The organism is Arsenicicoccus piscis (assembly GCF_022568835.1).
In the GTDB taxonomy this organism is placed as follows: Bacteria; Actinomycetota; Actinomycetes; order Actinomycetales; family Dermatophilaceae; genus Arsenicicoccus; species Arsenicicoccus piscis.
On the sequence record NZ_JAKZHV010000009.1, the window covers coordinates 1 to 113860 of the forward strand.

Below are 113860 nucleotides of genomic sequence, written 5' to 3' on the forward strand. Positions count from 1 at the left end.
CTTCGTACTTGTGGACCTTCTCCAGCGTCCACCCGGACAGCTCGGCGACCTCCTCGGCGGAGGCGCCGGCGCGGATCAGCGCCTGCACCTCCCGTGGGCTGAGCGAGGTCGGGGTGTCGTCACCGGCGGGGCGCGGGCGCTCGTGCCGCACGGCCGAGCGCAGCGCGTGATCGAGCGGCAGGCGGTAGCGACCGCCCTGGTCGTCCGCCAGCAGCACGTGCTCGCTGTCCTCCGACAGGCCGACGAGGCGAAGGTCCTGCATGCTCACTGATCACTTCTCTTTCGTCACCGGGCAGCGCTTCGTCTCAGCGTACTGTCGAAAGGCTCGCACGGCGGCGCCGTCGCGCGGGTCCCGGCACGCCGCCGGATAGGCTGGGGGACGCCATGGCCAACGCGTTCGGATCGTTGCAGCTGGCTCTCGACCTCCTCGGCGTGTTCGTGTTCGCGGTGTCCGGAGCCCTCGTCGGCGTCCGCAAGGACCTCGACGTGTTCGGGGTGCTCTGCCTGGCCCTCGCCACGTCGCTCGCCGGCGGTATCGTCCGCGACGTCCTGCTCGACGCGACTCCCGTCGGCGTCTCGGACTGGCGGCTGGTCGCGTGCGCGCTGGTCGCCGGCCTGATCGGCTTCCGCTGGTCGCACCACGTCGAGCGGCTGTCGCGCCCGATCAAGACGCTCGACGCAGCCGGCCTCGCGCTGTTCAGCGTGTCCGGCGCCATCAAGGCGCTCACCTTCGGGGCCAACGGCATGGAGGCCGTGATCCTCGGGCTGATCACCGCCGTCGGCGGTGGCGTGATCCGCGACCTGCTCAGCGGGATCGTGCCGGAGGTGCTGCGCCGCGAGCTCTACGCGGTGCCGGCGGTCGTCGGCGGCATCTTGGTCGTCCTGGCCGCCGAGACCGGCACGCTCGGGACCCTCACCGCGAGCGGTGCCGTCGCCGTCGTCTTCTGCTATCGCCTGCTCGCCATCGTCCGGCACTGGCACGCGCCGCACGCCCCACCCCCGCCGGTCGGCTCCGCAGCAGCTCGCCGTCGGGCTCGCTGGGACCGCGCCACCCGGCGCGCCCGCATCGTCCGTAGAGCGTCCGCCGTGCGCCGCTCCCGGCAGTCGTCCGGGAGAGGCAGCGCAGCGGGGCCGGTGCAGCAGGACCCGTCCACCCCCGGAGCACCTCCGCAACCGCGCCCGCAGGAAGGACGCCCCTCGTGACCCAGCCAGACCCCACGCAGCCCGACCCCACGCAGCCCGACCTCGGCCAGCAGCAGGACCGGGTGGACCCCTACGACGGCCTGGTGCTGCTCTCCTTCGGTGGGCCGGAGCAGGCGTCCGACGTGATGCCCTTCCTGCGCAACGTGACCGCCGGTCGCGGGATCCCGGACGAGCGGCTCGAGGCGGTCGCCCAGCACTACTACCTGCTCGGCGGTCGTAGCCCGGTCAACGAACACGGCCGCGAGCTGGTCAGCGCGCTCGTGGACGAGCTGGGCCGGCGCGAGCTGAACCTGCCGGTCTACTTCGGCAACCGCAACTGGGACCCGTTCCTGGTCGACGCGCTGCGCGAGGCGCACGACGCGGGCGCCCGCCGGCTGGTCGTGGTGACCACCAGCGCCTACTCCTCCTACTCCTCGTGCCGGCAGTACAGAGAGGACATCGCCGGGGCGATCGCGGCGCTCGGCGACGAGGGCCGCACGCTGCAGGTCGACCGGGTCAGGGGCTACTACAACCACCCTGGCTTCGCCCGCACGGTGACCCGGCTGGTCACCGAGGCGCTGCGCGAGCTGCCCGTCGAGGGCACCCGCATCGTCTTCGTCACGCACTCCATCCCCGACGCGATGGACGAGACCAGCGGACCCGGTGACGGCGAGGGTCGGCTCTACCAACGTGAGCACCTCGACCTGGCCGTGGCGGTGACCGAGGAGGTCAACGCGACCCTCTCGACGAGCTACGCGTTCGACCTCACCTACTGCTCGCGCTCCGGACCGCCGCACCAGCCGTGGCTGGAGCCCGACATCAACGACCATCTCGAGGTCCTCGCCGGCCAAGGTGTCGAGCGGGTGGTGTGCGTGCCGTTCGGCTTCGTGTCCGACCACATGGAGGTCATCTACGACCTCGACCACGAGGCGCAGGAGACCGCCACCCGGCTGGGTGTCGAGCTGGTCCGGGTGCCCACGGTCGGGGTGGATCCCGAGTTCGTCAGCGGGCTGGTCGACCTGGTGGAGGAGCGCGCGGCGCAGGCCCGCGACACCCTGCCGACCCGCCCGGCCTGGCCCGGCTCGCCGCTGTGGTCGGTGTGCCCGGCGGGCTGCTGCCCCAACCTGCGCGCCGCCCGTCCCGCCGCCTGCGGCTCGGACTGACCGGGCAGCACGCCACCGCGGTGAAAGACTGGGGGAGTGACCCGCGACCTCGCCGAGCCCGCCTCGACCCCTGACAGCATCCGCGTCCCCGCCCGCGACCAGGGCCTCGCGCTCCCGCCCGACCTGATCGACGAGCTCGAGGCGCTCGCCGTGCAGGTGGCGCAGCGGTGCGGTCGGCTCATCGTCGACGAGCGTCCCCGCGACCTCGACGTGGCCTCGACGAAGTCCAGCGCCACCGACGTGGTGACGATCATGGACCGGCGCTCGGAGGACCTCGCCCACCGGCTGCTCCTCGAGGCCCGGCCGCAGGACGGGCTGCTCGGCGAGGAGGGCACCGGGATCGTCGGCAGCAGCGGGATCAGCTGGGTGGTCGACCCGATCGACGGCACCGTCAACTATCTCTACGACATCCCGGCGTACGCCGTGTCCATCGCGGCCGTGGTGGGCAATCCGCGCGTGCCCGGCGGGTGGTACCCGGTCGCGGGTGCCGTGACCCATGCGGTGCTCGGCCAGACGTATCGGGCCGGGCTCGGGCGGGGCGCCCGGCTCGAGGCCGCGGACGGCTCGGTCCGTGCCCTGCGGCACAACCCGTCGCCGCTGCTCGAGGCCAGCCTGCTGTCCACCGGCTTCGGCTACCTCGCGGACGTGCGCGCCGCTCAGGGCCGGGTGATCGCGACGGTGCTGCCGCAGGTGCGCGACATCCGTCGGATCGGTAGCGCGGCCCTGGACCTGTGTGCCATCGCCTCCGGCCAGACGGACGTCTACTACGAGCGGGGGCTGAACGCCTGGGACCTCGCGGCCGGCTGGCTCGTGGCGGTGGAGTCAGGCGCGACCGTCCGCGGTCTGGACCAGGACACGCCCGGCGCCGCGGTCACCCTCGCGGGGGCGCCAGGACCGGTCGAGGAGCTCGCCGTGATCCTGCGCTCGTGCGGCGTCGCTGACTGACCGACGAGCAGAGATGACGCGGGCCGCAAAGTAAGGCACAATGCGCCGCGAGCCTCGGGCACAAAACGGCACTCTCCGCCGTTGAAGGCCACGCACCGACCGTCCACCGAGTTTCCGGTCCGAAGGGCCGACCGCCCCGCCAGGACCGAGAGAGAGGGCCACCATGGCTACCGACTACGACGCCCCGCGCAAGACCGACGACGAGATGTCCGAGGACTCCATCGAGGAGCTCAAGGCGCGCCGCGTCGACACCTCGTCCTCCAGCGTGGACGTCGACGAGACCGAGCAGGCCGAGGGCTTCGAGCTCCCGGGGGCCGACCTCTCCGGCGAGGAGCTGTCCTACCGCGTCCTGCCCCGTCAGGCCGACGAGTTCACCTGTGGCAGCTGCTTCCTCGTGCACCACCGCAGCCAGCTGGCCAAGGAGGTCAACGGCCAGATGATCTGCTCGGAGTGCGCGGCCTGAGCGCCGAGGTCGCCCCGGAGGGGCGCGTAGATGTCGCCCCGGAGGGGCGCGTAGATGTCGCCCCGGAGGGGCGCGTAGATGTTGCCCCGGAGGGGCGCATAGATGTCGCCCCGGTGGACGTGCTGCTGCTGCGGCTGGACCCCGAGCTGGAGCCGCCGAGCTACGCCCGCCCGGGCGACGCGGGAGCCGACCTGCGCGCACGCACCGAGGTGCGCCTCGAGCCGGGTGAGCGGGCCCTGATCCCGACCGGCGTGGCGCTCGCGCTGCCGGAGGGCTACGCCGGCTTCGTCCACCCCCGATCGGGTCTCGCGGCCAAGCACGGCCTGACGATCGTCAACGCGCCGGGCACCGTCGACGCGGGCTACCGCGGCGAGATATTGGTCAACCTGCTCAACACCGACCGGTCCGAGGCGTTCACCATCCACCGGGGCGACCGGATCGCCCAGCTGGTCGTGCAGGCGGTGTCGGCCGTCCAGTTCCGAGAGGTAACCTGCCTACCGGAGAGCGTGCGTGGCACGAGCGGCCACGGCGACAGCGGGGGCTTCGGCGCCCGCTGACCCACCGCTCTTCGTCCGCACCACCCACCACTGCCGCCAAAGGACTGTTCGTGGCCCTCTTCCGCCGCAAGAAGCACGACGCATCGACCGACCCCGACGTGCCGGACACGACGGATCCGACGACCGGCTCCGAGGCAGAGGCCGAGCACGACGACGTGGCTGCGGACGACGCCCGCCCGAGCGGCACCGAGCTCGGTGGCACCGGCCGCAAGGTGCGCGCCAACGGTCCGCACGACGAGTCCGAGGTCGACGGCCTCGGCGGTCGGCTCGACCTCGGCGCGCTGTGGCTGCCCGGCCTGGACGGCCTGGAGCTGCGCCTCGAGATCGACGAGGCCTCCGGCACGGTCACGGGCGTCACCGCGGTGATGGCCGACTCCTCGCTCGCGCTGCACGCCTACGCCGCGCCGCGCACCCTCGGCATCTGGGACGACATCCGCGACGAGATCGCCGCCAGTGTCGAGACCAACGGCGGCACCGCCCGGGTCGAGGACGGCCTGTTCGGCACCGAGCTGGCCGTAGAGCTCCCGGCCCAGGACGCCGCCGGTCGCCGGGTGCTGCAGCCGGGTCGCTTCCTCGGCGTCGACGGCCCGCGCTGGTTCGTGCGGGGCTTCCTGGCCGGGCCTGCCGCGACCGACGCCGAGGTCGCCGCACCGCTGCTCAGCCTTCTCGCCGACGCGGTCGTCGTCCGCGGCGCCGACGCGATGGCGCCCCGCGAGCTGCTGCCCCTGCGCATCCCCGAGCAGGCGGTCGCCCAGGACGGCGTAGACCCCACCGACCCGGTGGACGACCTGCAGCCCTTCGAGCGCGGCCCGGAGATCACGGAGATCCGATGAGCATCACCCGCGAGCGGCGCCCCGGGCGGCTGCGCCGCCTGCTCGGTCGGCTCGCCACCGACCAGGACGAGCTCGACAACAGCGAGCTGCGCGAGAGCAGCCAGGGCCTCGGCCACCGCACCATCGCCGAGCTGGCCGACCGCGAGGTCGCCACGGTGTCCGGCACGATCCGCAACACCACGCTGAGCCCGCTCGGTCAGGTGCCGGCGCTGCGCGCCGAGCTCTACGACGGGACGCAGCGCCTGCAGCTCATCTGGCTGGGGCGCCGCTCGATCGCCGGGATCCACCCCGGCACCTACCTGCGCGCCCGCGGCCGGGTGTGCACCAAGGACGGGATCAAGACGATCTACAACCCCTTCTACGACATCCTCCCCAACCGTGGCCGCTGACGACGAGGGCCTGGCGTCGGTCCGGGCGCACGACACCGTGGAGCGGCTCATCCGGGAGCGGCTCGCCACGGTCCTCGGCGGCTGGCGCGGCTCGCTCGAGGCTGCCCTGCCGACCGTGGTGTTCGTGCTGGTCTGGGTCGTGCGCGCGGACCTGCGCGGTGCCGTCATCGCCTCGCTGGTGACCGCCGCCCTGCTCGGCGTCGCCCGGCTGGTGACCCGCGGGACGATGCAGTTCGTGCTGTCCAGCCTGCTCGGCACGGCCCTCGCTGCGTACTTCGCCATGCGCAGCGGTCGCGCCGAGGCGGCGTTCCTGCCCGGCATCTTGATCAGCGCCGGCTACTTCGTCGCGACCTTGCTGTCCGTGGTCACCCGCTGGCCGGTCGTCGGCTTCCTCGTCGGGATGGCCGAGCCGGACTACAAGGAGAACCCCCTCGGCTGGCGCCAGGACCGGGCCATGGTCCGGGTGTGCAACCGGCTGACCCTCGTGCTGGTCGGGCTGTTCGCCGTGCGGCTGCTGGTCGCGGTCCCGCTCTACCTCGCCGGCCAGGTCGCCGCGCTCGGCATCGCGAAGATCGTCCTCGGCTGGCCGCTCTACCTCGCCGCCGTCGGCCTCATGGGGGCCATCCTGGTCCGCGGCCGCACGCCGCGCTGACCGCACGCCGAGCTGACCGCACCCCGCGCCGACCCGCACGCCGCGGGGACGCCTCACCCGTGGTCGAGGTCCAGCTCGTCCAGGTCGGAGCGGGGGACGCGGTGGGCGGGCGAGAGCAGCGACTCCAGCTCGTCCTCGACGTCCGGGACGGTGAGCAGAAGCAGCTCGTCGCCGGCCTCGACCGGGTCGTCGCGGGTGGGCGCGATGGGCTTGCCGTCGCGGATGATGCCGACCAGCGTGGTGTCGCGGGGGAGCGGCACGTCGTTGACCAGACGCCCGGCGTAGGGGCTCGTGGCGGGCAGGGTGAGCTCGACCATCGTCGAGCGGCCCTTCTGGAACTCGAAGAGCCGCACCAGGTCACCGACGCTCACGGCCTCCTCGACCAGGGCGGTCATCAGGCGCGGTGTCGAGACGGCGACGTCCACGCCCCACGACTCGTCGAACATCCACTCGTTGCGGGGGTTGTTGACGCGGGCGACCGTGCGGGGCACGCCGAACTCGGTCTTGGCGAGCAGCGAGGTGACCAGGTTGGCCTTGTCGTCACCGGTCGCAGCGACGACCACGTCGCACTCGGCCAGGCCGGCCTCGTGCAGCGAGGAGATCTCGCAGGCGTCGGCGAGCAGCCAGGCGGCCTCCGGGACGCGGGTGGACTGGACCGCCTCGGCCTCCTTGTCGACGAGCAGCACGTCGTGCCCGTTGTGGATGAGCTCACGGGCGATGGAGCGGCCGACCGATCCGGCCCCGGCGATGACGACACGCATCAGTTGAGTCCTCTCACTCGTGCGGGGGAGGGCCGGCGAGGACCGTCTCGACGCGGGGCAGGTCGTCGGTCGGGGCGACGACGCGCACGATGTCGCCCTCCTGCAGGACCGTGTCGGGCAGCGGCACCATGCCGGCGCCGAGCCGCGACAGGTAGGCGATCCGGGTGCCGGCGACGTCCTCGATGCGGGTGAGCCGCTGACCGACCCAGGACGGGTCGACGGCGACCTCGGCGATGGCGATCGCGCCGCTCGGGTCGATCATCTCGGGCACCGACCCCTGCGGGAGCAGCCGGCGGACCACCCGGTCCACGGTCCACTGCACCGTGCCGACGGTGGGGATCCCCAGGCGCTGGTAGATCTCGGCGCGGCGCGGGTCGTAGATGCGGGCCACGACGTGCTCGACCCCGAACGTCTCGCGGGCCACCCGGGCGGCGAGGATGTTGGAGTTGTCACCGTTGCTGACCGCGGCGAACGCGTAGGCGTCCTCGATGCCGGCCTCGAGCAGGGTGTCGCGGTCGAAGCCGATGCCCTTGACGCGGCGACCCTCGAAGTCGGCCCCGAGCCGGCGGAAGGCGGTCGCCGACTGGTCGACCACGGCGACGTCGTGGCCCTCGCTCTCCAGCCGGAGCGCGAGGGTCGACCCCACGCGGCCGCAGCCCATGATGACAAAGTGCACGGCACGAAACTACACCGTGACCTCGGGCGGCGAGGGTGCGCACCACGCGATGCCGGGCACGCTCGTATGGTTGGACTCGTGCCAGATTCCAGTCGCGCCCTCAAGCGCCTCCTGCTGGGCCGCCAGATGCGTTCGGACCGGCTGCACGAGACCCTGCTGCCCAAGCGGCTGGCCCTCCCGATCTTCGCCAGCGACGCCCTCTCCTCGGTGGCGTACGCGCCGGACGAGATCTTCTTGACCCTCGCCCTCGCGGGCGGCGCCGTCGCCACGACCCACTCGTGGCAGATCGGCCTCGCGGTCGTCTTCGTCATGCTCGTCGTGGTCGCGTCCTACCGGCAGAACGTGCACGCCTATCCCTCCGGCGGCGGTGACTACGAGGTCGCCACCGTCAACCTCGGCCGGTGGGCCGGCCTCGCGGTCGCGTCCGCGCTGCTGGTGGACTACGTGCTGACCGTGGCCGTGTCGATCTCGTCGGGCGTGCAGAACGCCACGGCGGCGATCCCCGCCCTCGACGGCCACGCCATGCCGGTAGCCGTCGCCCTGATCATCGGCCTGACGATGATGAACCTGCGCGGGGTGCGCGAGTCGGGGCGGATGTTCGCCATCCCGGTCTACGCGTTCATGATCGCGATCATGGGGATGGCGGCCTACGGGTTGTACCGCTCGCTCATGGGTGACCTCCCCCGTGCCGAGAGCGCGAGCCTCGAGCTGGTCCCGGAGCACGGCTACGAGTCGCTCGGCACCCTCGCCATGGTGTTCCTGCTGCTGCGCGCGTTCAGCTCGGGCTGCGCCGCGCTCACCGGCGTCGAGGCGATCTCCAACGGCGTCCCGGCGTTCCAGAAGCCCAAGAGCAAGAACGCCGCGACCACCCTGCTGCTCATGGGGTGCCTGTCGGTGACGATGCTGATGTCGATCATCTACCTGTCGATCAAGACCAACATCCACTACGCCGAGCGACCCGCCGAGCAGCTGCTGGTCAACGGCGAGCCCGTGGGGTCGGGCTACATCCAGCACACGATCATCGGTCAGCTGGCGCTCGCGGTGTTCGACCACTTCCACCTCGGCGTGATCCTGGTGTCGACCGTCACCGGCCTGATCCTCATCCTCGCGGCCAACACGGCGTTCAACGGCTTCCCGGTGCTGGCCTCGATCCTGGCCAAGGACGGCTACCTCCCGCGCCAGCTGCAGAGCCGCGGCGACCGGCTGGCCTACTCCAACGGCATCATGATCCTCGCGGGTGCGGCGGCCGTGCTCGTGGTCATCTTCGACGCCGAGGTCACCAAGCTGATCCAGCTCTACATCGTCGGGGTGTTCGTGTCGTTCACCCTCAGCCAGGTTGGCATGATCCGGCACTGGAACCGCATCCTCGCCACCGAGACCGACCCGCGCGAGCGCCGGACCCACCAGACCAGCCGGGCCATCAACGCCGTCGGTGCGCTGATGTCCTTCACCGTGCTGCTCGTCGTGCTCGCGACCAAGTTCGTGCGCGGGGCGGGCTGGGCGATCCTCGCCATGGCGATCCTCTACCTGCTGATGCAGGGCATCCACAAGCACTACGCGGCCGTCTCGCGCGAGCTCGAGGTTCCCGCCGCGGACCACGAGGCGGGCCGGCTCCCCTCGCGGGTGCACGCGATCGTGCTGGTCTCGCGGATCCACAAGCCGACCCTGCGGGCCCTCGCCTACGCGCGGGGCGCTCGGCCGTCCACGCTCGAGGCGATCACGGTAGCCATCGACCCCGCCGACGGCGAGCGCCTCCAGCAGGACTGGCTGCAGCGCGAGATCCCGGTGGAGCTGAAGGTCCTCGACTCGCCCTACCGCGAGATCACCCGACCGATCGTCAACTACATCGCCGCGATCCGCCGCCAGTCGCCGCACGACCTCGTCATGGTCTACCTGCCGGAGTACGTCCTCGGCCGCTGGTGGGAGAACATCCTGCACAACCAGTCGGCGCTGCGGCTCAAGGCCCGGCTGCTGTTCATGCCGGGCGTCATCGTCGCGAGCGTCCCGTACCAGCTGAACTCGAGCAAGGAGGTGGCGGAGATGATCCGCCAGGACATCCAGGACGACACGATCGCTGCGGGGAAGGGCCGATGACGAAGCCGGTGAAGAGGGGCAACGCCAACCGCAGGGGTAGAGCGACCCGCGAGCGGGCGGTCCGCGGCACCCCCGCGGTGGGCCGGGAGATCGAGCTCGAGATCGGCGCGGTCGCCCATGGCGGCTTCTGCGTGGGGCGCCACGAGGGGCGTGCCGTGTTCGTGCGGCACACCCTGCCGGGTGAGAAGGTCCGTGCGGTGGTCACCGAGGGTGGCAGCGAGGACCGCTTCTGGCGGGCCGACGCGATCGAGATCCTGCGCGCCAACGAGCACCGGGTCACCCCGCCGTGCCCGTACGCCGGGCCGGGTCGGTGCGGCGGCTGCGACTGGCAGCACGCGTCGCTGGACTACCAGCGCGAGCTCAAGTCGACGGTCGTGCGCGAGCAGCTGGACCGGCTGGCCGGCCTCGAGCTGGTCGACGACCAGCCCGTCGTCGAGCCGGTGCCGGGTGACGAGGACGGGCTGCGCTGGCGCACCCGCGTCGAGTTCGCCGTCGACGAGGCCGGACGCGCCGGGATGCGCGCCCACCGCTCGCACGCCGTGATCCCGATCGACGACTGCCTCATCGCGACGCGCCCGATCATCGAGTCCGGCGTGCTGTCGACGACGTGGACCGACTGCGCGGCGGTCGAGGTCGTGGACGCGAGCCTGGTCGACGACGCGGTCGTCGTGCCGATCGCCGAGTCCGGCAAGGCCCTGGACCACGCCGGCCACGGCGTCGAGTCGACCGTCGGCGAGCGCGTGCAGGTGGGGGAGTGGGTCCGCGAGCTGGCCGTGGACGCCCGCGGGTTCTGGCAGGTCCATCCGGGCGCCGCGCCGACCCTCGTGGACGAGGCGATGGCGCTGCTCGACCCGCAGGAGGGCGAGCGGGCGCTCGACGTCTTCGCCGGCGTGGGCCTGTTCGCCGCGGCGCTCGCCGACCTGGTGGGCGAGCAGGGCCAGGTGCTGGCGGTCGAGTCCGACGGGCTGGCCGTCGAGAACGCCGTGGAGAACCTCGAGGAGAACCCGTGGGCGTCCGCGCGTCAGGGACGCGCTGACCGGGTGCTCGCCGAGCTGGTGCGCGACGGCGAGACGTTCGACCTCGTCGTGCTCGACCCGCCCCGAACCGGGGCCGGACGCCAGGTGATCGAGTCGCTCGTGGACCTCGAGCCGCGCGCCGTGGTCTACGTCGCCTGCGACCCGGCCGCCCTCGCGCGCGACGTCGCGATCGCCGAGGAGCTCGGCTACCAGCTGGTGGCGCTGCGGGCGTTCGACGCCTTCCCGATGACCCAGCACGTCGAGTGCGTCGCCCTGCTCGAGCCGGTCGACGAGTCAGACCTCGAGTCGGATCCTGAGTCCGATCACGAGTAGGGCCGTGGGCGCCACGGACCGCGGCGAAACGCGGCGCTGCTGTTTCGTTCGGGGCGCGGGTGGGCAACAATCAGGGGAACCGGGGCATGCTCCCCGATATCTCTTGACGTCAAGACATGGGCGTGACAGTATTGTCTCGACGTCAAGATACCCACAAGGATCGTGGAAGGAACAGGCGTGAGCCAAGACAGCGTGAACAGCTTCGGAGCCAAGGACACCCTGAAGGTCGGGGACCAGTCCTACGAGGTCTACCGCGTGGATGCGGTCGAGGGCAGCGCGACCCTCCCGTACTCCCTCAAGGTGCTCCTCGAGAACCTCCTGCGCACCGAGGACGGTGCCAACATCACGGCCGAGCAGATCAAGGCGCTCGGCGGCTGGGACGAGAACGCCGACCCCGACATCGAGATCCAGTTCACGCCGGCGCGCGTGATCATGCAGGACTTCACCGGGGTGCCGTGCATCGTCGACCTCGCCACCATGCGCGAGGCGGTCAAGGACCTCGGCGGCCAGCCCGACAAGGTCAACCCGCTCAGCCCCGCCGAGCTGGTCATCGACCACTCGGTCCAGATCGACGTGTTCGGTCGCCGCGACGCCTTCGAGCGCAACGTCGACTTCGAGTACCAGCGCAACGGTGAGCGCTACCAGTTCCTGCGCTGGGGCCAGGGCGCCTTCGCCGACTTCAAGGTCGTGCCCCCGGGCACCGGCATCGTCCACCAGGTCAACATCGAGCACCTGGCGCGCGTGGTCATGAGCCGCGAGGTCGGTGGGGTCCAGCAGGCCTACCCCGACACCTGCGTCGGCACCGACTCGCACACCACGATGGAGAACGGCCTCGGCGTGCTCGGCTGGGGCGTCGGCGGCATCGAGGCCGAGGCGGCCATGCTCGGCCAGCCCGTGTCGATGCTCATCCCGCGCGTCGTCGGCTTCAAGCTGAGCGGCGAGATCCCCGCCGGCGTGACCGCGACCGACGTCGTGCTGACCGTCACCGAGATGCTGCGCAAGCACGGCGTGGTCGGCAAGTTCGTCGAGTTCCACGGCGAGGGTGTCGCCTCGATCCCGCTCGCCAACCGCGCGACGATCGGCAACATGAGCCCCGAGTTCGGCTCGACCTGCGCGATCTTCCCGATCGACGACGTCACGCTCGACTACCTGCGCCTCACCGGCCGCAGCGACAAGCAGGTCGAGCTCGTCGAGGCGTACGCCAAGGAGCAGGGCATGTGGCACGACCCGAGCCGCGAGCTGCGCTTCAGCGAGCAGCTCGAGCTGGACCTGTCGACGGTGGTCCCCTCCATCGCCGGCCCGAAGCGCCCGCAGGACCGCATCCTGCTCTCGGACGCCAAGGAGTCCTTCCGCAAGGTGCTGCCGGACTACGCCGCCGACCCCGAGGTCGACGTCATCGGCCGCGACAACGGCTCGTTCCCGGCCAGCGACCCGAGCGCGCCCGACTCCGACCCCGCGGCGGGCATCAAGGCGCCCGCCAAGACCGGCGACGGCTCGGACCGCCCGCACAAGGTGGTCACGGTCAAGCGCGACGACACGACCTTCGACATCGACCACGGCATCGTGTCGATCGCCTCGATCACCTCGTGCACCAACACCTCCAACCCGTCGGTCATGCTCGCCGCCGGCCTGCTCGCCAAGAAGGCCTCCGAGAAGGGCCTCAAGGTCAAGCCGTGGGTCAAGACCTCCATGGCCCCCGGCAGCAAGGTCGTCACCGAGTACTACGAGAAGGCGGGCCTGTGGCCGGCGCTCGAGGACCTCGGCTACCACCTGGTCGGCTACGGCTGCACCACCTGCATCGGCAACTCGGGCCCGCTGCCGGACGACATCTCCGCCGCGGTCAACGACAACGACCTCGCCGTCACCTCGGTGCTGTCGGGCAACCGCAACTTCGAGGGCCGGATCAACCCCGACGTCAAGATGAACTACCTGGCGTCCCCGCCTCTGGTGGTCGCCTACGCCCTGGCCGGCACGATGGACTTCGACTTCGAGAGCGAGGCCCTCGGCCAGGACAAGGACGGCAACGATGTCTACCTCAAGGACATCTGGCCGAGCGCCGACGAGGTGCAGTCCACGATCGACTCCTCGATCGACCGCGAGATGTTCACCGCGCAGTACGCCGACGTCTTTGCCGGTGACGAGCGCTGGACCAGCCTCGACACCCCCGAGGGCAACACGTTCGCGTGGGACGACCAGTCGACCTACGTGCGCAAGCCCCCGTACTTCGAGGGCATGACGATGGAGCTCACCCCCGTCGAGGACATCTCCGGCGCCCGGGTGCTCGCCAAGCTGGGCGACTCGGTCACCACCGACCACATCAGCCCGGCCGGTGCCATCAAGGTCGACAGCCCGGCGGGCAAGTACCTCGCCGAGCACGGCGTGGACCGCAAGGACTTCAACTCCTACGGCTCGCGTCGTGGCAACCACGAGGTCATGATCCGCGGCACGTTCGCCAACATCCGGCTGCGCAACCAGCTGCTGGACGGCGTCGAGGGCGGCTTCACCCGCAACTTCCTCGACGGTGGCGAGCAGACGACGATCTTCGAGGCGTCCGAGGCCTACCAGCAGGCCGGCATCCCGCTGGTCGTCCTCGCCGGCAAGGAGTACGGCTCGGGCAGCTCGCGCGACTGGGCGGCCAAGGGCACCCGGCTGCTCGGCGTCAAGGCGGTCATCGCCGAGTCCTACGAACGCATCCACCGCTCGAACCTGATCGGCATGGGCGTGCTGCCGCTGCAGTACCCCGAGGGCCAGAACGCCGAGTCCCTCGGCCTGGACGGCACCGAGACGTTCGAGATCACCGGCGTCACCGAGCTCAACGAGGGCAAGACCCCGAAGACGCTCCACGTGGCCGCCACCAAGGCCGACGGCTCCACCGTCGAGTTCGACGCGGTCCTGCGCATCGACACGCCCGGTGAGCGCGACTACTACCTGAACGACGGGATCCTGCAGTACGTGCTTCGTTCGCTCGTGCGGGCGTAGCAGCACATCTGGCTCGTGCGGGCGTAGCAGCAGAAATAGGCAGCGAGCCTGCGTACCGATCGCGGTAGGCAGGCTCGCTGCTGTGTGGGTGGGTGGGTGCTGGGAGCGGGGAGCGGGCTCCGGTCAGGCGCCGGCGGCGCCACCGACCACGACCTCGTCGTAGAGCCGGTCCCACCGCGCGCGGGCGTCCTCGTAGTAGGGGCGCAGCACCTCGCCCGGCTCGTAGGCCTCGTCGAAGACCACGCCGGCGCGCTCGACGTCGGGGGCGACGACCTGCAGCGCGACCAGGGCGGTGCCGCGCAGGGTCGACCGCTTGATGCCGACGGGGGTGACCGGGCGGCCGAGGACGTCGGCCATCATCTGCAGCAGCCCCGGGTTGTCGAGGGTCTGCGAGCCGTTGACCCGCACCTCCTGGACGGCCCCGGCGACCGTCGACAGCTGCTCGAACACCCGCGCGTAGCTGATGACGACGCCTTCGAGGCCGCCGCGGTAGAGCTGCATCGCGGTCGTCTGCGCGGCCACCCCGCCGAACGTGGCGCGAGCGTCGCTACGCCAGCCGATGGCCCGCTCGCCGGTGAGGAAGGGCAGCACGGTGGGCGCCGGCTCGGTCGGCACGGCGAGCAGCTGGCGGGTGACGGCCGAAGCGGAGGGCAGCGCGAGGGTGGAGCGCAGCCAGCTGATCATCCGGCCGACGTCGTTGACCGCACCGCCGAGCAACGACTGGTCGGCACTGACGCGGTAGGCCCACAGCCCGTCCGGCACGGGGGAGGGGGCGCCCTCGACGAGGACGCGCAGCGCGCCGGAGGTGGCCATCGTCGCCACCATCAGCCGGTCGTCGGTGGCGCCGGAGCCGAGGTTGGCGGCGTAGCCGTCGGACACCGGCGGGAACCACGGCACGCCCTCGAGCGCCGGCCAGCGGGACGCGATCGTCGCGGTCTGCGGGTAGAGCGGTGCGGTCGCCTCGACGACGGGGGACAGCTGGCCGCGGTCGATGCCCGAGGCGGCCAGCATGGGCTCGTCCCAGTCCCCGGTGTGCCGGTCCAGCAGCCCGGTCCAGGCGGCCGTGGAGACGCCGGCCGCGGTGGTGCCGAGCAGCCGCTGCAGCACGAACTCGCCGAGCGAGAGGAACGTCGCCGCTCGCTCGAAGACCGCCGGCTGCTCGGACTTGAGCCAGACCAGTCGCGCGGGCAGGTAGGACGCGTGCAGCCGGGTGCCGGTGCGTTGGTGGGTCTCGTGCTCGTCGACCCGCTCGCGCAGCACGTCGACGTAGCTGCCGCACCGCGAGTCGGCGTACGTGATGGCCGGGGTGAGGGCTCTACCGTCGGCGTCGACCGCGACGAGCGACGACGCGAAGGTGTCCAGCGCCACCGCCTTGATCCGCCCCGCGAGACCCGACACCGCGAGCGAGGTGAGGACCTCCGCGATCTCGTCGACGACCTGGTTGCCGTCGATGACGACCGTGCCGTCGGCCCGGTTGGTGAAGTAGTGCGGCACCTTGTGCCGGGTGCCGACCGGCGTCCCGGTCGCGTCGTAGAGGCAGCCTCGGGTCGCGGTGCTGCCGACGTCGATCGCGAGCACGAGCGGGTCGACGGCGTTGGACAGGTCGACCTTGAACTGCTGACCCACCGAGGGCCCCCTTCCCGTAGCTTCGTGCCTCACCGTAGACCACCCGCTCGCCTCACCGCGCCGACCTCCTCGCGGTCGGGTGGCCGACTCAGCCCTTGACGGCGCCCTCGTTGGCGCCGCGCACGAGATGCCGCTGGAACACGAAGAACAAGATGGCGACGGGGATGGTCGTGAGCAGAGCCGTCGCCATCTTCAGCGGATACTGCGTGCCCGAGCCGAGCGTGCCGCGTGACAGCGAGGCGAGACCGGTGATGAGGGTCTGGTACTGCGGCGACTGGGTGGTCACGAGGAAGTGGCTGAACTCGTTCCAGCTGCCCTGGAAGCTGAGGATCGTCAACGTGATCAGCGCGGGCCGCGCCATCGGCAGCACCACGTGCCAGAAGGTCTGAAAGATCGACGCGCCGTCGAGGCGGGCGGCCTCCTCGATGGTGACCGGCACGGTGTCGAAGAACTGCTTCATGATGAAGACGCCCGCGGCGTCGACGATGAGCGGCAGCACCATCGCGTAGTACGTGTTGTAGATCCCGAAGTACTTGGTGACGAGGAACTTCGGGATGAGCAGCGCCACGCCGGGCACCGACATCACGGCCAGCACGGCGGTGAACAGGAATCCTCGTCCCCGGAACCGCAGCCGCGAGAGCGCGTAGCCCGCCAGCGAGTCGAAGAACACGCGGCCGGCGGTGACGAGCACCGTCACGAGCGCGGAGTTGAACGCCCAGTGCAGGATCGGCACCGAGGAGTCGGGCGTGAGCCCGAAGATCCGCTTCCACGCGTTGAGCTCGACCGGGTTCGGGATGATCGACAGCGGGTTGGCGTTGGCCTGCGGGTCGGACTTGAAGCTCGTCGCCACCTGGATGACGAATGGATACAGGTAGATGATCGCGAAGATCACGAGCACCACGTGGAACACGGTGCGGGTGAGCGGTCGGCTGCGGTCCATCGCTACCCCTCCCTCTCGGCGAGGAATCGTCGCTGAAGCCAGGTCAGCGCAACGATGATCAAGAAGATGATGAAGGCGATCGCCGTGCCCTGGCCGTACTCGAACTCCTCGAACGACTGCCCGTAGGACAGGTACGCCGGGGTCAGGGTCGTGCCGCCGGGCTGGCCACCACCGGTGACGTAGACCTGGTCGAAGACCTGCCAGGTCCCGATCAGTCCGAGCGTGGTCACGAGGAAGATGCTCGGCCGCAGCTGGGGGATGGTGACGAACCGCAGCTTCTGCCAGGAGGTCGCGCCGTCGAGCGCGGCCGCCTCCTCGACGTCCTCGGGCAGGTCCTGCAGCGCCGCGAGGAACATCAGGATGAAGGTGCCGGTCGTCGTCCAGATGGCGAGGAAGATCAGCACCATCATTGCGACCGACGGGCCGGACAGCCACTCCCACAGGGACCGGCCGAGGACGTCGGCCTGGGCCCAGCCGGGGTTGTCGATGCCGAACGCGCCGAACGCCAGGTGGAACAGACCGCGCGGGTCGGAGAACCACGCCGGCCCGTGGATCCCGAACAGCCCGAGGAAGGCGTTGACGGCCCCGGAGTTCCCGAAGAGGAACAAGAAGACCGTCGTGATGGCGATCGAGCTGGTCACCGACGGGAAGTAGAAGGCGGTCCGGAAGAACCCCTTGCCCTTGAGGAACTTGTTGTTGACGATCAGCGCCAGCCCGAGCGCGGTGATCGTCTGCAGCGGCACGACGAACAGCACGTAGTAGAACGTGTTGCCGATCGACTGCATGAAGGTCTGGCGCATCAGGCCGTCGCGCGTGAACAGGTCGGTGTAGTTGCGCAGCCCGACGAGCGGGGCGTTGGCACCCCCTTGGAAGGGGGAGCCGTTGCCGTTCCAGCTGGTGAAGCTCACGTAGAGCGCCATCAGGATGGGGAACACCAGGAACAGTCCGAGGATGACGATCATCGGCGCCGTGAAGAGCCAGCCGGCCAGGGTGTGGCCGGCGTTGACCCCACCCCCGGACGCGGCCCGAACCCTGCGGCGAGGTGCCGTCGTGGTCGAGGCCATGAGCGGTCAGCCCTTGAGGGCCGCTTCGCCGTTCTTCTGCAGCTGGTCGAGGATAGCCTTCGGGTCACCGTTGGCCAGGCCCTCGAGCTTGGTGTTGAAGTCGGACAGCACCGCGTCCATGCCGGGGGCGATGATCGGGCCGGTGCCGTAGTCGGCGCCCTTGACGAAGGCCTCGTCCGCCGGGTAGGTCGTGGCGTACTGCTTGATGCCCTCGGTCGTCGACGGCATCACGCCGAACGCCTTCGCGAAGCCCATCTCGGTGTCGGTCTGGGTGAGGTACTTGACCAGGTCGACCGCCTTGGCCTGGTTGGCCGACTTGCCGGCGATGCCCCAGCAGTTGGTGAACATCAAGGTGCCCTTGCCGGCGGGGCCGGCCGGGAGCTCTACGACCTTGGTCTTGAGGTCCGGCGCGTCCTTGGCGAGCGCGCCCTTGATCCAGTTGCCCTCGATGGTCATCGCGGCCTTGCCCTTGATGAGCGCCTCGCCGCCCCAGCCGGCGTCGACCTGCTTGGCGTACTTCAGCGTGCCGGCCTTGAGCATCTTCTGCGCCTCGGTGAGGCCCTCGACGTTCTTCGCGTCGCTCGCGGTCATCGACTTCTGGTCGTCCGACACGAGCCAGCCACCGGCCTGGCGCAGCCACACGCCGAGGCGGGCCCACTCGCCGTTGATGACCAGGCCGGTCTGGCTGCCGGTCGTGAGCTTCTTGGCGACGGACTCGAGGCCGGCCCAGTCCTTCGGGATGTCGGCGTCGGTCAGCCCGGCCTTGGTCCACGCGTCGGTGTTGATCACGAGCGCGAGGGTGGAGAAGTCCTTCGGCGCGCACTGCAGCTTGCCGTCGTAGGTGAACGTCTTGACCAGCGAGGGGACGTAGGAGGCGGAGTCGACCTGGTCGCCGTCGCTGTAGAGGTAGTTCTTCTGGGCGTAGGTGCCGACCTTGGCGGCGTCCAGGTAGAACACGTCGGCCGGCGTGCCGCCGCTGAACCCCTTGCCGAGCTCGACCGCGAGGTCGGCGGCGGCGGTGACCGTGACGGCGTTGCCGGTCTTCTTGGCCCACGCGTTGGCGGCGTCGGTGACGGCCTTGGTCTCGGCGTCGCCGGACGAGCCGATCAGCACCGACAGCTTGGCCGGTCCGCTTGCGGCCGCCTGGGTGCCGGTGGAGCCGGAGCCCGCGCCGTTGTCGAAGCCCCCACCGCCACAGGCGGCGAGGGGGAGGGTGGCCATGGTGCCCAAGGCGATGATGCCGATGGTCCGACGGGTGCGCTGCATTGCTGCTCCTGGTGGTTCGACGTGATTCGAGGTGGTGCGAGGTGGATCGGTGGGGTGATGGGTGCTGTCGCAACGCGCGTGGTGGGCGCGACCTGCCCTGCGGCTCAGGCGTGCTCGACGCCGCGTCGCGACGAGGCCCTCGGCACGAAGGTCGGTGTGAGGAGTGTGCCCTGCTCGGGCAGCGGTTGGCCGGCTAGCCGGTCGGAGATCTGGCTCAGCAGCTCGTCGGCGATCTGGTCGAGCGGCTGCTCGACCGAGCTGATGTCGTTCATCTCGGCGAGCGGGGACCCGTCGAAACCGGTGATGCCGAGGTCGATGCCGGGTCGTCGGCCGCTCTGCAGCAGGACCTGCTGCACGGCGAGGGCGATGACATCGGAGACGCACACGATCGCCCCGCCGGTGCCGACCGCCTCGATGAGCGGAGCGGCTGCCTCCTCGGCGGGGTGGAGCTCCTGGATCGTGCTGGCCTGCAACGACTCTCGGTAGATCCCGTGGCGCTCGCACGCCTCGCGCCAACCCCGTCGGCGGTCGTCGCCCGTGGCCGACCCCTCGGGCCACCCGAGGAAGCCGACGCGCGAGTATCCCTCGGCGACAAGGTGATCCACCGCGGCGCTGGTGCCCGCAGCGCCGTCGACGTCGGCCCAGCCGGTGAAGTCCGGTGCGTCCCAGACCCGCCCGAACGTCGCATAAGGGATGCCGGCCTTGTCGAGCCAGGCGGGTCGCGGGTCGTCGTGGTGGGTGTCGGCCAGCACGAAGGCGTCGACCAGGCGCGCTCGCACCATCGCCTCGTAGCCCGTGATCGAGGGACGGTCGCTGTCCGAGCCGAAGGTCACGATGTGGCAGTCGTGGCCGCGTGCGCCGATCGACAGCTCGACCGTGAAGGAGTAGATGATGTCGCCGCGCCGTCCGTGGCCGAGGGTGTTGAGCTCGAGTCCCACTGCGCCGGCACGCTGTTCGCGCAACGACTTGGCCGCGCTCGACGGGCGGTAGGCGAGGCGCTCGATCTCGGCCTCCACCCGCGCACGGGTGTCGGGGGCCACCCGATCGGGTCGGTTGACGACGTTGCTGACCGTCTGCCGGGACACCTGCGCGGCCCGGGCGACGTCGTTGATCGTCGCCCGGCGGTTGGCGCCCTTGGTCACCTTTGTCATCGTCGACACCTCGGGGGGAGGGGGGGTTGTTGCGATAATATGCACGCGAGCGTTTGAACGTTCACAGCCACGGCCTAGCCTGGCCCCCTGGAAGCACGATGTCAACAGGTGACCCCCCGCACCTGTGAAGGGAGTGTCGTGGTCGACACCATCCGCGCCGAGCGCGCAGCGTGGCCCGCCCCGGAGCCCGCAGCCAGGCCCCAGCAGCCGTGGTTGCACGAGCTGGTCGTCTGCGTCGACGGCAACGCCACGGCGCTCGGCACCAGGGACGGCTCCCTCGGTGCCATCGGGACAGGGCTGTTCGTCGACGACCGGCGCGTGCTGTCCCTCCTCGAGGTCCAGCTGGGCTCCGACCCCACCGCACCGGTCATCGACTCGGCGCGGGGCGACGTCGCCGAGTTCTGGGGCTCCGCAAGGCGGCACGGTGACGTCGGGGCCGACCCCACCGTCGAGATCCAGCAGCACCGCCAGGTCCGGCGGTCCGGCCTCACCGAGACCATCACGGTCGTCAACCGGTCCGGCGTGCAGGTGACGGACACGCTCTACGTGCGACTGGGGGGTGACGGCGCCCCGATCCACGACGTCAAGACCGGCCTCCCTGCTGGCCCGCTCCTCGCCGCGGAGGCCCGTGGTGACGACGAGATTGCGTGGCGCGACGACCGGCACGAGACGGTCGTCACGGTCTCGCCGAGTCCGCGCGGGATCGTCGCCGGTGTCGGAGGATCTGCCGACGAGCAGGCCTCTGCCGCAACGGTCTTCGCGTTCGACGTAGACCTCGCCCCTGGTGCTCGGGTGAGCGTCACCTTCGACGTCGACCCGGTGCGCACGCGCGCCTCGGCCTTCGACGCCGACCCGGGAGCCCACCTGGTCGACTGGGGCGCCGCCTCGGTCGTGGCCGACGACACCCGCCTGACCGAGACCCTGTCGTCGGCGCTGGCGGACCTGCAGCACCTGCTGATGACCGACCCCGAGGCGCCGGACGACGTCTTCGCTGGTGCCGGAACTCCTTGGTATCTCACGCTTTTCGGGCGTGACTCGCTGTGGGCCGCACGGCTCATGCTCCCGTTCAGCACCGAGCTCGCGGCGGGCACCCTGCGCACGCTGGCGCGGCGCCAAGGGGTCAAGGACGACCCGGTCACGGCCGAGGCGCCGGGCAAGATCCTGCACGAGGTGCGTCGCGACCTCTTCGATCAGTCCGAGTCGGGGCTGCACCTGCCCACCGTCTACTACGGCACCGTCGACGCAACCCCGCTGTGGATCTGCCTGCTGCACGACTCCTGGCGAAGTGGACTCTCCGACAACGAGGTTCGCGACCTCCTGCCGACCCTCCAACGCGCCGTCGTGTGGATGACGGCCGCCGCCGAGGACTCGGACGACGGTCTGCTGCGCTACGTCGACACGTCCGGCAGCGGGCTGGCCAACCAGGGGTGGAAGGACTCCGGCGACTCGATGCGGCGCATCGACGGTGAGGTCGCCCCGGCTCCGATCGCGCTCCTCGAGGCCCAGGCCTACACGGTGGAGGCCGCGCGAGGTGCGGCCGCGCTCTACCGCGAGTTCGGGCTGGAGGGCGCCGAGCAGCTGGAGTCCTTCGCCGACCGGCTGACCGAGCGGGTCCGCGACACGTACTGGGTCGACCGCGACGGCGTGGAGCGCCTCTACCCGGCGATGGCGGTCGACGGCGAGGGGCGCCTGGTCGACGGCATCGGCTCCAACATGGGGCACGCCCTCGGCACCGGTGTGCTCACCGCCGACGAGGCCACCCGGGTCACCGCGATGCTGACGTCGGAGACCATGTTCGGCCGCTTCGGCATCAGCACGCTCGCGCGACGCAACCCCGCCTTCAACCCGATCGGCTACCACAGCGGCTCCGTGTGGACGCACGACACCGCCATCTGCGCCCTCGGCATGAGCCGCGAGGGACACACCGAGGCGGCCGCTGCCGTCGCCCGCTCCCTGGTCGAGTCGGCGGCCGCCTTCGACTACCGCTGGCCCGAGCTCTACTCCGGCGAGCCCGTGCTGGGCCGGCCCGCGCCCTACCCGGCGTCCTGCCGCCCCCAGGCGTGGTCGGCGGCGTCGGCGTCGGCCATCGTGCAGGCCGTCCTCGGCCTGTCGGTCGACGTGCCGGCCCAGGTCGTGCGCGTCAACCCCGTCCACCCCACCCCCTTCGGCGCCATGCAGGTGCGCGGCCTGCGGTATGGCCCGACCACCTTCACCGTCACCGTCGACACCGCAGGCCAGGTGGCCGTCGACGGCCTCCCCGACGGCGTGACCGTCGAGATCGGGTAGGCCGTCTGCCTCACCCGTCGACCGGCCTGCCCGGCCGGCGTCGCCGTGGCCCCCGGCGGTCGTCGAGACGGCAGCTGGCGACCGAGACGGCGGTTGGCGACGCCTCGACCGCCGAGACGGCAGTTTGCGACCGAGATGGTTGGTATACGCGCCGTCTCGGTGCGCAAGTGCCGTGTCGGCGCGGTGGGCGTGGCTAACCGCCGTCTCGACCCCGCCACCTCCACCCAGTAGACCGTCCCGAGGCGTCTAAGCACCCCGGCCGGTCCACGCCCCCACGCCACGCCAGCCACGCCACGCCACCTCAGCCACGCCACCCCACCCAAGAGGGTCTGTCGGAGGGGCCCGGCACAATGACCCGTGTGACCGATCGACCCGCCGTCCCGCCTGGCTGGCCGGCCGCCGTGCGCCCGCCCGACACCCAGGGGTGGCAGTCCAGCGCGGCGAGCTGGCTGCTCGACCAGTGCCCGCCCGACTACCGCGCCTACCCAGGGTGGCGGCGGCACCCGGTGGCCCTGGCGTGGGTGGCGACGGTGCACGTGGACGCCCAGCTGGACGCCATGCGCACGGCCTACCGCCGCATCCGCGTCGAGCTGGGCGAGCACCTCACGCCCGAGGCGTTGCGGCAGACGATGGCCGACCTCGAGTCCGAGGGGGTGCGCCTCCTCGCGGTCTCGCGTGGCGCCCACCTGGTCTACGACGCCCTGCAGGGAAAGCGCTATGTGCCTCGGCTCTGACCTGGACGTAATAGTCTGGACCGTCGTCCTGCCCCCGACCCTAGGAGACGGTCCACACCGTGGGTGTCCTTGACTCGATCACGTCCCCCGAGGACGTGCGCGCCCTTCCCGCAGAGCAGGTGGGTGAGCTGGCGGACGACATCCGTGCCTTCCTCGTGGAGGAGGTCGCCAAGACCGGCGGCCACCTGGGCCCCAACCTCGGTGTCGTCGAGCTGACCATCGCGCTGCACCGGGTGTTCGAGTCTCCGCACGACACGATCGTCTTCGACACGGGGCACATCGGCTACGTGCACAAGCTCCTGACCGGGCGCACCGACTTCTCGGGGTTGCGCACCAAGGGCGGGCTCTCGGGCTACCCCAGCCGTGCCGAGTCCGAGCACGACGTCGTCGAGAACTCCCACGCCTCGACCTCGCTCTCCTGGGCCGAGGGCATCGCGGCGGGACGGGTCCTCGCGGGCCAGCCCGACCGGCACACCGTGGCCGTGATCGGGGACGGCGCGCTGACCGGTGGCATGGCCTGGGAGGCGCTCAACAACATCGCCGCGCGCCAGGACCTGCCCCTCGTGATGGTCGTCAACGACAACGAGCGGTCCTACGCGCCGACGACCGGTGGCCTCGCGCAGCACCTCTCGCAGCTGCGCACCACCCGCAGCTACGAGAAGGTCCTGTCCTGGGGCAAGCGCGCCCTCAGTGACGTCCCGGTCGTCGGCGCGCCGGTCTTCGAGACGCTGCACGGCGTCAAGAAGGGCATCAAGGACATCGTCGCCCCGCAGGGCCTGTTCGAGGACCTCGGGCTGAAGTATCTCGGCCCCGTCGACGGCCACGACGAGCACGCCGTGGAGGTGGCGCTGCGCCAGGCCAAGGGCTTCGGCGCGCCGTGCATCGTGCACGTGCTCACCAAGAAGGGCAAGGGCTACGGCCCGGCGCGCGAGCACGAGGACGACCGGTTCCACGCCGTCGGCGTCATCAATCCCGAGACGGGCCTGCCGCTCGAGACCAGTGGCCGGTCCTGGACCGACGACTTCTCCGACGAGCTCGTCGCCCTCGGTGGGGAGCGCGAAGACCTGGTAGCCATCACGGCGGCCATGCTGATCCCGGTGGGGCTCAAGGACTTTGCGGCCAAGTACCCCGAGCGCGTCTTCGACGTCGGCATCGCCGAGCAGCACGCTGTGACGATGGCCGCGGGGCTGGCGTTCGCCGGGCTGCACCCCGTGGTCGCGATCTACTCGACGTTCCTCAACCGCGCGTTCGACCAGCTGCTGATGGACTGCGCGCTGCACCGGGCGGGGGTCACCCTCGTGCTGGACCGCGCCGGCGTCACCGGCTCCGACGGCGCCAGCCACAACGGCATGTGGGACATGACCCTCGCCAACGTGGTGCCCGGCCTGCGCCTCGCGGCCCCGCGCGACGGGGAGCAGGTCGCGCTCGCGCTCCGCGACGCCGTAGACATCACCGACGCACCGACCGTGGTCCGGTTCGCCAAGGGCAACCCGCCGCAGCCCATCGCGGCCCTGGAGCAGCACGGCACGGTCGACGTGCTGCACGGGCCGGGGGAGACCGACGTCGACACGCTGATCGTCGCCATCGGCTCGCTCGTGCCGACAGCCCTCACCGTCGCGACTGCCCTGACCGAGCAGGGCCAGTCGGTGCGGGTCGTCGACCCGGTGTGGGCGCTGCCGGTCTCCGACGACCTGGTCGCCGAGGCCCGTCGGGCGCACCGGGTCGTGGTCCTCGAGGACAACCTCGTGTCCGGCGGCATCGGCTCGGCCGTCAGCCTGGCCCTGCAGCAGGCCGGGGTCGACGTGCCCGTGCGGCCGTTCGGCATCCCCAAGGACTTCCTCGACCACGCCAGCCGGGGCCAGGTGCTGGCCGAGATCGGCCTGTCGCCCGACGCCATCCTCGCTGCGCTGGCCGACTGACCGGCCCGATCGGCCGCCGGCAGCCCGGCACCGAACCCTTCAGATGAGCCCACGACCCCTCGTTGGCATCACTTGACCCTCTAAGTGATGCTAACGTGCCGCCATGACACTCGGTCGACGTGACAGCGACTGGCCCGGCCTGACCTACGAGGCCGTGGCGTGGGACGTGCACCCGGTCTCGGGCATGACTCGTCGTGATCGCGCCCGGGTCGGCACGCCCTACCAGGCGGCGGTGCCGCCGTCGATCGGGCAGCTGGAGGTCCGACCCTCCGGCCCGGTGGCGGCCGAGGCCGAGGAGGCGGCCGCCGCGGTGCGAGTGTTCGACGCCGAGGTGGGCCGTGACGTCGCTCCCTACGCCGCGGTCCTGCTGCGCACCGAGTCGGCGGCCAGCTCCCAGATCGAGCAGCTGTCGGCCTCGGCGCGCAAGATCGCCGAGGCCGAGGTCTACGGCCGCGGTAGCGCCCACGCCGAGCAGATCGTGGCCAACGTCCACGCCATGTCGGCGGCGCTGGGGCTCGCCGATCGCCTCGACGCCGAGGCGATCCTGGCGATGCACGATGTCCTGATGCGTGGCTCCGATCCTGACATCGCGGGCCGCTGGAGGGCTGACCAGGTGTGGGTCGGTGGCAGGGTGGCGCTCGGCGCGGGGTCGCCGCACGACGCAGACTTCGTGCCACCGGTGGCCGGTCGCGTGCCGGGGGCGATCGACGACCTGGTGCGCTTCGCCCGACGCGACGACATCGCCGTGCTGCCGCAGGTGGCCGTGGCGCACGCCCAGTTCGAGACGATCCACCCGTTCGCAGACGGCAACGGGCGCACCGGACGCGCCCTGCTGCAGGCCATGCTGCGCTCCAAGGAGCTGACGCGGCAGGTGTCGGTCCCGGTCAGCTCGGGGCTGCTCACGAGCACGCGCGGCTACTTCGACGCCCTCACGGCCTACCGCGCGGGCGACCTCGATCCGATCGTGTCGTGCGTCAGCCGGGCGGCGCTGATCGGGGTCGACAACGGTCGCCGACTGGTCCGCGACCTGCACGACGTCCGCGCCGGGTGGGACGACCGGCTCGCCGGCGTGCGCTCGGACTCGGCAGCCCGGCGGCTCGCCGACGAGCTGGTGCGCCAGCCGGTGATCTCGGCCCCCATGGCGCGCCGGCTGCTCGGGATCGACAACAACGAGCACCGCCACATCGACGTCCTCGTCTCACGAGGGATCCTGACGTCCCACCAGGACTACGTGTCCCGCAACCGCACCTGGCGCGCGCAGGACGTGCTCGACGTGCTCGATGCTTACGCCGCGCGCGCCGGGCGGCGCGGACGCTGACCGCTCAGATGTCGCGGAACGTCGTGATCGACGCGCCCAGCGCGTTGAGCCGGTCGGCGAGGTCCTCGTAGCCGCGGTTGATGACGTAGACGTTGCGCAGCACCGAGGTGCCCGGCGCAGCGAGCATCGCGAGCAGCACGACGACGCCGGGGCGCAGCGCCGGCGGGCACATCACCTCGGCGGCGCGCCACCGGGTCGGACCCTCGATCATCACGCGGTGCGGGTCGAGCAGCTGCACGCGGCCGCCGACCTTGGTCAGCTCGGTGAGGTAGATCGCGCGGTTCTCGTAGACCCAGTCGTGGATCATCGTCGTGCCCTCGGCCGTCGCGGCGATGAGCGCGAAGAAGGGCAGGTTGTCGATGTTGAGACCGGGGAAGGGCAGCGGGTGGATCTTGTCGGTCGGCGCCTTGAGCGGGCCTGGCCGGTAGGTCAGGTCGACCAGGCGGGTCTGGCCGTTGGCCGAGACGTACTCGTCGCTGAGGTCGTAGATCATTCCCATCTGCTCGAGCGTCGCCAGCTCGATCTCCATGAACTCGATCGGCACCCGGCGGATGGTGATCTCGGACTGGGTGACGACGGCGGCCGCGAGCAGCGACATGGCCTCGATCGGGTCCTCGGAGGGGGAGTACTCCACGTCGACATCGATCTCGGCCTTGCCGCGCACGGTCAGCGTGGTGGTGCCGATGCCGTCGACCTCGACGCCGAGCCGCTGCAGGAAGAAGCAGAGGTCCTGCACCATGTAGTTGGAGGAGGCGTTGCGGATGACCGTCTCGCCCTCCCAGCGCGCCGCGGCCATCAGGACGTTCTCGGTCACGGTGTCGCCGCGCTCGGTCAGGACGATGGCGCGGGTGGGCGTGTCCTCACCCACGGTCGCGTGGTAGAACCCCTGGGTCGCCTCGACGTGCAGGCCGAAGTGGCGCAGCGCCGACAGGTGCGGCTCGATGGTGCGCGAGCCGAGGTCGCAGCCCCCGGCATACGGCAGCTGGAAGTCGTCGAACTCGTGCAGCAGCGGCCCGAGGAACATGATGACCGTGCGGGTGCGGCGGGCGGCGGCCTCGTCCATGGCGGTCAGCTCGACCTTGTCGGGCATCACGATCTCGAGGTCGGACGAGTCGGGCAGCCAGCGGGTCTTGACGCCGATCGAGGCGAGGACCTCGAGGATGCGGTTGACCTCCTCGATGCGCGCGAGGTTGCGCAGGGTGGTCTTCCCGCGGTTCAGCAGGGCCGCGCACAGCAGCGCGACGGCGGCGTTCTTGGAGGTCTTGACGTCGATGGCACCGGAGAGCTTGCGGCCGCCCTCGACCCGCAGGTGCTGGGGGCCGGAGTGGCCGAGCGAGACGAACTCGCTGTCCAGCGCCTCGCCGATCCGGGCGAGCATGTCGAGGCTGAGGTTCTGCTTGCCCTGCTCGATCCGCGCCACCGCGCTCTGACTGGTGCCGAGCGCCTCGGCCAGCTCGGACTGGGTCTGCCCCTGGTGCCGGCGGGCGTCGCGGATGAGGGTTCCGATGCGCAGCAGGTATCCATCACTCATAGGACCAGGATAACTCACATATGAGATATATCGATGTGCCTGCGCCCGTGGCGGCGTGTCACTCAGTGGCCTGCCCGGCGCTGATCCGGGCGTGCTTCTCGCGGTCCTCGGTGGCCGCCCAGGTAGTCGGGCAGCCCCACGTCGGCCAGGCTGAGCCGGGCGCGACGGCCGGTCAGGAACTCCCGGACCTGCTCCCTGGTGCTCATCGCTGCGGTGCTCATCCCTCCACCGTAGACCGGCACCCCGCGCGGTGGGAGGGTCCGTCAGTACCCGCTGGCTCGGCCAGCACCTGCTGGCTCAGCGCGATGGACTGCGCTGAGCCAGCGGTGGGCTCGCTGCTGATCGGTCGGGTCAGCGCGGGACGCTGGCGACCCCCTCGGGCAGGAACCGCGAGCCGGTGACCTTCTCGGAGACGCCGGAGCGGTCGAGCAGCGGCGTCAGCCCGCCGTTCCAGAACTGGAAGCCGGCGCCGGTGATCATGGCCAGGTCGAGGTCCATCGGCGCCGCGACCACACCCTCGCGCAGCATCAGGGCGGCCTCCTCGGCGAGCCCGGAGAGGACCTTCTCGCGGACCTGCTCGGGGGTGAGCACCTCGGGGTTCTCCGGGGTCTCGAAGAGCGCCTCGACCTCCGGGTCGACCAGCTGACGGCCCCGCTCGTCGAAGGTGTAGAACCCGGGCTTGCCGGCCTCGACGACCTTGCGCAGGTTCTCGGAGACGTAGAACCGGTCGGGGAACGCCCGCGCCAGGGTCTCGTTGTTGTGCAGCGCGATCGCCGGGCCGACGAGCGCCATCAGCACGAACGGCGGCATGGGCGCCACGCCCGCGAAGCCCTGGTCGGCGACCGGCACGGGGGTGCCCGCGTCGACGATCCGCGCCATGTCGGACATGAAGCGACCGAGCAGTCGGTTGACGATGAAGCTGGGGGAGTCCTTGACCAGGACCCGCGTCTTGCCGAGCTTCTTGCCGACCGCGAATGCCGTTGCGAGAGTAGCGTCGTCGGTCTTGTCGCCCTTGATGATCTCGAGCAGCGGCATGACCGCGACCGGGTTGAAGAAGTGGAAACCGACGACCCGCTCGGGGTGCTCCAGGTCGGCCGCCATGTCGGTGATGGACAGCGACGACGTGTTGGTGGCGAGCACGCACTCGGGGCCGACGACGGCCTCGACCTCGGCGAACACCTTCTTCTTGACGTCGAGCTCCTCGAAGACGGCCTCGATGACGAACTCGGCGTCGGCCATCTGCTCCTTGCTCGTCGAGCCGGTCATCATCGCCTTGTAGCGGTTGGCCTTGTCCTGGCGCAGCCGGCCCTTGGCGACGAGCTTGTCGATCTCGGCGTGGACGTAGCCCACCCCCTTGTCGACCCGGCCCTGGTCGAGGTCGGTCATGACGACCGGGCACTCGAGGCGGCGCAGGAAGAGCAGCGCCAGCTGGCTCGCCATCAGGCCGGCGCCGACGATGCCGACCTTGGTGACCGGGCGGGCGAGGGCCTTGTCGGGCTCGCCGGCCGGCCGCTTGGCGCGGCGCTGCACGAGGTCGAACGCGTAGAGCCCCGCGCGCAGCTCGTCGCCCATCATCAGGTCGGCGAGCGCGTCGTCCTCGGCGGCGAAGCCCTCGTCGCGGGACACCGTGCGGGCCGCGCGCAGCAGCTCGATGGCGCGGTAGGGCGCGGGCGCGTAGCCGCCCGTGCGCATGTCGACGCCCTTCTTGGCCATGGCGAGGACGCCGTCCCAGGACTGCTCGTCACGGTCTACGGGAGTGCGCTCGACGGTGGTCTCACCGGCGAGGACGGACGCGGCCCAGCGGATCGACTCGACGAGGAAGTCGGCCCCGTCGAACATCGCGTCGTACATGCCGAGCTCGAACGCCTGCGGGCCCTTGAGCATGGTGTTCTGGGCGAGCGGGTTCTCGATGATGACCTTGACGGCCTTCTGCACGCCGACGAGGTTCGGCAGCAGCCAGCACCCGCCCCAGCCGGGCACCAGCCCGAGGAAGCACTCGGGCAGCGCGATGGCCGGCACCGACGACGAGATGGTGCGGTAGGTGCAGGCGAGCCCGATCTCCACGCCACCGCCCATCGCCGCGCCGTTGACGAACGCGAAGCTCGGCACCGGCAGGTCCGAGATCGACGAGAACACCTGGTGCCCAAGGTGACTGATGGCCTTGGCCTGCTCGTGCGAGCGCACGGCGCCGACGCCCTTGAGGTCGGCACCGACGGCGAAGATGAACGGCTTGCCGGTGATGCCGACCGCGGTGATCTCGCCCGCCTCGGCCCGCTGGCGCAGCCCGTCGACGACCTCGCCGAGCGCGGTGAGCGTCTGCGGCCCGAAGGTGTTGGGCTTGGTGTGGTCGAAGCCGTTGTCGAGGGTGATCAGGGCCATGGTGCCCTGTCCCTGCGGCAGCGCGACGTCCTGGACGAGCGTCTGGGTGACGACCTCGTCGGGGAACAGCGCCGTGAAGTCCTGCGCGGTGTCCGGGGTGGCGGTCACTTCGACTCCTCGTAGTCCTTGTGGTGGGGGTTCTCCCAGATCACGGCCGCGCCCATGCCGATGCCGATGCACATCGCGGTCATGCCGTAGCGCACGTCGGGCTGCTGCTCGAACTCGCGGGCCAGCTGGGTCATCAGTCGCACGCCGGAGGAGGCGAGCGGGTGGCCGATGGCGATGGCGCCGCCATAGGGGTTGACGCGGGGGTCGTCGTCGGGGATGCCGAAGTGCTCGAGGAAGGAGAGCACCTGCACGGCGAACGCCTCGTTGAGCTCGAAGATCCCGATGTCGTCGATCGTCAGGCCTGCCTGGGCGAGCGCCTTCTCGGCGGCAGGCACCGGGCCGTAGCCCATGACCTCGGGCTCGACGCCCACGAACGCGAAGTTGACCAGGCGCATCTTGACCGGCAGGCCGAGCTCGGTGGCCGCCTCCTGCGAGGCCAGCAGGCACGCGGTGGCGCCGTCGTTGAGACCGGCGCTGTTGCCGGCGGTGACCCGGCCGTGCGGGCGGAACGGCGTGCGCAAGGTGGCGAGGTCGTCCATCGTCACCCCGGGGCGCGGCGGCTCGTCGACGGTCGCGAGACCCCACCCCTTCTCGGCGTTGCGGGTCGCGACGGGCACCAGGTCGGGCTGGACGTCACCGCGCTCGTAGGCCTGCGCCAGCTTGCGCTGGGACGCGACGGCGAACCGGTCGCTGCGCTCCTTGGTGAGGGTCGGGTAGCGGTCGTGCAGGTTCTCTGCGGTGGACCCCATGACCAGGGCGGACGGGTCGACCAGCTTCTCGGCGATGATGCGCGGGTTGGGGTCGGTGCCCTCGCCCATGGGGTGGCGACCCATGTGCTCGACGCCACCGGCGATGGCGACGTCGATGGCGCCGAAGGCGATCGAGCCGGCCGCGGTCGTCACCGCCGTCAGCGCGCCGGCGCACATCCGGTCGATGGAGTAGCCGGGGGTGGTGTTGGGGATGCCGGACAGTAGCGACGCGAGCCGCCCGAGGGTCAGCCCCTGGTCACCGATCTGGGTCGTGGCGGCGACGGCCACCTCACCGATCCGCTCGGGCGGAAGGTCGGGGTTGCGGCGCAGCAGCTCTCGGATGCAGGCGATGACCAGGTCGTCGGCGCGGGTCTGGGCATACATGCCCTTGTCTCCGGCCTTGCCGAACGGTGTGCGGACACCGTCGACGAAGACGACCTCATGCAGGGTGCGAGGCACAGGATCTCCCTCGTTGGAGTGTTGTCGGTCCCCGTCATATTACTGGTCGGTAACAACCCTGTCAGCCATCGCTCGCGCGTCCCTGATCACATCGGCCGTCCGCGTCGACGTCATCGTCGTCGTCGAGGCGGTGCAGGGTGCTCGGGTGGGTGGTGGCGAGCAGCGGGGCGACCTGCTCGACCTGCCAGGGCCGGGCGCCGCCCGCGCGCAAGGCGTCGGCGAGGGTGTCGACGGTGAGCGGGGAAGGTGGCGACCACAGGGTGCGGCGCACCAGGTCGGGGGACAGGAGGTTCTCGACCGGCACCGCGAGGTCGGCGCCGCGGACGGCGAGCGCATCGCGGGCCGCGGTCAGCCAAGCGGCGGCGACCGGGTCCTTGTCGGCCCAGGCGCGCGGCGGGGGCGGCCCATCGGTGGGCAGCGTCTGAGGCGGCAGGTGGTCCTCGGGCAGCAGCATGGCGCGCTCGACGGCGGCCTCCCAGCGGCGCTCGTTGCGACGGTAGGCCCGGTTGCCGAACGCCGAGGGTGCTCCGGAGCGGCGTGAGCCAGCGCCTCCGGTAGACCCCGCGGCGCCACCCGACCCGGCCCCAGCCCCAGCCCCGGCAGCCCCAGCCTCACCAGCACCACCACGTCCCGCACCGGGCCGCCCACGCGTCGGGGCGGGGGCGACCTGCTGGGCCACCTCGACGATGACCGAGTCGGGCAGCACCCGCCCGGGGGAGGTGTCGCGCTGCTGGGCGAGGGCGTCGCGCTCGAGCCACAGCTCGCGGACCACGGCCAGGCCGCGGCGGCTGCGGATGCGGTGCAGGCCCGAGGTGCGCCGCCAGGGGTCGACCCGCGGCGGCGGCCCGGTGAAGGAGGTGAGCGCGGCGAACTCCTCCCGCGCCCACTCGAGCTTGCCCTGGCGGTCGAGGTCGGCCTCCAGCTCGTCGCGCAGCTCGACCAGGATCTCCACGTCGAGGGCGGCGTAGACCAGCCACGGCTCCGGCAGCGGTCGGGTGGACCAGTCGACCGCCGAGTGCTCCTTGGCCAAGGTCACCCCGAGGTAGTGCTCGACGGCGGCGGCGAGCCCGACGCGGGGGAGTCCGACGAGCCGGGCGGCCAGCTCGGTGTCGAACAGCTGGGAGGGGTGCAGCCCCAGCTCGCGCAGGCACGGCAGGTCCTGGGTGGCCGCGTGCAGGACCCACTCGACGTCGGCGGTCGCCGCCTGCAGCTCGCTGAGGTCGGGGCACGCGCTGGGGTCGATCAGCCAGGTGCCCGCGCCGGCGCGACGGAGCTGGACGAGGTAGGCCGTCTGGCCGTAGCGGTAGCCCGACGCGCGCTCGGCGTCGATGGCGAGCGGCCCGGTGCCGGCGGCGATCGACGCGACGGCCTCGCGCAGGCGGCGCTCGTCCTCGACGACGTCGCGCAGGGGCTCGCTCGGCCGCTCCAGCAGCGGGAGCTCGGGCGCGTCGGCGGTCTGGGGGTGCTCCGGATCAGCAGTGGTCACGGGTCCAAACTAGTCGGCTCAGCTGATCAGGCCGCGTCGCAGCGCCGTGTAGGTCATCGCTGCGCGGTCGCCCGTGCCCAGCTTGCGGGCGATCCGGGCGAGGTGGGACTTCACGGTGAGGGCCGACAACCCGAGGGAGGCGCCGACCTCCTTGTTGGTCTTGCCTTGCGACACCAGCTGCAGGACCTCGATCTCGCGCTGGGAGAACTGGTCGTTGCCCCCGCCGCGGTGGGTGCCCGGGGCACTCTGGCCGCCGAGGCGGATGTAGGCGCGCACGCCGGCCTTCAAGGCACCGCGCACGTAGATCGGGTCCTCGGAGTCCGCGAGGACGATGGTGCGGCGCCAGCCCATGGTGCGCAGCTGGTGGACGAGGGGGATGCCCGAGCCGTCGGGGAGGGTGAGGTCGGAGATCGCGAACTCGCCGGGCGGCACCTCGCGGGCGACGATGCGAGCCTTCTCGATCGTCGGGGCCTCGATGATGTTGCCCTCCGTGATCCGTCCGAGGGCGCGCCGGACCATGGCTCCGGTGTGCGGGCCGGGCGAGATCACCAAAGCACTCACCAGTTGCGGTCGGGACATGCGTGATTTGTTCGTCAACACGCGCCGTCACCCTTCAGATCGTCACCCGCAGACCCCCTGACCTGCGGCGAGGACTTGGTCCCCCCCACAGCACTCTAGGCCACGGCAACTGCCAGACGGGTGAGAAATCCGCGAATTGGTTACGGTGCGTGGTGATGGCGGGTTCAGGCGCGTCGTTTTGGCAGGATTGCGACGCCTTCCGGCACCGGTGACAGGCCCGACAGGGTGGCGAGCACCTCGAGCCAGGCCTCCAGATGGGTCTCGATCGCGTCGTTCGTCGGGGTCCACGAGGCGCGGATCTCCATCTCCACGGTGTCGGGCTCGCCCCGCAGCCCCCCGAACCGCTCGCTCACCACGCGCGTCACCGTGCCTGCGGCGGCCACGTAGTCCGCCCCCGCGACGTCCAGCGCGTCCTGCAGCCAGCTCCAGCCGACCCCGCCGAGCGCCGGGTCGGTCGACAGCTCCGGCTCCAGCTGCGCACGGGCGAAGCTCACCACCCGCCACGCGCCGCCCCAGGGCTCCGGGCACGCCGGGTCGTAGAGCAGCACGAACCGTCCCGCGCCCACCTCGTCGTCGCCGTCGTCCGCGCCACCGGCACCGCCTCCCGAGCCGCCCAGCTGGCGGTCGGCGTGCACCTCGGCGGCGAGGGCCACCGAGTGCGGCGCGAGCCGAGCGGGAGCCGGCACCTCCTCGAGCCGGATCTCCGGGCGCGGACGCACCTCCCGCAGGCGGGCAAGCACTGCGTCGAAGGTCGTTGCGCTCTCGGCGAGCAGTCGTCGGTCAGCCACCAGGCGAGACTAAGGTTTCCCGCAGGCCGGACCGCTGCGACCCGCCGGGCTGCCGCGGGCGTGTGCGAGGATCTACGACCGTGACCGTTCACCGCGAGACCCAGCCCAGCCTGCTCGTGCAGGCCGCCCGCCGCGAACCGACGTCGCGCCCGCCGGTGTGGTTCATGCGCCAAGCCGGCCGCTCGCTCCCGGAGTACCGCGAGATCCGCGCCGGCACCGGCATGCTCGAGGCCTGCCGCACGCCGGACCTGGTCACCGAGATCACCTTGCAGCCGGTGCGTCGCCACCACGTCGACGCCGCCATCTTCTTCAGCGACATCGTCGTCCCGCTCGCCGCCGTCGGGATCGACGTAGAGCTCGTGGCCGGGGTCGGTCCCGTCGTCGCCGAGCCGTTCCGCACCCGCGCGGACCTGAACCGGCTGCCGGAGCTGACCCCGGACGCCGTCCCCTACATCACCGAGGCCGTGCGCCAGCTGGTGGCCGCGCTCGGCGACACCCCGCTGATCGGCTTCGCCGGTGCGCCGTTCACGCTCGCGTCCTACCTCGTCGAGGGCGGCCCGTCGCGCCACCACGAGCACACGAAGGCGCTGATGTACGGCGACCCGCAGCTGTGGCACGACCTGTGTGCCCGGCTCGCGCAGATCTCCGGTGCGTTCCTGCAGGTCCAGGTGGAGGCAGGCGCGTCGGCCGTCCAGCTGTTCGACTCCTGGGTGGGGGCGCTGCCGCTGTCGACCTACCAGGCGCAGGTGCAGGAGCACTCGGCGGTCGCCCTCGCGATGGTGCGCGAGCAGGTGCCGACGATCCACTTCGGGGTCGGCACCGCGGAGCTGCTGCGCGCGATGGGCGATGCGGGGGCGGACGTCGTGGGGGTGGACTACCGGCTCAGCCTGACCGAGGCCACCCGGCGGCTCGGCCCGCGCTACGCCGTGCAGGGCAACCTCGACCCCGCCCTGCTGTTCGCGCCGTGGGAGGTCGTCGAGCGGGAGGTCCGCCGGATCGTCACGGAGGGGCGGACCGCGCCAGGGCACATCTTCAACCTCGGCCACGGCGTGCTCCCGAGCACCGACCCGGACGTCCTCACCCGCGTCGTGGAGCTGGTCCGGTCCCTGGACACGTAGACTGGCTGTGATCGTGTCGGTCTCCGGGCCGACGAGACCCCAGCACGAAGGCCACCATGTCGATCCTGATCATCGCCCTGAAGGTGCTGCTCGTCCTGAGCAGCCTCTTCCTGACCCTGCTGATCCTGCTGCACAAGGGCAAAGGCGGCGGCGTCTCCGACATGTTCGGTGGTGGCATGTCCGGCTCGGTCGGCAGCTCCTCGGTCGCCGAGCGCAACCTCGATCGCTTCACCATCGCCGTCGCGTCGGTCTGGTTCGCCGTCGTGGTGGCGCTGGGTCTGATCACCCGATTCACCAGCTGAGCCCAGCACCCGCTCAGCGCACACCAGGCACCTCGCGGGCCGAGCCCGCGAGCCACTAGCGGATCCAGCACGGGTCCGAAGGTAGGAGCACACATGGTCGGCGGGAACGCCATTCGCGGCAGCCGGGTCGGCGCCGGACCGATGGGGGAGACCGAGCGCGGGGACGCTGCACCGCGGCTCGTCGTGCAGTACTTCTGCAGCAACGGTCACTCGACCAGCCCGAGCTTCGCGCAGGAGCCGGGGCTCACCATCCCTAAGGTGTGGGACTGCCCGCGCTGCGGCCTGCCCGCCGGGCCGGACCCGGACAACCCGCCGCAGGCGCCGCGGGTCGAGCCCTACAAGACGCACCTGGCCTACGTGAAGGAGCGCCGCTCCGACGCCGACGGCGAGGCGCTTTTGCAGGAGGCGCTGGACGCCCTGCGCGAGCGCGGCATCATCAGCTGAGCAGCCGACCGATCAGCCGGCTGCTGCGCTGGTGATCAGTCGTCGTCGCCGCGCGGCAGCCCGACGGCCGCCGACTCGTCGATCAGCCACAACGTCGCCTCGGTGCCGTGTGCGCCGGCGGCTGGGGCCTCGCTGACCGAGGCGCCGCCGGTCGCGGCGGCCACGGCCGCGGCCTTGTCCTCGCCGGAGACGAGGAACCACACCTGCCGGGCCGCGTTGATCGCGGGGTAGGTCAACGTGATCCGCTGCGGCGGCGGCTTCGGCGAGTCGAGCTCGGCCGCGGTCATCACGTCGGTGAGCGCGAGGGTGTCCTTGCCGGGGAAGAGCGACGCGACGTGCGCGTCCGGCCCGACCCCCAGCATGAGCACGTCGAACGCCGGCACCGTAGACCCCTCGGCGGCCTCGTCGGCGAGGGCCCTCGCGTAGCGCTGGGCGGCCGCCTCGATGTCGTCGCCGTCGGGTCCGTCGCTCGCCGCCATCTGGTGGATGGTGGAGTCGTCCAGGCCGAGGCGCTTCAGCTGCGCGAGCCCCGCCTGGAACGCCTGGGTGGCGTTGCGGTCGGCGTCGTTCTCGGGCAGGAAGCGCTCGTCGCCCCACCACAGGTGCACCAGCTCCCAGGCGATCGCCTCGGCCGCCGGCGTCGCCACCAGCGCCTCGAGGATCGCCGACCCCATCGAGCCGCCGGTGAGCACGACGTGCGCCTCGCCGCGCTCCGCCTGGGCGTCGATGACCGTGGTGATCAGCCGGGCGGCCGAGGCCGCGGCGAGCGACTCCTTGCTCGGGTGGACGATGATCTGTCCGGTCATGGCGATCAGCCCTTCTTCGCGGTGGTCTTCTTCGCGGTGGTCTTCTTCGCGGTGGTGGCCTTGGACGTCGTGGCGGCGGCCTTCTTCGCGGTGGCCTTCGTGGCCGGAGCCTTCGTCGCCGTCGCCTGCTTCGTCGTCGCCTTCCTCGCGGTCGTCTTCTTCGCGGTCGACCTCGTGGCCGGCGCCGACGTGGACGCCACCGCCCCGGTGGCGGTGTGCTGCTCGGCGCCCGCACCAGCGGCCTCGCCCGCGGCCTGCGCCGTGTCGACGGCACGCCGGGCCTGGTCGCTGCCGCCGTCGCCGGTGACCTTGCGGGCGACGGCCTTCTGCGCGACGGCGCGGGTGGCGATCGAGTCCTCGGCGGGAGCCGACGCGGAGGGCACGACGTCGACGTCCTCGACGGTGACCATGTCGGCGCCGGTCAGGCGCGACTCACGGGCCACCTTGCGGGACAGGGCGCGGGCCTCCTCGACCGACGGGGCCTTGCCCTCGCGCACCAGGGTGCTGGCCGTGGCCGAGCGCCGGCTGCTGACCTTGGCCAGGCCCTTGGTGAGGGTGGACTCGTAGACGTCGTCGTTGTCGAGCCGGGACAGCTCGTCGGCGAGGCACTCGGCATCGCTGCGGCGGGCGAGCGGGACCCGGCGCACCGGCATCAGCGGGTGCGTCAAGGTGGCGAGCAGGCCGTCCGGCCGGACCAGGTCCAAGGTGCCGGAGGCGCGCTCGAGCCGGACGCTGATCAGGCCCGTGCCCGCAGGCGTGCGAGCCCGGGTGAACGGCACCTTGAGCGCCTGGGTGAGCCAGGCCGCCATCAGGTCGGTGGCCGAGGAGTCGACCCCGCCGACGACGACGCCGCCGGTGACCTTGTCGTACGGTGGCTGGTCGAGCGCGGACGCGAGCACCGCGCGCCACCGGGTGATCCGCGACCAGGCGAGGTCGGTGTCGCCGGGGCGGTAGTTCTTGGCCCGGCGCTGCAGCTCGCGGAACGGGTTCGCGGCGGCGGCCGAGTCGTTGATCCGGCGCTGGCACAGCGCGCCGATGGGGTCGGCCCCGAGGTCGGCCGGCGCCTCGCCCGGCCACCAGCCGACGATGGGGGAGTCGGCGAGCAGCAGCGGCAGCACCAGCGCAACACCGTGGTGGGTGAGCTCGCCGTACACGCGCAGCACGACCACCTCGGAGGCGCCCGCGTCACCGCCGACCCGGATCTGGGCGTCCAGTCGGGACGCGCCGCGGCCGTTGACCGGCACCACCACGATGATGCGGCAGGGGTGCATCCGGGAGGCGTCGTTGGCCGACGCGATGGCCTCCTCGGCGTCCTTGTCATTGACCACGATGACCAGGGTCAGCACCCGGCTGAGGGCCATCGCCCCGCTGTCGTTGCGCAGCTGGATCAGCCGCCTGCCGACGGTGGAGACGGAGGTCTTGGGCAGGTCTACGATCACGGCATCCTCCACTCGCGGCCGTCGCGGGCCATCATCTCGTCAGAGCACGTCGGACCCCACCCGCCGCTCGGGTACTGCTCGAGCTTTGCGTGCTGGCGCGACCAGAACTTCTCGACCGGGTCGAGGATCCGCCAGCTCAGCTCGACCTCCTCGTGCCGCGGGAACAGCGGTGAGTCGCCGAGCAGGACGTCGAGGATGAGCCGCTCGTAGGCCTCCGGCGACTTCTCGGTGAACGACGAGCCGTAGCCGAAGTCCATCGTCACGTCGCGCACCTCCATCTGGGTGCCGGGGACCTTGGAGCCGAACCGCAAGGTGATGCCCTCGTCGGGCTGGACCCGGATGACGATGGCGTTCTGGCCGAGCTCCTCGGTGGCCGTGTCCGTGAACGGCAGGTGCGGGGCCCGCTTGAACACCACGGCGATCTCGGTGACCCGCTTGGCGAGCCGCTTGCCGGTGCGCAGGTAGAACGGGACGCCGGCCCAGCGCCTGGTGTCGACCTCGATCTTGAGGGCGGCGAAGGTCTCGGTGGTCGACCCCTTCTTTATGCCCTCCTCGTCGAGGAAGCCGATGACCTTCTCGCTGCCCTGCCACCCGGGGGCGTACTGGCCGCGGGCCGTCGCCTTGGCGAGGTCCTTCGGCAGGCGCACCGAGGCGAGCACCTTCTCCTTCTCGGCCCGCAGGTGCTCGGCCTGGAACGAGATGGGCTCCTCCATCGCGGTGAGCGCGAGCAGCTGGAGCAGGTGGTTCTGGATGACGTCGCGCGCCGCGCCGATGCCGTCGTAGTAGCCTGCGCGACCGGCGACGCCGATGTCCTCGGCCATCGTGATCTGCACGTGGTCGATGTAGTTGGAGTTCCAGATCGGCTCGAACATCTGGTTGGCGAAGCGCAGCGCCAGCAGGTTCTGGACCGTCTCCTTGCCGAGGTAGTGGTCGATCCGGAAGACCGAGTCGGGCGGGAAGACGCCCTCGACGATGGCGTTCAGCTCGCGCGCGGACTTCAGGTCGTGGCCGAACGGCTTCTCGATGACCACGCGGCGCCAGCTGCCGTCGCGCGGGGTCGCGAGCCCGCTGCGCGCGAGCTGCTCGCACACCTGCCCGAAGAATCCCGGCGGGATGGAGAGGTAGAACGCGGTGTTGCCGCCGGTGCCCCGCTCGCGCTGGAGCTGGTCGACCGTCGCAGACAGCAGGTCGAAGGCCTCGTCGTCGTCGAACGTGCCTGGCACGAAACGGAATCCCTCGGCCAGGTTGTCCCACACCGACTCATGGAACGGCGTCCGGGCGTACTGGCTGACCGCGTCGTGCACGATCTTGCCGAAGTCCTGGTCGGCCCAGTCGCGGCGGGCGAACCCGACCAGCGAGAAGCCCGGCGGCAGCAGCCCGCGGTTCGCGAGGTCGTAGATCGCGGGCATGATCTTCTTGCGGGCGAGGTCTCCGGTGACCCCGAAGAGCACCATGCAGCACGGCCCGGCGATGACCGGGAGGCGCTTGTCCTCGGGGTCGCGCAGCGGGTTCGGGCGCGTGGCGCGCCCGGTGGAGCTGGCGGACGTGTTGGAGGTGGTGCTGGGCGTGGTAGGGCTCAACGACCTGGCTCCCCTTCTGTTCGAGGTCTACGTGATCTCACGGAGCGGCATCGGTGCCCACCGTAGTGGCTGGACCGGGCCGGTGGGGTGACCGACGTGGGCCACCCCACCAGCGCGCGTCGTCAGCTGTCCGAGGACTTCTTGCTGAGCTCACCCTGGACGGTGGCCAGCAGCTCCTCCCAGGACTTCTCGAACTTCTCGACGCCCTCGCGCTCGAGCAGCTCGACGACCTCGACGTAGGAGATCCCGAGGCGCTCGAGGGAGTCGAGCACCTGCTCGGCGTCGGCGTAGTGGCCGGTGACCTGGTCACCCGCGATCTGGCCGTGGTCGAGCACCGCGTCGAGGGTCTTCTCGGGCATGGTGTTGACCGTCTGGGCCGCCACCAGCTCTTCGACATACATCGTGTCGCTGTAGGCCGGGTCCTTGACACCGGTCGACGCCCACAGCGGTCGCTGCACGTGCGCACCGTCGTCGGCGAGGTTGGCCCAGCGCGGGGTGCCGAAGACCTCCTGCCACGCCCGGTAGGCGAGGCGGGCGTTGGCGATGCCGGCCTTGCCCTTGAGCGCGGTGGCCTCCTCGGTGTCGAGCGCGTCCAGCCGCTTGTCGATCTCGGTGTCCACGCGGGACACGAAGAAGGACGCGACCGAGTGGATCGTCGACAGGTCCTTGCCGGCCTCGCGGGCCTGCTCCAGGCCGGTGAGGAAGGCGTTCATCACCGCGCGGTAGCGGTCCAGGGCGAAGATCAGCGTGACGTTGACCGAGATGCCCTCGGCGAGCACCCGGGTGATGGCCGGCAGGCCCTCCTCGGTCGCCGGGATCTTGATCATCACGTTGGGCCGGTCGACCGCGGCGTAGAGCGCCTTGGCCACCTCGACGGTCCGGTCGGTGTCGTGCGCGAGCCGCGGGTCGACCTCGATCGACACCCGCCCGTCCACGCCACCGGTCCGGTCGTAGATCGGCCGCATGATGTCGCAGGCCTCCCGCACGTCGGTCGTGGTGAGGGCGAACACCGCGTCCTCCACGTCGGCGTTCTCGGCGATGAGCTCCTTCACCTGGTCGGTGTAGGTCTCACCCTTGGACATCGCCGAGGCGAAGATCGTGGGGTTGGTGGTGACACCGACGATGCCCTTGGTGTCGATCACCTCCTGCAGGTTGCCGGTGACGATGCGCTCGCGCGACAGGTCGTCCAGCCAGACGGAGACGCCGTTGTCGGCGAGGGCCTTGACGTTCTCGATACCCATGCTCACTTGCCCTTCTCTTCGAATCCCACGGTGCCGGCCTCGGGGCCGTCACCACCGGGGACTGCGTGCCCGACCCGGTCCAGGGACTCCTTGGCGGCGGCCACGACGGCCTCAGGGGTGAAACCGAACTCGGTGAACAGCTTCTTGCCGTCGGCCGACGCGCCGAAGTGGTCGATGGCGATGATCTTGCCGGCGTCGCCGACGATGTCGCGCCAGCCCATCTGGGAGCCGGCCTCGATGCTGACGCGCGCCTTGACCGAGGCGGGCAGGACCGACTCCTTGTAGGCGTCGTCCTGCTCGGCGAACCACTCGACGCACGGCATCGACACGACGCGCGTGGGGATGCCCTGGGCCTCGAGCACCTTGGCGCCCTGGACCGCGACCGAGACCTCCGAACCGGTGCCCACGATGATCACGCTCGGGGTGTCGGCGGAGCTCTCGACGAGGGTGTAGGCGCCCTTGGCGACGCCGTCGACCGAGCCGGTCTCGCTGCGGTCGAAGACCGGCAGCGCCTGGCGGGACAGGCACAGCCCGACCGGGCGGCCGTGCCGGGCGAGGATGGACTTCCACGCCGCGGCGGTCTCGTTGGCGTCGGCCGGGCGGACGATGTCGAGGTCGGGGATGGCGCGCAGCGAGGCGAGGTGCTCGATTGGCTGGTGGGTGGGGCCGTCCTCGCCGAGGCCGATGGAGTCGTGCGTCCACAGGTAGATCGCGTCGGCCTCCTGGATCGCCCCGAGTCGCACGGCGGGCCGCATGTAGTCGGAGAAGACCAGGAAGGTGCCGCCGTAGGGGCGGGTCAGCCCCTCGAGCGCGATGCCGTTGAGGGCCATGCCCATGGCGTTCTCACGGACGCCGAAGTGCAGCGTGCGGCCGTAGGGCCCGCCCTGCCACTCCGAGGTCTGCCGGTCCGTCGGGATGAAGGACGGCTGGCCGCCCATCGTCGTGTTGTTGGACTCGGCGAGGTCGGCGGAGCCACCCCACAGCTCGGGCATCACGTCGGCGAGCGCGGTGAGGATCTTGCCGCTGGCCGCGCGGGTGGCGACACCCTTGGGGTCGGCCTCCCACTCGGGGAACGCCGCGTCGAAGCCCTCCGGCAGCTGGTGGGCGCGGACCCGGAACAGCAGGCCCGCCTGCTCGGGGTTGGCCTCCTCCCAGGCGGCGAACTTCTCGTCCCAGGCGGCGCGCAGCTCCTCGCTGCGGGCCGCGCGGGTGCTGCGGACGTGCTCGATGACGTCGTCGTCGACCTGGAAGGTCTGCTCCGGGTCGAAGCCGATGGCCTCCTTGAGGCCCTTGATCTCGTCGTCACCAAGGGCCGCGCCGTGCGCCTTGCCGGTGCCCTGCTTCGTCGGGGACGGCCAGGCGATGACGGTGCGCACCATGATGAAGGTGGGCTTGTCGGTGACCTTCTTGCCCGCCTCGATCGCCTCGAGCAGCGCGTCGACGTCCTCGACGTAGTCGGGGGAGGTGGTGCCGTGCTCGCGGCGCCACTCGACGACGCGCACGTCCCAGCCGTAGGCCTCGTAGCGCTTGGCCACGTCCTCGGAGAAGGACACGTCGGTGTCGTCCTCGATCGAGATCTGGTTCTGGTCGTAGAGGAGGGTGACGTTGCCGAGGCGCTGGGTCCCGGCGAGCGAGCTGGCCTCGCTGGCGACGCCCTCCATCATGCAGCCGTCGCCGGCGACGATGTAGATGTGGTGGTCGAAGACGCTCTCGCCGTCACCGGCGTTCGGGTCGTAGAGCCCCCGCTGGCGGCGCTGGGCCAGCGCCATGCCGATGCCCGTCGCGACGCCCGATCCCAGCGGACCGGTGGTGAGGTCTACGCCGGGGGTGTGGTGGACCTCGGGGTGGCCGGGGGTGCGCGAGCCCCACGTGCGCAGGGCCTCGATGTCGTCCTTCTCCAGCAGCCCGTCGTAGTAGAGCTGGATGTACTGGGTGAGGCTCGAGTGGCCCGCCGACAGCACGAACCGGTCGCGACCCAGCCAGTGCGGGTCGGTGACGTCGTGCCGGATGACGTTCTGGTAGAGCAGGTAGGCCAGCGGCGCCAGGCTGATCGCGGTGCCCGGGTGGCCGTTGCCGGTCTTCTGCACGGCGTCGGCCGCGAGGACCCGGACGGTGTCGACCGCGCGGACGTCGAGGTCGCTCCAGCCGGCCTTCGTGGCGACCGGTGCGGAAACGGAACGACCAGAGCTGGTCGTCGGTGTGGTGGTCAAGGCTGCTCCTCGTCTGGCTGCGAGCTGGGGTCGGGAAGCGGTCGCAGACCGCGTCCGTCAGTGAGCCTAGTCACGATGTTGCCGAATTGACATCTTGCGCCCAGCAGCCGGTCCGACCCCGCCGCGTCTGCCTTCGCCGCCGGTCAGCCTTAGCGGTAGCATCACGACAGACGTGATGGCGGCCGCGACCGCTTGGACGCTAGCCCCGAAGGACATCGTGACCGCTCTCCAGCCGCACACCGACCGGACCACCGGGTCTGGGTCGTCGCGCTTCCCCTCCGTCGTGCGCAACTACATGGCGCTGACGAAGCCGCGGATCATCGAGCTGTTGCTGGTCACGACGTTCCCCGTCATGTTCCTCGCCCAGCGTGGGCTGCCCGACTTCTGGCTCGTCGTCAACACCCTGATCGGCGGCTCGCTCTCGGCCGGCGCGGCCAACACACTCAACTGCTACCTCGACCGCGACATCGACGCGCTGATGGCGCGCACCGAGAACCGTCCGCTCGTCACCGGTGAGATCAGCCCCCGCAACGCGATGCGCTTCGGCGTGGTGCTCACGGTCTTGTCGACGCTCTGGCTCGGGTTGTTCGTCAACTGGCTGTCCGCGTGGCTGTCGGTGGCGGCGATCGTGCTCTACGTCGTGTTCTACACGCTGGTGCTCAAGCGCCGGACCAGCCAGAACATCGTCTGGGGCGGCATCGCCGGCTGCATGCCCGTGCTGATCGGCTGGTCCGCCGTGACCGAGTCGCTGGCCTGGGCACCGGTCGTGCTCTTCCTCGTCATCTTCTTCTGGACCCCGCCCCACTACTGGCCGCTGTCCATGCGGTTCAAGGACCAGTACGCCGCAGCCGGTGTCCCGATGCTGCCCGTGGTCGCGCACGACGTCTCCGTCGCCCGCCAGGTCGTGATCTACACCTGGGCCACCGTCGCCTGCTCGCTCGTGCTGATCCCCGTCGCGGGGATGGGGTGGATCTACCTCGCCTCGGCCGTGCTCGCCGGCGCGCTCTTCCTGGTGGAGGCGCACCGCCTGCTCGCCCGCGCGCAGGACCCGGGCAACGCGACCATGGCCTCGCTCAAGCCGATGCGCCTGTTCCACTACTCGATCACCTACGTGACCCTGCTGTTCATGGCCGTGGCGATCGACCCGCTGTTCCACTTCCCGATCTACTGACCGGACCCTGCCGGGCGCGTCAGCGTCGTCGGGTGGCCAGCACCGCGTAGGTGAGCGCGGCCGTCAGCACGGCGGCCAGCAGCAGGTGCACGGTCACCAGCGCGATCGGCAGAGCCAGGAAGTACTGCGTGTAGCCCACGAGCCCCTGGACCACGCACAGCACCAGGACCCAGGTCCAGCCCTTCGCGTAGCTCATCGGCACCGGCACGATCTTGGCGATCGCCCACAGCCCGAGCACCAGCCCGACGAACAGCATCACCGAGTCGGCGTGCAGCCAGGACGTCGTGCGCGGGTCGAAGCCGAAGCGGACGTCGGCGGCCGAGTCGCCGGAGTGCGGGCCGGAGCCGGTGACGGCCGTGCCGAGCACGATCACGACGGCCCCGACCACCGCGGTGATCTTCGCGAGCACCCGCACGCCGGCGGGCACGGTGGCCTGCACCGGACCGTCGCCCTCGTCGAACCGCACGAGCAGCCAGGTCGAGTAGGCGACCAGCAGGATCGACAGCAGGAAGTGCGGCGACACCGTGCGCGGGTCCAGGTGGGTGAGCACGATGATCCCGCCGACGATGCCCTGGGCGAGCACGCCGATCAGCGGGACGAACGACGCCTTGACCAGACCGGGCCGGTCCTTGCAGTGGCGCAGCACCTCGACGATCAGCCACACGGCGACGGCGATCAGAACGAAGGTCATCGTGCGGTTCCCGAACTCGATGAACTTGTGGTAGCCCTGCTCCTGCTGCGCGGTGGGCACGAACGAGCCCGGCGTGCACTGCGGCCAGGTGGGGCAACCGAGGCCGGAGCCGGTGAGCCGCACCAGCCCGCCGGTCATGATGATGCCGATCTGGCAGACCAGGTTGGCGATCAGCGCGGCGCGCACCCGGCCGCGGTCGCGCAGAGGGCGCAGCGGCGGGTGCTTAGGCAGGGTCGGGGACGAGGCGGGGACGTCGGAGTGGGGGCGGGTCGAGGACACGGCCGAAGCCTAGCCGGGCGCGCTGGGTGCCCGGACCGCGCCCCCGACGTCAGCCGGGTCAGCCGGTGATCGCGGTGCGCAGCTGGGCGACCAGCCAGCGCACGTCGTCCTCGGTGACGGTGAGCGGGGGAGCGATGCGCACGGTCGATCCGTGCGTGTCCTTCATCAGCACGCCGAGCGGGACCAGCCGCTCGCACAGCTCGCGCCCGCTCATCAGGGCGGGGTCGACGTCGACGCCGGCCCACAGGCCGCGGCAGCGGTAGGCCAGGACCCCGTGACCGACCAAGGTGGCCAGCTCGGCGTCCAGCACCGCCCCGAGCCGGGCGGCGCGCTCCTGCCACACCCCGGTCGACAGCATCCGGACCACCTGGTGGCCGACGGCCGCGGCGAGCGGGTTGCCGCCGAAGGTCGACCCGTGCGATCCGGGGGTGATGACGTCCATGACGTCGCGGTCGGCCGCGATGGCCGACACCGGGACGATGCCGCCACCGAGCGCCTTGCCGAGGATGTAGACGTCCGGCACGACCCCCACGAGGTCGCACGCGAAGGTGCGGCCGGTGCGGCCGAGCCCGGACTGGATCTCGTCGGCCATCAGCAGCACCTGGCGCTCGTCGCACAGCGCCCGTAGACCGGGCAGGAAGTCCGCGGGCGGGACCACCACGCCGCCCTCGCCCTGGATCGGCTCGACGAGCACCGCGACGACCGTGCCGAGGGCGTCGATGGCGTCGCGGCAGGCGGCGAGGTCGCCGTAGGGCACGACCTGGAAGCCGGGGGTGTAGGGCCCGAAGCCGGAGCGGGCGTCCTCGTCGGTCGAGAAGGACACGATGGTGGTGGTGCGGCCGTGGAAGTTGCCGTCCATCACGAGGATGGTCGCGCGGTTCTCCGGCACGCCCTTGACCTGGTAACCCCACCGGCGGGCGACCTTGAGCGCCGTCTCGACGGCCTCGGCCCCGGTGTTCATCGGCAGCACCTTGTCCTTGCCGGTGAGCTGGGCGAGGGCCTCGCAGAACGGCCCCAGCTGGTCGTTGTAGAACGCCCGGCTCGTCAGCGTGATCCGCTCCAGCTGGGTGCGCGCGGCCTCGAGCAGCTCGGGGTTGCCGTGGCCGAAGTTGAGCGCCGAGTAGCCGGCCAGCGCGTCGAGGTAGCGGTGACCGTCGACGTCGGTGACCCAGGCGCCCTCACCGGTCGCCAGCACCACGGGCAGCGGGTGGTAGTTGCTCGCGCCGTACTCCTCGGCGAGCTCGATCTGGTCGGCGGTCGCCCGGCTGACGGGCAAGGTGGTGTGGTCGTGGCTCATCGCCGGCTCCTTCGGTCGCAGGGCACGCGCAGCGCACGTGGACTGCCTCCATCATCGACCAGCGTCGCGACGCGCACCATGCTCGATCTGGTGCTCGATCTGTCGATCTGTTGCGCACATCGAGCACCCGGCTCGACACGATGAGCAACGATCAGTCGGACCAGCGGAACAGCCGGCGCGCGAGCGCACCGAGCACGAGCGTCCAGCCGGCCAGCACGAGCAGGGCGCGAAGGTCTACGCCACCGTGCTCGAACGCGGCGCGGAAGCCGTCGCCGAGGGCGGCCGTGGGCAGGAAGGAGATGACCGTCGACCAGGGGCCGGGGAAGCTCGTGGCTGGCAGCACCACGCCGCCGAGGCCGAGCAGCAGCACCCACACCAGGTTGGCGAGCGCCAGGGTCGCCTCGGCCCGCATCGTCCCGGCGAAGAGCATGGCGAGGGCGACGAAGCAGGCGGTGCCGAGCAACCAGAACAGCACGAACGGCAGCACGCCGATCGCCGACGGGTGCCAGCCGAGCGCGAGACCGAGGGCCATCAGGACGACCAGCTGGATCGCCTCGACGACGAGCACGGCGAGCACCCGACCCGACAGCAGCCCGCTGCGCCCGAGCGGGGTGACCCCGAGCAGGCGCAGGACGCCGTAGCGCCGGTCGAAGCCGGTCGAGATGGCCTGCCCGGTGAACGCCGTGCTGAGCACCGCGAGCGCGAGGACGCCCGGCGTCACCACGTCGACCCGGCGGCCGGCGAGCTCGGGGAACGGGGCGAAGACCCCCGCGACCAGCGCGAGCGCGGGCAGCACCATCGAGACGATCAGCTGCTCACCGTTGCGCAGCAGCGTGCCGGTGTCGAACCTGGCCTGGGCGAGGACCCGTCGCGTGGGGGTGGCGGGCGCGCTCATCGGGTCTGCTCCTTCGTGGTGACGGCGAAGTAGACGTCCTCGAGCCGGCCGCCGCCGACCACCTCGGCCAGCGACCCCTCGGCCGCGACCCGGCCGTGGGCGATGACGACCACGTCGTCGGCCAGCCGCTCGGCCTCCTCGAACGAGTGGGTGGTCACGACCACGGCGGCACCGCGGTCGCGCCACTCGCGCACCAGCGACCAGACGTCGAGCCGCGCGTGCGGGTCCAGCCCGGCAGTGGGCTCGTCGAGGAACAGCACGTCGGGGTCGCCCACGAGGGCGGCGGCGAGCGCCACCCGCTGGCGCTGTCCGCCGGAGAGGCGGCGCACCGTCGTGCCGGCGAAGGCGTCGATCCCGAGCCGGTGGGCCAGCTCGGTGACGTCCAGGGGATCGGCGTAGAGCGCGGCGAGGTGGCGCAGCAGCCGGATCGGCTTGGCGCCGTTGGGCAGGCCGCCGTCCTGCAGCATGACGCCCACGCGGGCGCGGTGCTCCGGGGACGCGTCCCACGGGTCGACGCCGAGGACCTCGGCGACGCCGGCGTCCGGACGCTGCAGGCCCTCGAGGATCTCCATGGTCGTGGTCTTGCCGGCGCCGTTGGGGCCAAGGACCGCGGTCACCCGGCCGAGATGGGCCGACCAGGACATCGCGTCGACGGCACGGACGCTGCCGAAGCGCTTGGACAGCTCACGGACCCGGACGGCTTCACTCACGGTGTGGAAGTCTACGGGGCCAGGTCGCCGCCCCGACCGCCGGGTGGACCGACCCTCAGCGACCCCCAAGGTTTGCCCCACGGAATTACACAAGGGTACTGTTGCTTAAAGAAGACGAGCGCGTAGACCGAGCAGGCGAGGAGGCGAACGGCATGGCATCGACCAGCACGGTAACGACCAGCACGGCAGCCCCTTCGAGCGCAGCCGCCGGCGCCGCTCCGAGCACGGCCGACCAGCGCACCCGGGCCCGGGTGCAGGCCGAGGTGTCCGAGCGCGGCCCGATCACGGCGGCCGAGCTGGCCGGGCTGCTCGGGCTGACCGCGACGGCCGTCCGGCGCCACCTCGACGCCCTGTCCGACGCGGGACTGATCGAGGAGCGCGACGCGGCCCGCAAGGGTCGGGGCCGTCCCGCCCGCGCCTACGTGCTCACCCCCGCCGGTCACCGGGCCCTGTCGACCAGCTACGACGACGTCGCCACCTCCGCGCTGCACTTCCTGGCCGAGCAGGTCGGGCCGCAGGCCGTGCAGGCGTTCGCCCGCGAGCACGTCGCGGCGGTCGAGGACCGCTACCGCGAGCGGGTCCACGCCGCCGGTCCCGACGTGCGGGCCCGCGCCGAGGCGCTGGCGCAGGCACTGTCCGAGGACGGCTACGCTGCCTCGAGTCGTTCGCTGGACCTCCCGATCGCCGGCGTCGGCCTGCAGCTGTGCCAGGGGCACTGTCCGATGCAGCAGGTAGCGTCGGAGTTCCCCGAGTTCTGCGAGGCCGAGCGCGAGGTCTTCTCGCGACTGCTCGGCGTGCACGTGCAGCGACTCGCGACCCTCGCGGGCGGCGAGCACGTGTGCACCACCTTCGTCCCGACCACCAACCCCTCCACCGAAAGGCCTTCACGATGAGCACCATCGAGGAACTCAATCCTGGTCTGAAGGGCCTCGGCCGTTATGAGTACGGTTGGGCCGACAGCGATGTCGCCGGTTCGGCCGCCAAGCGCGGCCTGTCCGACGAGGTCGTCCTGGACATCTCCCGCCGCAAGGACGAGCCGCAGTGGATGACCGACCTGCGGCTGAAGTCGCTGCGTCTGTTCGACAAGAAGCCGATGCCCACCTGGGGCTCGGACCTGTCCGGCATCGACTTCCAGAACATCAAGTACTTCGTGAAGTCGACCGAGAAGCAGGCCACCACCTGGGACGAGCTGCCCGAGGACATCAAGGCGACCTACGACAAGCTCGGCATCCCCGAGGCCGAGAAGCAGCGGCTCATCGCCGGTGTCGCCGCGCAGTACGAGTCGGAGGTCGTCTACCACCAGATCCGCAAGGACCTGGAGGAGAAGGGCGTCATCTTCGTCGACACCGACACCGGTCTGCGTGAGTACCCGGAGCTGTTCAAGGAGTACTTCGCCACCGTCATCCCGGCCGGCGACAACAAGTTCGCCTCGCTGAACACCGCTGTGTGGTCGGGTGGTTCGTTCATCTACGTCCCGCCGGGCGTCCACGTCGACATCCCGCTGCAGGCCTACTTCCGGATCAACACCGAGAACATGGGCCAGTTCGAGCGGACGCTGATCATCGCCGACGAGGGCTCCTACGTGCACTACGTCGAGGGCTGCACCGCGCCGATCTACAAGTCCGACTCGCTGCACTCCGCGGTCGTCGAGATCGTCGTGAAGAAGAACGCCCGGGTGCGCTACACGACCATCCAGAACTGGTCCAACAACGTCTACAACCTCGTCACCAAGCGCGCGACCTGCGCCGAGGGCGCGACGATGGAGTGGATCGACGGCAACATCGGGTCCAAGGTGACCATGAAGTACCCCGCCGTCTTCCTGCTCGGCGAGCACGCCAAGGGCGAGACGCTGTCCATCGCCTTCGCGGGCGAGGGCCAGCACCAGGACGCCGGCTCCAAGATGGTCCACGCCGCCCCCTACACGTCCAGCTCGATCGTCTCCAAGTCGGTAGCCCGTGGTGGCGGTCGCACGTCCTACCGCGGCCTGGTCCAGATCAACGAGGGTGCGCACCACAGCAAGTCCAACGTGCGCTGCGACGCCCTGCTGGTCGACGACATCAGCCGCTCGGACACCTATCCCTACGTCGACGTCCGCGAGGACGACGTGCAGATGGGTCACGAGGCGACCGTGTCGCGGGTCAGCGACGACCAGCTGTTCTACCTGATGTCGCGCGGGATGACCGAGGAGGAGGCCATGGCGATGATCGTGCGTGGCTTCGTCGAGCCGATCGCCCGTGAGCTGCCCATGGAGTACGCCCTCGAGCTGAACCGCCTCATCGAGCTGCAGATGGAAGGAGCCGTCGGCTGATGGCCGTCGAACTCAAGAAGCCCCCGGTCGCCGGGGGCGTCACCCCGCTGGCCACCAAGAAGCCCGGCGCCGACCAGGCCCACACGGACTCCGGCGCGACCTTCGTGCCCGACCAGTCGCGCGCCGAGCGCACCCGCTCGTTCGACCTGGACGCGTTCCCGGTGCCGAACGGTCGCGAGGAGGACTGGCGGTTCACCCCGGTCAAGGAGCTCGCGGACCTGTTCCAGCCGGCTCCGACCGAGGGAGAGAAGTACCGCCAGGACGTCAACGCGCCGGCCGGCGTCAAGACGTCGAAGGTCCCCGCCGACGACGAGCGGCTCGGCCAGGTCGGCACCCCGGGCGACCGGGCTGCGGCCGTCGCGTGGAACGCCAAGGACCAGGCGACGATCGTCAAGATCCCGTCCGGCACCGAGCTGGGCGAGGCCGTCCGCGTCGTGCTCACCGCGAGCGACGAGGCGCGCATCAACCGGCACGTCCTGATCGAGGCCGGTCACCACAGCAAGGCCATCGTGGCGCTCACCCACGAGGGCTCGGCGCGCCTCACTGGCAACGTCGAGATCTCCGCCGGCGACGGCGCCGACCTCACCGTGGTGACCATCCAGGAGTGGGACGACGAGGCGGTCCAGCTGGACCAACACGACATCCTGGTCGGGCGTGACGCTCGGGTGCGCCACATCGCGATCACGTTGGGCGGCAAGGTCGTTCGGCTCAGCACCAACGTCCGCTACGCCGGCCCCGGCGGCAGCGTCGAGTGCCTCGGCGTCTACTTCACCGACGCCGGTCAGCACCAGGAGCACCGCCTGTTCGTCGACCACGAGCCGGTCCACTGCACCTCCAACGTCGAGTACCGCGGTGCCCTGCAGGGCGACGGCGCGCACTCGGTGTGGGTCGGCGACGTGCTGATCCGCGCGGCGGCGCACGCCACGGACACCTACGAGCTCAACCGCAACCTGGTCCTCACCGACGGCGCCCGCGCCGACTCGGTGCCCAACCTGGAGATCGAGACCGGCGAGATCGTCGGCGCCGGCCACGCCTCCGCGACCGGCCGGTTCGACGACGAGCAGCTGTTCTACCTGCAGGCGCGCGGCATCCCTGAGCACGAGGCCCGGCGTCTCGTGGTGCACGGCTTCTTCGCCGGCATCATCAACCGGATCGGGCTGCCCGGCACCCAGGCCCACCTGATGGCGCGCATCGAGAAGGAGCTCGCCGACTCGATCGACAGCGCCTTCGAGCCCGCGGCGGCGGCCACCCGATGAGCTTCGTCAAGGTCTGTCAGCTCGACGACCTCGAGATCGGCGGGGTCCGCGCCGCCGAGGTCGACGGGGTCACCGTGGCGCTCGCGCGCACCGGTGAGCGGGAGGTCTACGCGATCAACGACACGTGCTCGCACGCGAACGTGTCGCTGTCCGAGGGCGAGGTCATCGGCTGCCTCGTCGAGTGCTGGCTGCACGGTTCGGAGTTCGACGTCCGCACCGGTGAGCCCAAGCAGCTGCCCGCCACCGTCCCGGTCGAGACCTACGCGATCCAGCTCGACGGAGACGACGTGCTCATCGACGTCGAAGCCGAGTCCAGCTTCCTCAAGGAGAACTGAAACACCATGGCTACTCTCGAGATTCGCAACCTCCACGTGTCGGTGGAGACCGAGCAGGGCACCAAGGAGATCCTGCGCGGCGTCGACCTGACCGTCCGCTCCGGTGAGACGCACGCCATCATGGGCCCCAACGGCTCGGGCAAGTCGACGCTGGCCTACTCCATCGCCGGCCACCCCAAGTACACCGTCACCGAGGGCACCGTGACCCTCGACGGCGAGGACGTCCTCGCCATGAGCGTCGACGAGCGCGCCCGCGCCGGCGTCTTTCTCGCGATGCAGTACCCGGTCGAGGTCCCCGGCGTGACGGTCTCGAACTTCCTGCGCACCGCCAAGACCGCCATCGACGGTCAGGCGCCCAAGCTGCGCACCTGGGTCAAGGACGTCAAGAACGCCATGACCGAGCTGAAGATCGACCCGGCCTTCGCCGAGCGCAACGTCAACGAGGGCTTCTCCGGCGGTGAGAAGAAGCGCTTCGAGATCCTGCAGATGGAGCTGCTCAAGCCGTCCGTGGCGATCCTCGACGAGACCGACTCCGGCCTCGACGTCGACGCGCTGCGGATCGTCTCCGAGGGCGTCAACCGGGTCATCGCGAGCGGTGACGTGGGCTGCCTGCTCATCACGCACTACACGCGCATCCTGCGCTACATCAAGCCGCAGTTCGTCCACGTCTTCGTCAACGGTCGGGTCGTCGAGGAGGGCGGTCCCGAGCTGGCCGACGAGCTCGAGGAGAACGGCTACGACCGGTTCCTCGCCGCCGCCGGTGCGGCTGCCGAGACCGGCGCGGTCGAGCAGGTCGACCAGGTCACTGTCGAGCCGGCGAACGCCTGAGGCTCGGCCCGGAAGGAGTCCGATGACAGCGGCACAGCTGTTCTCCCCGGAGGAGTCGGCGCGCATCCGCGCCGACTTCCCCATCCTCACGCGCACGGTGCGCGGTGGGCGCCCGCTGGTTTACCTCGACACCGGGGCGACCTCGCAGAAGCCGACCGAGGTCATCGACGCCGAGCGGCGCTACTACGAGACCGTCAACGCTGGGGCCCACCGCGGTGCGCACCTGCTCGCCGAGGAGGCGACCGACGCCTACGAGGGGGCCCGCTCGACCGTGGCCCGGTTCATCGGCGCGCGGCCGGCGGACGTGGTGTTCACCAAGAACGCCACCGAGTCGCTCAACCTGGTCGCCTACGCGTTCACCAACGCGGCCGCACCCGGCGCGATGGCGGGTGTAGACCCCGCCGTCGCCGAGCGTTTCCGGCTGGGGCCGGGCGACGAGGTGTGCGTCACCGAGATGGAGCACCACGCCAACCTGGTGCCGTGGCAGGAGCTGTGCCGCCGCTCCGGCGCCACGCTGCGCTGGCTGCCAATCACCGACGACGGCCGCCTCGACCTCACCGACCTCGACACCCTGGTCAACGAGCGCACCAAGGTGCTCGCGTTCACGCACGTGTCGAACGTCCTCGGCACCGTGAACCCGGTGGCGACGCTGGTGGCGCGGGCCAAGGAGGTGGGCGCCCTCACGGTGCTCGACGCCTGCCAGTCCGCGCCGCACCTGCCGATCGACGTGACCGAGCTCGGCGTCGACTTCCTCGCGTTCAGCGGGCACAAGATGTACGGCCCCACCGGGGTCGGCGTCCTCTGGGGCCGCGGCGAGCTGCTCGACGCGATGCCGCCGTTCCTCACCGGCGGCTCGATGATCGAGCTGGTGCGGATGGAGGGCACGACCTACGCCCCGCCGCCGCAGCGCTTCGAGGCCGGCTCGATGAACGTCGCCCAGGTCGTCGGCCTCGCCGCCGCCATCGACTTCATCGAGGGCATCGGGCTGGACCGCATCCACGCCCACGAGCTGGCGCTCACCGAGCGGCTGCTCGACGGGCTGGCGCGTCGGCCCTGGGTGCGGGTCGTCGGTCCCACCGACGCGGTGGACCGCGGCTCGTCGGTCGCGTTCGTCGTCGACGACGTGCACGCCCACGACGTCGGTCAGCTGCTCGACGCCGAGGGGGTCGAGGTCCGCGTGGGTCACCACTGCGCCTGGCCGCTGCACCGGCGGTTCCGCATCGCCGCGACCACTCGGGCGACGTTCGGGGTCTACAACACCGCGGCGGAGGTCGACGCCCTGCTCGCCGCGCTCGACACCGTGCCCGCCGTCTTCGGCGTGGACGTCTCGCAGCAGGTGGGTGCCTGATGGACCTCTACCAGGAGCTCATCATCGAGCACTCGAAGCGGCCCCAGCACGCGGGGCTGCGCGACCCGTTCGACGCCGAGGTGCATCACGTCAACCCGACCTGCGGCGACGAGGTGACGCTGCGCGTCAAGGTGGGGGAGTCCGGCGAGCTCGAGGACGTGTCCTACGACTCGATCGGCTGCTCCATCTCGGTGGCCTCTACCTCGGTCCTCGCCGAGGAGTGCATCGGCCACCCGCTGGAGGAGGTCTTCGAGACCTACAACGCGATGCGCTCGATGCTCACCAGCAAGGGCGCCGACCCGGGCGACGAGGAGGTCATCGGCGACGGTGTCGCGTTCTCCGGCGTCTCGCAGTACCCCGCGCGGGTCAAGTGCGCCCTGCTCGGCTGGTCGGCGATGCTGGACGCGCTGGCCCAGGCCGGCGTCGACATCTCGGCCACCAGCCACCCCGCCTCGACCTCGTCCACCACCGCCTGAGCTGCCTTCTCTGACCCGCCTTCTCTGACCCGCCCGCCTATCTGATCCGCTATCGCCTGAACGGGAGGACGCCATGTCCGACACCACCACCACCCCGGTCAACGTCGCTGACGTCGAAGAGGCCATGCGCGACGTCGTCGACCCCGAGCTGGGCATCAACGTCGTCGACCTCGGCCTGGTCTACGGCATCACGCTGGACCAGCAGACCAACGCGGTCATCGACATGACCCTCACCTCGGCGGCCTGTCCGCTGACCGACGTCATCGAGGACCAGACCGCGCAGGCGCTCGAGGGCGTCGTCGACAGCCACCGGATCAACTGGGTCTGGATGCCGCCGTGGGGCCCCGACAAGATCACCGAGGACGGCCGCGAGCAGCTGCGCGCGCTCGGCTTCAACGTCTGATCCGTCGGCGACCCACCCGTGCACGCGCCGCGGATCTACTACCTGACCCACCCGCAGGTCGAGATCGACCCGGATGTTCCGGTGCCCTCCTGGGTGCTGTCCGACGAGGGTCGACGGCGCGCTGCGACGCTGGCGGGGCGGCGCTTCCTGGACCACGCGAGCTCGGTGTGGTCGAGCACCGAGCCGAAGGCCGTGCAGACCGCCAAGCTGCTGCTCGCCGGGTCGCCGCTGCCGCGCCTCGAGGTCGAGGCGCTCGGTGAGAACGACCGCAGCGCAACGGGATTCCTGCCGCCGCCAGAGTTCGAAGAGGTCGTCGACGAGTTCTTCAAAAGGCCGGGGAAGTCCGTCCGGGGCTGGGAGAAGGCCAAGCACGCCCAGCGCCGCGTGGTCGCCGCGATCACCGACATCCTGGCGGACCCTCGAGCCGGCACCGGTGACGTCGTGGTCGTCGGCCACGGCGGCGTGGGCACGCTGCTGATGACCGCGCTGCTCGACGTCACCATCGACCGGGCGCTGGACCAGCCGCAGCAGGGCTGCTACTTCGTCTTCGACCGCGAGACCCTGCGCGTGCGCAACACCTGGCGGCCGCTCGAGCGACTGCGCTGACCGGCTCTGGTCCTGCTCGTCGCGCCGGGCACGCGTCGGCCGCGCGCGTCGACTCGGCGCCGACTCGGCGCCGCCCGGCGTCACCAGAGGCTGGTGTCCAGGGGCTCGGCGTTGGGCTCGAGGGACGGCTGGTTGGGGGTCGCGAGGGTGATGACCGCCTCGGTGACGACCTCGTGCTGCTCGAGCGCGGACTCGATGGCGCGCAGCTGCTCGGCGACCGTGTGCTCCGGGAAGTCGCCGGCGAGGTCTACGGCAGCGACGAGGAAGACCTCCATGGGCCCGACGTACTCCAGGTGCAGGTAACCCACCCGGTCGACCTCGGGGCGGCCCAGCAGCGCCTCCAGCGCCCGGTTGTAGATCGCGGGGCTGGCCGGCTGCCCGGTGAGGAAGTCGCGGTTGCGGCCGATCAGGAAGACCGCCACGATGCCGAGCAGGATGCCGACGAGGATCGAGCCGATGGCGTCGAAGACGGCGTTGCCGGTGACCTGGTGCAGCACCATGCCCGCGGCTGCGATGATCAGGCCGACCAGGGCCGCCGAGTCCTCGACGAACACCGCCCGCAGGGTCGGGTTGGACGTGCGGTTGATGAACTGCAGCGGACGCAGGTGCAGTCGCGCCGCGTTGGCGCGCGTCTGGCGCAGGGCCTGCAGGAACGAGATGCCCTCCAGCACGAACGACACGGCGAGCACGATGTAGGCGATGGTGTAGCTCGACTCGGCCTCGGGCTCGAAGATCGACGTGACACCGTGCCAGATGGAGACGACGGCTCCGGCGGTGAACAGGCCGAACGCCGCGAACATCGACCACACGTAGGCCTCGCGGCCGTAGCCGAGCGGGCGGCCGGCGTCGGGGGACTGGTCGGACTTGCGCTCGGCGACGAGCAGGAAGACCTCGTTGCCGGAGTCGGCCCACGAGTGCGCCGCCTCGGCCACCATCGACGCCGACCCGGTGATGACTGCCGCGACCGTCTTGGCGATGGCGATGAGCACGTTGGCGGCGAACGCGATCACGACGGTGAGCAGGCTCTCGCCGCCCTTGGCGTCCTCGGAGCTCCGCGGTGGGGGATCTGCGGCATCGGTCATGTCCGTAATCTAGCCCCGTGGACCGACAGACCCCCGCGCTGATCGAGGTGCAGTCGTCGCGCCTGCCCCGGTGGGTCGGCTCGTTCCTCGACGAGCACGCGGCGGCCGGCGCCCCAACCTGGTCCACCACCGGCGAGCAGGACGTCGTGGTCACGGCCGCGGACGGCGCCGCCGCGCGGCTGCGCGCCCTCGACCCGGCCGGCGCCGAGCAGGTGCGCTCGCTGCGCACACTCGTGGGCTGGCCGACCACGCCCGACGTGGTCGCCGTGCTGCTCGTGCGCCGGGGCGGCTACGCGGTAGGGGTCGTCGAGGCTGGTCGACTCACCCGGCACTCGTGCGGGACGCGGTACGTCCAGTCGCGGACGGCTGCGGGCGGCTGGTCCCAGCAGCGCTACGCGCGGCGGCGCGACAACCAGGCCGCGGCGCTCGTCGACCGGGCCGTCGACCACCTCGTCAAGCAGCTGACCGGCCTCGGCCACCCGGGCGCGCTGGTCGTCGGCGGCGATCGTCAGCTGGTCGCCGATGCCCTCGGGGACCGCAGGCTGACGCACCTCTCGGCACTCCCGCGGCGGGAGGTCTACGACATCGGGGACCCGCGCCTGGAGGTGCTCAAGGAGACCGTAGACCGCGCCCTCGCCGTCCAGGTGCTGCTGGCCGGGAGCGCTACCGGCACGTCCGCAGACCCATCGATCACCCCATCGACCACCCCACCGCAGGAGGGCACCATGACCGCCAGCATCACTGCCATCGAGCAGCTCCGTCCCGCAGCCGAGGCCTTCACCGCCCTCGTCGACCCCCTCACGAGCAGCACCGACCCGAGGCTGGAGCGGGCGACCCCGTGCGAGGACTGGACGGTGCGCGAGCTCGTGACGCATCTCGTGCGCGAGCACCTCTGGGTGCCGGCGCTGCTCGCGGGGGAGACGATCGAGCAGGTCGGCGACCGCTTCGACGGTGACGTGCTGGGCGACGACCCCGCCGCGGCGTGGCACGCAGCCAGCGAGGCGTCGCTCTCGGCCTGGTCCGCGGTGGACCCCGACCGTGAGGTCGACCTGTCGTCGGGGCCGACGGCGGCCAGGGAGTACGCCGAGCAGATGCTCACCGACCTCGTCGTGCACGCCTGGGACCTCGCACGTGGCCTCGGCATCCGGCCCACGCTGCCGCCGGCCGCGGTCGACGCCACCCTCGCGATCGTCGGGCCGATGGTGAGCCCGCGCGGCATGCCGGGGATCTTCGAGCCGCCGGTGTCGACCGGTTCGTCCGACCGGGTCGACCAGCTCGTCGCCCTCACCGGCCGCGACCCGAAGTGGTCCTGACTGCTGGGTGGTGCGGGGCGCCGGGTCCTGATGGGTGCCGCGCCGTGAGGGGTGCCGGACGCTACCGCCGACCGTCGAGGTACGCCGGGAAGTCCGCCATCGAGGCGAGCGCCGTGGTCGCACCGGCAGCGCGCAGGGCAGCGGCGTCGAACGCACCCGTCGCGACGCCGACCCCCACCGCCCCTGCCCGCACCGCCGACTTCATGTCCTCGACGTGGTCGCCGACGTAGATCCCCGCGCCCTCCTGCTGCAGCGCGTGCGTCTTGCCCTCGGCGAACCGCTCGGCGTGCACCCGGTCGACGAGGTCGGCGAGGCCCGCCTCGGTGAGCGCGAGGTCTACGGCAGGGCCGTACTTCGCCGAGATCACGACCGACCGACCACCGTGTGCGTGCACCGCCTGGAGCGCCTCGCGTGCCCCGGGCATCGCCGCGTGCGGCGCCTCCGCCGCCCCCACGTCGTAGTGATGGCGGTAGCGTCGCACCAGCTCGTCCTGGTCCAGGTGCGGGCGCAGTCGCGTCGCCGTCACCGTCAGCGGTAGCCCGAGCAGCGGCTCCAGCTCGCTCGCCGCCACCGGGTCACCCAGGTCGGCGAACGCCGCGACGTACGACGTCAGCACCCGCTCCCGCGAGTCCACCAGCGTCAGGTCCAGGTCGAAGCCCACGATCAGCGTCATGCCCCCATCCTCGCCGACTCCTGCGCCGTCCCCCGACACGTCGGTGCGTGGCCGAGACGGCAGCTGGTGGCGCGTGCCCCCGTCGACACGGCACTTGGTGGCCGAGACGGCGGTTGGTGACGCACAGCCCGTCGAGACGGCACTTGGGCACTGAGATGGCTGGTGCAGCAGCCGTTTCGGTGGCCAACCACCATCTCGGCGGCCCTGGCGTGAACACCCGTCTCGGCTGCTTGGCCCCGCCTAAGCAGCCGACCAGAGCAGCCGGGCCGATGCGGCGCCTACTCGACCCTGTCCACCTTGAAGGTGTTGCACTTGTTCAGGTCGCCGTACTTGTAGCCCACGGCAAACCAGTTCTGCCGGGCAGCGGCCGAGCCGTGCGTCCAGGTCTCGGGGTTGACCTGACCCTGGGTCTTCTGCTGGATCCGGTCGTCACCGACGGCCGCGGCGGCCGAGAGGGCGGACTTGATGTCCTCCTGGGTGAGCGGCTGGATATAGGTCTTGCCGGACGCCGATTTGGTCGTCGCGGCGTTGCGGGCCCACATGCCGGCGAGGCAGTCGGCCATCAGCTCGATGCGGACCCCGCCGCTCTGGGCGCCCTGCGGGTCGCGCTGCGCCTGGTCGAGCAGCCCGAGCTGGTCCTCGATGTGGTGGCCGTACTCGTGCGCCACGACGTACTCCTGGGCGAGCGCACCCGAGTCGGCGCCGAAGCGCGTGGTCAGCTCGTTGAAGAAGGACGCGTCGATGTAGACCTTCTGGTCGGTCGGGCAGTAGAACGGACCGACCTGGTTCGAGGCCGTGCCGCACGCGGACTGGGTAGACCCCTGGTAGAGCACGGTCTTGGCCGGGGTGTACTGCCGGTTGGCCTGCTCGGGCAGCGCCGTCTTCCAGTAGGCATTGACCGAGTTCACGGTGCCGATGACCCGGCACTCGGCGTCGGAGTTGGCGTCGGCACCGGTCTTGCAGCGGCTGAACTGGTCCTCGCTCATGGTGCTGCCCTGGGACTGGGTCTGCGACTGGTCCACGGCCGAGGGGTCGACGCTCACGCCGGTGCACTGCTGCAGCACGAAGAACAGGATCAGGCCGAGCACGCCGAGCCCGCCGCCGCCGCCGATGACCATGCCACCGGGCATCCCGCCGCCGCGTCCTCCGCTCTCGACCTGCGAGGTGTCCAGCTCGACGTTGTCGTTGAAGCTCATGTGGTGCCTCCTGATCCACGCTGACGAGTGGCTTCGTCAGGGCTTGCGCGTCCGACCCGTAGACTAATCGGCTGGTGCGCCCTCTCAGGCCCAGATGCGGTCCACAGTTTCGAACCGTGACCTACCCGGCCTGGGCATCGGCCAACCGCGACCCAGACCCCCAGCCGCACCACACCCACAGCACCGCCAACCACGCCACCACCTCCACGAGCCGAAGGACACCCCACTTGTGATTGCCGCGACCGGGATCGAGCTGCGCGCCGGCGCCCGCGTCCTCATCGAGGACGCGACCTTCCGGGTCGCCAAGGGCGACCGGGTGGGTCTCGTGGGCCGCAACGGCGCGGGCAAGACGACCCTCACGAAGGTCTTGGCGGGGGAGGGCCAGCCGGCGTCGGGACAGGTCACGCGCAGCGGCACCGTGGGTTACCTGCCGCAGGACCCGCGGACCGGCGACCTGGACGTGCTCGCCCGGGACCGGATCCTCTCGGCCCGCGGCCTCGACGTCATCGTCACCAAGCTGCGCGAGACCGAGGGCGCGATGGCCAGCGCTGACGCCGAGACCCACGAGCGGGCGATGGAGCGCTACCCCAAGCTGCTGGCGCGCTTCGAGGCGGCGGGGGGTTATGCCGCGGAGGCCGAGGCCGCCACGATCGCCGCGGCCCTCGGCCTCGAGACGCGCACGCTGGGGCAGCCGCTGCGCACCCTCTCGGGTGGCCAGCGTCGCCGCGTCGAGCTCTCCCGAATCCTGTTCAGCGACGCCGAGACGCTGCTGCTCGACGAGCCGACGAACCACCTGGACGCCGACTCGATCGTGTGGCTGCGCGACTACCTCAAGGTCTACAAGGGTGGGCTGATCGTCATCAGCCACTCGGTCGACCTCCTCGACGAGGTCGTCAACCGGGTCTTCCACCTGGACGCCAACCGCGCCGTGATCGACCAGTACAACGTGGGCTGGAAGCTCTACCTCCAGCAGCGCGAGACCGACGAGAAGCGGCGCAAGCGCGAGCGCGCCAACGCCGAGAAGAAGGCGTCCTCGCTCATGCTGCAGGCCGCCAAGATGGGGGCGAAGGCCACCAAGGCGACCGCCGCGCACAACATGGAGCGCCGGGCCGAGCGGCTGCTCGCCGGCACCGAGGGCCAGCGCCAGCAGGACAAGGTCGCCAAGCTGCGCTTCCCCAAGCCGGCACCGTGCGGTCGCACCCCCCTCACGGCGAGCGGACTGTCCCGCTCCTACGGCTCGCTCGAGGTGTTCACCGACGTCGACCTCGCCATCGACCGCGGCTCCAAGGTGGTCGTCCTCGGGCTCAACGGCGCCGGCAAGACCACCCTGCTGCGCCTGCTGGCGGGCCTGGACGCCCCTGACACGGGGGAGGTGCACCCCGGGCACGGGCTCAAGCTCGGCTACTACGCGCAGGAGCACGAGAACCTCGACCTGGACCGCACGGTCCTCGCCAACATGAAGTCGGCGGCTCCCGACCTCGGCGAGACCGACGTGCGCAAGGTGCTCGGCTCGTTCCTGTTCAGCGGCGAGGACGTCGACAAGCCCACCAGCGTGCTGTCCGGCGGTGAGAAGACCCGCCTGTCGCTCGCCATGCTGGTCGTCTCCTCGGCCAACGTGCTGCTGCTCGACGAGCCCACCAACAACCTCGACCCGGCCTCGCGCGAGGAGATCCTCGCGGCCCTCGCGAGCTTCGAGGGTGCCGTCGTGCTCGTCTCCCACGACGAGGGCGCCGTAGAGGCCCTCGCTCCCGAGCGCGTGCTGCTGCTCCCGGACGGCGTCGAGGACTTCTTCGGCCGCGACTACCTCGACCTGATCGCCCTGGCCTGACCGACGTGGCCTGACCGACTTGGTGCAGGGCGGGCCTGGCGCCGATCCGCGGCGCAGGGGGTCTGTCCGAGGTGCGGGCTACAGTGACGACCGTGACCGCAGAAGCCCGCCCCCACCCCCACCTGCGCCTCGCCCACGAGGGCGCGGTCCTCACCGTGACCCTGGCCAACCCGGACGAGCGCAACGCCCAGACCCCGTCGCTGTGGCGGGCCCTCGCCGAGGTCGCCGCGGCCGTCGACCCGGGCGTCCGGGTGGTGGTGCTGCGCGCCGAGGGGCAGAGCTTCAGCGCCGGCCTGCACCGCGGCATGCTCTCGCCGGCCGGGATGGTCGGCGAGGACAACCTGCTGCTCACCGCCGCGGGCGACCCCAAGCACCTGGCCGGCCAGATCGCGGTCTACCAGCGGGCCTTCGTGACCTGGCGGGCGCTGCCCGCGGTCGTCGTCGCGGCCGTGCAGGGGCACGCCATCGGCGCCGGCTTCCAGCTGGCCCTGGCCGCCGACCTGCGGGTGCTCGCCGACGACGCGGTCCTCGCTATGCGTGAGACCTCGCTCGGGCTGGTGCCGGACCTCGGCGGCACCAAGCCGCTGGTCGAGGCGGTGGGTTACGCGCGGGCGCTCGAGATCTGCGCGACCGGGCGGGCCGTGGGCGCCGCCGAGGCCGCGGCCCTCGGGCTCGCCAACCTGGTGGTGCCGCGCGCCGACCTCGAGGCCGGCACCGACGACCTGGTGGCTGCCCTGCTGCAGGCGCCCGAGCAGGCGCTGCGCGAGCTCAAGGCCGTGCTGCGCACCGCCACCGCCTCCACCCCCGACCAGCAGTGCGAGAACGAGCGGCACGCCCAGGCTCGGCTGCTGACGGCGATGGTGGCCCGCCGGCCATGAGCTCGAGCAGCGGCTGGGCGATGATGCGCTCCCTCACCCAGGACTCCTCGGTGAAGGACCGCCGGCTCGCGCCCGGCACCGCGCGTCGGGTCCTCGGCTACGCCACTGCCTACCGCACCAAGATCGCGGTCTTCCTCGTCCTCGTGGTGCTCGACGCCGCGCTGGTGGTCGCGACCCCGCTGCTGCTCGGCACGATCGTCGACGAGGGCGTCACCCCTGGGAACCGGCAGCTGGTCGTCGAGCTGGCCCTGGTCGTGGCCGCGCTGGCGCTGCTCGACGCGGTCCTCGGCCTGGTCCAGCGGTGGTACTCCGCGCGCATCGGCGAGGGCCTGATCTACGACCTGCGGGTCGAGGTGTTCGACCACGTGCTCGCCCAACCCATCGGCTTCTTCACCCGCGCCCAGACCGGCGCCCTGGTCACCCGGCTCAACTCCGACGTGATCGGCGCCCAGCAGGCGTTCACCTCGACCCTGTCCGGCGTGGTGTCCAACTCGGTCTCGCTCGTCTTCATCCTGGTGGCGATGGCGTCCAAGTCCGTCGTGCTGACCCTCGCAGCCGTAGCCCTGGTGCCCCTGTTCCTCGTCCCCGCCCGGTTCATGGGGCGTCGGGTCGCGGGCCTCAGCCACGAGTCGATGGGGCTCAATGCCGACCTCGGCACCCGGATGACCGAGCGCTTCAACGTCGCCGGCGCGCTGCTGGTCAAGCTCTTCGGCCGACCCCGCACCGAGCACGACGAGTACGCCCAGCGTGCCGGCCGGGTCGCTGACATCGGGGTCAAGATCGCGCTCAACCGCGCCTTCTTCTTCATCGCGCTCACCACCGTCGCCGCCCTCGCGACCGCCCTGGTCTACGGCGTCGGCGGTCTCATGGTGATCGCCGGATCGCTCACCATCGGGTCGCTGCTGGCGCTCGCGGCGCTGCTGGCCCGGCTCTACGCCCCCCTCACCGCCCTGTCTAACGTGCGGGTCGACGTGATGACGGCGCTGGTGTCCTTCGAGCGCGTCTTCGAGGTGCTCGACCTCGAGCCGCTGGTCCGCGAGGCACCCGACCCGGTCGACCTGCCGGACCAGGCGGTCTCGGTCGACCTCGACGACGTCACCTTCCGCTACCCGTCCGCCGCCGAGGTGTCCCTCGCCTCCCTCGAGCAGGGCGCCGGCGACCGTCTGGGTGGGTCCGACGTGCTGCGCGGCGTCACCTTCCACGTAGGCCCCGGCAGCCTGGTCGCGCTCGTCGGCCCGAGCGGCGCCGGGAAGACGACGATCACCTCGCTGGTGGCCCGGCTCTACGACCCGACCTCCGGCACGGTGCGCCTCGGCGGGGTGGACCTGCGCGAGGCGTCCAACCGGTCGTTGCGCGAGGTCGTCGGCATGGTGACCCAGGAGGCACAACTCTTCCACGACACGATCCGGGCCAACCTCAGCTATGCCCGGCCCGAGGCCACCGACGCTGAGCTGTGGGAGGCGCTGCGCGCCGCCCAGGTGGCGACCCTCGTCGAGAGCCTGCCCGAGGGTCTCGACACCGTCGTCGGCGACCGGGGCCACCGCCTCTCCGGCGGCGAGAAGCAGCGCCTGGCCATCGCCCGGCTGCTGCTCAAGGGGCCGGGTCTGGTCATCCTCGACGAGGCGACCGCCCACCTGGACAGCGAGTCCGAGGTCGCCGTGCAGCGGGCCCTGGACTCCGCCCTTGCCGGGCGCACCGCCCTGGTCATCGCGCACCGCCTGTCGACCGTGCGCGGCGCCGACCTGATCCTCGTCGTCGACGAGGGCCGGATCGTCGAGCAGGGTCGGCACAGCGAGCTGCTGGCGGCCGGCGGGCTCTACGCCGAGCTCTACCGGACCCAGTTCAGCGAGCAGCCGACCCCGGCGGCAGGCTGAGCCCGGCGTCGCGCAGCTCCATGGTGGCGAGCGCGCGGACGATCTGCGGGTCACCACGACGCCAGGCGCCGGCGGGGTCGTCGCTGATCCGGGCCAGACGCTCGAGCGGCTGGGAGGCGAGCGCCCGCAGCGCGAACAGGTCCAGGTCCGCGTCGGCGTCGACGAACCGCTGGGCGACGGCCGCGCTGCGCGCGAACGCGAGCCGACGCCACACCCACCAGCCCACCACGAGCACGATCGGCACGGCGGCCACGAGGATGCCGAGGCCGGTGCCGAGGGTCTGGATGCGGGAGATCAGCTCGGCGCTCGACGTCTCGACGTTGGTGCCGGCCTGCGCGGCCCGGTCGAGCGGCACCCGCAGCGCCTCACCCACGAGCGGCAGGTCGCCGATCGAGCTGCTCGCACCCGCGAGGCTGGTGGCGAGGTTGCCGCCGGCGGTCTTCATCTGCCCGACCGGCGTGGCGAGCTGGACGACCAGGTCGTGGACGACCCGGCCGAGCCACACCCACAGGGCGACCCAACCGAGGACCAGCAGGTCCCCGGTGAGCTGCGCCGATCGTCGACCTGGGGCATCCGCGTAGAGCTTCATGCCCGCCATCCTCTCCCGCGCGCACCGGTCCCTGTTCGCCACACGCCAGGAGTGGTTGAATGCTATGCATGCGCGTCGGCATCCCCCGTGAGGTGAAGAACAACGAGTTCAGGGTGGCCATCACCCCGTCCGGCGTCGACGAGCTCGTCTCGCGGGGGCACGAGGTCGTGATCGAGAAGGACGCCGGCATCGGCTCCTCGATCCACGACGAGGACTACGTGGCGGCGGGCGCCACCATCCTGGACTCCGCGGACGACGTGTGGGGCGAGGCCGACATGGTGCTCAAGGTCAAGGAGCCCATCGCCGAGGAGTACCCCCGGATGCGCGAGGGCCAGACCCTGTTCACCTACCTGCACCTGGCCGCAGACCGGCCGCTCACCGACGAGCTGCTCGCCCGCAAGGTCACCGGCATCGCCTACGAGACCGTGCAGCTGCCCGACCGCACGCTGCCGCTGCTCGCCCCCATGTCGGAGATCGCCGGCCGGCTGGCCCCGCAGGTGGGAGCCGCCGCGCTGATGAAGGTCGCCGGGGGCCGCGGGGTCCTGCTCGGTGGCGTGACCGGTGTGTACCCCGCCAACGTCGTCATCCTCGGGTCCGGCGTCGCCGGCCTCAACGCCGCCCAGATCGCGACCGGCATGCACGCTCGGGTCACCGTGCTCGACATCGACATCGCGCGGCTGCGCCAGATCGACTCGATCTACCACGGCCACATCACGACCGTCGCGTCCAACCGCTACGAGATCGCCAAGGCCGTCAAGCAGGCCGACCTGGTGATCGGCACCGTGCTGGTGCCGGGAGCCAAGGCGCCGAAGCTGGTCACCAACGACCTCGTGGCCCAGATGCGGCGGGGCGCGGTGCTCGTCGACGTCGCGATCGACCAGGGCGGATGCTTCGAGGACTCGCACCCGACCACGCACGCGGACCCGACGTTCCCGGTCCACGACACCATCTTCTACTGCGTGGCGAACATGCCCGGAGCCGTGGCGCACACCTCGACCTACGCCCTCACCAACGCGACCCTGCGCTACACCGTGGCGCTCGCCGACCAGGGCTGGCGCGAGGCGATGGGTCACGACCACGCCCTCGCGCTCGGCCTCAACACGGTGGACGGCCAGATCACCTGTCCCGGGGTGGCCGACGCGTTCGACCTGCCGTGCACCGACGTCGACGAGGTGCTCGCCTGACCACCCCCGACCAGGCCATCCGCGGCTGGCTCGATCACCTCACCGTCGAGCGCGGCGCCAGCACCAACACGTTGGCGTCCTACGGCCGCGACATGCGTCGCTACCGCGCGTTCCTCGAGGCGGCGGGGATCGACGACGTCGCCGCCGTCCGCGAGCGTGACGTGTCCGCCTTCCTCGCCTCGCTGCGCGAGCCCAGCACCGACGCCGACGGCACGACCAGGCCTGGCCTGTCGGCGTCCTCGGCGGCGCGGACCCTGATCGCCGTCCGTGGGCTGCATCGCTTCCTCGCGCTGGAGGGCACCACGCCCGTCGACCCGGCGCGCGCCGTGCGTCCGCCGTCCGCGGCGCGGCGGCTCCCGAAGGCCATCCCGCTGGTCTCCGTAGAGCGTCTGCTCGCTGCCGCCAGCGTGGGCGACACCCCCGTCTCGCTGCGGGATCGCGCGATGCTGGAGCTGCTCTACGGCTGCGGCGCGCGGATCAGCGAGGTCGTCGGGCTCGACCTGGACGACGTCTCCGGCTCGGCCGCCTCGGCCGGGGTGGTGCGCCTGCTCGGCAAGGGCGACAAGGAGCGGATCGTGCCGCTCGGCCGCTACGCCCGCGAGGCCGTCGACGCCTACCTCGTGCGCGGCCGTCCGGCGCTCGCGGCGCAGGGCACCGGCACTCCGGCGCTGCTGCTCAACCAGCGCGGCCGGCGGCTCTCGCGCCAGTCCGCCTGGGCCGCCATGCAGGGTGCGGCCGAGCGGGCCGGGCTCAGCGAGCACGTGTCACCGCACACGCTGCGCCACTGCTTCGCCACCCACCTGCTCGACGGCGGCGCCGACGTGCGCGTGGTGCAGGAGCTGCTCGGCCACGCGTCCGTCACGACCACGCAGATCTACACGCTCGTGACCGTCCAGCAGCTGCGCGAGGTCTACGCCCAGGCCCACCCGCGAGCGCGCTGACTCTGGGCCCGGCCCGCGGTGCACGGCTCCAACAGCTGGTAGAGCGCCCGGCTGGCGGCGCGCAGTTGAGCGGGATGCGGCCCGGGACAGTGGAATTCACAGAGCCGTCGGCACTGGCGCGCAACGAGGTCAACGCGGCCTACGTCCTCGGCGACCGGGCCCGGGTGCTCGGCATCGTCACCGACGGAGATCTGTCGTCGGCCATCGGTGCCGGGGTCACCGACCTGCGCTCGATCGTGAGCCAGGACTTCCGCCGGGTGCGCCCCGACGACCTCGTGGGCAGCTTCATGGAGCACGCGGGGCGGCACGCCGTCCCGATCACCGTCGTGGGCAACGACGGTCGGCTCGTCGGCGTGGTCACCCGCGCCGAGATCCTGTCCTCCCTCTCCGACAACCAGCACGTGCACCAGGAACCGAGACCAGACACCCATGGCACGGAAGACACGGTGACGTCATGATCTCCATCCCCCTTCGGCGACTGGGGCGCCAGCGTCATCACCTACCTCACCGACCACGGCAGCGGCTTCTTCGACCTGGTGTCGGCGGTGCTCACCGCGATGCTGCGCTTCACCTACCTGCTGCTCGCCGGCCTCAGGCCGCTGCCGATGATCCTCGTGCTCGTCGTGGTCGCCGTCCTGGTGCTGCGCAAGGTGGTCCTGCCCGTCCTGCTCGGCCTGATGCTCGCTCTGGTCTGGTCGATGGGGCTGTGCTTCGACACCATGCAGACCACGGCGACCGTGGTCGTCGCGGCGGTCGTAGCCCTCCTGGTCGGGATCCCGCTCGGCATCTGGTCGGCGTTCTCGACCCCGGTCCGGGCCGTGCTGCAGCCGATCCTCGACTTCATGCAGACGCTGCCCGTCTTCGTCTATCTGCTGCCCACCGTGCTGTTCTTCGGCATCGGGCCGGTCCCGGGTGTCGTGGCGACGATCGTCTTTTCGATCCCGCCTGCGGTGCGCCTGACCTCGCTCGGCATCCGCCAGGTCGACGCCGAGACGGTCGAGGCCTCCGAGGCGTTCGGCGCCACCCGGATGGAGACCCTGCGCGAGCTCCAGCTGCCGCTCGCAATGCCGTCCATCATGGCCGGCGTCAACCAGGTGATCATGCTGGCCCTGTCCATCGTCGTCGTCGCGGGCCTCGTCGGCGGCGGCGGGCTGGGCGGGATCGTCGTCAGCGCGGTCCAGTCGCTGCAGATCCCGGCCGCCATCGAGAGCGGGGTCGCCGTCGTCGTCCTCGCGATCTACCTGGACCGGCTGTCGGCCGCCGCGGGGGGCAGGGGCGGGGCAGCCTGGTCCTGCCCCAGCGCCGCCGGGGCGGCAGCACGCCCACGGCCTCAACCGCGCCCACGGCGACCACCACGCCCACGGCGACCACCACGTCGGTCGCCGGCTGAGACACCACCGCACCCACCCCTGCGCCCGACCGCGCGCGGCTGCCCCGGAGACCCGGCCGCACGCGGTAGGGTCGAAGGGTCCGATCTGCGTGACGCAGAACGCCACGACCACCACGGGAGTGATGCACGGTGAGCTACGGCGAGACCACCGAGACCCACGGGCGTCCGGAGGCCTACGAAGCACCCCGCACCGACGTGCTGCCGGGCACCGACGGGGTGTTCGGCGGCAAGCTCGGCCCCACCGGTCGCCCGATGCCGACCTTCCCCGAGCCCGCGCCGCTCACCAGCCACGGGCCGGCGCGCATCATCGCGATGTGCAACCAGAAGGGTGGCGTCGGCAAGACGACCACCACGATCAACCTCGGTGCCGCCCTGGCCGAGCTCGGGCGCAAGGTGCTGATGGTCGACTTCGACCCGCAGGGAGCGCTCTCGGTCGGCTTCGGCGTGCGCACCAACGAGCTCGACACCACGATCTACAACCTGCTCGTAGAGCGTGACATCGACGTCCGCGACGTGATCTTGCCGACGCCCACCGACGGCGTCGACATCATCCCCGCCAACATCGACCTGTCCGCCGCCGAGGTGCAGCTCGTCGGCGAGGTCGCCCGCGAGCAGATCCTTGCGCGGGTGCTGCGCCCGGTGCTCGACGATTACGACGTGATCCTCATCGACTGCCAGCCCTCGCTCGGCCTGCTGACCGTCAACGCGCTCACCGCGGCGCACGGCGTGATCATCCCGCTGGAGTGCGAGTTCTTCGCGATGCGCGGCGTGGCCCTGCTCGTCGAGACCATCGAGAAGATCATCGACCGGCTGAACCCGCGTCTGCAGATCGACGGCATCCTCGCGACGATGTACGACGGGCGCACCCTGCACAGCCGCGAGGTCGTGCAGTCGGTCGTCAGCCACTTCGACGACAAGGTCTTCCACACGGTGATCAGCCGCACCGTGAAGTTCCCCGACGCCACCTTGGCCGCCGAGCCGATCACGTCCTACGCGTCGGCGCACGCAGGGGCCGAGGCCTACCGCCAGCTCGCCCGAGAGCTGATCGCGCGCGGCGGGGCCGCCTGACGTGATGACCGAGGTCACGCCGGGAGGCGCGCCACCGCTGGACCCGCAGGTGCCTGGGGGCGTCCTCACGCGCCGGGCCACCGTCACACCGTTCCAGGTGCACCTGGACGTCTTCGACGGGCCGTTCGACCTGCTGCTCGGGCTGATCAGCAAGCACAAGCTCGACATCACCGAGATCGCGCTGGCGACGGTGACCGACGAGTTCATCGCGCACATCAAGGCCGCCCGGGCCGCCGACACCGACTGGGACCTGTCGCAGGCCTCGGAGTTCCTGCTGGTCGCCGCCACCCTGCTCGACCTCAAGGCCGCGCGACTGCTGCCGTCGGTCGGTCCCGAGGACGAGGAGGACCTCGCCCTCATCGAGGCGCGCGACCTGCTCTTCGCCCGACTCTTGCAGTACCGCGCCTACAAGCAGATCGCCTCCGCCTTCGACCACCAGATGCACACGGCGGGCCGGATGACCGCGCGCTCGGCGGGGCTCGAGCCGGCCTTCGCGCAGCTGCTGCCCGAGCTCGTCCTCACCATCACCCCCGAGCAGCTCGCCATGATCGCGGCGCGCGCGCTCGCCCCGAAAGAGCCTGCGCACGTAGGCGTCTCGCACCTGCACGCCCCGGTCGTGTCCGTCCGCGAGCAGGCCGCCATCGTCGTAGACCGGCTGCGCACCAGCGGTCCGACCAGCTTCCGCTCGTTGGTCGCGGACGCCGACTCGACGCTGGTGATCGTGGCTCGCTTCCTCGCGCTGCTCGAGCTGTTCAAGGAGCAGGTCCTCGCGTTCGACCAGGAGGAGGCGCTCGGCGAGCTGTCGGTCCGGTGGACCGGCGACGACGTGACCGCGATCGACGTGGGTGAGGAGTTCGACGAGGGTGACGAGCCCAGCACGCCCAGCACCCCCACCCCCAGCACGTCAGGAGGCAGCGATGAGTGACACCGAGCCGCAGACGGTGGCCGAGGTGGCTGAGCCGGACCTGGCTGCCGCGGCCGAGCCGGACCTGGCTGCCGCGGCCGACACGACTGAGCCGGAGGCCGAGCTCGGCTTCGACGTCCACGGCCTGCCGGCGGGCCTGCGGGGCGCGCTCGAGGCGATCCTGATGGTCGTCGACGAGCCGGTCAGCGAGGTGTCCCTGGCGGCGGCCCTCGAGGTGACCGTCGACGAGGTCAGCACCACGATCGGCGAGCTGGCGGCCGACTACGACCGGGCCGAGCGCGGCTTCGTGCTGCGCCAGATCGCCGGTGGTTGGCGGGTCTACAGCCGCCCGGTCTACGCCCCCGCCGTTGAGAAGTTCCTGCTGGACGGCCAGCAGGCCAAGCTCACCCAGGCCTCGCTCGAGACCCTCGCGGTGATCGCCTACCGCCAGCCGGTGACCCGGGCGCGGGTCAGCGCGGTGCGCGGGGTCAGCGTCGACGGCGTGATGCGCACGCTGACGAGCCGCGGCCTGGTCGAGGAGACCGGCCACGACGACATCTCAGGGGCGATCCTCTACGGCACGACCCCCTACTTCCTGCAGCGGATGGGGCTCTCGAGCCTCGACGACCTCCCGCCGCTCGCCCCCTTCCTCCCCGAGGCGGACAGCCTCGACTCCATCGCAGAACAGGGACGCTCATGACTCCTCCGTACTCAGGCAACTCCTCCAACCGGTCCTCCGGCGCAGGCCGTGGTGGCAGCGGCGGTGGTCGCGGCGGGTCCGCGGGTCGCGGTGGCTCCGCGGGTCGCGGTGGCGCTGCTGGTCGTGGCGGCGCCGGCGGTCGCGGTGCCGATGCTGGCGGCGGTCGTAGCGCTGGCGGCAGCGGCGCTGGCCGTGGTGGTCAGGGTGGCCGTGGTGGCGCCGGCGGTCGTGGCGGCCAGGGCGGCTACGGCGGCGGCCAGGGCGGCGGCCGGCCTCAGCGTCCCGGCCGCCCCGGCGGCGTGGGTGGTGTCGGCGGTCCAGGGGCGCGTCGTCGTCCCGACCAGCAGCGGCCGGGCCGCCGCGCGCCGGAGCCGACCCCCCAGGTCGACGTGCACAACCCCGACGGCATCCGCCTGCAGAAGCTCCTTGCGCAGGCCGGCATCGGCAGCCGCCGCACCTGCGAGCAGCTGATCGCCGAGGGCCACGTGCAGGTCGACGGCCAGGTCGTCACCGACATGGGCATCCGCGTCGACCCCGAGACCCAGCCGGTGCACGTCGACGGCAACCGGGTCATCTTCGACGAGACCAAGCTCTACTTCGCGTTCTACAAGCCGCTCAACGTCGTGACCTCGATGCACGACGAGCTGGGCCGCGTCGACATCGGCGACTACCTCGGTGAGGGGCGCAAGCAGCGGCTCTTCCACGTCGGTCGCCTCGACCAGGACACCGAAGGCTTGCTGCTGCTCACCAACGACGGCGAGCTGGCGCACCGGCTGCAGCACCCGGCCTACGGCGTGCCCAAGACCTACGTCGCGCAGATCCCCGGGCCGGTGCCGCGCGACCTCGGCAAGCAGCTGCGCGAGGGCGTCGAGCTCGACGACGGTCCCGTCGCGGTCGACTCGTTCACCGTGCTCGACTCCTCGCCCGGCAAGGCGGTCGTCGAGCTGGTCATCCACGAGGGCCGCAAGCACGTCGTGCGTCGCCTGATGGAGGCCGTAGACCGTCCCGTCCTGGCCCTCGTGCGCACCCAGGTCGGGCCGGTGCGCGTCGGCAACCTCAAGGCGGGCAAGATGCGGCCGCTCACGCGCGACGAGGTCGGGGCGCTCTACCGCGCCGCCGGGCTGTAGCCCGTGGGTGTCCCCTCGGTGCAGCTCGGCCCGACTGCACGGATCGTCGGCACCGGGCTGATCGGCACGTCGCTCGGCCTGGCGCTGCGCCGTGCCGGCTGGGACGTGTCCCTCACCGATCCGTCGCCCACGGCCGCCGCCCTGGCGCGGGACCTCGGGGCGGGGGAGCTGGCGAGCGCCGACGACCACCCCGACCTCGTGGTGGTCGCGGCGCCCCCGGACGTCGTCGCCGACGTAGTGGTGCGCCAGCTCGCCGAGCACCCGGACGCGGTGGTGACCGACGTGGCTTCGGTCAAATCGGTTGTGCTGCAGGCGATCACGGAGGCAGGTGCCGATCTCGGGCGCTATGTGGGGTCGCACCCGATGGCCGGCCGCGAGCGGTCCGGCGCCGTGGCCGCGCGCGCCGACCTCTTCGAGGGCCGCGCGTATGTCGTTGTGCCGTCGAAGGATTCGACGCGCAGCGCCGTGGAGCTGGTGCGCCGGCTCGCCGTCGACATCGGCTGCCAGGTGACCACCATGTCCGCGCGCGAGCACGACGACGCGGTCGCCGCCGTGTCGCACGTGCCGCAGGTGATGGCGAGTCTGACTGCGGGACGGCTGCGTTCGCTGAGCGAGCACTCGGTTGCGTTGTCCGGCCAGGGGATTCGCGACGTCACCCGGATCGCCGCGAGCGACCCCCAGCTGTGGACCCAGATCCTCGCGGGCAACGCCGGCGCGGTGCGCTCGGTGCTGCGGGAGGTCTACGACGAGCTGGGGGAGACCCTCGCCGCGCTGGAGGCTCTCGGTGACGACGATCTGATCCGCAGCGAGGCCGCCCCGGGCGCGCGCAAGGTCCTCGCGTCCCTGATCGCCGACGGCAACGCCGGGCAGGCCAGGATCCCGGGCAAGCACGGGTCCGCGCCGACGCCGTACGCCACGGTCGTCGTGGTCGTGCCCGACGAGCCGGGTGCCCTCGGTCGGCTCTTCCAGCACATGGGGGAGGCGGGGATCAACCTTGAGGACCTGCACCTCGAGCACGCGCTCGGCCACCCCGTCGGACTCGCCGAGATCTCGGTGCTGCCCGCGGCCGCCGAGCCGCTGCGCGAGCAGCTCACCACCCGCGGCTGGCGCGTGCACTGACCCGGCGCGTGCACTGACTCAGCGCGTGCACTGACTTCACCGGCCTGCCGCAGGGCCGGTGCGGAGGCGAGACGCTAGGCTCGGCGTCCGTGAGCACCGAGTCCACACCTGAGCCCAGCACCGAGTCCAGCACCCCGCCGAGCCTCGAGCCGGTCCCCGTCGTGGTCGCGATCGACGGCCCGTCGGGCTCGGGCAAGTCCAGCGTCTCGAAGGCGGTCGCGACGCGGCTCGGCTACGGCTACGTGGACACCGGAGCGATGTATCGCGCCCTCGCGTGGTACTGCCTCGACCTCGGCCTCGGGCTCACCGACCAGGCCGCCGTCGCCCAGGCCGCCCGGGACCTGCCGCTCGAGCTGGGCACCGACCCGAGCGCCCCGACCGTCGTCGTCGGCGGCACGGACGTGAGCGCGGCAATCCGCACCACCGAGATCTCCAGCCGGGTGTCGGCGGTCGCGACCAACCTCGACGTCCGCGCCGAGCTGGTGCGCCGCCAGCGCGAGCTGATCGCCGCGGTCGCCGCGAGCCAGGGCGGCGTCGTCGCCGAGGGGCGCGACCTCACCACGGTCGTCGTGCCGGACGCCACCGTGCGGCTGCTGGTCACGGCCTCCGAGGAGGCCCGGCTCGCCCGGCGCTCCACCGAGCTGCACGGCACGGCCGACGCCGCCTCCGTCGCCGCCACGCGCGACCAGATCGTGCGCCGCGACAAGGACGACTCGGCCGTCTCGCAGTTCCTCACGGCGGCCCCGGGCGTGACCGTCGTCGACACGTCCGATCTGGACTTCGCCGGCTCGGTGCAGGCGGTGCTCGACGAGGTCAACGCCGTCCCGACGACCCGATGAACGGCACGCTGGCGCAGGCCGAGCGGGGCACGCACCACGGACGCCTCATCGGTCGCGTCCTCGCGCGGCTCTACCGCGTGCGCGTCGAGGGCGCCGACCGGGTGCCCGCGAGCGGGCCGGTCGTGCTGGTGTCGAACCACTCGTCCGCCGCGGACGGGCCGCTGCTGTTCACCGTCACGCCGCGTCCGGTGCACTTCCTCATCAAGGTCGAGATGTTCACCGGCCCGCTGCGGCCCTTCCTGCACCACCTCGCCCAGATCCCCGTAGACCGTTCGCGCGGCGACCGGGCCGCGCTCACCAGCGCGCTGGACGTCCTGCGCCAGGGCGGCGTCGTCGGGATCTTCCCCGAGGGGACGCGTGGGCAGGGCGACGTCGCCCAGGTGCAGCAGGGTGCTGCGTGGCTGGCCCTGCAGTCCGGTGCCGAGGTCGTGCCGGTCGCCCTGGTCGGCACCCTCCCGACCCGACGCAACCGGCTGGACCTGCCGCGGCCCGGCTCCCGGTTGCGGGCGGTCTACGGGGAGCCGTTCCGGGTGTCGGTGACCGACGCCGAGGGGCGCACCGTGCCCGGGCGGGAGCGGCTGCGGCTGGCGTCCGCGCAGGTCCGCGACCACCTGGCCGCGCACGTCGTCCGAGCGCGCAGCGAGGTCTGAGACAATTGCCGGTGTGAACACCGACGAGCACGACCAGCACCACCAGCACGCCGACCAGCAGCATCACCAGCAGCACGACCAGCACGAGCACGCAGACGAGCAGCGCACTGACGAGCAGCACACCGACCACGACCAGCTCGAGGCCGGCGTCGAGACGGCGCTGCGCGCGGGCCTGGAGGACTTCGAGCTGTCCGAGGAGGACCGGCTCCTGCTCGAGCGCGACGCCGACGTCCTGGACGGCGGCGACGCCGAGGGTCCGCTGCCGGTCGTCGCCGTGGTGGGCCGGCCCAACGTCGGCAAGTCCACCCTGGTCAACCGCATCATCGGCCGCCGCGAGGCCGTGGTCGAGGACGTCCCGGGCGTGACCCGCGACCGCGTGGCCTACGACGCCGAGTGGGCGGGGCGACGCTTCACCCTCGTCGACACCGGGGGCTGGGAGGTCGACGCTACGGGCATCCACCTGCGCGTCGCTGAGCAGGCCGAGGTCGCGGTCGAGCTGGCCGACGCGGTGCTCTTCGTCGTCGACGGCACGGTCGGCGCGACCGACACCGACGAGGCCGTCGTCAAGCTGCTGCGCCGCTCCAAGAAGCCGGTCATCCTGGTGGCAAACAAGGTCGACGACCAGCGCGGCGAGGCCGACGCCGCTGCCCTGTGGGGTCTCGGGCTGGGGGAGCCGTGGCCGGTCTCGGCGCTGCACGGGCGTGGCTCCGGTGACCTGCTCGACGAGGTGCTCAGCGTGCTGCCTGAGTACTCCCAGGTCGGCGGTGCCTACCAGCGCGGGGGCCCCCGGCGCGTCGCCCTCGTCGGGCGGCCCAACGTCGGTAAGTCCTCGCTGCTCAACAAGCTGATCGGCTCCGAGCGGGTCGTCGTCGACGACGTCGCGGGCACCACGCGTGACCCGGTGGACGAGCTCGTCGAGCTGGGCGGCAAGCTGTGGCGCTTCGTCGACACGGCGGGCATCCGCCGCCGCGTGCACCAGACGCGAGGCGCGGACTTCTACGCCTCCCTGCGCACGCAGACCGCCCTGGAGAAGGCCGAGGTCGCCGTCGTGCTCGTCGACGCGTCCGCGCCGATCACCGAGCAGGACATCCGCGTCATCCAGCAGGTCGTGGACTCCGGTCGCGCCCTCGTCCTCGCCTACAACAAGTGGGACCTGATGGACGAGGACCGGCGCTACTACCTCGAGCGCGAGATCGACCAGGACATGGTCCAGCTCACCTGGGCCCCTCGGGTCAACGTCTCCGCGCGCACCGGTCGTGCCGTAGAGCGGCTGGTCCCGGCCCTGGAGACCGCGCTCGACTCCTGGGACCGGCGCATCCAGACCGGCCGGCTCAACGCCTTCCTCGGCGAGGTCGTGGCGGCTCACCCGCACCCCGTGCGCGGTGGCAAGCAGCCCCGCATCCTCTTCGCGACCCAGGCCTCGACCCGCCCGCCGCGCTTCGTCATCTTCGCGTCCGGCTTCATCGAGGCCGGCTACCGCCGCTTCCTCGAGCGCAAGCTGCGCGAGGAGTTCGGCTTCGACGGCACCCCGATCGAGATGTCGGTCCGGGTCCGCGAGAAGCGCAAGAAGCGCTGACCGCGGCCCGTCGCTCGGCCTCCGCAAGCGGGTGACCGTCGATTGGGAGCCCGGCCGCTTGGTGCGGTAAGGTTCCTTGTCGCCCGGGTTCGCCTGGGCGCCGGGCTGTAGCGCAGTTTGGTAGCGCACTTGACTGGGGGTCAAGGGGTCGCAGGTTCAAATCCTGTCAGCCCGACGTTTGCCCAGGTGGGAGTTGTTCTCCCGCCTGGGCACCATGCTTCCTGACGGCATTGTGACCGCAAGGGTGACCGCTAGATTGTGCCGTGGAGCAGGCCCAGCAGCTCGTGCGATGGCCCCGTGAATCAGAGGCGGGGCGGTCTCCATGCCTCGCACCCACGGCGATAATGTCGGGAGCCGAGGGGTCCGCAGCGCACGTCCGCGTGCGCGGGCCCAACCTTTGGACAAGGAGAGGGATGTCTAGGCTTTCAGACCTTCTACGCGCCGCGAAGCAGCTCGACCCGCAGCTCGGCGAGGACCTGGAGACCGAGATCCGTCCGTTGCAAGAGAGGCTGCCCTTCGGTCTGAACTTCGAGCGGCACGCGCCTGAAGCCGTGGAGCTCCCCGGCCACAGAATCCGTAAGACAAGCAAGGTGCGAGTGCTCCCACCCCGCGGGTCGGCCGAGCAAGGCGACCAGCGTCTGTGGACGGTCGACATGATCGACGGCGACACGGCAACGATCACCTCCCCGAACGGTGCGGGGGTCGAAACGGTTAGGGCGGCAATCGAGGACCTGGTGCTCGTGGCCGAGTTCCGTGACCGCATCTACCCGGGGCTGCGCCCGGACGCGACGGTTCAGCGCGGTGGCAACAAACCCTTCCACACAGTCATCAACGGGGAGAACTTCCACGTTCTAGAGCAGCTGACGTTCACACATGAGAGGTCCGTAGACGCGATCTACATCGATCCGCCCTACAACTCAGGAGCTCGCGACTGGAAGTACAACAACAACTACGTCGCCGACGATGACCTCTACCGGCACTCAAAATGGCTGGCCTTTATGGAGCGTCGTCTCAAGCTCGCCAAGCGGCTACTGAAGCCCGAGGACTCGGTCCTAATCGTAACGATCGATGAGAAGGAGTATCTGCGGCTGGGATTGTTGCTGGAGCAGACCTTTCCAGAGGCTGAGATTCAAGTGGTCAGTTCACTAATAAACCCCGCTGCATCCGCTCGTCCTGGATCCTTCGGTCGAGTGGACGAGTACATCTATTTCGTACGGATGGGCGCAGCCGCAGCAGGTCGTGTGCTGCTTTCTCGCGAGTGGGTTTCTGCCAAGGGGCGAACGCACACTGGTGCGCCACGCTGGGACATGCTTAGACGCTCTGGTGGCGGAGCGAGGCGGCAGGACTCACCTGGAGGTTTCTACCCTATATATGTAGAGCCGGCTGGCCCGAGGGTCGCCAAAGTCGGTGCACCCCTTCCTCCCGGTGTGTCGGTTCCCGACCCCATTGAGGGCACGGTTCCTGTGCTGCCGATTCGCAAAGATGGCACAGAAGGCCGGTGGATGTGGAGTAAGCAGGAGTTCGAGCGTCGTCTCGCCCAGGGCAGAGTGCGTATCAGCGGAAACGAACAGCGTGGATTCGTCGTCTCGATTCTCAAGGATGGTGAGTACGCGAAAATCGTGGACGGGGAATACACCCCCTCGGGCAGAGGGCCGGATGGTTCGCTGCGCTTCGAAAAGGAGAACTCCGATCTCGTGCGGGCGACTCCGGGAACACAATGGCGCATCAGCTCACATGACGCTACCCAGTACGGATCTCGACTGCTCAGAGACTCATTCTTGCCTGGGCGGGAGTTTCCCTTTCCCAAGTCGCTGTATGCCGTCGAGGACACCCTGAGGTTCTTTGTCCATGACAAGACCGACGCCGTGATCTTGGACTTCTTCTCGGGCTCGGGTACCACCGCGCACGCTGTTATGCGACTTAACAAGCAGGACGGCGGCCATCGCCAGTGCATCTCAGTGACCAACAACGAGGTGTCTGCCGACGAGCAGACCAGGCTCCTTAGACAGGGCCTGAGACCCGGCGATCCCGAGTGGGAGGAGTTGGGCATCTGTGACCACATCACCAAGCCGAGGATCCAGGCCGCCATCACAGGCCTTACCCCAGAGGGGAAGCCCATCACAGGCGACTACAAATTTGTAGACGAGTTCCCCATGGCCGACGGCCTCGAGGAGAACGCGGCGTTCTTCACGCTGACCTACGAATCCAAATGGCTTGTCGGCGTGGACCGGGCGTTCGCCGCGATCGCCCCGATGCTCTGGTTGCGTGCTGGTGCGACCGGCTCGCGCATCGACTCAATCGAAGGCGGTTGGGCCTTCGCCGAAAGCTACGGCATCCTGCGTGACCTCGACGACTCCGCGGCGTTTGTAGAAGCGATTCGTGGACGGGAGGGCATCCGTATGGCGTACATCGTCACTGACGACGAGGGCCGCTATCAGCAGGTGGCCGACGAGATCCATGGTATCGAAACTGTGCGGCTCTACGAGGACTACCTCCGCAACTGTGAGATGACGGGGGACTTCTGATGCGCTTCACCTTGAAGGACTACCAGGCCGATGCAGTCGGCGACACCCTGCGCGAGCTGACCTCGGCGAGGGACTTCTACCGCAGTGCCAGTAGGCGCGTTTCATCCGTCGCGTTAACCGCCACCACGGGCGCGGGAAAGACCGTGATGGCCGCAGCGGTGATCGAGGCACTCTTCTGGGGAAGTGATGAGTTCGGCATCGCCCCGGACCCGGGCGCGGTTGTGCTGTGGTTCAGTGACGACCCGGCTCTGAACCAGCAGACCAAGCACAGGCTGGAGCAGGCTTCCGACCGCCTGCGCAACAGGCTCGTTACCGTCGAACACCCGTTCCGATACCAGAAGCTGCAAGCGGGCAACGTCTACTTCCTGAACACCTCGAAGTTGTCAAAGAACAGCCTGCTCGTGCGAGGGCGCGGCGATTCAGACGTCCTCCCGGGGTTCGATTCCAGGGCCGACATGATGCCGTTCACGTTCTGGGACACGTTGAGGAACACGATCGAGGACAACAACCTCACTCTTTACATGGTCCTCGACGAGGCGCACAGGGGAATGGGCAAGCGGCCGTCGGAGGCACCGACCATCGTCAAGCGCCTCATCAACGGCCAGAGCGACGTCCCACCAGTTCCGATCGTGTGGGGCATCTCCGCGACGGTCCGGCGCTTCGAGTCGGCGATGAGGGAGGCCGAGGTGCAGTCGAACCGCGTGCATCTCGCCACCGTCGAAGTTGATCCCGTGCGCATCCAGGAGTCGGGCCTGCTGAAGGACGACATCGTTCTGGACTTCCCGGCGGAGACGGGTGACTTCAACACTGTCCTGTTGCGCCGAGGGGTTCGGAAGGTCAAGGCGTTGTCCAACGCCTGGGCGCAATATGCCTGCGATCAGGGGGAGGACACCCTCAAGCCCCTGATCGTCCTTCAGGTGCCGAACAAGCCGTCCCCGACAGAGGTGGCTGCGGCCATTGACGTGATCCGTGAAGAATGGCTGGAGCTGGAGGCGGACGCGTTTGCCCACGTCTTTGGTGAGCACACCGCTCAGACCTTCGGGCCGCACAGCGTGCCGTACATCTCTCCAGAACGCGTGCAAGACGCCTCGTACGTGCGGGTGCTCCTCGCCAAGGACGCGATTAGCACAGGTTGGGACTGCCCCAGGGCCGAGGTCATGGTGTCCTTCCGTCCCGCCAAGGATGAGACGCACATTACGCAGCTGCTCGGCAGGATGATCCGCACGCCGCTCGCCCGGCGCATTGAGGGTAACGACCTGTTGAACAGCGTCGAGTGCATCCTGCCGAAGTTCAACAAAGCCACAGCAAGCCTTGTGCTGGAACGGATCATGGGGAGCGAGGTGGCCATGGGCGGAGGGGCAGGGCCGCGGGTCCTGGTTGCTCCGCACCTGATGACCCCGAACCAAGCCGTACCCGACGAGGCCTGGGAACTCTTCCAAACGCTGCCTGCCGAGACGCTGCCACGCAAGCACGCGAACCCCATCAAGCGCCTGACTGCGCTCGCGCACGCGCTTGCCGCGGACCGCCTGCTCGCCGATGCCGGAAAGCTCGCGCACGAACGTCTCCACGGCGTCCTCAATGGGCTGTCGGCCCAGTACATGAAGGATCTTGCCAAGGCTGTCGACGACGTCTTGACGGTCGCGGGTGGGACCGTCCGGGGTCACGCTCGCCACGGTCTCAGGCAGGACGAGTCGTGGACCGAGGCCGCGGACGACAGGGCGATCCAGGACGCCTACCGAGCGGGTGCGCGCACTATCACACCGGACATCGCCCGCACCTACGTGGACCATCTCGCCGCGGGAGCAGAGGACGAGGACGCCTACCGCGACGCGAACGTGCGAGTCGCCGCACTCGCCCTCCTGCCCCAGACGCGTCCGGCCCTGGACGTAGAGGCCGATCGCACGGTGAAGGAGTGGCTCGACCGATTCAGAGTGGCGATCAAGGACCTCTCAGAATCGAGGCAGAGCCTCTACGCGGAGATCACAGCCATGAGCACGGAGCCGCAGCTGATCTCCATGGCGCTGCCGAGAAACCGCCAGGAGGAGACCAAGCGCGTCGTCGGGGACGCTGAGCAGCTCCTGGAACGGCGCCCGCTGCATCTGCTAGCGGATGAGGAAGGCATGTTCCCCGTGGGCAAGCTGAACCCCGACGAGATCGAGGTACTCGACTCCGAGATCGCCCGTGGCAACCTGCTGGCCTGGTACCGCAACCCGACCGGCGGCCGCGACTCGATGAGCCTGGCCTACCAAGACCGACACGGCGAATGGAGGACGCTCCGGCCCGACTTCCTGTTCTTCGTCGACAGCGAAAGCGGGGTCCGGGCCAACATCGTCGATCCACATGGTGCCTGGCTCCCTGACGCACTTTCCAAGCTCCGAGGGATGGCGCGCTTCGCAGAGGCGTACGGGGATCGGTTCCACCGCGTCGAGTCGATCTCCCGCATCGACAGCAAGCTCCGCGTCCTCGACCTGAAGCTTCCAGCCGTTCGTGCCACAGTCCTCGCTGCGATCGACGCCGACAGCGCCTACCGCGCGGCTTCAGTCGAGTTCTGAGACCCTCCCTTACCGCCCTAAAAGTCGCGAATGCGAAGGGTGAGATGCTGTGCGGCGCCGCAGAGCGTCGCCCGGGGGTCGGCGTGAGAGCGGTTGACGCGGCGTAAGCGCGTCATTTCATCAGAGCCTGACTGCCTGTCGCGTTCGCCGCTCTCCTCGACCCTGGGAGGAGATCCATGGACACAAACATCCTGGACAGCACGCCGCGAGTCTGGATCGGCTGCCTGCACTGCTACAACTCTGGACGCCTCGTTGGTGAGTGGTTCGACGCCGTCGATGCGGACGAGGTCACCCTGACTGACGTGCACCGGGGCGCGGGCGGTGCCCGCGGCGGTTGCGAGGAGCTGTGGTGCTTCGACCACGAGAACCTGCCCGTACGCGGCGAGATGAGCCCGCACGAGGCTGCTGAGTGGGGCGGCTCGCTGGCATTAGTCCCGGAGCACCAGCGTGAGGCGTTGTGCGCGTGGGTGAGGAGCGGTGGCTACGTGGCTGAGGGCACTGGTGACCTGCCGAGCATCCCGGACTTCGAGGACCGCTACTGCGGCGAGTGGGAGTCGTTCCGCGAGTACGCGGAGGAGCTGGCCGACGGTACGGGCCTGTTGTCGGGCGTTCCGGACGATGTCGCCCGGTACTTCGACTGGTCGGCGTGGACCCGTGACCTCGCGTTCGACTACACGGTCGAGGACGCGCCGGGAGGCGGCGTGTTCGTCTTCCGCAACCTGTGACTGAAAGGAAGATGCACCGATGACTGATGACCAGTGGGAGCTGCGCGTGTGCGTGCAGTGCGACATGCCCAGCATCGCCAAGCGGGTGCTCATCATGGTAGAAGACATGAGCGTTAGCCGGGTCTACTACTGCCCGGAGCACGGACCGCTGTCGATCGCGGTCGTGGTCGACATGCGCGCTATCCGAGCCCGACGGAGGGGGGACGTATGAGTGCAGAGTCCAACGCGAGCAGCCATGCCCTGGCGTTCAGCTGGTGGCGGGGCTGCTCTGAGCTTTCTGACGAGGAGGCGCGCCTGCACGACCCGCTGGCGCTTCACCGGGCGACGGTCGAGCTGATTCGCGACCAGCGCGACCTGCTCAGGTACTACGACAGCGACGAGGAGCTGGGGATCAGCTCTGACCCGTGACGGGGTCCTCGTCCCAGGGGCCGCCGGTGAGGAACTCCAGCGGATCGACCTCCAGCGTCCGGGCGATGTGGTCGATCGTCTGGAGCTGGAGGTTCATCTGACCGGTCTCGATGCGCCTGAGATAGCGGACGTCGAAGCCGAGAAGCTCGGCCGCCGCCTCTTGCGTCATGCCCTTGTGCTTCCGGTAGGCGCGCAGGTTGCGCCCCACGTACTCCTGGAGGGGGCGGGCGAGGACGGGGAGATCGACTCGCTCCGCATCGGGGCGTTCATCATCAAGCACTCTTTCAACAGTCAGCCTGATTCCTGCCCTTTACCAGGGTATTCTGATACCCGGTAGATCTGTGCCCGTTCGAGGGGAACACCAGACCAGAGACGAGAAAGAGAGCCTGTATGCCACGCCGCAAGACCCTGCCCACCGCCCTCACCACAGCAGCGGCCGTTACGGCGCTGATGCTGGCCGGCTGCTCGTCCTCGCCCACGGGAGAGAGCGCGAACGGTTCCGGCTCGAACGAGGGCAAGCCCTCGCAGGCGCAGGCGGCCACGGTCTACGACTTCCCGCTCAACGGCATGGAGCCCGTGGGCAAGGGTGAGCAGCTCACCGTGGTCCTTCCTGACGACCTCAAGCAGGCGGCAGGCAAGGAAGCCAGCAGCGTCGTGGTCGAGAGCTTCACCGTCTCGTCCCACACGTTGCAAACGTCCGAATACTGCGCCGTGGACATCAGCGTCGAGTTCGTCTCCGACGACGCGAAGAAAGGGCTCCTGAACTCCTACAACAAGGTGGGGAACCTGAGCGACGGCACCGACGGACAGAAGATTGCCCACGCCACGCTGTACCGGGGCGAGATCGCCACGCTCGACGAACTCGATGAGACGAACCCAGAGGAAGGGATCTACGCCGCCGACGACGGTTCGCAGATCGTTCAGGTCGCCGACTGCGCGTCCTCACCGCAGGACGACGACGCTGACATCACGCTCGGCTTCAGCTACCCCGGGACCCGCAACTCCCTGGGGGACTCGTACGAGGTCTACAAGGACTTCGTGAAGGCGAATCTCGCCGTCATGACCGACGGCAGCGTCTCGGTCGCCTCGACGGACACCGGTGATTGGATGCGCGACAGCTCCGGGAACTGGATCAAGGACTGATCCGGCGAGCTACAAGAGCAACAACCCCGCAGCCATCCGGCTGCGGGGTTGCTCTTTTCCTCCGAAGACTCAGGTCACCATCCGCGACAGACCCCTTGCGGCCTTGTTGCCGAGCCAGTAGACGACCCAGCACACGCCGAGAGCGCTACCGACCGTGGCGACGGCGATGATCAGCTTCAACCACCACGCCTCCGCCGCTACGAACGACGCCCAGGCCCAGCCGAAGATCTCGGGGATGCCGAACATCTGCCCGACGAGGCCCAGGAGCATGCTCACGACCATTGCAACAAACACATACGGCAACAACGCTACAGAGACCATCCCGATACCCGCCCAGGTCAATGCCCCCTTGAGACGAGCCGCGGTCTTGTCGGCCGTGTCCAGCCCCTTCGTGGCGTCCTGAAGCGACTCCTTCACCTCGGCAATCTTCTTGCTGCCAAGGTCGTCAAGCTGACGCTCCTGAGCCGCGAAGGCCTGCTTCATACGCTCCTCGCTGGCATTGATCTGGGGAATGAGCCGGGTCTCCAGCTTGGGTGCAAGCGACGCCGCGAGCTTGTCGTAGTCGACCCGCACCTGCACCTTCGACACCATCTCATTCAGCAAGCTAGAGCGAAGGTCCGTGATCTGCGCTGCGATCTTCTCCGTCAACTTGAAGGCGTCCACGTCGGACTTCTTCAAGGAGCTTCCGTCGGCGAGCTGCACGGTCTCGCTGCTCGCCAGACTCTCGCCGAGCGCCGTCACGGCTTCCTCCAAGCTCGTGAGACGCTTCTTCACCCCGCCGAGCTTCAGCGTCGCGTCGTGCGCGTTCGAGCTTGCCCCGGAGTTCATCGACGTCGAGAGCTCCTCCACCATCGACGTGAGGCTGTTCTGGGACTCGATCAGCTGAGCCAGTACGCGCCTGTCCTCCTGCCGCTCGTTGCGCAGCTGCTCGACCAATGCGGACATCTCCGAGAGCGACTGCTCCCTCTCCTGCTGCTCGATCCTGTCCTTGGCGCTCATGGCGCACCGTCCTTTCCTGGTTGTACTTGAAAATCTCCTGTGCACCGTCGTGGGTGAACTCTTCGGACAGCGACGAGGCCTTCCTGCGCCGCTTCCTCGGCTTCTCGCCGGTGGTGTCGAAGGCCTTGTAGGTCCAGCCGATCGACTCGTGCTGCTGGGTCGAGCCGTCGGCGCTGGCCTTGATCGTGTGGACCTTCTCGTCCAGTTCGATGCCCTTCTCCGCCAGCACCTGCCGGTAGCTGGGGAGGTCAACTGACCGACGGTCGGCGAGCGATTCCTCGATCTGGTCGCCGAGCTGGCGGTCGAACTCGGAGACGGCCTCGCCCTCGCGGCGGTGCTCCCAGTACGCCTTGTGGTCCACGCTTCGAGAGCCCCGTTCCACTACCTCCAGCCCCTGCTCGCGCATCACGCGATCGTTGACTGCCTGGTATTGCCAGTACATGTCCTGGCCACGCAACGCCAGGCCGGTCTCGTTGTCGTGATTGATCACCGTCACGTGAGAGTGCGGGTGACCACCCGCGCTGTCCAGGTGCACGATGACGAGCACGTCCGAGTTTGAGTGAAGCTCCTTAGCGACCTGGTAGGAGAGATCGCGGACCCGCCCCGGCGTCTGCGGGTCGAGCGGGTCCATCTCCTCCTTCTTGAAGCTGTGCACATACGACCGCGACTCGATCTTGCGACCATGCGCTTCCCGCAGCGCCTCCGCCCTGTCGACGAACTCCTCGGGGCTCGCGGCAGTTGAGTCCCCGATAGTGGTGTAGCGCGGTCGCTGTCCTCGTCCCGGTAGTGGACGTGGGTGCGGCCACCGCGTGATCCTTCGAGTCAACCTTCCACAGAATCCTCGAACGGAGTCATCACGATGACCGCACCACACATTGTCGACCCTGCCGGCCTGCTGAGTGAAGCCCTGTCCGAAGCATCGCCGGACCTGATGCGCAGCCTGCTGCAGACCATGATCAACGCGTTGCTGTCCGCGGACGCCGACGCGGTGGTCGGGGCCGAGTACGGCCAACCCAGCGCCTCGCGGACGGCGCAACGCAACGGCTACCGCCACCGCGACCTCGATACCCGCGTCGGGACCGTGGATGTCGCGATCCCGAAGCTGCGGCAAGGCACCTACTTCCCGGAGTGGCTCCTCGAGCGCCGCAAGCGGGCAGAGTCCGCGCTGATCACCGTCGTCGCCGACTGCTACCTCGCCGGAGTGTCCACCCGCCGCATGGACAAGCTCGTCAAGACGTTGGGGATCGACTCGCTGTCCAAGTCCCAAGTGTCACGGATGGCGAGTGATCTGGACCAGATCGTCGAGGACTTCCGCCACCGGCCCCTGGCCGACGCAGGGCCGTTCACGTTCGTGTCCGCGGACGCGCTGACGATGAAGGTCCGCGAAGGCGGACGCGTGGTCAACGCCGTCGCGCTGATCGCGGTCGGTGTCAACGCCGACGGGCACCGCGAAGTCCTCGGGCTCCGCATCGCGACCAGTGAAACCGGGCCGGCGTGGAACGAGTTCTTCGCCGACCTGACCGCCCGCGGCCTGACCGGCGTCCGCTTGGTGACCTCCGACGCCCACCAAGGCCTGGTCGAGGCCATCGCGGCGAACCTGCCCGGCGCGACCTGGCAACGCTGCCGCACCCACTATGCCGCGAACCTGATGTCGGTGACCCCGAAGAGTATGTGGCCGGCCGTGAAAGCGATGCTGCACAGCGTGTACGACCAGCCCGGCAAGGACGCCGTCCAGGCGCAGTTCGACCGGCTGCTGGACTACGTCGACGGGAAGCTGCCCGAGGTCCACGAGCACCTCGACGCCGCCCGCGCGGACATCCTCGCCTTCACCGCCTTCCCCAAAGACGTGTGGAACCAGATCTGGTCGAACAACCCCGCCGAACGCCTCAACCGCGAGATCCGCCGCCGCACCGACAGCGTGGGGATCTTCCCCAACAGGGCAGCGATCGTGCGCCTGATCGGAGCCGTCCTGGCCGAGCAAACCGATGAATGGGCCGAAGGACGCCGCTACCTCGGCCTCGACGTCCTCGCCCGCTGCCGCATCAACCTCATCACCGACACCGACACCGACACCGGCCCCGAGATCGGAGGCGACAACCTGCCCGCCCTCACAGCCTGACCCCCAACGAAGGAACACCCACCGCTACACCACTACCCGGGACTTGACCCTCGCGGCATCACATCGGATCGCTGCGACTCGGTTCGTGCCCTCGGCCCGGTGCCGCTTCCACTCGGCAGAACCCCTCACACCGTGCAGCTCGTAGTCAACCTTCGGCCGGGTCTTGGCGACCTTGCGGCCCAGCAGAGTACTCACGCCTCCTCCCCGATACCCAGATGAGCCTCCACGGCGCGCAGCGTCTCTCCGAGAGCGCGCAAGACCTCGATCGCCTCGCTGTCGGTCAACACCCCGATGCCCTCGATATGCGCCTTCCGCGTGACCTGGTTGAAGTTCACGCCGACGCGGTTGATCTCGACCCGGAGCCGCCGCATCTCAGCAGCATGCGCTGCCTCGATGCCTGACGGTGCTGCGACCGCGGCAGCGAGCGAGGTGGGTTCCCGGCCGCCCACGACCAGGTCGAGCACGGATGCCCGCGTCAAGGCCGACGGAGCGACCCCCATCGCGAGGGCGCGCTTCCTGACGCGAGCGAGTTCTCCTTCGTCGAACCGCACCGTCAGTCGCTTACCCTTGCTCGGCGGCCGCGTGTCGTCGATGGTCGTGCCCATGATCGCTGTCTCCTCTCGTTCCTCGTTCCGTCACCGATCCCGTGCACTCCGCTGAATCGACGACACAATCCCCGCCACCTCTCGAAGTGGTGTAGAAGGCGGGGTGCAAGCTAGGCACTTGTCAGACATCGCTGGCGCTCGTCTGCCAAGTACCGCTTGCGGGGGAGGGCTGCGCCCTCCCCTCGACCCCTCCTAACCACCGGCCTCACGCCCCGGCCGAGAACGCCGACTTCTCGGCAGCCACACCGCTCGGCGGCGTGGACTCGGACGAACGAGTCGCCCGCTTCGCGCGCTCCCGACGGCGCTGCGCCTCATCGGCCAGCTGCTCCCGTGCCTTGGCCTGGAGGCGCTCGAAGACCTCCGAGTGCTCCTCCTCCAGGAGGTCGACGACGATCTCGCGGACCTTCGCGTCCTCCTTCTCCTGCCGCTGCCGCAGCCGAGCGATACGAGCAGCGGCGTCCTCCTGCTCGACCTCGATCTCCGCCTCGATGTGCGACAGGCCGCCTGCGACCTTCGCCTCGATCCGCTGCGCCTTCGTCTGCTTCGCCATGCTGGTCTCCTCTCTCCACCCGGCGGTGCCGGTCTTCCGTCGGTAGGTCGCCTTCGCGGCAACTGACCGGGGTTACTCCTGGTCCAGGTCGAAGGTCTTCGTGATGACCTCCTTCTCCTCGTCCTCGATGCTCTGCTCGCGCTTCTTGCCCTCGGTCGCCCTGCTCGCGAGGAACTTCGTTGCGTTTCCGATCAGCGAGGGGAAGATGATCAGGGAGGCGAGGAAGGCCGCCGCTGCGCCTGCGATCCACACGTTGGTGAAGACCGTCAGCGCCCAGCTGATGCCCGAGCGGGCGAGCATGAACGCGAGCGTGTAGCCAGTCGCCAGGGCCGCAAGCCGCCAGATCGGTGACCGAGCCTGCCACTCGCGGAAATCCGCAGCCATCGTGCGCAGCAGACCCTTCGTGCCCTTAAACGCCGAGTCGTCCTGCTTCTCGGGGAGCCCGATGATGCCGTTCTTGAACAGCAGCGTGGTCAGCTGCACGAGGAACATCGTGAGCATGGTCGCGGCGATCTCCAGCCAGCCGTTCTTGGCCAGCGCGTACGCCACCATGCCGATCGCGCCACACAGCAGCAGCGTCGCGATGATCTGGTAGATGCGGTTGTTCTGCTCGATGTTGACGACGACCTGGCCGCTCTTGCTCTTGCCCTTCGCCATGATCAGGCTCCTTCCTTGTGCTCGGGCTCGTGCCCGACCTCGGTCTCCACTTCGATGACGATCGGCGCAATGCCCACCGGCTCGTCGTCGCGCTCCTGGTGCGATGGGTTGTCGACCTCGACGGGCACGGCCGGTGCCTCGGTCTCGACGACGATCGGAGCGATGCGCTGCTTCGACTGCTTCTGCTTGCGTGCCACGGCCGCCCAGCCGTTCGCGCGGACCAGCCATGCCGCCCACGCGACGCCGCCGACCACCTGGAACGCGACGTATCGCGCCGCGAGGAGGGCACCGCCCTCCAATCCCGTCGTCGACAAGACGAGCCACGCCACTGCGCCGAGCACGGCAGCGATGAGCAGGTACGGACCGGGCATCATGCGGCTCCACTTGCGGACCATCACCCACCAGGTGCCGTACGCAGCCCGGCTGATGATCAGCGCTGGTCCCGCGAGCACCGCGACGACCATGACGCAGATGAGGGCCAGCAACGCCCAGCCCGCCGTGTTCGCTGCGCCCTCCTCACGGAAGATCGCCCGGTAGAGGAGTGGTCTGGTCGTGACCTCGGCGAAACCGGCGTCACCGGCACCTGCCTCGTAGCGGTCGTTCCGCCGGGCGACGACGGCGAGCTTCTCGCCACGACGTCGAGCGCCCGGGCGATGCCCGGCACGGGCGAGCACCCAGGCCGCCCGCTCCCGCTCCCAGCGGTGCTCACTCATCGGTCTGGCTGTCCTCGGGGACGTAGCGCACGCCGTCGACGATGCACACGCTCTTGTCCGTGGCCTGGCCGGTCTGAGAGTCCATCTGACAGACGCGTCCGCCGTCGGAGCTGATGCCTGCCGTGTAGCCGAGGAAGAAGGTGCCGCCAAGCAGCACCAGGACGGTGATCAGACCAAGGACGTACTTACCCACGGGGTCCTCCTTCGATCGAAGCTCGTGCCTATCACGATAGCATGTGCTACAAAGCTACGGAAGGAGGAGACGGCCTTGGAAGTACGCTTGGGCATAACACTCGATCTTGTGCTATTGAGCTACCAGGAGGCCCGTGACATGACAGCGACGAGGCTCGCCATCTCCCTGACCGACGACCAGGCCCAGCGGCTGCGTGTCGCCGCTGCCGAGACGAACATCCCGCACGGCGTACTCGGCAGAGCACTGCTGGTCTACGGCCTGGGCAAACTCGGCAACGAGGAGCTGGAAGCCGTCATCGAGCGGGAGACCGCCAGCTTCCGCGAGAGCAGATCCAAGGGCGGCAAGACCGCGACAGCCAACCGGTGGCACAACAAGGACGAACCGCACCAGAAGGAGTAGCCGTGGCTCTGTTCAGCAGCACCGCGTACATCCCGCCGCCGACCCCGTTCGGCGGCTTCATCGACGGCAAGCCCGCCGAGACCGCGCCGCACCTGCTCGTCTCAGGGCCTTCCGGTGTCGGCAAGTCCAGGCGCGTCCTCGGTCCGGGCATCCTCATGTGGCAGGGACCGGTCGTCGCCGTCTCCTCGAAGCCCGACCTCATCGACCTCTGCCTGGAGCAGCGTCACGAGTGGGCCGGTGGTCGACACACGTACGTCCTGGACCTCTCGGGCGAGGTGCCCGACGATGTCCTGCCACCCGGCGTCGAGAAGGTCGTCGTCGACCCGACCGCGCTCATCCGCACCGACGACGACGCGATGGACCTCGCGAGCATCCTCATGCAGTCCGGTGCCGCCGGAGCCGGTGGCGGAAACAACAAGGGCGGCGGCAGCGGTGATCCGTTCTGGGAGAACGTCTCCCTCGCCCCGCTGGCGGCGCTGCTGCGAGCGACCGGCCAGCGCGGCATCAGCTGGACCCGGGCCGCCGTTGGCCGCCTGAGCCCCGACGACGAAGACGACACCGAGCAGCCGAGCTGGATCAACGCGATCGGCATTCTGGAGGAACTGTCACCAATGCTCGAATCCCAGCTGCGGAGCGCGGCGCTCCTCGATGCGAAGATGCGCGACTCGATCATGGTGACCATGAAGTCCGCCGTCGCCCCGTGGCTGCGCTCCACCGTCGCCGGTGACGGCACGTCGCGGGCCTTTACACCGGACATGCTGGCCCACCCGAAGGCAACGCTGTTCATGGTGGCCCCGGCGACCGGCGTCGCGGCCGGTGCCGCCGTCTCGGCGGTCGACTTCATCTCCAAGCGGTGGCGCGCCAACCAGACCGAGAAAACCAGGCTGCCCAGGCTGCTCATGGTCGTCGACGAGCTGTGCAACACGATGCCCTGGCCGAAGCTGCCGACCGTCGTCACCGAGTCCCGCGCGATGGGCATCCACCTGCTCTGCGCGGTGCAGGCCACGTCGCAGTTCGCCAAGCGTTACGGCAAGGAGGGCATGGACGAGCTGCGCGAGGTGTTCCCCGCAGTCCTGTGCCTCGTCGGCGCACCCGAGAAGGACATGCTCGAACGAGCAGCGTGGTGGTACGGGCAGAGCGAACGCCACAAGACCACGACCGACCACCTCGGGCGACAGTCCCAACAGTCCGAGAAGGCCGACACCCTGCACGCCACCGACCTGCTGCCGAAGTCGATGGACGAGGGCCGGCTCCTGCGCGGCAAGCGCCCCGGCGCGGCCGCGGGCACCTTCTCCGACGCTGGTTTGCTGGTGAATCTCGTCGACATCTCCCAACTCAGGTTCAAGGCTCGACCCAAGGCAGCCTGAGCCCAAAACGAAGACCCTCGGCGAAGGGGGCCGCTAGGTTCACGCTCGTGGGTAGCTCAGGCGTGCAACTTTGCCGCATCGACAAGCTGCTGACGGAACAGGGAGGCGTCGAAGACGCTGTCCTCATTCTGTATGCCGATTCCAGCGTCACATAGGAATGTCGTCAATTGATTCCCGTCCATCGACAGCATGCCGGACCGTTCGAGCAGTGCCTTCGCTCCGACGCTAAAACCGCCAGTTGTAAAGATCAGGATGAGGGACGCATCGAAGGGGCGCAAGCGGAGGCCTGGCCATTCTTGAAGCGCGCCGCCAGTACGAGCCAGTTCAGCGGTTCCAACCATCTCCCGGACCACTGCCGGTGCCAAGTTTGAAGTGGGGTAGTGCTTCGCCTGTCCGATCAGCCAGACTTTCGCACGGTCATCAAGTCCTCCGTATGGGAACGGAGAGTCAAGCCTTCCTCTTAGCTCTAGCCTGCCGTGGAAGTCGATCCCTCCATCGTTGCTCTGTCTCGTGGTTCGAGGGTCCTGGCAGCCAAGCAACCTCAGAACTGTGGCACACGCGAACTCGAAGTCACGATACGTAAGCCCTAGTAAGGCTGCTTTCGCCTCGTTGGCGAAAGCCCTCCGGGAGCGCGCCGTTCTGTCCTCGGCCGGAAGTCCCGGATCATCGAAGGATGCCCCCCGGACCCACTCTTTACCAGAGCCGAAGAGCTCGATGTTCCACGTGGTGCCGTTCTGAATCGCAGCATTCCGCATCGTGTCCAGTCTGTCCTGAACTTCGGGCACAAGCGCTTCGACAAGCTCTAGCGCATGGTTGATGCTGTCGCCATGACCGTCCGCCTGTGCCAACTCTGCCAAGCAACGGTGCAAATCTTGAGGAGGTGCACCGGGGGTCAGATGTTCGACGAGCAGTCGCGTGAGATCTTCCGCCCCGATAGCCATCAGTCGGAGACCGCGTCCTCATCCGTTCTTCTTGCAGCGCTCACTGCCCGAAGCACGGAGCTGGACTTTTCCTTCAGTGATGTCAAGATTTGCACACCGTCATCATCAAGGTTCTCCATCGTTTCCAGGCTCATGTCGCGGAGAGAGGCGAGGGCGGCTTTGGCGTTCGGCAACCACTTCGTCGCTTTCGCTTCTGACTTAACGATCGCTATCGCATCGGCCAAACTTTGGTCGTCATCCTGCATTGCGGACAGAGCATCCGGGTTCTCGATGATGAGTTTCAGGTCTCGGATGTCACCGTATCCAGTAATCTTCTTCGGCGTGTCCGCATTGCCGGTCAGCCAGAGATACAGTTGCTCTCGGTTGTTGGCTTCCGTCAGCTCGTATTTAGAGTTATCCCATCCCAGCCAATCGCGTAGCTTGGGTTGCCCCACCACTTCATGGAAGATTGCATACAAGTCGGGAGTGACAAGCTCGCCGTACTCCGGATCATTGGCCATCTGAGTCAGAGCCGAGAAGGCGCGATGCCTGCGATTTACTTCTTGGACAGTCAGCCCAAGCCTGGAGGCGACCTGCCGAGCGTCGATGCCGCTATCTTCCATGAGTTCATAAACCAGCAGAGCGCTTTGGTACCCGCCCCACTCTTTCGGACCACCAACGTGCCTGATACCCATAATCGCGAGAAGGTCGTCGTCGGATGCGTCCGAAGCAAGAAGAACAGGCACCGCATCGAACACATCAGACACCGAGGACTTCAATGCAGCGCCGCTTGTGTGCTCTTTCTTGAGCAACTTCAAGGCCGCCGTACGACGGTTTCCCTCTACTACTACGTAGTGGCTCGACCCGGTGGCACTGTCACCTGATTTGCCTGCTTCGGAACTCGATTCGATTTTCAGAGGACGAACGACGATGCGCTCCACTGGAACGAAGCCGTTCTCAGCAATAGAACGCTTCACTTCAGTGACGCCATCGCTCACGATCCGCTCAAGCGCGGCATCCTGGACAGACTTCTCGGCGAAACGAGATTCAGCGACCTCGATGGCTGTTCCTGGACCTCGGAACCGAAAGTTATTTGGGTCGAGAAGAATGTCGTCGAGAGCAACCGTGTCAGGCGAGTAGGTGACCATCTACTCATTCTACGCAGCAGAAGACCTCCGGGAGCCTCGGCTCCGGGGGTCTTCTCTTGCGTGGGATCAGCGCCTCAGGGACGCATCGCGCTCGCGCTCCTGCTGCTTACGGGCCTCGATCACCCGCTCGCGCTCGGACTGCCGCTGCTGCTTGCTGCGGGCGTCCTTCTCGGCCTGAACCTTCGCCTGCTGCTGGCCCTGGGCAGGACCGCGCTGCTGCTCGGCCGCCCGCTGGTGCTGCGACCGGGCACGCGCCTGCGCCTGCCTGCGCTGACGCTGCGCCTCGGCGTACTCGGCGCTGCCCCTCGCCTCGGGACCGTAGCGGCGCTCGACGGCCTTGTCGCCGCCCTTCGCCAGCTCCTGGCGCATGGACTTGACCAGCTCCTGGTCGGGCTTCTTCTGCTCGTTGCTCATGATCGTTCCTCTCTTCGTCGACTAGGGCGTGTCTCCCAAACGGTGGCGGTGGTGTGGTCCAGGCTGGGGTGCGTGTCGAGGATGTCGGTGCTCAGTGATGCGCAGTGGGCTCGGATCGAGTCGTTGATGCCGTCGTCGGACGGGCAGCGTGGTCGTCCGTTTCGTGATCACCGGCAGGTGGTCGAGGCGATCATCTATCGGTATCGGTGCGGGATCGCGTGGCGTGATCTGCCCGAGGGGTTCGGGCCGTGGCAGACGGTGTGGAAGCGGCATCGGCGGTTCAGCGCCGACGGGACGTGGGACCGGATCCACGCGCGGCTGCTGGCCGAGGCCGACGCCGAGGGTGGGATCGACTGGTCGGTGAGCGTGGACTCCACGATCAACCGGGCCCATCAGCACGCCACGAACCTTCCCCGCGCCACCACCGTCGACGTGGAGGTTGCCGCAAGCCCCGGCGGGAACACAGGGGGCTGAACCGAATGACAAGAATCGCGGCGGCCGTGGGACGAAACCGCTGAAACCGGTCGCACCGTTGCTGGCAGACGGGCTGCGCCTGGAGCCGTCGGATCATGCGATCGGCCGTTCTCGCGGTGGGTTGTCGACCAAGATCCATCAGCTGGTCGACGGGACCGGGTTGCCGCTGGTCGTGATCGTCGGTGCCGGTCAGTCCGGTGACAGCCCGGTCTTCGCCCATCTGCTGGCCGGGCTGTCAGTGCCGCGGGTCGGCCCGGGCCGTCCCCGCAGCCGACCCGTGGCGGTGCTGGGCGACAAGGCCTACTCCAGTCGCGCGAACCGGGCGATGCTGCGCCGTCGCGGGATCCGTGCGGTGATCGCCGAACCCTCCGACCAGGCCGGCCACCGCCGACGCCGCGGATCAGCCGGCGGCCGCCCACCAGCCTTCGACACCGACGCCTACAAAGGCCGCAACGTCGTCGAGCGCTCCTTCAACAACGTCAAGCAGTGGCGTGGCCTGGCCACCCGCTACGACAAGCTCGCCATCGTCTACCGAGGCGCAGCAGTCCTCCGCGCGATCGTCCTCTGGCTACGCCAATAGGGAGACACGCCCTAGCTGCCGACCCGGTCATACGACCGGATCGAGATCCCCTGGGCGATCAGGTTGTGGCTCATCTGCTCCTCGTGCTCGTCGCACACGAACGAGCTGAACCACTGGGTGATCAGCTCCCACGTGGCCCTGGAGCTGCACCACTCGCACTTATGCATCGGCATCACCCCCTCTCCGCGTATCGACCCGTGCCGCCCAGCGCCGCGTAGAGCGTCGACCGGCTCACACCCAGGTCGCGGGCGACGACCGACTTCGCGACCCCGCCCCGGATCCGCTCACGAGCGGAGGCGGTCTGCTCAGCCGACAACTTCGGGCCCCGCACATACACGCCCTTGCGCTTGGCGATCGCGATGCCCTCCGCCTGGCGCTCCCGGATGGTGGCCCGTTCCAGCTCGGCGACGGCTGCGAGGATCGTCAGCATGAACTCGCCTTGGGGCGTGTCCGTGTTCAGCGCCGGGTTGTCGACGAACTCGACGGCGACGCCCTTCGCGGCGAGGCCCCGGACGATCGAGAGCAGATCCGTCGTCGAGCGGGCAAGCCGGTCCGGCGACTTCACCCGCACCTTGTCGCCCTGACGCACGTACGCGAGCAACTCCTGGAGCTGCTCGCGGTCGGCGGTGTTCTTGCCCGAGACCTTCTCGGAGAACAACCGGTCGACCTCACCGACTGCTTCGAGCTGCCGGGCCTCGTTCTGATCGGCGGCGCTCACGCGCACGTAGCCGACCACCTGACCCGTGGTGTTCGATGACATCTAGACCCTCCTACGAATGTGTTCGATGAGTTGCAGATGGACCTCGTTCGACGACGAAGTCGGCACGCTCCGAGTTGTCCGACGGGGTAGACCCTGATCGACATCGAGCTTCTTCCGGCCTCGAACCCGACGTGCAGAGCCTGATATCGCTCATGCGACACCTCCCGGAGGGAGCATCAACGGCACGTCAGGGCTGCGCTCCGCAAGTCCACTCAGAAGCTCGGCGACCGCACTTTCGGCATCGTGCTCCGCCGACGTCTCGGCACCGTAGGTCAGCTCGCGCAAGCCGACGCCAACGTGGTACGAGTTGCTGTACATGCCGCTGGTGTGTGCGGCGATCGGGACGCTGCACGGGTGCCACTCGTAGGGCTCGATCTTCCCGATGTGCTGCACGAGGTAGCGGTTGATGTCGACCTGGCGGAAGACCTTCACCACAGACGCCAGGCGTCGCATGAACTGGTCGAGCGCCTCGTCCACGTTGCCCTTCTGGCGTGCGTAGTAGAAGAACTCGACCGGTTCAATCGTGGCTGTGATGACGATGAGGCGCGGAGCCACCTCACTCTTGTTCTTGTAGCGCGCCCGGGCAGGTGATGCGTTGTACGGATCGAGCAGCAGCAGCCAATCGTTCGCATCCATCGCCGAGGCTCGCGAGTCATCGAAAAACAGGATCTCTTCGCCGTTCGAGTCGTCGAGCGGGTTCCCTGTGGCGGCCCGGTAGACCTGCCACCGCTCTCCATGAGCGTTCGCCGCCTCGATGACGGTGGCAATGTAGTCATTCGCGAACCGGGTCTTGCCGCCGCCCGACTGGCCGTGGATGTACACCACCTGAGTACTGAAGTCACCTGCACGAAGTTTCGCTGCCGCCCGGTACGCGCGACGCTGACCGTAAGCCGATAAGGCATCGTCGATCTCACGCTGATGTCGCGAGTACACGGCGAACAACTCATCGGTGAGCATGATCTGCTCGCGGGTGACCTCACCTTGGAGCACCATCTCCCGGAGCGACTCGAACTCCAGCTTCGCCCGCTTCGCCTTCACGTGCGCGCGACCCTTCAACCACCCTGAGTGTCGTTCCCGATAGACGCGCATGTAGTCCAGGCCGCGTACCGAGGCGACCTGCTTCGGTGAATACTGGAACTTGTCGGCGTACTTCACATGGACCAGGTAGGCCAGGCCATTGTCGTGCTGTTGAGTGATCTTCCGACCACCGACCTCCACTGGAGCACCACCGCGTGACCTGTCGAGTTCGAGGTACTGCACCTCGACGCCCAAGATCGCGGCCAACTTCTCGATCGCCGCCGAGGTATCGCGACTCTTGAACTTCAGCAACAGGTGCAGATGGAGGAACTTCGGCAGCTCGACCGTCGACGCCGCCGCATCGTCCCAACACTGCTGCGTGTCATCACCGTGCAGGATTCCCTGCGCGTCTTCGACTATGCGACCATCTGCTTCCAACAACTTGACCAGATACTCGCTGATCTCATGGGCGGCCTCTCGCAGAGCGTCGATCCGCTGGGGATCGTCCTTCGGCCGACAATTCGCTGCGTGCGCCTGCTCCAGCAGACCGACGAACGCAGGATCAGTCGAGTGCTGCCAGCACTCCGGCTTGATCTGCTGCACCAGCATGACCAGGGTCGGGTTCGCTGCCTTACGCGCCACGGCAACCACCTCCGACGCGGAGAGCAACGGTGCGCATCGACGTGCCGATGTACCCCCGATGTACCCCCCGATGTACCTCGTCGTGTAAGTGGGAACGAGCAGTGAACCGCCAGAAGGACGTCGGCTGAAAAACGAGCGGAATCCCGACGATTCCTGGGTGGCGCGGCGAATCTACAAGCCCTTCGCCGCGCCCGTAAGGACGACTAAGATTCCCGCAACTCATGAGGGAGTCAGCGGGTACGTCCGGGACGGCAACCGGGAGGTTCCCGCGCTGGGAGGCGTCGCCCCCGCGGGTTGGGGCAGCGCTCAGGGAGCGGACGGTGATCATCGGTCACCACTCGCGGTGGCGATGCGATTGGCCATGCGAAACGCAGTCAGGTCCTCAACGAGGTAGGCGACGCGACGGCCGTGGAACTGGACGTACGCGGGGCCCTGCCCGAGACTGCGCCAATTGGCCAAGGTCTTGACCGAGACGCCGAGGAAGGTCGCGGCGTCGGCGGGCGCGAGAGCGTCCTCCGGCGTACGGGACTCATGGATGGGTGCGGACACGAGAACTCCTCGCGATCAGTTACTGATCGGGGGTTCCGGGGTCCCGCTTCCCGGCGGCCTTGCGGCTAGTGACGCTTCGCCTGCCGTCACTGTTGAGTCGAGTCTTCGTCCAGCGGATCTCTGGCGATGCCAAAAACTGACCTGGCCCCAGCTTCACCGCCTCATGGCCCCCACCGGCGCGACCCCCAGGTCTGACGCCGACGTGCCATCTATCCGTCGAACCAGCTTCCCGGATCGACTTCTCGGCCTCGATCCTATATACCAATGTGAACCCGTGCAAGCCCGAGCGTTCTCGCATGACCCTTGGGTTCAGGAGACCCCGACCCAACGAAGACCGCCCGCTACGAAAGGAACCACATGGCGAGAGCAGCAACGACGAAGCTGGAACCGGGCCAGCACAGCATCGACCGGGCGCATCCCTTTGAGTACCGGGATGGATGGGCCCTGAAGTGGAGCATCCGGCTGGAGAATGGAAGGCTCATCCGCAAGCTCACGCAGGCTCAGACGAAGGGCAAAGTGAGGGCCCGGGCAAAGGTCACCGCCGCTGAACTGCTGGCAGCCCCCGGTGGCGGGCGATGGAAGGGCACCAGCGACACGCTCGCCTACATGGACGCCGTCACCCTGCCGATGATCGAAGGGGAGCGACTTGCGGGCTCTACGACGCGGCGCTACAAGCTCGCCTACGAGCTGCTGCGGGGGTCGTGCAATGTCGAGAAGTGCAAGCACTCGCACTCACTCAAGGGTCTGTCCCTGCGAGACGCCATGCGCCCGCGGGCACTGACCGACTGCCTGGAAGAGATCGCGAAGCTGCACGGCGCGGTCAACGCGAAGCATGCCAAGACCGTGGCGAAGAAGTACCTTGCGACCCCGCTCAAGGTAGACGAGGTAATCGAGCACAATCCGCTGACCGACCTTGACGTCGATCTGAGCAAGGCAAAGAAGCCCAGGTATTCGAGGGGCGGGCGAGCGCTCACACTCCCCGAGTACCAGCGCGTGATCGCATGGCTTCTCGACGCTGATCCCGACGACGTGGAGAAGCCCAAGCGCGGGCGCTGGAGCCGGGAGACGCGGATCATCGAGCGCAAGGCGTGCCTCGACATCATCCTCGCGCAAGCGACCACCGGGCTCCGCACATCGGAGCTGTGCCTACGGCCCACGTCGGACTGTGGCCTGGACGACGACGGCACGTTCATCGTGTCGCTCAGCCCCGAGGTAACAAAGACGCGGGCAGGACGCGTGGTGCCCGTACTCGCACCCGAGATCAGCACCCGTCTGGCGGAGCGGCTCAACACCGGATCGCCATGGCTGTTCCCGTCGCCGTCGGACTCGTCAAAACTCTGGGACCCGCGTAACCGCGACAGAAAGCTCGCCCTTGTGTACAAGGAGATCGCCGAGCAGTGCGACGTCGAGATGTTCCAGGAAGAGCGCGGTCACTCTTGGCGGACGACGAACAACACGTTGCTGTACGACGTGCTTCCCGAAGCGACCAGGACGAGGCTTTTCGGACACACGGCGGCCGTCAACCGGCAGCACTACACAGCCGTGACCAGCACCGAGGCCGTCGTCTCGGCAGCGGCCGTACTCCGCCAGAAGTGACCGCAGACGTGACCGCAAGAACTGGGGTCTAGCGGTCACCTGCGGGATCTTGCGGGGACTTGTCACAACCGCGAGAGCCCGCACCAGCAGGCGTAGCAGGTACTTTCCCGCGCGATCCAAAGAGTTCATGCCAAGAGTCAAGGGGTCGCAGGTTCAAATCCTGTCAGCCCGACCGGCGGACGTCTCGGACGTCACACGACACCCGGATCTGCGACGTGCAGGTCCGGGTGTTGCTGTGTCTGAGGGTGTTTGACGCCGCCGCCGCCCGCCCTCTCCGCTGGGCTACTTGTTCGTAGCTGCCAGAACAGGTCGCCCAGTGCAGAGGGGCCTGACCCCGGTTCTTGGACACGCTGAATCCAGCACGTGGTGCTGGGGAAGCGAGATGATCCGAGAATCATGGCTAGGAAGAACTATTCCGAGGAGTTCCGTCGTCAGGCCGTCGACTTGTACGAGTCCACCCCGGGTGCCACGGTCCGCGGCATCGCCGAGGACCTCGGCATCGTGCGTGGCACGCTGCGGGGTTGGCTCGAGGTCTACGGGACCGGCAAGAAGACCGCTGCTGACGGGACGTTGACCTCCAGCCCACTGCAGTCCAGGCCGTCGAGGAAGAACTCCTCGGCGCCCGAAGGTGAGACGCCGGAGCAGAAGATCGACCGACTGGAGGCCGAGAACGCGGCGCTGCGGGCCGAGACCACCAAGCTCACCACCGAGCGGGAGATCCTGCAGCGGGCGGCCAAGTATTTCGCCGGGGAGACGCGCTGGTGAGTCGCTTCCAGTTCGTCGCCGACAACTCCGCCACCTTCGAGGTGAAGCGACTGTGCGAGCTCGTCGAGATCGAGCGCTCCTCCTACTACGCCTGGCTCAAGGCAGCCCCGGCACGCGAAGAGCGAGCTCGGGCCGATGCCGAGCTCGCGGAGCGGATCAGGGCCGTCCACGCCGAGGACAACACTTGCGGTGCGCCGCGGGTCACCGCCGAGCTCAACGACAACACCCCTGCCGGTGAGCGGGTCAACCACAAGCGCGTCGCGCGGGTGATGCGGGCCGAGGGCATCCGTGGCTATGTGAAGAGGCGGCGGGTGCGGACCACGATCCCCGAGCCGTCGGGGCAGAAGTACCCCGACCTGCTCCAGCGCGACTTCACCGCCGAGCGCCCCAACCGGCGCTACGTCGGCGACATCACCTACCTCCCGCTCGCGGACGGGACGAATCTGTACCTGGCGACCGTGATCGACTGCTACTCCCGACGGCTCGCCGGCTGGGCGATCGCCGACCACATGCGCACCGAACTCGTCGAGGAAGCGTTGAACGTCGCGGCCGCGACCCGAGACAGCCTCAAGGGCGCGATCTTCCACAGCGACCACGGGTCGGTCTACTGCTCCAAGGCCTACGCCCAGCTCTGCAAGAAGTTCGGCGTCACCCAGTCGATGGGCGCCGTCGGCTCGTCGGCCGACAACGCACTCGCGGAGTCGTTCAACGCCACGATGAAGCGCGAGGTCCTCCAAGACACCGCCTGCTGGCCCGACGAGCTGACCTGCCGCCGGCAGGTCTTCAGATGGCTCGTCCGCTACAACACCCGCCGCCGTCACAGCTGGTGCGGCTACCTCTCCCCGTCCACCTACGAGGCCCGCCGGGCCGCTACGCTGCCAACCGCCGCGTAATCACACCCCGTGTCCAAGATCCGGGGGTAAGGCCCAGATCCGGCGGGTTCCCGGCCGGCCCCCCACCTTGTTGCGGCTCAGGTGCGGCGGAGCTGCTGGGCGTAGACGTCGAGCACCTCGATGATGCCGGGGTGCTGCCAGATGCGATTGCGCTGCTTGCCGGTCCGCTCCTCGAGCACACCGGCGTCGGTGAGCTGGGCCAGGGCGCGCTGGGCGGCCATCTGATTGAGCCCCAGGGCGCTGGTCAGCAGGTTGGCGTTGACCACGGGGTGGCCGACCAGGTGTGGGACGACGCGCCACGCTGCTGCCTGGGGGCGCAGGCCGGTGAGCCTCTGGCGGGCCTCGACCACCTGGGCGGCCAGGTCGTCGACGAGGCGGGCGCCAGAGGAGGCGGCGAAGCGGGAGGCGTCGGCAAAACGCTCGACGATGGGTCGGGCGTCGCCGACGCGGTAGGCACTCAGGGCCTCGAAGTAGCCGTCGGTGTTCTTGAGCAGGCCGGCCGAGACGGGTGCGGTGGTCGAGAGCAGCACGCCCTTGGCGCGCAGCAGTGCGTGCACGATGGCGCGGCCGGTGCGCCCGTTGCCGTCGGCGAAGGGGTGGATGGTCTCGAACTGGGCGTGCGCGACGGCGACCTGCACGAGCACGGGCAGGTCGTCGCGGCGCATGAACCGCATCAGGTCGGCCATGGCGGTGGGCACGTGCTCGGGCTGCGGCGCGACGTAGGAGGCGCCGCGCGGGGTGATGTTGCTGGTGCCGACCCACACGAGCCCGTCGCGGTAGCGCCCCGCGTGCTGCTCCCAGCCGGGCTGGGCGCGCAGCAGCTCGGCCTGCATCGTCAGCACGGCGCGCTCGTCCAGCTGGTCGGCGAGCTCCAGCGCCGCCTCCATGGCGCGCACGTTGGCGACGACGGCCTGGGCGTTGCCAGACGTGGACTGGTCGATCTCGGCCAGGGCGAGCTGGCGGGCGCCGACGGTGAGGTTTTCGATCTGCGAGGAGGAGGTGGACTCGGTGCGCAGCAGGATCGACGACATCGGGCCGAGGGTGGGGGAGTCGGCCCCGAGCACGGAGCGGGCGTAGGCGTCGAAGCGCGACAGGTCGGCGATCGCTTCCTCGGCATCGGCGGCGAGGTCGGTTGGCAGGGAGGGGACGTACTCAGCGATGGCCGGCACGACGGCCGAGCGGTAGGCACCGGAGGCGGCGGCGATCTTGGCGCGCGAGGACATGCCGAGTGAAGTCCAGCAGAGTGGTGTACGACGGACCCGAGTGAGCGCGTGCCTCCGACGTAGGCGCGGCCACCGGGTGGATCCTTCGAGTGATCTGCGAAAACCGACTCGAAGAAGGAACCACAACGATGACCGCTGTACCCAGTATCGACCCTGCCCGCTTCCTCGACGAGCAGCTGTCCCAGGCGAGCCCTGATCTGATGCGGGAGCTGCTCACCACGTTCGTCAACGCACTGCTCTCCGCCCAGGCCGACGCGGTGTGCGGCGCCGGCTACAACGAGCGGAGCCCGGAGCGGGTCAACTCCCGCAACGGCTACCGCCACCGCGACCTCGACACCCGGGTCGGGACTCTCGACGTCGCAGTGCCCAAGCTCCGCCAGTCAAGCCTGTATCCGGAGTGGCTGCTCGAACGCAGGAAGCGTGCCGAACGAGCACTGACCAGTGTGGTGGCGACCTGCTACCTGCTCGGGGTCTCGACCCGGCGGATGGACAAGCTGGTGGCGACCCTCGGCATCACCGGGTTGTCGAAGTCCCAGGTCTCGGTGATGGCCAAGGAGCTCGACGAGCAGGTCGAGCAGTTCCGTACCCGTCGGCTCGAAGAGGCCGGGCCGTTCACGTTCGTCGCCGCCGACGCGCTCGTGCTCAAGGTCCGCGAAGGTGGGCGGGTGGTGCCGGTGCACGTGCTGGTAGCCACCGGCGTGAACGCTGGTGGGCACCGCGAGATCCTTGGCGTGCAGGTCACCACCAGCGAGGACGGCGCCGGCTGGCTCGCGTTCTTCCGCGACCTCACAGCCCGCGGCCTGGCCGGCGTCAAGCTCGTCACGTCCGACGCGCACGCCGGGCTCGTGAGCGCGATCGCCGCGACCATCCCGGGCGCTGCCTGGCAGCGCTGCCGCACCCACTACGCAGCGAACCTGATGTCCGCGACCCCAAAGTCGTCCTGGCCATGGGTCAAGGCGTTGCTGCACTCGATCTACGACCAGCCCGACGCCGACGCCGTCCACGCCCAGTTCGACCGTGTCGTCGACGCCCTGGCCGAGAAGCTTCCCGACGTCGCCGAACATCTCGAGGACGCTCGTGCCGACATCCTCGCGTTCACGCCGTTCCCAAAGGAGGTCTGGCGTCAGATCTGGTCGAACAACCCCAACGAACGGCTCAACCGCGAGATCCGCCGACGCACCGACGTGGTCGGGATCTTCCCCGACCGCGCATCCATCATCCGGCTCGTCGGCGCCGTCCTGGCCGAGCAGCACGACGAGTGGGCCGAAGGCCGCCGCTACCTCGGGCTCGACGTCCTCGCCCGCGCCCAAGCCATCGACACCGATCACGCCGAGGAGGTGAGCACCGACCTCGAACTTCAGGCCCTCACGGACTGACCGACACGCCCAACCGAGGGATCAACCTCGTACACCACCCCAGCGGACTTGACCGACATGCCGTCGCTCGCGGCGACCCAGGTGTGGTCCTCGTGCTCGAGGGCGGGGACCGGAAGTGTGACCACGTAACCATGTTAATAACACTTTCGCGGATAATGTTAGTAGTGCGCTCCGGAAGGTCACGCAATCCGTCGCAGGACAGCTCGCCCATCGCAGATCACGCGGGTCTCGACCCACGCCGCTGCTTGATGGTGTTCCCTGCGCCCGCGTCCGCGAAGAATTGATCGGTTCGACGTCGATCCAAGGCCCGGGCAGCGTCGGCTCGTCCGGGCCACGGCGAGCCGATGCCCAGGGCGCCCCCGTCGGCTCTACGCTGCGGCATGGAGTAGCGCTTCAGGCCAGACGTCCGTACCGCAGGGGGGCGTCGTCGGCTAGGCGCATCGAGGCGGGGGTGGCGTCGTGATTGAACGTAGGCTCGTAAGAGGCACGGTGGGGGCGTTGCTGCTGGGGGCGCTGCTCGCTCGGGTCGTCCTCGTCTACACCTCGCCGGGGCACGGCTACGACCAGCTCACGTTCTGGCGATGGGCGGGAGCACTGGCGCACCACAGCATCGGTGAGTTCTACTCGATCGTGCCGGACGCCGACCACCTGCCCGGGGATCTCTACGTCCACGCGGCTCTCGCTCGGGTGGCTGACGCTAGCCAAGGGCTCCAGGACCAGAAGCGATACGTGCTGCTGGTGAAGTGGTGCGCCCTGACGTTCGACGTGGTGCTGGCGGCGCTGACCTACCACCTGGTCCGTCGGGGGGGGCGACGGATGGCGACCACTCAGCAGTCTGGGCAGGCGTGCTCGTCCTCTCCGCGCCCGGTCTGATCTTGACGAGCACGCATTGGGGCCAGTGGGATTCGCTCTCGGCGGCGCTGCTCGTCGGCTCGTTGCTCTGCCTGACCCGTGAGCGTGGGTGGGCCTGGGCCGGGGGTGGTGCGCTGGCCGCCTGGGCGGTGCTGATCAAGCCGCAGCTGGCCATCTTCGTCGCCGGCTTCCTCGTGGGGCTGGCGATGCAGTGCCGCTGGGACAGTCGCCAGATTCGCTGTGCTGTCGCCGGTGTCGGTGGAGGCGTGGTCACCGCCCAGCTGATCCTGCTGCCGTTCGGCATGTCGGCGCTCTCGCCGGCACCGCACTCGCTCGTCGAGCGTCTTCGCATCGCGGCCGATCTCTACGCCGCGACCACCCTGGGCGCGCCCAACCTCTGGATGTTCTTCGCGCGACGAGTCTGGGTGTCGGACAGCACGGTCTACCTCGGTCTGCAGGCGCGGACGCTGGGCCACCTGGCCACGCTGGCCGCAATCGTGGTCTCGACCGTCGTGGCCCATCGATACCGGGAGCGACTCGGCGCCGAGCTGGCCCTGTGGTTGGGCTGCTTCTGGTTCTTCAGCTTCATCATGCTGCAGACCCGGGTGCACGAGCGCTACGGACTGCCGCTCGTAGCACTCCTCGCGGCTCTCGCGTTTCGCCGCCCCGTGGGTGAGCGGGCGCCCTGGCTATGGGTATTCGGCGCCTACACGCTCGGCTTCAGCTTGGCGATCGAGGCCTCGCTGGCGTTCGGGGTCCCCGGCTCCCTGCGCCTGCCCATCATCCTGACCGGGACCGTGCTGTGCGTGCTCGTGTGGTGCGGGCTGCTCGCGCTCCCGGTGTGGACGCGGTCGACTGCCACGGTCGACCCCGGTGCAGCGCTCGGGCCGCAGGAGCGTCAGCCCGCCGTCTCGGCCGGTCCGGTGTCCTGACCACGCTGCAGCCTCGAAAGGGTCGCCGGCGCCGACCACACACCCCTCACCCGTCGGCGCCCACCGACCGCTCGTCCGCCTCGTGCCCGGGGATCAGGTGGGCGGCGTCGTGCAGCCGCAGCGGCGTCAGGGTGCCCGGGCTCTCGGCGGACTCCACCTTCAGGGGCAGGCAGACGTGGTCGCCGCCGACGTCGAGCAGGGCGCTGCGCCGCCCGACCAGGCGGTGGGGGAGCGCAGCGAGCAGCGGGAGGCCGCCGGGCCCCTCGGTCACCTCGAGCCCGGCGAACTTGTCGACGTCCTCACCTGACGTGGTGCCGAAGCGCTCGGCGAGCGGCAGGTCGCCAGCGCCGAGGAAGTGCACGCCGAGGTGGGTGGCGCCGAGGGCGACGCGATAGGTGTGGTTGGCCTTGGAGAGCCACACGGCGTAGTGCTTAGGCTCGATGCTCGCCTGGCCGTGGAAGCCGACCAGGCAGCCGGCTCGCGCGCCCCCGGCGACGGTGGTCACGACGATCAGCGGTGGGTCGGCCGAGCTCATCAGCAGGTCGGAGGGGTCCTCGCTCATGACTCACTCCTGCCTCGAGGCCTCGTAGCGCAGGAACAGGGTGCCGCTGTCCTCGAGCACGTGGCACAGCCGGTAGTGGCTCAGCTCGCCGCCCGTGGGTGTCACCGCCACCGGGAGCGCGTCACCACCCATCAGGGGAGCGATCGTCAGGCACAGCTCGTCGAGGTGCCCTGTGCTGGCCAGCTGACCGAGCCAGGTGGGGCCGCCCTCGCAGAGGATCACGCGATGCCCGAGGGCGGCGAGGGCGCGGACCGCGAGCGCGGGGTCTACCCCGTCCTCGCCTGCGACGACGACGTCTGCGACCTCGCGAGCCGCACGCAGACGCTCGGGATCCGTTGCGGCACAAGTGATCACGAGGGTCCGGGCGTGCGCAGGAGCGTCGCCGAACGCGGCGCTGGACCAGTCGATGTCGAGCGACCGACTCACGATTGCGAGCGGCGGCGTGGGCGGCATCCCGAGGGCCACGCGCGCGGCCTGCGCGTCCTGGTCGAGCGACAGCGGACCGTAGCCCTCGCGCCGGATCGTCTCCGCCCCGACGAGGACGACGTCCGCGAGCTGACGCATCCGGCGGAAGAGCACCTGGTCCGGTGCGGTCGACAGGGCCCCGACGCGACCGTGGATCGCCGCCGTGCCGTCGATGCCGGCCACCATGTGGCCCAGCACCCAGGCCTCGGCCCGTGGGTGGGACCGGTCCACCCGCAGGTAGACCTCGAGCGGGTCGTCGAGCGTCGGGCCGGGTCTGAGCTCGTGCATCCCGGGCGTCGCTGCTGGGTCAGGACTCACGCCGGCGCTCCCTTCCTGGTGGTCGCCACCCATTGTGCTCGCGCGAGCTCGGCGCCGCCCTCACAGCCAGCCCCGATGGCGCGCGAGGTGGGCGGCCTCGGTCTTGTTGCGCGTGCCCGTCTTGCCGATCGCGCTCGACAGGTAGTTGCGCACCGTGCTGCGGGACAGGTAGAGCCGGTCGGCGATGTCCGCGATGGTGGCTCCGTCCTCGGCCGCGGCGAGCACCGCACGCTCTCGCTCGGTCAACGGGCACACGGCATCGCGTAGAGCCGTGCGCGCGAGTTCGGGGTCTACGACGGTCTCACCCGCGGCGACGCGTCGGACCGCGTCGGTGAGGTTCTCCACCGGGCCGTCCTTGGCCACGAAGCCGCGCGCGCCGGCGACCATCGCGCGTTGGACGTAGCCAGGCCGGGCGAAGGTGGTCACGACGATGACCCGGCAGCTGGGCAGCAGCCGGGACAGCTCGGCAGCGGCGTCGATGCCACTGCGGTGCGGCAGCTCGATGTCGACCAGGGCGATGTCGGGGCAGGTGCGCAACGCCTCCGCCACGACCTGGTCGCCGTCACCGACCTGGGCCACCACCTCGAGGTCGGGCTCGAGCTCCAGCAGCACGCAGAGGGCCTCGCGCATCATGACCTGGTCCTCGGCGATCAGGATGCGGATCATCGGGGCGGCTCCTTGGTCGGGACCCAGGCTGTCAGCGTGAAGCCCTCGCTGCCCGGCGTGACGGTGAGCCCACCGCCGACGGCCTCAAGTCGCTGGCGCAGGCCGACCAGGCCGCCATGTCCACCGGGTGGACGTGAGGCGCCACCGCGACCGCCGGTGCCGTCGTCGGCGACGGTCAGCCGACAGCGGTCGCCGCTCGTGGTCAGCTCGACGCGGCAGCGGCGAGCGACGGAGTGGCGGAGCAGGTTGGTGACGGCCTCCCGCAAGGCCCAGGCCAGCGGCTCGTCCGCCACCTGGGGTGGGTCGACGACGTCGGGCAGCACCACCTCGATGCCGGCGGAGCTCAGCGCCTCGTCGGCGGCGGCGAGCTCGTCGCGCAGTGTGGGAGCACTGGTGTTGTGGATGGTGTCGCGGACCTGGTTGAGCGCGGTGCGCCCGATCGACTCGATGTCCTGGGCGTGCCGCGTGGCCGCGTCGGGATCGGCACGCACGAGGCGGCGCACGGCCACCGCCTTCACGACCATCACCGAGAGCGTGTGGCCGAGGACGTCGTGCAGGTCACGGGCCACCCGGTCGCGCTCCTGCTCGACGGCGAGGTCGGCGAGCTGCAGCCGGGTCCGGCGCAGCGCCTCGGTCGTCGCGACCAGCCGGCCGATGACGGCGGCCGTGGTCCCGGCGAGCGCGACCACGAACGCCTGTGTCAGCACGGCCTCGGTGGCCGCACCGAGATGGGCCGTCGTCGCTCCGGCGAGCAGGGCGCACAGGGGGACGACGACGAGTGCGACACGCGGGCGGAGGGCTACGCCTGCCGTCATGGCCGCGAGCAGCCAGGCCGGAGCCCACGACGACCACTGGGTCGAGCCGAGTGTCACGACGGCGACGAGCACGGTGCACGCGAGCGCGGTGCGGGCTCGTGGGGAGGGCCAGCTGTCGAGGACGGACACCGCGCACGCGGCGGCCGCGAGCGCTACGAGCAGCACGCTGACCAACAGATCAGGGCCCTGGCCGCGGTCCAGCAGGGGCTGGGCGAGCAGGACCGGTGTCCAGACCAACACCGCGGCGCTGCGTTGGACCGACGCGCTGCCCATCCTCATGATGATCACGCTACGCCGCGTGCCATGCGGTACCCGGAGGCGATGATCACGGCGGCGACCACGCAGTGCAGCGAGATCAGCGCCCACATGGCACTCGTCGTCGTGGCGGACGTCGGACCGAGCAGCGAGGCCAGAGCGGCGACGACCGCGACGATCGTCCAGCTGCGCCGGGCCTGCCCGGTGACCCGCTGGAGCAGGGCCACGGCCACGAAGCCCGCGAGGGCGGCGACCAGGGCAGCGACCACGACGTCGACGACGCCGATGATGCGCGTCTGGTTGCCGGTGCCGACGGTCAGGTCGACACCGACCAGCGCCACGCAGAACGTCCAGGTGATGACGGCGCACACGACCGTGGCGAGCACCGCGACGAGGCAGGGGATCAGGCGGATGCCTCGGCGCCGGGCGGAGGGGGTGAGCTGGGTGGTGGTCATGGTGGTTCTCCTCGTCGATCGGTCGGTGCAACCGACGCTAGGAGGGCAGGCGCGGCCGGGTCAGGGGAGAATGTCTGTCGTCGACCGGGACCTTTGTCCCACCGCACCCAGCACCCGTGGCAACCAACGAGATCCGCGACACCTGGAGGACGACATGCACAAGAACGAGCCGACCGCGACGCGCAAGACGCCGGCGGAGAACTTCACCGGCGACGTCTACCTCACGCCGGTGTTCGGGGGCGACGACACCTCCGATCTGACCTGTGGGCTGGTGCGCTTCACTCCCGGGGCTCGCACGCACTGGCACACCCACGCCAACGGGCAGCTGCTGGTGTGCACCGACGGCGTGGGGCTGGTCGGCACCCGCGACGGCGACACCGTCGTCCTGCGCGCGGGGGAGAGCGTGTGGATCGCTCCGGACGAGGAGCACTTCCACGGCGGCACGGCCGAGACGATGATGTGCCACTACGCGATCCTGGACGGCTCAGGCCCCAAGGACGCCACCACCTGGCTCGACCCGGTGACCGACGAGGACTACACCGCCGCCCACGCCTCGGCGGGCGTGAGCCGGCCCTGACCGCCCCCCGTGTTGGCCTCGTCGGGCGGTTGCCGTCCGCGGTCGAGACGCTGGACGAGCAGGCGGCGCGCTGCTACCGCCAGCTCCAGGGCTACACCACCGACCTGGAGCGATACATCTACCTGGACCAGCTCCACAACCGCAACGAGGTGCTCTACTACAAGGTCCTCACCGACCACCTCACCGAGCTGCTGCCGGTCGTCTACGACCCCACGGTCGGCGAGGCGATCGAGAAGTGGTCGCGCGACTACCGCCGCTCGCGGGCGGTCTACCTGTCCATCGACCGGATCGAGGACGTCCGTACCAGCTTCGAGGAGCTCGGGCTCGGACCCGACGACGTAGACCTCCTGGTCGTCTCGGACGCGGAGGAGATCCTCGGCATCGGCGTCTGGGGCGTCAACGGCACCGACATCTCGGTCGGCAAGCTGGCGGTCTACTCCGCGGCCGCCGGTATCCACCCGGGCCGCACCATCGCGGTAAACCTCGACTGCGGCACGAACAACGAGCAGCTGCTCAACGACCCGGCCTACCTCGGCAACCGGCACGCCCGGGTGCGCGGCAAGCAGTACGACAAGCTGATCGCCGAGTACCTCAAGGTGGCGTCCGAGCTCTACCCGAAGGCTCTGCTGCACTTCGAGGACTTCGGCCCGTCCAACGCGCGCCGCATCCTGGTCGACAACGCGAAGAAGTACCGCATCTTCAACGACGACATGCAGGGCACGGGCGCCATCGTCATGGCCGCCGTGATCTCCGGCATGAAGGTCACCAAGCAGTCCTTCGCCGACCAGCGTCTGGTCGTCTTCGGTGCCGGCACCGCGGGCACCGGCATGGCCGACCAGATCCACGCCGCCATGGTGCGAAGCGGCCTGTCCGAGAAGGAAGCTCGTGCTCGCGTCTGGCTGATCGACAAGCAGGGCCTGGTCACCGACGACATGTCCGACCTCCCCGACTACCAGCAGGCCTACGCGCGGCCGGCCGCCGAGGTCAAGGACTGGGACCGCCACGACGGCGAGATCTCGCTGCTGACCGTGGTGCAGCAGGTCAAGCCGTCCATCCTGATCGGCACCTCGACCGACCACAACGCGTTCACCCAGGAGGTCATCGAAGCCGTGGCCGACGGGGTGGAGCGGCCGATCGTCCTGCCGCTGTCGAACCCGACCGAGAAGATCGAGGCGATGCCGCAGGACGTCATCACCTGGTCCAAGGGCAAGGCGCTCGTCGCCGTCGGCATCCCGGTGAAGCCGTTCGACTACGACGGCACGACGTTCACCATCGGGCAGGGCAACAACGCGCTGCTCTACCCCGGCCTCGGGCTCGGCACCATCGTGTCGGGTGCCAAGCACGTCACCGACGGCATGCTCCTCGCCGCCGCGGAAGCCGTTGCAGGACAGGTAGATCCGACCGCGCTCGGTGCCTCGCTGCTGCCCGACGTCGCGAACCTGCGGGCCTCATCGGCCACCGTGGCGGTCGCCGTGGCCAAGCAGGCGCAGGAGGACGGCGTCGCGACGGTGACGCCCGACAACCTGGTCCGGGCGGTGCAGGACGCGATGTGGCAGCCGGTCTACCCCGAGCTGCCGAAGCACTGAGCGGCTACCGGTCCACCCCGCTGGACGTGACGGCGCGAGTCGTCGCGCTCCTGCACGGCGACGGGCAGAGCAGCGCCGCGACGCACCGCGTGGTGTCCCGCCTCAACGGGCACTTCGGGACCGATCACCGGGCCGTTGAGGACCCCCGCACCCGGCCCGAGGCCATAGAGCACGCGGTGAGCGCGGCCGAGAGTCTGCCGCCGAGCGGGGTGTGGCTGTTCACGCTCGCCTGCGCCGTCGGCGCCATGTCGCTGGCCGTCATCTTCGGTGCCTTCCAGCCGTGGGCCCTGGCGCTCATCGCGGTCACGGCAGGGCTGCTGGCCGCGGTCTGCCCCGCCATGGTGCTGGTGCCCGGTCCGCACGTGCTCAACGGGTGCCTGGACCTCGCCGACCGCAGGGTGGACCTCGGCCTGGCGCGGCTGGTCTACGCCACGATGGTGATCCTCGGGATCAGCGCCGGGCTGCTGACCGGCCTCGGCCTCGGGCAGACCAGCCTGCCTGTCACCGCGGTGTCCGCAGCCGCACCCCAGTGGAGCGACGCGCTGGCCGCGGCGGTCGTCGCGGCCTGCTACGCGGTCTTCTTCTCGTTGCCGGTCCGCTCGATCGGCTGGACGGTGGTCATCGCGGCCGTCGCCCACACGGTGCGCTGGATGACCATCAGCCAGCTCCACTGGTCCGCAGCGCTGGGCACGTTCTACGCGCGCCTGGTCGTGGGGCTCGCGCTCATCCCGATCAGCGCGCGGGAGCATCGACCGTTCGCGGGCATCGGGTTCGCCGCGGTCGTGTCGATGGTCCCCGGGGTCTACCTGTTCCGTGGCGCGGCCGGAGTCCTGGCCCTGGCCGGTGGCGACAGCACGCTCGGCACCGTGTCGGGCACGTTGAGCGATCTCCCCACCGCCGTGCTGATCGTCCTCGCGATGGCCGTGGGGTTGCTGCTGCCGGGCCACATCTTCGACTGATCGGCCCTCGTCCGTCGTAGGCTCAGCCCGATGGAACACCCCGGCGACCAGACCCTGCTCCAGCGGATCGCATCCGCCTCGTCGCTGACCCCGAGCGAGCGCCGGGTGGCCCAGTTCTACGAGGACACGCTGCCGCGCAGCGCCCTGCTCAACCTCGCCGAGGTGTGCCGGGCCACCGGTGTCAGCAGCGCGACCGTCGCGCGGTTCGCCCGCCGGCTCGGCTACCCCGACTTCAGGGCGCTCAGCCTGTCGCTGGAGCGGGAGGTGCAGGAGCTGCTGGCGCTGCCCGGGGACCGGCTGCGGGCCCAGCCCGGCATCGACCCCGGGCCGGCGCTGCTGCGCGCACGGTTCGGGCAGGCGGAGGCCGACCTGCGCGAGACGCTCGACCGCCTCGACGACGAGGAGTTCGACGCCGTGGCCCGGCTCGTCGCCGACCCGACCCGGCCGCTCGTGCTCGCCGCCGTGGCCTCGGGGCTGCCCTTCCTGCGCTACATGGAGCTGCTCGCGAGCTATCTGCGAGGTGACGTCACCCTGCTGGACGGCACGGACCGCTGGGCGCACGGGCTGGCCGGGCTCACCGACCGGAGCGTGGTGCTGGCCACGGCGTTCGACCGCTCGCCGGTGGCGATCCAGCGGCTGCTGCGGCACGCGCGAGGGCGCGGGGCGACGACGATCCTGATCACGAACCGTCGGGGGAGCCCGCTGCTGGCCGACGCCGACCTGAGCCTGTTCGTCGCCAGTGGCTCGGACTCCGTGTTTCGTTCTCGCGCAGGGCTGCTGGTGCTGCTCGAGGCACTCCTGGACGTGATGGGCGAGCACGCGGGACGCGACGCTCCCCGGGCCGCGGCGATCGAGGCCTTCTTCGAGGCGTCCGGCGGCTACCTGCCCAGCTGATCACCCACCGAGGTGCTGCGGGAGGGCGGTAGGACCGTCGTCCCTGCGTCCACGTCCGGGTGGTGCAGATCGATCGCCGGCCGCTCGGACCGGATGCGGGGGAGCGACGTGA

The 113860-nt window shown here is 69.9% G+C and carries 113 protein-coding genes, 1 tRNA gene and 1 pseudogene (1 of these 115 cut by a window edge); 64 read left to right on the forward strand and 51 right to left on the reverse strand.

Annotated elements, in window-relative coordinates; all coding sequences use genetic code 11:
• Nucleotides 1-262: septation protein SepH (gene sepH, locus MM440_RS14245; protein WP_241445391.1), on the reverse strand; the 262-nt coding region annotated here is incomplete at its 3' end.
• A gap of 122 nt (nt 263-384) precedes the next feature.
• Between sepH and MM440_RS14250 the strand changes: the two genes are divergently transcribed.
• The 8 genes from MM440_RS14250 to MM440_RS14285 all read left to right on the forward strand — a co-directional run bounded on the left by MM440_RS14250 (nt 385) and on the right by MM440_RS14285 (nt 6184).
• Nucleotides 385-1203 carry a trimeric intracellular cation channel family protein gene (locus MM440_RS14250; protein ID WP_241445081.1) on the forward strand — a complete coding sequence of 273 codons (819 nt, stop codon included), beginning with the start codon at nt 385-387 and terminating at the stop codon, nt 1201-1203.
• On the forward strand, nt 1200-2345 hold the full coding sequence (locus MM440_RS14255) for a ferrochelatase (RefSeq protein WP_241445082.1): 1146 nt from the start codon (nt 1200-1202) through the stop codon (nt 2343-2345). Before MM440_RS14250 ends, MM440_RS14255 begins: the two co-directional genes overlap by 4 nt.
• 36 nt (nt 2346-2381) lie before the next feature.
• Nucleotides 2382-3290, forward strand: a complete 909-nt coding sequence (locus MM440_RS14260) for an inositol monophosphatase family protein (protein ID WP_241444699.1) — start codon at nt 2382-2384, stop codon at nt 3288-3290.
• 163 nt (nt 3291-3453) lie between these two features.
• Nucleotides 3454-3753 (forward strand): DUF4193 domain-containing protein, encoded by a 300-nt coding sequence (locus MM440_RS14265; RefSeq protein ID WP_241444697.1) that lies wholly within the window; start codon nt 3454-3456, stop codon nt 3751-3753.
• A gap of 113 nt (nt 3754-3866) precedes the next feature.
• Nucleotides 3867-4310, forward strand: coding sequence for a dUTP diphosphatase (gene dut, locus MM440_RS14270; RefSeq protein ID WP_241445083.1), 444 nt, complete (start codon nt 3867-3869; stop codon nt 4308-4310).
• A 50-nt stretch (nt 4311-4360) separates the two neighbouring features.
• Entirely contained in the window at nt 4361-5143 is a 783-nt protein-coding gene (locus MM440_RS14275; protein ID WP_241444695.1) for a DUF3710 domain-containing protein, read from the forward strand.
• On the forward strand, nt 5140-5532 hold the full coding sequence (locus MM440_RS14280; RefSeq protein WP_241445084.1) for an OB-fold nucleic acid binding domain-containing protein: 393 nt from the start codon (nt 5140-5142) through the stop codon (nt 5530-5532). The genes MM440_RS14275 and MM440_RS14280 overlap by 4 nt, the downstream gene beginning before the upstream one ends.
• Complete coding sequence (locus MM440_RS14285) at nt 5522-6184, forward strand: DUF3159 domain-containing protein (protein ID WP_241445086.1); 663 nt, start codon at nt 5522-5524, stop codon at nt 6182-6184. Before MM440_RS14280 ends, MM440_RS14285 begins: the two co-directional genes overlap by 11 nt.
• A 53-nt stretch (nt 6185-6237) precedes the next feature.
• Here MM440_RS14285 and MM440_RS14290 read toward each other — a convergent pair whose 3' ends face one another.
• The gene (locus MM440_RS14290; RefSeq protein ID WP_241445087.1) at nt 6238-6945 is read right to left on the reverse strand and encodes a potassium channel family protein; all 708 of its coding nucleotides are present in this window, start codon (nt 6943-6945) and stop codon (nt 6238-6240) included.
• Nucleotides 6946-6958: 13 nt separating this feature from the next.
• Nucleotides 6959-7621, reverse strand: a complete 663-nt coding sequence (locus tag MM440_RS14295; RefSeq protein WP_241445089.1) for a potassium channel family protein — start codon at nt 7619-7621, stop codon at nt 6959-6961.
• A 78-nt stretch (nt 7622-7699) separates the two neighbouring features.
• Here MM440_RS14295 and MM440_RS14300 point away from each other — a divergent pair, with 78 nt between their 5' ends.
• The 3 genes from MM440_RS14300 (at nt 7700) to acnA (ending at nt 14043) form a co-directional block, all read left to right on the forward strand.
• Nucleotides 7700-9715 (forward strand): APC family permease, encoded by a 2016-nt coding sequence (locus MM440_RS14300; RefSeq protein WP_420914169.1) that lies wholly within the window; start codon nt 7700-7702, stop codon nt 9713-9715.
• A complete protein-coding gene (locus MM440_RS14305) occupies nt 9712-11064 on the forward strand; it encodes a class I SAM-dependent RNA methyltransferase (RefSeq protein ID WP_241445091.1) in 1353 nt (450 codons plus the stop codon). Before MM440_RS14300 ends, MM440_RS14305 begins: the two co-directional genes overlap by 4 nt.
• A gap of 177 nt (nt 11065-11241) precedes the next feature.
• The gene (acnA, locus tag MM440_RS14310; protein WP_241445093.1) at nt 11242-14043 is read left to right on the forward strand and encodes an aconitate hydratase AcnA; all 2802 of its coding nucleotides are present in this window, start codon (nt 11242-11244) and stop codon (nt 14041-14043) included.
• A 123-nt stretch (nt 14044-14166) separates the two neighbouring features.
• On the opposite strand, the gene MM440_RS14315 is transcribed toward acnA, so the two are convergent.
• The 5 genes from MM440_RS14315 to MM440_RS14335 all read right to left on the reverse strand — a co-directional run bounded on the left by MM440_RS14315 (nt 14167) and on the right by MM440_RS14335 (nt 20090).
• Nucleotides 14167-15669 carry a gluconokinase gene (locus MM440_RS14315; protein WP_241445095.1) on the reverse strand — a complete coding sequence of 501 codons (1503 nt, stop codon included), beginning with the start codon at nt 15667-15669 and terminating at the stop codon, nt 14167-14169.
• Between the two features lie 88 nt (nt 15670-15757).
• On the reverse strand, nt 15758-16609 hold the full coding sequence (locus MM440_RS14320) for a carbohydrate ABC transporter permease (RefSeq protein ID WP_241445096.1): 852 nt from the start codon (nt 16607-16609) through the stop codon (nt 15758-15760).
• A 2-nt stretch (nt 16610-16611) separates the two neighbouring features.
• The gene (locus MM440_RS14325) at nt 16612-17673 is read right to left on the reverse strand and encodes a carbohydrate ABC transporter permease (RefSeq protein WP_241445098.1); all 1062 of its coding nucleotides are present in this window, start codon (nt 17671-17673) and stop codon (nt 16612-16614) included.
• Between the two features lie 6 nt (nt 17674-17679).
• Nucleotides 17680-18939, reverse strand: a complete 1260-nt coding sequence (locus MM440_RS14330; RefSeq protein ID WP_241445100.1) for a sugar ABC transporter substrate-binding protein — start codon at nt 18937-18939, stop codon at nt 17680-17682.
• Between the two features lie 104 nt (nt 18940-19043).
• Nucleotides 19044-20090, reverse strand: coding sequence for a LacI family DNA-binding transcriptional regulator (locus tag MM440_RS14335; RefSeq protein ID WP_241445101.1), 1047 nt, complete (start codon nt 20088-20090; stop codon nt 19044-19046).
• A gap of 138 nt (nt 20091-20228) precedes the next feature.
• On the opposite strand from MM440_RS14335, the gene MM440_RS14340 reads away from it, so the two are divergent.
• The 4 genes from MM440_RS14340 to MM440_RS17085 all read left to right on the forward strand — a co-directional run bounded on the left by MM440_RS14340 (nt 20229) and on the right by MM440_RS17085 (nt 26347).
• Nucleotides 20229-22376, forward strand: coding sequence for a glycogen debranching N-terminal domain-containing protein (locus MM440_RS14340; protein WP_241445106.1), 2148 nt, complete (start codon nt 20229-20231; stop codon nt 22374-22376).
• A 350-nt stretch (nt 22377-22726) separates the two neighbouring features.
• On the forward strand, nt 22727-23110 hold the full coding sequence (locus MM440_RS14345; protein WP_420914170.1) for a hypothetical protein: 384 nt from the start codon (nt 22727-22729) through the stop codon (nt 23108-23110).
• A 59-nt stretch (nt 23111-23169) separates the two neighbouring features.
• Entirely contained in the window at nt 23170-25029 is a 1860-nt protein-coding gene (gene dxs / locus MM440_RS14350) for a 1-deoxy-D-xylulose-5-phosphate synthase (RefSeq protein ID WP_241445109.1), read from the forward strand.
• 103 nt (nt 25030-25132) lie between these two features.
• Nucleotides 25133-26347: a Fic family protein gene (locus MM440_RS17085; protein WP_277626737.1), complete on the forward strand. Its 1215-nt coding sequence runs from the start codon at nt 25133-25135 to the stop codon at nt 26345-26347.
• A 4-nt stretch (nt 26348-26351) separates the two neighbouring features.
• On the opposite strand, the gene MM440_RS14360 is transcribed toward MM440_RS17085, so the two are convergent.
• The 7 genes from MM440_RS14360 to MM440_RS14390 form a co-directional block, all read right to left on the reverse strand.
• The gene (locus tag MM440_RS14360; protein WP_241445110.1) at nt 26352-27878 is read right to left on the reverse strand and encodes a helix-turn-helix domain-containing protein; all 1527 of its coding nucleotides are present in this window, start codon (nt 27876-27878) and stop codon (nt 26352-26354) included.
• Between the two features lie 62 nt (nt 27879-27940).
• On the reverse strand, nt 27941-28099 hold the full coding sequence (locus MM440_RS14365) for a hypothetical protein (RefSeq protein WP_241445112.1): 159 nt from the start codon (nt 28097-28099) through the stop codon (nt 27941-27943).
• Nucleotides 28100-28229: 130 nt separating this feature from the next.
• Nucleotides 28230-30365 (reverse strand): 3-hydroxyacyl-CoA dehydrogenase NAD-binding domain-containing protein, encoded by a 2136-nt coding sequence (locus MM440_RS14370; RefSeq protein WP_241445114.1) that lies wholly within the window; start codon nt 30363-30365, stop codon nt 28230-28232.
• Nucleotides 30362-31573, reverse strand: a complete 1212-nt coding sequence (locus MM440_RS14375) for a thiolase family protein (RefSeq protein WP_241445116.1) — start codon at nt 31571-31573, stop codon at nt 30362-30364. The genes MM440_RS14370 and MM440_RS14375 overlap by 4 nt, the downstream gene beginning before the upstream one ends.
• Nucleotides 31574-31634: 61 nt before the next feature.
• A complete protein-coding gene (locus MM440_RS14380) occupies nt 31635-33059 on the reverse strand; it encodes an HRDC domain-containing protein (RefSeq protein WP_241445118.1) in 1425 nt (474 codons plus the stop codon).
• An 18-nt stretch (nt 33060-33077) separates the two neighbouring features.
• Nucleotides 33078-33638: a response regulator transcription factor gene (locus tag MM440_RS14385; protein ID WP_241445119.1), complete on the reverse strand. Its 561-nt coding sequence runs from the start codon at nt 33636-33638 to the stop codon at nt 33078-33080.
• A 164-nt stretch (nt 33639-33802) separates the two neighbouring features.
• Nucleotides 33803-34426, reverse strand: a complete 624-nt coding sequence (locus MM440_RS14390; protein ID WP_241445120.1) for a DUF3000 domain-containing protein — start codon at nt 34424-34426, stop codon at nt 33803-33805.
• A gap of 164 nt (nt 34427-34590) precedes the next feature.
• Here MM440_RS14390 and hemE point away from each other — a divergent pair, with 164 nt between their 5' ends.
• The 3 genes from hemE to MM440_RS14405 all read left to right on the forward strand — a co-directional run bounded on the left by hemE (nt 34591) and on the right by MM440_RS14405 (nt 36290).
• Entirely contained in the window at nt 34591-35544 is a 954-nt protein-coding gene (gene hemE / locus MM440_RS14395) for a uroporphyrinogen decarboxylase (RefSeq protein WP_420914176.1), read from the forward strand.
• A 56-nt stretch (nt 35545-35600) separates the two neighbouring features.
• Nucleotides 35601-35846 carry a preprotein translocase subunit SecG gene (gene secG, locus MM440_RS14400; RefSeq protein WP_241445125.1) on the forward strand — a complete coding sequence of 82 codons (246 nt, stop codon included), beginning with the start codon at nt 35601-35603 and terminating at the stop codon, nt 35844-35846.
• A gap of 93 nt (nt 35847-35939) precedes the next feature.
• Entirely contained in the window at nt 35940-36290 is a 351-nt protein-coding gene (locus tag MM440_RS14405; protein WP_241445127.1) for an RNA polymerase-binding protein RbpA, read from the forward strand.
• A 35-nt stretch (nt 36291-36325) separates the two neighbouring features.
• Here MM440_RS14405 and pgl read toward each other — a convergent pair whose 3' ends face one another.
• From pgl to tkt, 5 genes are all read right to left on the reverse strand, one after another.
• The gene (pgl, locus tag MM440_RS14410) at nt 36326-37096 is read right to left on the reverse strand and encodes a 6-phosphogluconolactonase (RefSeq protein ID WP_241445128.1); all 771 of its coding nucleotides are present in this window, start codon (nt 37094-37096) and stop codon (nt 36326-36328) included.
• Nucleotides 37097-37101: 5 nt separating this feature from the next.
• Nucleotides 37102-38535, reverse strand: coding sequence for a glucose-6-phosphate dehydrogenase assembly protein OpcA (locus MM440_RS14415; RefSeq protein WP_241445129.1), 1434 nt, complete (start codon nt 38533-38535; stop codon nt 37102-37104).
• Nucleotides 38532-40040 carry a glucose-6-phosphate dehydrogenase gene (zwf, locus tag MM440_RS14420; RefSeq protein ID WP_241445397.1) on the reverse strand — a complete coding sequence of 503 codons (1509 nt, stop codon included), beginning with the start codon at nt 40038-40040 and terminating at the stop codon, nt 38532-38534. Before zwf ends, MM440_RS14415 begins: the two co-directional genes overlap by 4 nt.
• A gap of 197 nt (nt 40041-40237) precedes the next feature.
• On the reverse strand, nt 40238-41356 hold the full coding sequence (gene tal / locus MM440_RS14425) for a transaldolase (protein WP_241445399.1): 1119 nt from the start codon (nt 41354-41356) through the stop codon (nt 40238-40240).
• A 2-nt stretch (nt 41357-41358) separates the two neighbouring features.
• Nucleotides 41359-43566 (reverse strand): transketolase, encoded by a 2208-nt coding sequence (gene tkt, locus MM440_RS14430; RefSeq protein ID WP_241445130.1) that lies wholly within the window; start codon nt 43564-43566, stop codon nt 41359-41361.
• Nucleotides 43567-43780: 214 nt separating this feature from the next.
• Between tkt and MM440_RS14435 the strand changes: the two genes are divergently transcribed.
• Nucleotides 43781-44737 (forward strand): heme o synthase, encoded by a 957-nt coding sequence (locus MM440_RS14435; protein ID WP_420914177.1) that lies wholly within the window; start codon nt 43781-43783, stop codon nt 44735-44737.
• 19 nt (nt 44738-44756) lie between these two features.
• On the opposite strand, the gene MM440_RS14440 is transcribed toward MM440_RS14435, so the two are convergent.
• The 4 genes from MM440_RS14440 to MM440_RS14455 form a co-directional block, all read right to left on the reverse strand.
• Nucleotides 44757-45707 (reverse strand): COX15/CtaA family protein, encoded by a 951-nt coding sequence (locus MM440_RS14440; RefSeq protein ID WP_241445131.1) that lies wholly within the window; start codon nt 45705-45707, stop codon nt 44757-44759.
• A 58-nt stretch (nt 45708-45765) separates the two neighbouring features.
• Entirely contained in the window at nt 45766-47004 is a 1239-nt protein-coding gene (gene rocD / locus MM440_RS14445; RefSeq protein WP_241445133.1) for an ornithine--oxo-acid transaminase, read from the reverse strand.
• A 151-nt stretch (nt 47005-47155) separates the two neighbouring features.
• Nucleotides 47156-47899, reverse strand: a complete 744-nt coding sequence (locus MM440_RS14450; protein ID WP_241445134.1) for an ABC transporter permease — start codon at nt 47897-47899, stop codon at nt 47156-47158.
• Nucleotides 47896-48609 (reverse strand): ABC transporter ATP-binding protein, encoded by a 714-nt coding sequence (locus MM440_RS14455; RefSeq protein WP_241445136.1) that lies wholly within the window; start codon nt 48607-48609, stop codon nt 47896-47898. The genes MM440_RS14450 and MM440_RS14455 overlap by 4 nt, the downstream gene beginning before the upstream one ends.
• 152 nt (nt 48610-48761) lie before the next feature.
• Here MM440_RS14455 and MM440_RS14460 point away from each other — a divergent pair, with 152 nt between their 5' ends.
• The 9 genes from MM440_RS14460 to MM440_RS14500 all read left to right on the forward strand — a co-directional run bounded on the left by MM440_RS14460 (nt 48762) and on the right by MM440_RS14500 (nt 56169).
• Complete coding sequence (locus MM440_RS14460; RefSeq protein ID WP_241445138.1) at nt 48762-49502, forward strand: helix-turn-helix transcriptional regulator; 741 nt, start codon at nt 48762-48764, stop codon at nt 49500-49502.
• A complete protein-coding gene (gene sufB, locus MM440_RS14465) occupies nt 49499-50917 on the forward strand; it encodes a Fe-S cluster assembly protein SufB (protein ID WP_241445140.1) in 1419 nt (472 codons plus the stop codon). The genes MM440_RS14460 and sufB overlap by 4 nt, the downstream gene beginning before the upstream one ends.
• Complete coding sequence (gene sufD, locus MM440_RS14470; protein ID WP_241445142.1) at nt 50917-52173, forward strand: Fe-S cluster assembly protein SufD; 1257 nt, start codon at nt 50917-50919, stop codon at nt 52171-52173. Before sufB ends, sufD begins: the two co-directional genes overlap by 1 nt.
• Nucleotides 52170-52508: a non-heme iron oxygenase ferredoxin subunit gene (locus MM440_RS14475; RefSeq protein ID WP_241445144.1), complete on the forward strand. Its 339-nt coding sequence runs from the start codon at nt 52170-52172 to the stop codon at nt 52506-52508. Before sufD ends, MM440_RS14475 begins: the two co-directional genes overlap by 4 nt.
• Nucleotides 52509-52514: 6 nt before the next feature.
• Nucleotides 52515-53336, forward strand: a complete 822-nt coding sequence (gene sufC / locus MM440_RS14480; RefSeq protein WP_241445146.1) for a Fe-S cluster assembly ATPase SufC — start codon at nt 52515-52517, stop codon at nt 53334-53336.
• A 22-nt stretch (nt 53337-53358) separates the two neighbouring features.
• On the forward strand, nt 53359-54684 hold the full coding sequence (locus MM440_RS14485; RefSeq protein WP_241445153.1) for a cysteine desulfurase: 1326 nt from the start codon (nt 53359-53361) through the stop codon (nt 54682-54684).
• The gene (gene sufU, locus MM440_RS14490; RefSeq protein WP_241445156.1) at nt 54684-55160 is read left to right on the forward strand and encodes a Fe-S cluster assembly sulfur transfer protein SufU; all 477 of its coding nucleotides are present in this window, start codon (nt 54684-54686) and stop codon (nt 55158-55160) included. The genes MM440_RS14485 and sufU overlap by 1 nt, the downstream gene beginning before the upstream one ends.
• A 73-nt stretch (nt 55161-55233) precedes the next feature.
• The gene (locus MM440_RS14495; protein WP_241445159.1) at nt 55234-55563 is read left to right on the forward strand and encodes a metal-sulfur cluster assembly factor; all 330 of its coding nucleotides are present in this window, start codon (nt 55234-55236) and stop codon (nt 55561-55563) included.
• Nucleotides 55564-55581: 18 nt separating this feature from the next.
• Nucleotides 55582-56169 carry a histidine phosphatase family protein gene (locus tag MM440_RS14500; protein WP_241445161.1) on the forward strand — a complete coding sequence of 196 codons (588 nt, stop codon included), beginning with the start codon at nt 55582-55584 and terminating at the stop codon, nt 56167-56169.
• An 80-nt stretch (nt 56170-56249) separates the two neighbouring features.
• Here MM440_RS14500 and MM440_RS14505 read toward each other — a convergent pair whose 3' ends face one another.
• The gene (locus MM440_RS14505) at nt 56250-57251 is read right to left on the reverse strand and encodes a cation diffusion facilitator family transporter (RefSeq protein ID WP_241445163.1); all 1002 of its coding nucleotides are present in this window, start codon (nt 57249-57251) and stop codon (nt 56250-56252) included.
• A 17-nt stretch (nt 57252-57268) separates the two neighbouring features.
• Between MM440_RS14505 and MM440_RS14510 the strand changes: the two genes are divergently transcribed.
• Nucleotides 57269-58564: an acVLRF1 family peptidyl-tRNA hydrolase gene (locus MM440_RS14510; RefSeq protein ID WP_241445165.1), complete on the forward strand. Its 1296-nt coding sequence runs from the start codon at nt 57269-57271 to the stop codon at nt 58562-58564.
• Between the two features lie 61 nt (nt 58565-58625).
• Here the strand turns inward: MM440_RS14510 and MM440_RS14515 are convergent, their stop codons facing one another.
• Both MM440_RS14515 and ypfJ read right to left on the reverse strand, forming a co-directional pair.
• Nucleotides 58626-59237: an HAD family hydrolase gene (locus tag MM440_RS14515; RefSeq protein ID WP_241445166.1), complete on the reverse strand. Its 612-nt coding sequence runs from the start codon at nt 59235-59237 to the stop codon at nt 58626-58628.
• 278 nt (nt 59238-59515) lie between these two features.
• The gene (gene ypfJ, locus MM440_RS14520) at nt 59516-60433 is read right to left on the reverse strand and encodes a KPN_02809 family neutral zinc metallopeptidase (protein ID WP_241445168.1); all 918 of its coding nucleotides are present in this window, start codon (nt 60431-60433) and stop codon (nt 59516-59518) included.
• A 229-nt stretch (nt 60434-60662) separates the two neighbouring features.
• On the opposite strand from ypfJ, the gene MM440_RS14525 reads away from it, so the two are divergent.
• From MM440_RS14525 to MM440_RS14535, 3 genes are all read left to right on the forward strand, one after another.
• Nucleotides 60663-62261 (forward strand): ABC-F family ATP-binding cassette domain-containing protein, encoded by a 1599-nt coding sequence (locus tag MM440_RS14525; RefSeq protein WP_241445170.1) that lies wholly within the window; start codon nt 60663-60665, stop codon nt 62259-62261.
• 92 nt (nt 62262-62353) lie between these two features.
• The gene (locus MM440_RS14530) at nt 62354-63139 is read left to right on the forward strand and encodes an enoyl-CoA hydratase/isomerase family protein (RefSeq protein WP_241445172.1); all 786 of its coding nucleotides are present in this window, start codon (nt 62354-62356) and stop codon (nt 63137-63139) included.
• The gene (locus MM440_RS14535) at nt 63136-65013 is read left to right on the forward strand and encodes an ABC transporter ATP-binding protein (protein WP_241445176.1); all 1878 of its coding nucleotides are present in this window, start codon (nt 63136-63138) and stop codon (nt 65011-65013) included. Before MM440_RS14530 ends, MM440_RS14535 begins: the two co-directional genes overlap by 4 nt.
• Here the strand turns inward: MM440_RS14535 and MM440_RS14540 are convergent.
• A complete protein-coding gene (locus tag MM440_RS14540) occupies nt 64982-65602 on the reverse strand; it encodes a hypothetical protein (protein WP_241445177.1) in 621 nt (206 codons plus the stop codon). The two genes, MM440_RS14535 and MM440_RS14540, sit on opposite strands and share 32 nt — an antisense overlap.
• 68 nt (nt 65603-65670) lie before the next feature.
• On the opposite strand from MM440_RS14540, the gene ald reads away from it, so the two are divergent.
• The 7 genes from ald to scpB all read left to right on the forward strand — a co-directional run bounded on the left by ald (nt 65671) and on the right by scpB (nt 71789).
• The gene (gene ald / locus MM440_RS14545; protein ID WP_241445178.1) at nt 65671-66786 is read left to right on the forward strand and encodes an alanine dehydrogenase; all 1116 of its coding nucleotides are present in this window, start codon (nt 65671-65673) and stop codon (nt 66784-66786) included.
• Nucleotides 66756-67727: a site-specific tyrosine recombinase XerD gene (locus tag MM440_RS14550; protein ID WP_241445180.1), complete on the forward strand. Its 972-nt coding sequence runs from the start codon at nt 66756-66758 to the stop codon at nt 67725-67727. The genes ald and MM440_RS14550 overlap by 31 nt, the downstream gene beginning before the upstream one ends.
• An 89-nt stretch (nt 67728-67816) precedes the next feature.
• On the forward strand, nt 67817-68185 hold the full coding sequence (locus tag MM440_RS14555) for a CBS domain-containing protein (RefSeq protein WP_241445181.1): 369 nt from the start codon (nt 67817-67819) through the stop codon (nt 68183-68185).
• Between the two features lie 78 nt (nt 68186-68263).
• Entirely contained in the window at nt 68264-69250 is a 987-nt protein-coding gene (locus MM440_RS14560; protein ID WP_241445183.1) for an ABC transporter permease, read from the forward strand.
• Between the two features lie 119 nt (nt 69251-69369).
• A complete protein-coding gene (locus tag MM440_RS14565) occupies nt 69370-70185 on the forward strand; it encodes a ParA family protein (RefSeq protein ID WP_241445402.1) in 816 nt (271 codons plus the stop codon).
• Nucleotides 70186-70189: 4 nt separating this feature from the next.
• Entirely contained in the window at nt 70190-71110 is a 921-nt protein-coding gene (locus MM440_RS14570) for a segregation and condensation protein A (protein ID WP_241445189.1), read from the forward strand.
• Nucleotides 71103-71789: an SMC-Scp complex subunit ScpB gene (gene scpB, locus MM440_RS14575; RefSeq protein ID WP_241445191.1), complete on the forward strand. Its 687-nt coding sequence runs from the start codon at nt 71103-71105 to the stop codon at nt 71787-71789. Before MM440_RS14570 ends, scpB begins: the two co-directional genes overlap by 8 nt.
• 11 nt (nt 71790-71800) lie before the next feature.
• On the opposite strand, the gene MM440_RS17435 is transcribed toward scpB, so the two are convergent.
• A complete protein-coding gene (locus MM440_RS17435) occupies nt 71801-72184 on the reverse strand; it encodes a hypothetical protein (RefSeq protein WP_241445414.1) in 384 nt (127 codons plus the stop codon).
• Between MM440_RS17435 and MM440_RS14585 the strand changes: the two genes are divergently transcribed.
• From MM440_RS14585 to MM440_RS14635, 11 genes are all read left to right on the forward strand, one after another.
• Nucleotides 72179-72916 carry a pseudouridine synthase gene (locus tag MM440_RS14585; RefSeq protein WP_338155664.1) on the forward strand — a complete coding sequence of 246 codons (738 nt, stop codon included), beginning with the start codon at nt 72179-72181 and terminating at the stop codon, nt 72914-72916. The two genes, MM440_RS17435 and MM440_RS14585, sit on opposite strands and share 6 nt — an antisense overlap.
• Nucleotides 72917-72919: 3 nt before the next feature.
• Nucleotides 72920-74035, forward strand: coding sequence for a prephenate dehydrogenase (locus MM440_RS14590; RefSeq protein WP_241445192.1), 1116 nt, complete (start codon nt 72920-72922; stop codon nt 74033-74035).
• A gap of 89 nt (nt 74036-74124) precedes the next feature.
• Nucleotides 74125-74874, forward strand: coding sequence for a (d)CMP kinase (cmk, locus tag MM440_RS14595; protein ID WP_420914171.1), 750 nt, complete (start codon nt 74125-74127; stop codon nt 74872-74874).
• Nucleotides 74871-75524, forward strand: a complete 654-nt coding sequence (locus tag MM440_RS14600) for a lysophospholipid acyltransferase family protein (RefSeq protein WP_241445193.1) — start codon at nt 74871-74873, stop codon at nt 75522-75524. The genes cmk and MM440_RS14600 overlap by 4 nt, the downstream gene beginning before the upstream one ends.
• 160 nt (nt 75525-75684) lie before the next feature.
• A complete protein-coding gene (gene der, locus MM440_RS14605) occupies nt 75685-77100 on the forward strand; it encodes a ribosome biogenesis GTPase Der (protein ID WP_241445408.1) in 1416 nt (471 codons plus the stop codon).
• Between the two features lie 101 nt (nt 77101-77201).
• A tRNA-Pro gene (locus MM440_RS14610) sits at nt 77202-77275 on the forward strand.
• 238 nt (nt 77276-77513) lie between these two features.
• Nucleotides 77514-79625 carry a site-specific DNA-methyltransferase gene (locus tag MM440_RS14615; RefSeq protein WP_241445195.1) on the forward strand — a complete coding sequence of 704 codons (2112 nt, stop codon included), beginning with the start codon at nt 77514-77516 and terminating at the stop codon, nt 79623-79625.
• Nucleotides 79625-82177: a DEAD/DEAH box helicase gene (locus tag MM440_RS14620; protein ID WP_241445196.1), complete on the forward strand. Its 2553-nt coding sequence runs from the start codon at nt 79625-79627 to the stop codon at nt 82175-82177. Before MM440_RS14615 ends, MM440_RS14620 begins: the two co-directional genes overlap by 1 nt.
• Before the next feature lie 176 nt (nt 82178-82353).
• Nucleotides 82354-82902 carry an antirestriction protein ArdA gene (locus tag MM440_RS14625; RefSeq protein WP_241445199.1) on the forward strand — a complete coding sequence of 183 codons (549 nt, stop codon included), beginning with the start codon at nt 82354-82356 and terminating at the stop codon, nt 82900-82902.
• 19 nt (nt 82903-82921) lie between these two features.
• A complete protein-coding gene (locus MM440_RS14630; protein ID WP_241445201.1) occupies nt 82922-83113 on the forward strand; it encodes a hypothetical protein in 192 nt (63 codons plus the stop codon).
• Entirely contained in the window at nt 83110-83310 is a 201-nt protein-coding gene (locus tag MM440_RS14635; protein ID WP_241445203.1) for a hypothetical protein, read from the forward strand. Before MM440_RS14630 ends, MM440_RS14635 begins: the two co-directional genes overlap by 4 nt.
• Here the strand turns inward: MM440_RS14635 and MM440_RS14640 are convergent.
• Nucleotides 83294-83518: a helix-turn-helix domain-containing protein gene (locus MM440_RS14640; protein WP_241445204.1), complete on the reverse strand. Its 225-nt coding sequence runs from the start codon at nt 83516-83518 to the stop codon at nt 83294-83296. The two genes, MM440_RS14635 and MM440_RS14640, sit on opposite strands and share 17 nt — an antisense overlap.
• A 182-nt stretch (nt 83519-83700) precedes the next feature.
• On the opposite strand from MM440_RS14640, the gene MM440_RS14645 reads away from it, so the two are divergent.
• A complete protein-coding gene (locus MM440_RS14645; protein ID WP_241445206.1) occupies nt 83701-84453 on the forward strand; it encodes a hypothetical protein in 753 nt (250 codons plus the stop codon).
• 69 nt (nt 84454-84522) lie between these two features.
• Here MM440_RS14645 and MM440_RS14650 read toward each other — a convergent pair whose 3' ends face one another.
• Together MM440_RS14650 and MM440_RS14655 are read right to left on the reverse strand one after the other, a co-directional pair.
• Nucleotides 84523-85116, reverse strand: coding sequence for a hypothetical protein (locus MM440_RS14650; RefSeq protein WP_241445208.1), 594 nt, complete (start codon nt 85114-85116; stop codon nt 84523-84525).
• Nucleotides 85058-86326 (reverse strand): relaxase/mobilization nuclease domain-containing protein, encoded by a 1269-nt coding sequence (locus MM440_RS14655; protein ID WP_420914172.1) that lies wholly within the window; start codon nt 86324-86326, stop codon nt 85058-85060. Before MM440_RS14655 ends, MM440_RS14650 begins: the two co-directional genes overlap by 59 nt.
• Here MM440_RS14655 and MM440_RS14660 point away from each other — a divergent pair.
• Nucleotides 86312-87571 (forward strand): IS256 family transposase, encoded by a 1260-nt coding sequence (locus tag MM440_RS14660; RefSeq protein WP_241441527.1) that lies wholly within the window; start codon nt 86312-86314, stop codon nt 87569-87571. The two genes, MM440_RS14655 and MM440_RS14660, sit on opposite strands and share 15 nt — an antisense overlap.
• Before the next feature lie 191 nt (nt 87572-87762).
• Here the strand turns inward: MM440_RS14660 and MM440_RS14665 are convergent, their stop codons facing one another.
• The 5 genes from MM440_RS14665 to MM440_RS14685 form a co-directional block, all read right to left on the reverse strand.
• Nucleotides 87763-88176, reverse strand: coding sequence for a hypothetical protein (locus MM440_RS14665; protein WP_241445215.1), 414 nt, complete (start codon nt 88174-88176; stop codon nt 87763-87765).
• A gap of 205 nt (nt 88177-88381) precedes the next feature.
• A complete protein-coding gene (locus tag MM440_RS14670; RefSeq protein WP_241445217.1) occupies nt 88382-88726 on the reverse strand; it encodes a hypothetical protein in 345 nt (114 codons plus the stop codon).
• Between the two features lie 72 nt (nt 88727-88798).
• Complete coding sequence (locus MM440_RS14675) at nt 88799-89383, reverse strand: hypothetical protein (protein WP_241445218.1); 585 nt, start codon at nt 89381-89383, stop codon at nt 88799-88801.
• Between the two features lie 2 nt (nt 89384-89385).
• Complete coding sequence (locus MM440_RS14680; protein ID WP_241445220.1) at nt 89386-90096, reverse strand: hypothetical protein; 711 nt, start codon at nt 90094-90096, stop codon at nt 89386-89388.
• Nucleotides 90089-90289 (reverse strand): hypothetical protein, encoded by a 201-nt coding sequence (locus tag MM440_RS14685; RefSeq protein WP_241445222.1) that lies wholly within the window; start codon nt 90287-90289, stop codon nt 90089-90091. Before MM440_RS14685 ends, MM440_RS14680 begins: the two co-directional genes overlap by 8 nt.
• Nucleotides 90290-90427: 138 nt before the next feature.
• Here MM440_RS14685 and MM440_RS14690 point away from each other — a divergent pair, with 138 nt between their 5' ends.
• Both MM440_RS14690 and MM440_RS14695 read left to right on the forward strand, forming a co-directional pair.
• Entirely contained in the window at nt 90428-90688 is a 261-nt protein-coding gene (locus MM440_RS14690; RefSeq protein WP_241445224.1) for a hypothetical protein, read from the forward strand.
• Nucleotides 90689-90690: 2 nt separating this feature from the next.
• Complete coding sequence (locus MM440_RS14695) at nt 90691-92055, forward strand: type IV secretory system conjugative DNA transfer family protein (protein WP_241445227.1); 1365 nt, start codon at nt 90691-90693, stop codon at nt 92053-92055.
• 56 nt (nt 92056-92111) lie between these two features.
• On the opposite strand, the gene MM440_RS14700 is transcribed toward MM440_RS14695, so the two are convergent.
• The 3 genes from MM440_RS14700 to MM440_RS14710 all read right to left on the reverse strand — a co-directional run bounded on the left by MM440_RS14700 (nt 92112) and on the right by MM440_RS14710 (nt 94537).
• A complete protein-coding gene (locus tag MM440_RS14700) occupies nt 92112-92996 on the reverse strand; it encodes a restriction endonuclease (RefSeq protein ID WP_241445229.1) in 885 nt (294 codons plus the stop codon).
• Nucleotides 92996-94123, reverse strand: a complete 1128-nt coding sequence (locus MM440_RS14705) for a ParB/Srx family N-terminal domain-containing protein (RefSeq protein ID WP_241445230.1) — start codon at nt 94121-94123, stop codon at nt 92996-92998. The genes MM440_RS14700 and MM440_RS14705 overlap by 1 nt, the downstream gene beginning before the upstream one ends.
• Before the next feature lie 66 nt (nt 94124-94189).
• Nucleotides 94190-94537 carry a hypothetical protein gene (locus tag MM440_RS14710; RefSeq protein WP_241445416.1) on the reverse strand — a complete coding sequence of 116 codons (348 nt, stop codon included), beginning with the start codon at nt 94535-94537 and terminating at the stop codon, nt 94190-94192.
• Between the two features lie 81 nt (nt 94538-94618).
• On the opposite strand from MM440_RS14710, the gene MM440_RS14715 reads away from it, so the two are divergent.
• Nucleotides 94619-95591 (forward strand): IS5 family transposase gene (locus tag MM440_RS14715; RefSeq protein ID WP_420914178.1). Its coding sequence is split into 2 segments (ribosomal slippage): nt 94619-94954 and nt 94956-95591, totalling 972 coding nucleotides; the frame shifts between segments, so codons are not numbered across the junction.
• Between the two features lie 11 nt (nt 95592-95602).
• Here the strand turns inward: MM440_RS14715 and MM440_RS14720 are convergent.
• From MM440_RS14720 to MM440_RS14735, 4 genes are all read right to left on the reverse strand, one after another.
• Nucleotides 95603-95764: a hypothetical protein gene (locus MM440_RS14720; RefSeq protein ID WP_158222940.1), complete on the reverse strand. Its 162-nt coding sequence runs from the start codon at nt 95762-95764 to the stop codon at nt 95603-95605.
• Nucleotides 95764-96327 (reverse strand): recombinase family protein, encoded by a 564-nt coding sequence (locus tag MM440_RS14725; protein ID WP_431308207.1) that lies wholly within the window; start codon nt 96325-96327, stop codon nt 95764-95766. Before MM440_RS14725 ends, MM440_RS14720 begins: the two co-directional genes overlap by 1 nt.
• Nucleotides 96328-96501: 174 nt before the next feature.
• Nucleotides 96502-98010 (reverse strand): P-loop NTPase family protein, encoded by a 1509-nt coding sequence (locus MM440_RS14730; RefSeq protein WP_241445232.1) that lies wholly within the window; start codon nt 98008-98010, stop codon nt 96502-96504.
• Between the two features lie 324 nt (nt 98011-98334).
• Nucleotides 98335-98559, reverse strand: a complete 225-nt coding sequence (locus MM440_RS14735; RefSeq protein WP_241445233.1) for a helix-turn-helix transcriptional regulator — start codon at nt 98557-98559, stop codon at nt 98335-98337.
• A gap of 357 nt (nt 98560-98916) precedes the next feature.
• On the opposite strand from MM440_RS14735, the gene MM440_RS14740 reads away from it, so the two are divergent.
• Both MM440_RS14740 and MM440_RS14745 read left to right on the forward strand, forming a co-directional pair.
• Entirely contained in the window at nt 98917-100155 is a 1239-nt protein-coding gene (locus MM440_RS14740; protein ID WP_241445234.1) for a site-specific integrase, read from the forward strand.
• Between the two features lie 396 nt (nt 100156-100551).
• Nucleotides 100552-101813 (forward strand): IS3-like element ISTesp3 family transposase gene (locus MM440_RS14745; RefSeq protein ID WP_241441902.1). Its coding sequence is split into 2 segments (ribosomal slippage): nt 100552-100900 and nt 100900-101813, totalling 1263 coding nucleotides; the frame shifts between segments, so codons are not numbered across the junction.
• 77 nt (nt 101814-101890) lie between these two features.
• Here MM440_RS14745 and MM440_RS14750 read toward each other — a convergent pair.
• A complete protein-coding gene (locus MM440_RS14750) occupies nt 101891-103036 on the reverse strand; it encodes a Fic family protein (protein WP_241445235.1) in 1146 nt (381 codons plus the stop codon).
• Between the two features lie 128 nt (nt 103037-103164).
• Between MM440_RS14750 and MM440_RS14755 the strand changes: the two genes are divergently transcribed.
• From MM440_RS14755 to MM440_RS14765, 3 genes are all read left to right on the forward strand, one after another.
• Complete coding sequence (locus MM440_RS14755; protein ID WP_241444400.1) at nt 103165-104412, forward strand: IS256 family transposase; 1248 nt, start codon at nt 103165-103167, stop codon at nt 104410-104412.
• A gap of 459 nt (nt 104413-104871) precedes the next feature.
• Nucleotides 104872-105285, forward strand: a complete 414-nt coding sequence (locus MM440_RS14760; protein WP_241445237.1) for a hypothetical protein — start codon at nt 104872-104874, stop codon at nt 105283-105285.
• Entirely contained in the window at nt 105258-106196 is a 939-nt protein-coding gene (locus tag MM440_RS14765) for a hypothetical protein (RefSeq protein WP_241445239.1), read from the forward strand. The genes MM440_RS14760 and MM440_RS14765 overlap by 28 nt, the downstream gene beginning before the upstream one ends.
• A gap of 46 nt (nt 106197-106242) precedes the next feature.
• Here the strand turns inward: MM440_RS14765 and MM440_RS14770 are convergent, their stop codons facing one another.
• The 5 genes from MM440_RS14770 to MM440_RS14790 form a co-directional block, all read right to left on the reverse strand.
• Complete coding sequence (locus tag MM440_RS14770; RefSeq protein ID WP_241445240.1) at nt 106243-106758, reverse strand: flavin reductase family protein; 516 nt, start codon at nt 106756-106758, stop codon at nt 106243-106245.
• Between the two features lie 3 nt (nt 106759-106761).
• Complete coding sequence (locus MM440_RS14775) at nt 106762-107511, reverse strand: dihydrofolate reductase family protein (protein WP_241445241.1); 750 nt, start codon at nt 107509-107511, stop codon at nt 106762-106764.
• Between the two features lie 90 nt (nt 107512-107601).
• Nucleotides 107602-108207 carry a response regulator transcription factor gene (locus MM440_RS14780; protein WP_241445242.1) on the reverse strand — a complete coding sequence of 202 codons (606 nt, stop codon included), beginning with the start codon at nt 108205-108207 and terminating at the stop codon, nt 107602-107604.
• Nucleotides 108204-109301: a sensor histidine kinase gene (locus MM440_RS14785; protein ID WP_241445249.1), complete on the reverse strand. Its 1098-nt coding sequence runs from the start codon at nt 109299-109301 to the stop codon at nt 108204-108206. Before MM440_RS14785 ends, MM440_RS14780 begins: the two co-directional genes overlap by 4 nt.
• Before the next feature lie 5 nt (nt 109302-109306).
• Complete coding sequence (locus MM440_RS14790; protein WP_241445252.1) at nt 109307-109732, reverse strand: DUF6069 family protein; 426 nt, start codon at nt 109730-109732, stop codon at nt 109307-109309.
• 154 nt (nt 109733-109886) lie between these two features.
• On the opposite strand from MM440_RS14790, the gene MM440_RS14795 reads away from it, so the two are divergent.
• Genes MM440_RS14795 through MM440_RS14810 form a run of 4 tightly spaced genes read left to right on the forward strand, consistent with a single transcriptional unit; the run spans nt 109887 to nt 113748 of the window.
• A complete protein-coding gene (locus tag MM440_RS14795; RefSeq protein WP_241445254.1) occupies nt 109887-110309 on the forward strand; it encodes a (R)-mandelonitrile lyase in 423 nt (140 codons plus the stop codon).
• Nucleotides 110310-110338: 29 nt separating this feature from the next.
• Nucleotides 110339-111895 (forward strand): NAD-dependent malic enzyme, encoded by a 1557-nt coding sequence (locus MM440_RS14800; protein ID WP_241445256.1) that lies wholly within the window; start codon nt 110339-110341, stop codon nt 111893-111895.
• Nucleotides 111859-112854 (forward strand): threonine/serine exporter family protein, encoded by a 996-nt coding sequence (locus tag MM440_RS14805; protein ID WP_241445258.1) that lies wholly within the window; start codon nt 111859-111861, stop codon nt 112852-112854. Before MM440_RS14800 ends, MM440_RS14805 begins: the two co-directional genes overlap by 37 nt.
• A 30-nt stretch (nt 112855-112884) precedes the next feature.
• Nucleotides 112885-113748, forward strand: coding sequence for a MurR/RpiR family transcriptional regulator (locus MM440_RS14810; protein WP_241445260.1), 864 nt, complete (start codon nt 112885-112887; stop codon nt 113746-113748).
• Here MM440_RS14810 and MM440_RS14815 read toward each other — a convergent pair.
• Nucleotides 113733-113860 (reverse strand): annotated as a pseudogene (locus tag MM440_RS14815) (cytochrome c oxidase subunit I); its annotated part runs 853 nt beyond the window's last position; the annotation flags it as partial. The gene MM440_RS14810 and the pseudogene MM440_RS14815 overlap by 16 nt on opposite strands.

Coding starts and splice junctions, on each gene's coding strand:
- MM440_RS14460 (WP_241445138.1), top strand. CDS start 48,762: ATGGCATCGACCAGCACGGTAACGACCAGCACGGCAGCCCCTTCGAGC.
- MM440_RS14755 (WP_241444400.1), top strand. CDS start 103,165: ATGACCGCTGTACCCAGTATCGACCCTGCCCGCTTCCTCGACGAGCAG.
- MM440_RS14790 (WP_241445252.1), bottom strand. CDS start 109,732: ATGACCACCACCCAGCTCACCCCCTCCGCCCGGCGCCGAGGCATCCGC.
- MM440_RS14290 (WP_241445087.1), bottom strand. CDS start 6,945: ATGCGTGTCGTCATCGCCGGGGCCGGATCGGTCGGCCGCTCCATCGCC.
- MM440_RS14345 (WP_420914170.1), top strand. CDS start 22,727: ATGACCCGTGTGACCGATCGACCCGCCGTCCCGCCTGGCTGGCCGGCC.
- MM440_RS17085 (WP_277626737.1), top strand. CDS start 25,133: ATGACACTCGGTCGACGTGACAGCGACTGGCCCGGCCTGACCTACGAG.
- MM440_RS14405 (WP_241445127.1), top strand. CDS start 35,940: ATGGTCGGCGGGAACGCCATTCGCGGCAGCCGGGTCGGCGCCGGACCG.
- MM440_RS14385 (WP_241445119.1), bottom strand. CDS start 33,638: ATGTCCCGACCGCAACTGGTGAGTGCTTTGGTGATCTCGCCCGGCCCG.
- MM440_RS14620 (WP_241445196.1), top strand. CDS start 79,625: ATGCGCTTCACCTTGAAGGACTACCAGGCCGATGCAGTCGGCGACACC.
- MM440_RS14675 (WP_241445218.1), bottom strand. CDS start 89,383: ATGGCGAAGGGCAAGAGCAAGAGCGGCCAGGTCGTCGTCAACATCGAG.
- MM440_RS14770 (WP_241445240.1), bottom strand. CDS start 106,758: ATGAGCGAGGACCCCTCCGACCTGCTGATGAGCTCGGCCGACCCACCG.
- MM440_RS14250 (WP_241445081.1), top strand. CDS start 385: ATGGCCAACGCGTTCGGATCGTTGCAGCTGGCTCTCGACCTCCTCGGC.
- MM440_RS14700 (WP_241445229.1), bottom strand. CDS start 92,996: ATGGCTATCGGGGCGGAAGATCTCACGCGACTGCTCGTCGAACATCTG.
- MM440_RS14645 (WP_241445206.1), top strand. CDS start 83,701: ATGCCACGCCGCAAGACCCTGCCCACCGCCCTCACCACAGCAGCGGCC.
- MM440_RS14780 (WP_241445242.1), bottom strand. CDS start 108,207: ATGATCCGCATCCTGATCGCCGAGGACCAGGTCATGATGCGCGAGGCC.
- sufD (WP_241445142.1), top strand. CDS start 50,917: ATGGCCGTCGAACTCAAGAAGCCCCCGGTCGCCGGGGGCGTCACCCCG.
- MM440_RS14775 (WP_241445241.1), bottom strand. CDS start 107,511: ATGCACGAGCTCAGACCCGGCCCGACGCTCGACGACCCGCTCGAGGTC.
- MM440_RS14665 (WP_241445215.1), bottom strand. CDS start 88,176: ATGGGCACGACCATCGACGACACGCGGCCGCCGAGCAAGGGTAAGCGA.
- MM440_RS14690 (WP_241445224.1), top strand. CDS start 90,428: ATGACAGCGACGAGGCTCGCCATCTCCCTGACCGACGACCAGGCCCAG.
- sufC (WP_241445146.1), top strand. CDS start 52,515: ATGGCTACTCTCGAGATTCGCAACCTCCACGTGTCGGTGGAGACCGAG.
- MM440_RS14540 (WP_241445177.1), bottom strand. CDS start 65,602: ATGAAGCTCTACGCGGATGCCCCAGGTCGACGATCGGCGCAGCTCACC.
- sufB (WP_241445140.1), top strand. CDS start 49,499: ATGAGCACCATCGAGGAACTCAATCCTGGTCTGAAGGGCCTCGGCCGT.
- MM440_RS14660 (WP_241441527.1), top strand. CDS start 86,312: ATGACCGCACCACACATTGTCGACCCTGCCGGCCTGCTGAGTGAAGCC.
- MM440_RS14570 (WP_241445189.1), top strand. CDS start 70,190: ATGACCGAGGTCACGCCGGGAGGCGCGCCACCGCTGGACCCGCAGGTG.
- MM440_RS14720 (WP_158222940.1), bottom strand. CDS start 95,764: ATGCCGATGCATAAGTGCGAGTGGTGCAGCTCCAGGGCCACGTGGGAG.
- MM440_RS14305 (WP_241445091.1), top strand. CDS start 9,712: ATGACGAAGCCGGTGAAGAGGGGCAACGCCAACCGCAGGGGTAGAGCG.
- MM440_RS14515 (WP_241445166.1), bottom strand. CDS start 59,237: ATGACGCTGATCGTGGGCTTCGACCTGGACCTGACGCTGGTGGACTCG.
- MM440_RS14705 (WP_241445230.1), bottom strand. CDS start 94,123: ATGGTCACCTACTCGCCTGACACGGTTGCTCTCGACGACATTCTTCTC.
- MM440_RS14475 (WP_241445144.1), top strand. CDS start 52,170: ATGAGCTTCGTCAAGGTCTGTCAGCTCGACGACCTCGAGATCGGCGGG.
- MM440_RS14625 (WP_241445199.1), top strand. CDS start 82,354: ATGGACACAAACATCCTGGACAGCACGCCGCGAGTCTGGATCGGCTGC.
- MM440_RS14630 (WP_241445201.1), top strand. CDS start 82,922: ATGACTGATGACCAGTGGGAGCTGCGCGTGTGCGTGCAGTGCGACATG.
- MM440_RS14535 (WP_241445176.1), top strand. CDS start 63,136: ATGAGCTCGAGCAGCGGCTGGGCGATGATGCGCTCCCTCACCCAGGAC.
- rocD (WP_241445133.1), bottom strand. CDS start 47,004: ATGAGCCACGACCACACCACCTTGCCCGTCAGCCGGGCGACCGCCGAC.
- MM440_RS14615 (WP_241445195.1), top strand. CDS start 77,514: ATGTCTAGGCTTTCAGACCTTCTACGCGCCGCGAAGCAGCTCGACCCG.
- MM440_RS14495 (WP_241445159.1), top strand. CDS start 55,234: ATGTCCGACACCACCACCACCCCGGTCAACGTCGCTGACGTCGAAGAG.
- MM440_RS14265 (WP_241444697.1), top strand. CDS start 3,454: ATGGCTACCGACTACGACGCCCCGCGCAAGACCGACGACGAGATGTCC.
- MM440_RS14330 (WP_241445100.1), bottom strand. CDS start 18,939: ATGCAGCGCACCCGTCGGACCATCGGCATCATCGCCTTGGGCACCATG.
- MM440_RS14750 (WP_241445235.1), bottom strand. CDS start 103,036: ATGTCCTCGCGCGCCAAGATCGCCGCCGCCTCCGGTGCCTACCGCTCG.
- MM440_RS14360 (WP_241445110.1), bottom strand. CDS start 27,878: ATGAGTGATGGATACCTGCTGCGCATCGGAACCCTCATCCGCGACGCC.
- MM440_RS14680 (WP_241445220.1), bottom strand. CDS start 90,096: ATGAGTGAGCACCGCTGGGAGCGGGAGCGGGCGGCCTGGGTGCTCGCC.
- MM440_RS14335 (WP_241445101.1), bottom strand. CDS start 20,090: ATGACAAAGGTGACCAAGGGCGCCAACCGCCGGGCGACGATCAACGAC.
- MM440_RS14710 (WP_241445416.1), bottom strand. CDS start 94,537: ATGAGCAACGAGCAGAAGAAGCCCGACCAGGAGCTGGTCAAGTCCATG.
- MM440_RS14785 (WP_241445249.1), bottom strand. CDS start 109,301: ATGAGGATGGGCAGCGCGTCGGTCCAACGCAGCGCCGCGGTGTTGGTC.
- MM440_RS14320 (WP_241445096.1), bottom strand. CDS start 16,609: ATGGACCGCAGCCGACCGCTCACCCGCACCGTGTTCCACGTGGTGCTC.
- MM440_RS14505 (WP_241445163.1), bottom strand. CDS start 57,251: ATGACCGATGCCGCAGATCCCCCACCGCGGAGCTCCGAGGACGCCAAG.
- secG (WP_241445125.1), top strand. CDS start 35,601: ATGTCGATCCTGATCATCGCCCTGAAGGTGCTGCTCGTCCTGAGCAGC.
- sufU (WP_241445156.1), top strand. CDS start 54,684: ATGGACCTCTACCAGGAGCTCATCATCGAGCACTCGAAGCGGCCCCAG.
- MM440_RS14485 (WP_241445153.1), top strand. CDS start 53,359: ATGACAGCGGCACAGCTGTTCTCCCCGGAGGAGTCGGCGCGCATCCGC.
- MM440_RS14280 (WP_241445084.1), top strand. CDS start 5,140: ATGAGCATCACCCGCGAGCGGCGCCCCGGGCGGCTGCGCCGCCTGCTC.
- MM440_RS14450 (WP_241445134.1), bottom strand. CDS start 47,899: ATGAGCGCGCCCGCCACCCCCACGCGACGGGTCCTCGCCCAGGCCAGG.
- MM440_RS14565 (WP_241445402.1), top strand. CDS start 69,370: ATGCCGACCTTCCCCGAGCCCGCGCCGCTCACCAGCCACGGGCCGGCG.
- hemE (WP_420914176.1), top strand. CDS start 34,591: ATGCGCCAAGCCGGCCGCTCGCTCCCGGAGTACCGCGAGATCCGCGCC.
- MM440_RS14670 (WP_241445217.1), bottom strand. CDS start 88,726: ATGGCGAAGCAGACGAAGGCGCAGCGGATCGAGGCGAAGGTCGCAGGC.
- MM440_RS14810 (WP_241445260.1), top strand. CDS start 112,885: ATGGAACACCCCGGCGACCAGACCCTGCTCCAGCGGATCGCATCCGCC.
- MM440_RS14740 (WP_241445234.1), top strand. CDS start 98,917: ATGGCGAGAGCAGCAACGACGAAGCTGGAACCGGGCCAGCACAGCATC.
- MM440_RS14325 (WP_241445098.1), bottom strand. CDS start 17,673: ATGGCCTCGACCACGACGGCACCTCGCCGCAGGGTTCGGGCCGCGTCC.
- ypfJ (WP_241445168.1), bottom strand. CDS start 60,433: ATGAGCTTCAACGACAACGTCGAGCTGGACACCTCGCAGGTCGAGAGC.
- tal (WP_241445399.1), bottom strand. CDS start 41,356: ATGGGTATCGAGAACGTCAAGGCCCTCGCCGACAACGGCGTCTCCGTC.
- MM440_RS14635 (WP_241445203.1), top strand. CDS start 83,110: ATGAGTGCAGAGTCCAACGCGAGCAGCCATGCCCTGGCGTTCAGCTGG.
- scpB (WP_241445191.1), top strand. CDS start 71,103: ATGAGTGACACCGAGCCGCAGACGGTGGCCGAGGTGGCTGAGCCGGAC.
- pgl (WP_241445128.1), bottom strand. CDS start 37,096: ATGACCGGACAGATCATCGTCCACCCGAGCAAGGAGTCGCTCGCCGCG.
- MM440_RS14365 (WP_241445112.1), bottom strand. CDS start 28,099: ATGAGCACCGCAGCGATGAGCACCAGGGAGCAGGTCCGGGAGTTCCTG.
- ald (WP_241445178.1), top strand. CDS start 65,671: ATGCGCGTCGGCATCCCCCGTGAGGTGAAGAACAACGAGTTCAGGGTG.
- MM440_RS14600 (WP_241445193.1), top strand. CDS start 74,871: ATGAACGGCACGCTGGCGCAGGCCGAGCGGGGCACGCACCACGGACGC.
- MM440_RS14795 (WP_241445254.1), top strand. CDS start 109,887: ATGCACAAGAACGAGCCGACCGCGACGCGCAAGACGCCGGCGGAGAAC.